Origin of the sequence: Jingyaoa shaoxingensis, from assembly GCF_014385005.1 — a bacterium.
In the GTDB taxonomy this organism is placed as follows: Bacteria; Bacillota; Clostridia; order Lachnospirales; family Lachnospiraceae; genus Marvinbryantia; species Marvinbryantia shaoxingensis.
In genome coordinates, this window is the sequence record NZ_JACRSZ010000008.1 from 1 (window position 1) to 115,343 (window position 115,343).

Consider the following 115,343-nt stretch of genomic DNA (forward strand, 5'->3'; position numbering starts at 1 on the left):
AATTGCTCGCCCCTCTTACCGAGGTTACTTTATCCACTCGCTTAGTACCCTGCATTACTGCAACGCACCGAGTTTAGCTACACGGCTCACTGGCGATTACCGTGACCGGACTTACACCGGCTAGTGTGGTTCAGCTTCGCTGGACACACTGCATATAAAAAAGGCAGTGATCACACACAATCACTGCCTTTTCTTTACATCAGCGGACTGAACATCCGCAGGATGCATTCCCATCCCCGCAGTGCCAGTGACCGTTTCTGGCAGTATTTCTCGGTTACTTCCCGGCAGACCGGAAAGAGTGTTTCAAAATCATGTCGGACTGCTAACACTGCTCTGCATTTTGCAAACCAGCATGCATTCTCAAAGTGCAGATACAGGCTGCGGAAGTCCATATTGATCGTACCCACAACCGCCACTTCGTCGTCACAGACCATCTGCTTGGAATGAATAAAACCAGGTGTATATTCGTAGATCCGTATCCCTTCGGCTGCCAGACCTGCATAATAGCTTCTGGTAACTTTATAGATCAGCGGCTTATCCGGAATACCCGGCGTAATAATCCGCACATCCACGCCGCTTTTCGCTGCCAGTATCAGCGTACGCTGCATCTCATCACTGATAATCAGATACGGGGTGGTGATATAGATATATTTCTTCGCACTCTTGATCATATTCAGATAGACATTTTCCCCGGTACGCTCGCCATCCAATGGACTGTCAGCATAAGGCTGTACATAACCGCCCTCTGCTGAGCGGTAAGCTGGCTTTAACAGATACGGTATCGGATCTTCCTGTTCCTTCTGCGTGGCATTCCACATCTCCATAAAGATCAGTGTCAGGCTGCGCACTGCATCTCCTGTCAGTTTCACACCGGAATCTTTCCACTGTCCGTAAGGATGTGTCAGGTTAAAATACTCATTTGCCAGATTATACCCTCCGGTAAATCCGACTTTTCCGTCAATCACTGTAATCTTCCTGTGATCCCGGTTATTCATAAATACATTCAGAATCGGCATTAATGGATTAAACACCCTGCATTGGATTCCTTTTCGTTTCATTTTTTCCATGAAATCTTTATTGATGAAACCAATACTGCCCATATCATCATAGAAAACACGTACATCCAGCCCTTCTGCCGCTTTTTCCACCAGAATCTCTTCGATTCCTCTCCACGCAACGGAATCCTCAATGGCATGATATTCCATGAAAATAAACTTCTGTGCACGGCGCATCTCTGCCTTCTGCGCCTCCAGTGCCTGCACCGTGTCTCCGTAAAACTCCACATCCGTATTCTGATAGACCGGATATCCGGCACCTTTACGGAGATACTCTGATTGTCTGGCAAGACCTGCGTCGACATTTTCCAACTTATCCACAGTTGTCTCATCCTGTGGTAACAAATGTGCATAAGCCTTATGTACCTTGTCAAACCACTTCCGCATTGGTCCCAGAGCTCCTGTTCGTCCAAACATCAGATACAGGCATACACCCAGGATCGGAAACAGTTCAATCAAAATAATCCAGGATATCTTGTAAGCAGAATTAATCCGCAGTCCATACACGCGGAATACCAGCAGCAATGCCAATACACTTGCCAGTGTGGAAATTGCCGCATAATACTTCGTCAGTCTCACTGCCAGCCCGATGATCCATGCTACCTGAAGCAATACAGCAATTGCCACCATCACCAGTCTCCTGACACTGTTTTTTGTACTTATCTTTGCTTCTTCTGTCTGTCCTTTCATGCTAATCCTCTTTTACCTTCTTTCACTCCTTCAATCGGAGATAATACAGAAAACATATTGTCCATCATATCATCATAAAATACATACCGTCCTCTGCCGCCGCGTTTGGCTGCATAAAGTGCCTTATCTGCCCGCTTAAACAGAATGTCATATTCCCTGATACTGTTTCCGGTTATACTGATTCCCATACTGATCGAGATCGGAAAATGTTCGTAATTTCCCTTCAGTATTTGAAAAATACGTTCTACCACAGGCTCTATATCCTCATGATATTCCAGTATAATCAGAAACTCATCCCCGCCAATCCGTACTGCCAGGTCCTCTTTGCGCAGCACACTGTGCAGAATCTTTGCTATGTAAATCAGCACGTCATCCCCGAACTTATGTCCATAAGTGTCATTGGCGAGTTTGAAATAATCCAGGTCAAAAATGATAAATGCAAACTCACTTTCTTCCTTATAGTGCAGCCGTTCTTCGATTCTCTTTCTTGCAGCTGCGTGGTTCAGGAGTCCTGTCAGTGGATCCAGTGATGCCTGCTTCTCCAGGCGCTTTAACTGTGCAGAATAAATGGCTGTCTGCCCGGTCAGTACCAGGTACCTGTCCGGCCGCATCACACACAGATCTACACCACTCTTCTTTAGTAATTCAGCTGCTTCTCTTTCGTCTTTCGCCTCCAGAATCTGAAAACCATTCCGAAGGATATTCTTTAGTGTCGTCCGTTTTTCATTGGACTTCTCTATAATCAATACCCTTGGTTTTCCACCTGTCATATTGGCAGCCTCCATCTCCAATCATTTCATTATCCGTTTACAATTTTTCTTGCCACATAAACTCCACTTGCGGAAGCATGTGACAGGGAATGAGTTACCCCGCTTCCATCACCGATGACATACAATCCCTTATGTTTGCTTTCCAGGTTCTCATCCAGTTCTACTTCCATATTGTAGAATTTTACTTCCACACCATACAGCAGTGTATCATCATTGGCTGTTCCCGGTGCGATCTTGTCCAGTGCGTAAATCATCTCAATAATACCATCCAGAATACGCTTCGGCAGTACCAGGCTCAGATCACCCGGTGTTGCTGACAGAGTCGGTGTTACCAGTCCTTCCTCAATTCTCTTGGCATTGCTTCGTCTTCCTCTTACCAGATCACCGAACCGCTGTACAATGACGCCTCCACCCAGCATATTGGACAGTCTGGCAATGCTTTCGCCATATCCGTTACTGTCCTTAAATGGCTCGGAAAAATGCTTTGCCACCAGAAGGGCAAAGTTGGTATTCTCTGTACGTTTTGCCGGATCCTCAAAGCTGTGTCCGTTTACCGTTACGATGCCGTTGGTATTTTCATTTACTACACTTCCGTAAGGGTTCATACAGAAGGTACGTACATTATCCTCGAACTTCTCTGTACGGTATACAATCTTACTTTCATAAAGTTCATCTGTCAGATCTGAGAAAATCACTGCCGGAAGTTCTACACGGACTCCGATATCTACACGGTTGGACTTGGTCGGAATATCCAGTTCCTTACAAACTGTCTCCATCCATTTGCTTCCGCTTCTTCCAACAGAAATGATACATTTCTCACATTCATAGCTTTCTTTCTCTGTCACCACACGATAGCCGCCGTCCATGACTTCCACACTGCTTACCGGTGTATGGAAATGAAAATCTACTTTGTCCTTTAACTCTGCATACAGGTTTTCCAGTACCACATAGTTGATGTCCGTTCCCAGATGACGTACAGACGCATCCAGAAGCTTTAACTTATTCTGCATACAGACTTTTTTCAGCCCGGTTCCGGCTGTCGAGTACATCTTCGTTCCCTCTCCACCATGTTTTACGTTGATCTCATCTACGTACTTCATCAGATCCATGGCTTCCTTTCTGCCGATATATTCGTACAGGGTTCCGCCAAAGTCATTGGTAATATTATATTTTCCATCTGAAAATGCGCCGGCACCACCGAAGCCGCTCATAATCGCACAAGTCTTACACTTGATACAGTTCTTTACCTTGTCGCCATCGATCGGGCAGTGACGCTTTTCCAGGGAATATCCGGATTCAAATACTGCAATTTTCAGATTTGGATTTAATTTTACCAGTTCATAAGAGGAAAAAATTCCTCCAGGGCCTGCGCCCACAATAATCACATCATATTTCATCATTGTTCTCCTTTAAAAAATCCGCCGAACGGATGTCTGTTCTGAGAGTTCGCTACTATTCACAGTAACAAGAGTTTCTCTTCTGTCATCACGCCGGCGGGCTGTTATTAGTTCATCTGTGTTATCTTTGTCCTTTATCGTACGGAATACCTTCGGCCTTTGGTGCCCTTGATTTCTGGGAGGTAAATGCCAGAACAATAAGGGAAATAATATATGGCAGCATATTGTATACCGTACTTGGAATGTGCAGGGCTGCCAGAGCTCCGAAACCATTATATACATTAGACAATGCCCGGAACATTCCGAAAAGAAGGGCTGCCAGACCGATATTGACTGGCTTCCACTGTCCAAAAATCATAACTGCCAGAGCCAGGAATCCAAATCCTGCCACACCATTTTCAAACTTCCATTCGCTTACACCGGCTGTAATATATACGATTCCGCCCAGTCCTCCCAGCACACCGGAGATCAGCACACCCGCATAACGCATCTTCTGTACGTTAATACCTACAGAATCCGCTGCCTGAGGATGTTCTCCACACGCCTGAAGACGAAGTCCGAACCGCATCTTATATAATACTACATAAGAGATTATTAATGCAAGCAGTGCTACCAGCATGAACCAGTTAAATTCAAAGCCTCCGATTCTGACCAGTAATGCCTTCTTGGTAGCAATATAGGATACAGTAGAAGATACATTATTCGGATCTGCTGCCATGTTGATAGCTCTTACCACAACAACTGCCGCTGCCGTTCCCAACAGGTTCAGGGCGGTACCGACCAGGGTCTGGTCTGCCTTGAAATTAATGGCTGCCACTGCAAGGAGCAGGGAATATACCATACCAACCGCAATACTTGCCAGCATAACCAGCAGAATAATTACCACTGCCGGCAGATCCGGTGAAAGGAAGCGCAGCATCAGTGCTCCTCCCAGAGCTCCCATAACCATGATACCTTCCAGTCCGATATTAATAACCCCACTGTGCTCGGAAAAGCATCCACCCAGTGCCACCAGAATTAAAACGGAAGCAAATATTAATGTATATTGAATCAGAAGTAACATTATGCTTCGCCTCCCTTCTCTTCTTTCATCGCACGTTTTTCGTCTCTCTTATCCAGCATGTGGTTCATCCACAGTTTGAAGAAGAATACGAAACCGCACAGGTAAATAATCAGTGCTGAGATAAAATCTGAAATCTGGGAACAGTACATAGACTTATCCACGTAAGCGCCCCCACTGGTAATGTGCTGAATAAAGTAGGAGGAGAAGATCGCTCCGATCGGATGCAGACCTCCCAGGAATGCTGCCGCGATTCCGTTAAATCCCATACCAGGGACACTGGTCTGGGTTACTGCCCACTGTTCCACACCTGTCAGGTAGTAGAAGGATGCACCCAGCCCTGCCAGAGCACCGGCGATCACCATGGTCAGGATGATATTGTATTTTTCCTTCATACCACAGTATTTTGCTGCCTGTTTATTCAGACCGGTGGCTTTCAGTTCATATCCAAGTTTTGTTTTTTCCAGAAGTATCCATACCAGAATCGCAACGATTACAGACAATGGAAGGGCAATGGATACGTATTTATTATTTGCAAATAATTTTTCCAGTCCCAGTGTAGGCAGAGCTGCTGCCGCATTGGTGGATCCCAGTGCCAGAGAATACGGGCTGGACGGATCTTTTACTGTGGATAGCAGCATGTTTACCACATACAGGGAGATCCAGTTCAGCATAATACAGGAAATAACTTCGTTTACATTGCAGTATGCCTTCAGAATACCGGAAACAGCTGCCAGAGCTGCTGCTACGACAATTGCTGCCAGCACACATACATACCACGGCATCTTGAATCCCAGTGCAAAATACAGGCATGCACCTGCACCTGCCACATACTGTCCTGCTGCTCCGATGTTAAACAGCCCCACCTTGTAGGCAAACAGCACGGACAGAGAGCACAACAGCAGCGGACACGCTTTCACCAGCGTACTTCCGAAATACTGTGTCGCCTTTACGACTGACGGGTAATACATAAAGTTCTTTAAAATCGCAACGATGGCTCCCGCTGCACCTGCCGGATTGATAATAAGTAATACAACATAACCAATCAGAAGACCTATGATAATACAGATCACGGACGCAATCAGAGACTGCACTGCCCCGTTTCTCAAAAGGCTTCCTTTGGATTTCTCATTGTTATTCATCCCTTAAGGCCTCCTTTCTCTTTGCGCCTGCCATGTACAGACCAAGTTCTTCTACTGTTACTTTTTTCGGATCGAATTCTCCTACAATCTCGCCTTCGTACATAACAAGAATACGGTCAGATACATTCATAACCTCATCCAGTTCCAGGCTGACCAGAAGCACGCCCTTGCCTGCGTCTCTCTGTGCCACAAGCTGGCTGTGGATATATTCAATCGCACCGACGTCCAGCCCACGGGTTGGCTGCACTGCTACCAGCAGTTCCGGATCCTTGTCAATCTCACGGGCAATGATGGCCTTCTGTTGGTTACCTCCGGACATAGATCTGGCAATCGTAATCGGTCCCTGACCGGAACGTACATCGTACTGATCAATCAGTTTCTTGGCGTAAGAACGGATAGCTCCTTTTTTCAGGAAACCACCTTTGCTGGTAAACTGTGGTTCAAAATATCTCTGCAGCACCATATTGTACTCCAGGCTGTAATCCAGCACCAGACCATGCTTGTGACGGTCTTCCGGAATATGGCTCATACCCTTTTTGGAACGTTCACGGATGGATGCGTGGGTGATGTCTTCCCCATTCAGGATGACTTTTCCTTCTTTTAACGGCTCTAGTCCGGTTAGTCCATAGACAAACTCTGTCTGTCCGTTTCCATCAATACCGGCAATACAGACAATCTCTCCACGGTGAACCTGAAGGGATACGTTATTCACCGCATTGTTCTTATGGCGTTTGGATGCTACGGTCATGTTCTGCACATCCAGTACCACATCTCCCGGTTCACATTCCTTCTTCTCTACTGCAAAATTCACATCTCGCCCAACCATCATGGCAGACAGTTTTTCCGGCGTGGTATCCTTAGTCTCAACGGTACCTACATATTTACCCTTACGCAATACAGTGCAGCGGTCGGATACCTGCATGATCTCTGACAGCTTGTGCGTAATAAACAAAATACTCTTGCCCTCTGCTGCCAGGTTTTTCATGATCTTCATCAGTTCCTGAATCTCCTGCGGAGTCAGAACAGCCGTCGGCTCATCAAAAATCAGGATCTCATTATCCCGGTACAGCATCTTAAGGATCTCGGTTCTCTGCTGCATACCTACGGTAATGTCTTCGATCAAAGCATCCGGTTCTACCTGCAGTCCATATTTTTCAGATAACGCCATAACCTTTTTCCGCGCTTCTTCCTTCTGCAGGAATCCATGCTTCGTAGTCTCTACACCAAGAATAATATTATCCAGGACACTGAAACATTCCACCAGCTTAAAGTGCTGATGCACCATTCCAATTCCCAGATCATTGGCATCATTCGGATCCTTGATCTCCACTTTCTTTCCGTCCTTGCGGATCTCTCCTTCTTCAGGCTGATACAGACCAAATAATACACTCATCAAAGTAGACTTACCAGCACCATTCTCTCCCAGCAGTGCGTGGATCTCACCCTTTTTTAACTGCAGTGTAATATTATCATTGGCAATAATGCCCGGAAAACACTTTGTAATATTCAGCATCTCAATGGCATAATTTTCCAATTCCCCCCTGCCTCCTTCCGTGTATGTTTTTACGCATAAATCTATAGCAAGTATAACATAAAACATACCTGTTGTCGAAGTCTTTTCCGGTAAATTTGCATAAGAACCGGATAGCATCGTTACTGTAAAAGCACCGAAGGCACCCGAATATCCCGGATGCCTTCTGGTTTTCTCATTTATTCTGTTATCTTCTAATGAATGTCATAGACACTTCTCAGACGGAGAACGGATGGATCCCCTGCTTCGATCTTCACTCTCTTCGTTCCTGCGTTCATGTCGAAATAGTTATCTGACAGAATCAGGTCTTCGTTTTCATTCAGGATCTCTACGCTCTTGGCATAAGCAGATGCAGTAATCTCAATCTCATCACCGATTACTTTTGCAGTAAGCTGTGGATCCTGATAACGGAAGTACTTCGGATAAGAGAAGTTCACGGTGCCTTCGGAGATGATCTCTCCGTCTTTTTCCATCTCATAGCTGATATATTCTTCGTAGATATTGGCTTCCGGGAATTCTTCTTTGTCCAGCCATACACTGGTCAGTGCCGGAACATGTACCTCCGTTTCGCCGCTCTTTATGATCTCCGCGGAGGCTTTTCTAAGTGCCCAGCGGACAGTCACATCCATATCTGTGCGGGTCTCGTTAGCCACATTCAGACGGATGGATTTTTCAAAATCAAAGTACTGACGGTTCAGGTCTTTGCCGGCTGTCATCAGTCCCTGTTCCTCGCAGGAGAGCATCAGCGGCGCAAAGAATCGTTTTGCATAGTAATGCAGTGCTTTCAGTCTGCCGCAGTAATCTACAGAAGACCAGGAAGCTACCGGCCAGCAGTCATTGAACTGCCAGTAAATGGCTCCCATACAGCGTCCGCGGTTCCGGCGGAAATGTTCTACGCCATATCGAATACCGTCTGCCTGCAGAAGCTGAGATGCATACAGCACCGTAGTAAATTCAGACGGATAGCGGTAGGTCTGCTGCATGTAGTTCATGATCTTGCCATTGGCACTGCCGTTTCTCTGATGCTTTTCCATTATATAAGAGAAAATATTATAATCTGCCGGATCATCACTGATCTTTTCAATGGTCTTCATGGTCGGGAAGGACTGGAAACCAAACTCTGACAGATAACGGAAATAATACTTACGGTATTCGGTAAATGGCTTATTACCATGCCATACCTGCCAGTAATGCACATCTCCTCTGTTCGGATCCTGCGGGTCATCGAAACTTCCGCCTGATGATGGGCTGGATGGCCAATAGAAGGTGTTCGGATCATATTCTTTCAGAATTTCCGGAATGATCCGTTCATACATCAGGATATAATCACGCACTTCTGTCTGCTTGGTAACCCACTCATTATGCTGAGCCACAAAGTCTTCCATCTCGTTATTGCCACACCACAGTCCCAGACTGGCATGATGGCGAATTCGTTTTACATTATCAATAAACTCTGCCCTGATATTTTCTTCGAATTCTGGTGTCAGATCATATACAGCACAGGCAAACATGAAGTCCTGCCATACCACCAGACCCAGTTCATCACACAGATCATAGAACCAGTCTTCCGGATAGTATCCGCCGCCCCATACACGAACAGAGTTATAATTTGCCCAGATACCCTTTTCCAGAAGTTTTCTGGTAGTCTCCGGTGTGACACGTCCGAGGAGATGGTCTTCCGGAATGTAGTCAGCACCCATGGCAAAGATGTCCACACCATTGACTCTACAGTTGAAGCTTTCGCCCCACTGATCTTTTTCTCTGTGCATGGTCATCGTGCGAAGACCAATTCGTCGGCTCCATACATCCAGCTCTTCTTCCCCGCGCAGGAGAGTTACTTCTACCTGATACAGATTCTGTTCACCGTAACCATTTGGCCACCAGAGCTGTGGATGCTCTATAGTCACAGTTCTTGGATCCCGGCTGTCTGCCACAACACTGCCATCCGGCGCAGTTACTTTTACATGATATTGCCAGTCCTGTCCGGTCTTTTCCAGTTCTTCGATCTCAACGTCCAGATGAAGCAGCACTTTATCAGTCAGATGCTCCTGTGTGATGTATACACTGTCAATTCTGGCTTCTTCCACACCCAGCAGGTTTACCGGGCGGAACAGTCCGGCATCCGGAAGATGTGCACCCCAGTCCCATCCAAACATGCAGTGTGCCTTACGAATGTTGACGAATCCGTCCATGGCATCTTCTGATCCGTGAGTCTGGCTGATCTGAAAAGCTTCTGCGATGTATTTAGTCGGAGAATGGAATACCACCCGAAGTTCGTTACCTGTCTCGTGGATCATTCCAGTCACATCATATTCCCAGATACGGTGCATATTGCATACTTCTCCCAGCTTTGTGCTGTTCAGATACAGGTCTGCAATCGTGTCAATTCCGTCAAAATGAAGAATCTGGTGTTTTGCCTTCATTACTTCCGGCTCACAGTCAAATACGGTATGGTATTCGTAATCTTCATCCATCAGTTTCAACGCTTTGTCTTCATTATCCTTGAAAAAAGGATCTTCCATCTGTTCATTGCGCAGCAAATCTGTGTAAACAGTTCCGGGAACCACTGCTTCCCAGAATTCTTCATCTCCCACACGGCGCATGCTCCAGTTCTTATTTAATTTCTGTGCAAACATGCTGTTCTCCTCTCTCAATGGTATATTCAGTTTTTTCTGTTCCCATATACAGTGTCAGCTTCATCAGCGGCATCGGCTTCTCAGAAGTCAGTTCAATCTTCTGACCTCTTCTCTTTGCACGGATCACATTTATAATGTTTCCATCCACATCCGGTACTTCACACACTGCTTCCGCACCATTCTGAAGCTGGTACAACATGAGATCCATCTGATTCTCGTAGTCATAATCTGGCTTATGATTTTCCCGTCCTACCGCCAGCAGTGTATTTTCTCTTACATACAACGGCAGTGAGAAGTAATCATAAGTATCTTCCTGCCAGCAGCCGCCTCTTCTGACTTCTCCGCTGAGCAAATGGGTCCATACTCCCTTCGGCAGATAATACTGGCATACGCTGTCTTCTCTTAAGATCGGTGCTGCCAACAGTGCATCTCCCAGCATGTACTGGCTGTCCAGATAAGCCACTGCAGGATCATTCATATATTCAAATACCATCGGACGCATCATCGGTGTGCCTTCTTTGTGAGCTTCAATGGCTTTTGCATACAGATAAGGCATCAGTCTGCATTTCAGCTTAGAGAAATGAGCCACTACATCGCAGGCTTCCTCATCAAACAGCCACGGTACACGATAGCTTCCTGATCCGTGGAGACGGCTGTGGCTGGATAACAGTCCGAACGCTGCCCATCTCTTATACAGATCCGGTGTCGCGGTACTCTCAAATCCGGAGATATCATGGCTCCAGAAAGAGAATCCACTCATGGCAAAGGACAGTCCGCCTCGCAGCGTTTCCGCCATAGATGGGTAGTTTGCAAAGCAGTCACCTCCCCAGTGTACCGGGAACTGCTGACTTCCTGCTGTCGCACTTCTGGCAAACAGTACTGCTTCCTGTTCTCCCTTTACTTCTTTTAACAGGTTAAATACCGCTTTATTATATAAGAAGGTATAGTAATTGTGCATTGCATGTGGATCACTGCCATCGTGATATACCACATCTACCGGAATACGCTCACCAAAGTCGGTCTTGAAGCAGTCAACTCCCACATCCAGAAGGGTGCGTAATTTGTCTGTATACCATTTCACTGCATCCGGATTGGTGAAGTCCACAAGTCCCATTCCTGCCTGCCAGTTATCTGTCTGCCATACGCCCTTTCCGTCTGCACGTTTCAGCAGATAACCTTTTTCTGCGCCCTCTTTAAAGAACGGTGTGCCCTGTGCAATATAGGAATTAATCCATACACAGATCTTCAGTCCCTTGTCATGATATCTCTGAATGGTTCCCTTAATATCCGGGAAGCAGTCCTTGTCCCATTCAAAGTCACACCAGTGGAATGCTCTCATCCAGAAACAGTCAAAATGGAATACTCTCATAGGGATATCTCGCTCAAACATACCGTTGATAAAAGAGCTGGTGGTTTCTTCATTATAATTGGTCGTAAAGGATGTGGACAGCCATAATCCGAAAGACCATGCAGGCGGAAGTGCCGGTCTGCCCAGCATTGCTGTATACAGATTCAGGATCTCTTTTGGTGACGGACCATAGAAAAATACGTAATTCAGCTTTTCGCCCGGTACAGAAAATCCCACATATTCTACTTTTTCGCTGGCTACTTCAAAGGATACCTGATCGGTGCTGTCTACAAATACACCATATCCCTTATTGGTCATATAAAAAGGAATGCTCTTGTATGCAATCTGAGATGCGGTTCCGCCATCTTCATTCCAGGTATCTACTGTCTGACCGTTTTTCACAAATGCGGTAAAACGCTCGCCCAGGCCATAGACACATTCTCCTACGGAAAGAGACAGTTCGTTCATCATATATGGATGATATTTTTCTGTCAGATAATTTTCTTCTCCAAACATCGTACTCGGCTGTCTATCCCAGCGGATCAGTCCTATGTTACGCAGATTACAGGAAGTCAATACCTTGCCGTCTGCTTCAAATGCATAGGAAAACTGCTTCCGGTTCACACGAACCTGCAACACACCCGTATCCATGAGAGCTTCATCCTCAGTGATAGTAACTGTTGCTTCTCCGATCTCTTCTGTCTTCTCAAACTGTGGCAGATGCGCATCGTATCCTTCATAATGCCATGCGCTGACTGCGATGGTGCGGTCATTGCGTGCCACAAATTCTATAGTAATCGTCGGCATATTCAGAGTGCCGCCTCTGTCATTCGTATGAGCTGCCGGTGCCACGATTCGCATACCGCCCGGAATCTCATCTACATAATAAGCTTCTGTTGCGAACAGACCATTACTTCTCTCACTTCTCAGCCAAAATCCTTCTGTAAATTTCACGCTTTTTACCCTCCTGAGTTTATGTCTCTCTTCATTATTACTATGAATTCAAGAATGCCTCGGCATTCTTGCTGCGAGATGCGCGTCATGCAAAGCATGACATATTTCTTTTGCGCATCTCTGCAATCCTGCCGGAGGCTATATCAGATGAGGGATTGACTCCCACCACTGATACTAATTTGCTCCTCGCCACCTAAAGGACGCCACTGAAAAAGTCCTTATTTTGCGCAAAGTAGCACAAGATAAAGTATATTTATATGTTTTGCGCTACTATATATTGTATGTAAAAACAGTTTTTCAGTGGCGTCCCTAAAGAGGTGGGAGTCATCTCACATCTGATATATCTGTTGACAAGTTACTTTTTCTTCTGAACGCGATAAGGCTGTCACAAGAATCTCTTGCGGCAGCCTTTGTCGTGTTAACCTTTTACAGCTCCTGATACCATGCCTTTGATGATCTGTTTGCTGAAAGCGAAATATAGCACAACGATCGGGGCCATCGTAATCAGCATGGCAGCCATCTGTTTTGGATAATCAGATGCGAACTGTCCCTTAAACTGTGTCAGTGCCAGAGGTACGGTCTGCAGACCTACACTCTTAATCAGTACCAATGCGAAAGAAAATTCATTCCAGCAGGAGAATACCTGAATAATTGCCACAGTAACCAGGATCGGTTTGCAGATCGGTAAAATTACCTGGAACAGAGTCTTGCTGAAGGTACTTCCGTCAATTGCCGCTGCTTCCTCCAAGGATACCGGTATACCCTTCACATAACCTTCCACCAGGAAGATACCCATTGGAAGTCCAAAGGATATATATGGTAAAAGCAGTGTAAACCAGCGGTTGGAAAGTCCGCAGTTACGGAATACTACATAGATTGGTACCAGCAGTGAGTGTACCGGAATCAGCATACCCATCAGGAACATGGCATACAGTACACGGTTCAGCTTGAAACGTACTCTTGCAAGAATGTAACCTACAACATAACTGAACAGTACAATCAGAACAATGGAAAGTACGGTAGTACGTACACTGTTCCACATGGACTCGCCCAGATGATAATCCTTATTGGTCAGAATTCGGATATAGTTGATCAGTGTCGGACTCTTTGGCAGTCCAATGATATCCGCATTAAATGCACGTTTTTCCTTAAAAGAAGAATACAACATCCATACCAGCGGGAAAATACAGCTCAGTGAGAAAATCCAGAGAACCAGATTCATGAAAAATCCGCCGATCAGTTTACCCGGTCTGTTTGTTTTTGCTTTTTTATCCATGTTCTATGCCTCCTTTTCTCTGGTCAGTCTCTTGATCAGTCCCTGAGATCCGCCGATTACCAGGAGTGATAATACGAAGATCGCTACAGAAATACAGCTACCATATCCCATGTTTGTCTGACTGAAGGATACCTGGTATCCATACATTGCCATAACCATAGAAGCTGTTCCAGGACCACCCTTGGTCATAACATAGATGTTATCAAATGCTTTCATGTTACCAGCTACACACAGGGTGATACAAACCAGCATAGTGTTCTTAATCAGTGGTAAAGTAATATATAATGCCTTCTGGAAACCATTGGCTCCATCGATCTCTGCACTTTCAAAGATCTCTGTATCAATAGAAGATACTGCTGAAAGAATGATAACCATGTAATAACCTATGTACTGCCAGATCAGTGGGATGGATACATACAGCATAACCCACTTGGAATTGTTCAGCCATACCTGACACAGATCCGGTCTGCCGATGGCTTTCAGGAACCAGTTAATGATACCGTACTGATTGTGGTAGATCATATTCCAGATCAAACCGATACAAACTGCTGCAATCGTACTTGGGAAGAAACCAAAGGTACGGTGAATCGTTTTGAATTTCACCAGCTTGGAATTTACCATCATAACCAGAACAAAAGCAATACCAACCTGACCGATGATACAGATGACTACCAGATAAATGTTATGTCCGAATGCAGTCCAGAACGTTCCGTCATGGAATAACTGTGCATAGTTGGAAATTCCGGAAAATGTCTTTACCGGACCTCCTTTCCAGTCAAAGAAGCTGTAAAACAGCGCTGTAATCAATGGCACAAATACGGTAAACACAAATAATGCCACCGGAACCAAAAGATAGAGAAATATGGTTTTTTTACTAGGTTTTATAGTACTTAGCATCGAATCCTCTCCTTCCTGATTTGTAGATTCATCATATAAGAAAAACCCCGCGAATTCTTATATGATAAATCTTTTCCCTCTTTTAAAAAGGAACCGCCCGGCCCACTCACGCCGCGGGCAGAGCGGTTCTCATTTTCTTATAATTACACGGATTGTTCAGTGCATAGCTTATTTATTTAAGTAGTTTTCTTCGTAAGCTGCCTGTGCGTTAGCTGCTACGTCTTCTGGGCTCATTTCACCATTCATCATAGTCTGAAGGTCTGTGTTCAGAACTGACCATACAGCACTGTCGATGTAGGAGTCATAGATTTCGCAAGGATCTGTATCAACATAAGACCAGTTGTAGAAATCCTGTGTAATCTGATCGAATCCGCTAAGGTCAACATCATCCACTTTGGTAAGTCCGCCAAGTGCATAGTTTTCAGCTACATAGCTTGCAAATGCAGGTCCTGTAAGTTCCTGAGCCAGATCGATTGCTGCTGCAAGTTTATCAGGATCTTCTGCAACCTTAGGATTGATTGCTATAGCATATCCAAGACCAATATTCTGTGAGTTAGGAGCTTCTGTTGCATCTGCCGGCTGTGGAAGTACTGCAAAACCGATCTGATCGAATTTATCTGTTTCCTGCAGAGATGCCCAGATGTAAGATTCATCCCAGTTACCACCGATAAATGCTGCTGCATCGCCGGAGATGTAGTATTCACGAGCATCTTCATTTGTTACTGCGTTGAAGTCTTCGTTGAAGATCTTGGTTTCGTTGAACAGATGCTGTGTTTCTTTCAGAGCCGCTACGAATGTATCATCTGTGAATGCAGCGCCGTCTTTTGCGATCAGGCTTGAGAACCATTCCGGACCTGTGTATCTGTTGCCCAGAGTTGACAGGAAGCATGAGTTAGCCTGCCACTGTCCGCCGTTACCAAATGCGATAGTTGTAATACCCTGTTCGTTAAAGTATTCGGAAGCTTTTTCTACATCTTCCCATGTGCTTGGGAATGTATCGAATCCAGCATCTTTCCACATCTGTTTGTCGTAAATTACTACTGTACAGGTACCACCTGTCAGTGCAGGGAATCCATAGATCTTGTCACCAACTGTGAATGGTGTGAAGTATGCCTGATTATACTGATCATAATATGGTGAAGCTTTGATGGTATCTGTCAGATCCATAACCAGACCCTGATCTGCCCATGCGATAGTGTTCATACCCTGAAGTAAGAATACATCCGGAAGGTCATCAGCTGCTGCCAGTGTAGCAATCTCTGTCTTGTACTCTGCGTTAGCGATAACGTTCTGATTCAGTGTGATGTCCGGATGAGCTGCTTCCCAGTTAGCGATTGTAGTACGGAATGCATCAGATCCACCATTTCCATCAGCCTCTTCTGATGTAGAGTAGTGCATCAGTTCCAGCTCTCCCTTGTAAGCCAGATCTGTTGCTGCTACATCTGTAGCTGCTGCAGCGGATAATCCCATAGATGCTGCCATTGCAGATGCTAATGCGATACTAACTACCTGTCTCTTTTTCATGATGTTACTTCCTCCTTTAATTTAAATATGATATTAAGTTCTTTCTATCTGTTGCGCAGATTCCACTCTGCGTTAACATTCTCTGTTACGTGCGACCGTTGCACCCTTGAAAAGTACCCCATCTATGGAAAACTTATCAATCAGTGTTGTCTTTGGATGCTCGATCAGATTGATCAACTTGTGAGCTGCGGTACTTCCGATCTTACCGGTATCCTGACAAAGCGTTGTCAGTTTCGGATCCATCATCCGTACCAGTTCAATTCCATCGTATCCGGTAACGGATATGTCCTCCGGTATCCGAAGTCCTCTTTCTTTGATCACATTCATGCCTCCGACGGCTGCATAGTCATCCGGGTACATGATACAGGTTGGTGGATTAGGAAGATCCAGAAGTTCTTCGGTTGCTTTCGCTGCCATCTCCAGATTACGGTAAGCTGCTTGTTTTACGTATTCATCTGGAATATCCAGCCCATATCTCTGGGTTGTCCGGTAGAACCCGCTGAGCCGGTTCCTGGTAACCGGGGTATCATCTCCGTGAATGTAAGCAATCTTCTTGTGTCCCATGCTGTAAATGTAATTCACCAGTTCTTCAACACCCTGCACATTATTGGAAACTACTGCGATCTTACCTTCAAAAGTATGATCAATGGTAACCACCGGTAAGTCTGAGCGGATCAGATCCTGAATATCTTCTTCGTAGTACTTGAAACAGGCTACCAGTACTCCATCTACTCCCCGGTATCTGCAGCGTTCATAAAAACTCATGTTCTGTCCGCCTGCATGTCCGGCAATAAATGTGATGTCATATCCCTTTTCTTCTGCTGTATATTTGAAACTTTCCAATACATGATTGAAATACTCATGTGTCAGTCCGTTCATGGCAGCATCTACAAAAAGGACTCCTAAATTGTAGCTTTTCTTTGTCTTCAGTGCCCTTGCAGAAGAATTCGGAAGGTATCCCATCTCGTGTGCAGTTCTGATAATCAGATTCCTGGTATCTTCTCCGATATCCGAATACCCGTTCAGTGCCTTGCTGACACTGGCAATGGATACATGGCACTGTTTAGCGATGTCTTTCATAGAAACCATTGCGTCGTGCCTCTCAATTCTTTCTAGTCAATTTCAAATCCCTTAATCGTTTTCGTAACTGTATTTTATATCCTTTTGCACAAAAGATCAATAGATTTTCCAATATTTTTGATCGTTTTGACATCTTCGTCCAGTTGCACAATTGTACCTCAGTGCGCATTGTATATTTACTAGTACAAAGTTCCAGAAAACGCATCAAATTAACGAAAGGTTTCGTTCCGGTTTTCCCACCATTCTGTTTCTTCTATAATTCATCATTTTTCGAAAACACATTGCACTGTAGATCCATGCGCCTACATAAACATAATGCAGGTTTCCCGTTCGTTTTTATATATCGAAAAAACAGTTGCTTTTCTCTCCATCATCCGCTATACTTAGGGAAAGTCAAATTCATATCTTTTCGTTATAAAATTTTATTCTTTTCGGTTTTCATTTTCCGTTTTCGTTTTTTCGTTTTATTTCTTAAATTGTTTCCACACATTTTTTCAGTTATTTGATGGAGGTTTATAATTATGAAATTCGGTCATTTTGATGATGAAGCCAGAGAATATGTCATTACTACCCCTGCCACACCACTCCCGTGGATCAACTATCTGGGCACAGAAGGTTTCTTCTCCCTGATTTCCAATACATGCGGTGGATACAGCTTCTATAAAGATGCAAAGCTGCTGCGGATCACCCGTTATCGTTATAATGCACTGCCGATTGATTCTAACGGAAAGTATTACTATATCAAAGATGGTGACACCATCTGGAATCCCGGCACCATGCCATCCAAAACACCGGTAGATTCCTATGAATGCCGTCATGGTATGGGATACAGCCGTTTTATTTCGTCCAAAAACGGACTGGAAGCAAATCTGCTTGCCTTTGTTCCGGTTGATGCTTCCTGTGAAATCAACCGTCTGGTACTGACCAACCATTCAGACCAGGAAAAACAGATTTCACTTTTCTCTTATGTAGAATTTTGTCTGTGGAATGCCATGGACGATATGACCAACTTCCAGAGAAACTTAAGTACCGGTGAAGTGGAGATTGAAGGAAGCACTGTTTATCACAAAACTGAATATCGTGAACGCCGTAACCACTACAGTTTCTTCACAGTAAATTCTGATATTGATGCTTATGACACCAGCCGTGATGAATTCCTTGGACTGGGTAATGGTAATGCATTCCCAGATGCAGTTACAGAAGGAAAATGCCGTAATTCTGTAGCCAGCGGATGGTATCCGATTGCCAGTCATCAGATCAATCTGACCTTACAGCCTGGCGAATCCAGAGAACTGATTTTCCTGCTGGGATACTGCGAGAATCCGCAGGATCAGAAATGGGAAGCTCCGAATATCATTAACAAGGCTCCGGCTCATGCCCTGATCGAACGTTTTTCTACCGAAGAACAGGTAGCAAAAGCCTTTGATAACCTGCATGCTTACTGGGATCAGCTTCTTTCCCGCTACACGGTAAAGAGCCATGATCCTCATGTAAACCGCATGGCAAATATCTGGAACCAGTATCAGTGTATGATTACCTTCAATATGTCCCGGTCTGCATCCTACTACGAATCCGGAACCGGACGTGGTATGGGATTCCGTGATTCCTGTCAGGATCTGCTTGGCTTCGTACATCTGATTCCGGAACGTGCGAGAGAACGTATTCTGGATATTGCTGCTACCCAGTTTGAAGATGGAAGTGCTTATCATCAGTACCAGCCTCTGACCAAAAAAGGGAATCTGGATATCGGCAGCGGATTTAACGATGACCCATTGTGGCTGATTGCCGCTGTTTCCGCTTATCTGAAAGAGACCGGAGACTTCAGTATTCTGGATGAAATGGTAAACTTTGATAATCAAAAGGAAAAAGCAGATACACTGTACGAACATCTGCACCGCTCCTTTACCTATACCTGCACACATCTCGGTCCGCACAAGCTGCCTCTGATCGGACGTGCTGACTGGAATGACTGTCTGAATCTGAACTGCTTCTCCAAAGAACCTGGGGAATCCTTCCAGACTACCGGTCCTTCCGAAGGCCCTGTTGCTGAATCTGTATTTATTGCAGGTATGTTTGTAAAATATGGAAAAGAATTTGCAGATATCAGCCGTCTCTCCGGTCACGAAGATCTGGCAGAACAGGCAGAATCTGCAGTTGCCGATATGTATCAGACCGTTCTGGATGCCGGATGGGACGGCGAATGGTTCCTGCGTGCATACGATGCAGAAGGTAAGAAAGTTGGTTCCGACGAATGTGAAGAAGGTAAGATTTTTATCGAACCACAGGGATTCTGTGTTCTGGCTGGCATCGGTGTAGAAGAAGGACTTGCAGAGAAAGCTCTGGATTCTGTAAAAGAACGTCTGGATACCAAATACGGTGTAATGATTCTCCAGCCGGCATATACACATTACTATCTGAATCTTGGTGAGATCTCTTCCTACCCACCAGGATATAAAGAAAATGCCGGTATTTTCTGCCACAACAATCCATGGGTATCTATGGCAGAAACTGTTATCGGACGCGGAAATCGTGCTTTTGAGATCTACAAAAAAACTTGCCCTTCTTATATTGAGGACATCAGCGAGATACATCGCACAGAACCTTATGTATATTCTCAGATGGTTGCCGGTGCCGATGCCAAATTCCACGGTGAAGCAAAGAACAGCTGGCTGACCGGAACTGCTGCATGGACATTCTGTAACTTATCTCAGGCAATCCTGGGTGTGCAGCCATCTTACAAGGGTCTGACCATCGATCCATGTATTCCGGAAGACTTCGGTGATTTTCAGCTTACACGTCGTTTCCGTGACGCCATGTATTACATTGATGTGGTAAATCCAGATCATGTTCAGAAAGGTGTTCAGAAAGTTACTGTAGATGGAAAAGATTACGACGGTTGTCTGATTCCTTTCGAAGCAGGTAAAAAAGAATATCACGTAACAATACATATGGGCGCTTAATATTATATAGATCCTCCATATTATAAAAGGAGCGGTGGATTCGAACTGATCGAATCTTCCGCTCCTGTATTTTTACGATTCTTCTTTTGCCCAGCCATAAGCATATTTTACTGCTTTGTTCCAGCCTTTTAACCGTCGCTGCCGTTCCTCTTCTGTGATCTCCGGATAAAACACCTGATCAACAGCCCAGTTCTTCTGAACTTCTTCTTTATTTTTCCAGTAACCGACTGCCAATCCCGCCAGATATGCAGCTCCCATTGCAGTCGTCTCCACGCAGCCCGGACGTTTCACCGGTGCATTCATAATATCTGCCTGTGTCTGCATCAGAAAATCATTGGCACTGGCACCTCCGTCTACCTTCAAAGCAGACAGATCAATACCCGAATCTGCTTTCATAGCTTCCAGTACATCATTGACCTGATAAGCAATTGACTCCAGCGTTGCACGGATAATATGATACTTATTTACTCCCCGTGTAATTCCTACGATAGTTCCCCTTGCATACTGATCCCAGTGGGGTGCACCCAGTCCCGTAAATGCGGGAACCACATAGCAGCCATTGGTATCTTTCACTTTCTTTGCCATGTACTCCGAATCCTGTGCGGAATCAATCATCCGCATCTCATCTCTCAGCCACTGAATAGATGCTCCTGCTACAAAAATAGAGCCTTCCAGCGCATAATTAACTTTTCCGTCCAGTCCCCAGGCAATGGTCGTTACCAGTCCATTTTGGGAGAAAACCGGTTTTTCCCCGGTATTCATCAGCATAAAGCAGCCTGTTCCGTAGGTATTTTTCGCCTCTCCTGCCGAAAAACAAGTCTGTCCAAATAATGCTGCCTGCTGATCACCTGCTGCCCCTGCAATCGGAATACTTCCGCCAAGATAAGACGGATCAGTTTTTCCATAGATACAGCTGGATGGCTTCACATCCGGAAGCATGCACTTCAGAATATTCAGTTCCTTCAGAATCTCATCATCCCACTGCAACGTATTGATATTAAAGAGCATGGTTCTGGATGCATTGCTGTAATCCGTCACATGTACTTCCCCTTTGGTCAGCTTCCAGATCAGCCAGGTCTCCACTGTTCCAAAAAGCAGTTCACCCTTTTCTGCCCGTTCCCGCGCTCCCGGCACATGCTTCAGAATCCACCGGATCTTTGTTGCAGAAAAATAGGCATCAATCACCAGTCCGGTCTTCTTCCGGAATACCTCCGTCAGCCCCTTTTCTTTCAGAGAATCGCAATACTCTGATGTCCGGCGGCACTGCCAAACAATGGCATGATAAATCGGTTCACCCGTATTCTTATCCCAGATAATCACTGTTTCACGCTGATTGGTAATGCCGATTGCCGCAATATCCTTTGCTGATGCACCAATCATGCTCATTGCTTCTACTGCGACTCCAAGCTGACTCGCCCAGATCTCATCTGCATCATGCTCCACCCATCCCGGCTGTGGGAAATACTGTTTGAATTCCCGCTGTGCCACACTGCACATCGTGCCTTTTTCATCAAATAGAATACAGCGGTTACTGGTCGTTCCCGCATCCAGCGCCATAATATATTTTGCCAAGCTTACGTCCTCCCTACTCGTGAATTATAGATTTTTCGAACTATGCATCCTGTACATCCGGTCATCGATTAAATGAAATCTACTTTGTCCCATCCGGCTTCGATCTTTTTCTTTAATTCCTCAAAAGACTTCAGACCACTTAATGCATCATACGCTGCTACGCAGGATGCCCCGGTTCCCGCAGCCAGATGCAGTGCATCTTCCGGTGTATAGCCATCTGCCATCGCTGTCAGGAATGCTGCAATCGATGTATCTCCCGCACCTGTTCCTGACAACACCTTTTCCGGTACATAACTCTTTTCAAAATACTCTTTTTCAGCCCATGCATCTGTGTCCAGGTCAAGTCTGTCACTGATCTGGGTCAATGCTTCTCTGGATGTACTGCAGAAATACATGCCTGGCACACCACACTTCAGAAGAAGAATCTTAGCTCCCATCTTCATACATTCCTGTGCCAGAGGCTTTACATCCTTCTCAATATCCAGTACCTCTGTCACATCTTTGCCTGCTGCGCGTTCCTGCCATTCCCGGAACCGTTCTTTGTCCAGCATATAACAGAGTTCTTCCACACTTGGGACAAAAATATCAATATACGGCATGACTCTCTCCAGCACATGATACCAGTCTACTTTTCCTGCCTCTGAAGCCTCATCCACAGCAGCCAGATCCATAGAAGTTGCTACGCCCGCTTCCTTTACTTTCTTCATCATCTTTACCAGTTCTTCGCCATCGTTCACATACATAGAACGCATGATTGGCGGATATCCAAAATGGAACAGTGCCGCATCCTTCAATTCTTCTTCCGAGATATCTTCTGTATAAAATGCATTATTGGCTCCCGGATTGTGCAGAAAAATCCGATCAATTCCCGGCACTGCCACAACTACCGTATAAGAAGTTGCCTCTGTGTCGGAAACCGACAGTTCCTCTTCCACGTCATATTTTTTCAGTACATTTTTTACAATTTCACCAAATGCATCATCGCCGATTTTTCCCATGAGAGAAACATTGGCTCCCAGAATCTTCATGGCAAGCCCTGTATTCGCCACCGCTCCGCCGGTGCTGACCGTTGCATTCCCCACTTCAATCAGCTTGCCCGGAATCAGCAATTCCTGAATCTTGCTCACATTTTTTCCCTGAATCGCCGGTGTAATATCCACACATATATGTCCTGCAACAATGATTTTCTTCTTCATAATATGTAAAAACCTCCTGTGTTTATAAACATAAAACAGACATGCAGGAACGCTTTTTTGTCCCTGCATGTCTATTTTACACAAGTATTTATTCTCATTCAAGTAAAACTTTGTCACATTTGTGTTGTATTCCGGTCTCTAATCTGTATCCGGCAACATCTCTTATACACTTAATTTCTTCTCCATAATCCATCCGCTGAACAGATATACCAGAATCGCTATAACCAGTGCCGCTGCAATATACAGTGCATACTGCAGATCCATATCAGACAGTTCCGGCAGATGATCCATTCCGGTTCCAAAGAGCCATGACAGAATCAGGAAAATCACAAATGCTGCCAGACCACTGGCCTTTTTTCCTGCCAGAACAGTTGCTGAAAGGATGACAGCCAGATCTGCATTCACGATATAAACGATCCAGCCTGCCAGCGCGGTAAAAAATACAAACATCATCTGCACAGGATCCACTGTAATTCTCATGCTGACATCCAGAAAGGACTTCAACATATCCATGACCTCTTTTACTCCTCCAATGTATGCTGTGGCAACCGTAAAGTCCAATGCTGCTACCAGTACAAAGAAAATACCTGTTACCAGAATCGAGATGCCATTCTCCAGTACTTTTGCCCCAAGAATCTCGTAGCTGCTGTGGGGTGTGAGAAATAACATATAACTCTGCTTCGTATTCAGATCTCTCTGCAGTACCATCACGCTCTCCAGGCCAATATAAGCGATACCGATCACTGCACATAAAAGCAAAAATATCTCTCCCATTGCCAGAAGATTATTCTTTTCCAGGAATATTCCCAGCAAAAATGCCACTTCTGATACTGCCGTAAGTGCCAGAAGAATAAGCTTGGAAAATGCTGTCTTGCGAAATTCGTATTTCATTAATTTTAACATTGTGCCTCTCCCCCATGTCCATAGATTTCACGATATAAGTCAACTACTGATTTATTGCGGTTCATGCGCAGATCTTCTACCATACACTGTTCCACCAGCTGTCCTTCCTTCATAAAAATGGCAGCATCCACTACCCGCTCCAGTTCATCCACCAAATGACTGGAAACCACCAGCGTCACATCTTTATCCACAGCTTCCAGTATACTGGTCATGATCTGGTCTCTCGCCAGAAGATCGATCCCGTTCAGCGGTTCATCCAGCAGATAAATTTTCGCACTTCTCGCCATAGTGACAGCAATCTTCAACTTCGCCATCATACCGGAAGACAGCTTCTTTGCCTTCATATCCTCTGTCAGCTCCATCCGATCCAGCATCTGCTGATAGCGCTCCATGGAAAAATCTTCAAAAAAGTCCTGATAATATTTTCCCACATCTGCCACTGACATCCAGTTGTAAAAATACGGCTCTGTAGACATATAGGCAATCTCCTTCTTACTCTCTTTTCCAACCGGAGTACCCTGATACAGCATCTCACCCATACTTGGTTTCACCAGCCCTGCTGCCATCTTCATCCATGTAGTCTTGCCACTGCCGTTCGGTCCCAGCATGGCATATACAAGTCCTGGTTCCAGCTTCAGTGATACGCCACTCACCGCCATCTTACTGCCATAGTTCTTCGTTACTTCTCTGCTCTCTAACATACTCTCACCGTCTCCTATCTGTCTTCCTTATATTCACTCTGCTCCAGAATGCGAATGGCTTCCTCCTGGGTATACCCAAGCTGCTTCATTCCTTCCAGGAATTCATAAATCAATGTTCCGGCCATCTCTCTTCTCATTGTCCTCACCTTCTCCGGATCCTGTGTCACAAAAGTTCCTGTGCCTCGTCTGGTAAAACAGACATTCTCCATCTCCAGTTCACGGTACACTCTGCTGACCGTGTTGGGGTTAATTGTATATTCCACTGCCAGATCTCTGACAGACGGCAACTTCGCCCCAGGCTCCAGCTTTCCTGTCACAATATCCCGCTTGATAGAATTTGCCACCTGCAGATAAATCGGCAGCGAAGGATTATATTCCATAGTTTCCTCCTCGTCCCAGGAATTGTATCCTGATATATCTGACCTAGTACATCATACTGCAAATAACTGTACCACATAACTTGCCTGAATTTCCCTCTGCGGCATCAGTCCAGTTAATTTTTGTATGCTGTACCAGTTCTCACACGTACGTTCTGTATTACTGTCATAGTTGCATAGTACACTAGTATTCTCGTTTTGTCAACCTGTATTTTATTCTTTTTTTATTTTATTTACCTTCTGCATGTAGTATAATTACAGGATGCTGGGATTGTTAACGTTTCATCGAAGCCATAACCATCCTATAACAGCTTTTGAGTTTATAATGATGCAAAGGAGACAGATATGTGGAAACGATCTGATTTAAAAAGAAATGCAAAGGCAGCATTAAAAGCCAATTATCTGAAATGCATGCTGGCAGGTATCATCCTCTTGTTTGCCGCCGGAAGCCAGACTATTGGCGGTTCTTCTACCTCCACCGTGCAGGATGCCAGTGATGCTTATTACCAGAGCCTGGCCTTTATGGACGGAACGCAGAGTTCTGAGAACCCTGTCCTGAATGACACCCTGTATCTGAATACCGACGGCGAACTGACTCCTGATGGTTATCAGGCCATCTATGCTCAGGCGGAGGGTCTGATACAGGATCCGTCACTACGCATGCTGCGACGGTTTGTGATGGGACCGATGCAAGTAATATGGGACAGTATTTCCGGTTTTCTCGGTGGAGCGGCATCCCTGCTTCTCATGCTTCTTGGCATTCTGGTACTGGATCCCATTGGTATCGGAGGCTGTAAGTTTTTTATCGAAAATGCACGACATAAGAATGAGCAGACTGGTCTGAATCACCTGACCATGGCATTTAAGGACCGCAACTATATGAATATTGTGCTTACCGTACTCTGCCGCGATATTTTTGTTTTACTCTGGTCCCTGCTTCTATTCATCCCAGGTATTATAAAGTCCTATGAATACCGCATGGTTCCGTATATTCTGGCTGAACATCCTGAGATGCCGCGCCGTGAAGTTTTCCTTAAGAGCAGGGAAATGATGTCCGGTGAGAAATGGAATGCTTTCAAACTGGACTGGTCTTTTTTCTTCTGGGATTATTTAAGCATTCTCACTTTCGGACTGGCAGGTATTTTTTTCGTATATCCTTACGAACACGCCACCAACGCGGAGTTGTACCTGCGTCTGAAGGGTGACCATACCTGGAATGCGGACGGATACCGCACCTGGGATAACTAAGAATAACACCGCAGGGAGCAGGAGCATATGAGATATTATATTGCCGACTGTCATTTTTTCCATGGGGAACTGAATGACCAAATGGACTGCCGGGGATTTGCCGACACAGAAGAAATGAATAACTATATGCTGAAAAAATGGAATGCAAAAGTCCGGTCAAATGATGAAGTGGTTATTCTGGGTGACCTGTCCTGGGGAAAACCTGACGAGACGAAGGAGCTGTTAAACCGCTTAAACGGCAAACTCTATCTGATCATCGGGAACCACGACCGCTTCCATCAGAACAATGCCTATAAAACTGACCGCTTCGTCTGGATGAAGCATTATGAGGAATTGAAGGATAATAAGCGTAAAGTAATACTCAGCCATTATCCGGTCATGTGCTATAACGGTCAGTACTATCGCAATGAAAAAGGCGAAAACAAGACTTACATGCTCTACGGGCATGTGCATGACACCATGGATCAGCGGCTGATAGAGCAGTTCAGTGATATTACCAGATCTACAGTCCGAACTGGACGGGATGGAAAAGAAATGCATATTCCATGTAACATGATCAACTGTTTCTGCATGTATTCGGACTATACACCGCTGACACTGGATGAGTGGATTATCTGTGACAAAGAGAGGAGAGAACAATATGGCAAAAGAAGTTAAAACGAATGCAATGCGCATTCTGGATAAGAACAAAATCCCATATGAACTGATATCATATGAATGTGATGAATTTATTGACGGGCTGCACACCGCAGAAAAAACCGGTGCACCTGTGGAGCAGTCTTTTAAAACACTGGTTGCCCAGGGGAAAAGCAAAGCTTACTATGTATTTGTAGTGCCAATTGCAGAAGAAGTGGATCTGAAACTTGCTGCAAAGACTGTTGGTGAAAAGTCCATCGAGATGATTCATGTAAAAGATATCAATGCTATCACAGGTTATGTACGGGGCGGCTGTACACCGATCGGTATGAAAAAGCTGTTTCCTACTTATATTCAGGAAAGCGCCAAAGACTATGATCAGATCTATGTCAGCGGCGGCCGTATCGGTTACACCTTAAAATTAAATCCGCAGGACCTGGCAAAACTGGTTCGTGGAAAATTTGCAGACTTTATCGTAAAATAGGAAACGCCTCTGCTATCATGCAGGGGCGTTATTTCTCTTGTATATTGCTTATCTGATCCATTGGTATCTCGCTCTGGTTATCCAGCAGAATCGTGCGCCGGAAGGTGTCCAGCTTCTGGATCCTTCCTGTTTCTGTTACATATCTTCCACCGGATTTTCTCGCATCGGGGCAAAAATAGGTAACCGAAATATCCGGATGACCCTGATATTTTTCCAGAAGTGTATACAGAATCTCATTCAGCCGTTCTTTTTCTCCTTCATCCAGTTCTGCTCTTTCTTCTGTCACTCTTGCCGCTTCCTGCACCGCTGCCTCATGTCCGGTCAGAGCCGCAAAAGGCGAGAACTGCGCAGCACGGTCATAGCGGGACATCTGTGGATGTTTTCCGGATACATGATGGGGCATATGAAGCATCTCTTCATAAGCAAAGGACACTTTTTTCTTTTCTTCGCTCATGCCTTATGTCCTCCAATCTGATCATTTCTTTGTCTTGCCATCGCGCCTTCTTCCAGATTCATTCCTTTCAATATGGCATTTTTCCCGAATTTCTTTTTAATGCTAAGCATAGCCTGCTGCATCTTCTTTTCTTTCTCCAGTTCCACATCTTCCTCTTTACGCTGCTTCTCCAGCACATCATAATCGGTAAAAAGGTCTAGCTGTTCAAATGATGTTGTCTGCTGAACTTCGCTTTCTCTCACCACATGATTCGCTGTGATGGTTATACGCCGTATCAAAAGCTCCGGATTGACAATTCGATCAAACAATTCTTCTGCTGCCTCCATAAGCAGCCTGGTGGACGCTGTAGCCTTCTTTAAATTTTGCGTCCCATGGCCGTGTTTTGGCACCTGGCGTCCATAATGATCTGTGGTAATCGGTCCATGATACTTCTTTCGAATCTCTGGTCTTGATAAATTTTCAATATCATAACCGATGGTCAGCACGATCTGATCTGTCACCATACCTTTTTCTACAAGATCCAAAGACATCAGATCTGTCATTTCTCTCACAACCAGTCTGGCATTCTCCACAGTGTAGGCACATTGAAGTACCATGCCGGAACAAATACTGTTATTTTCCGGCTTATAGCTTTTAATATCACTCATTTCTACCGGTTCCCAGCCCCAGGCATGGTCAATCAAAAGTTCTGCATTGATTCCAAAAAGCCGGTACAGCAGATCTTCGTTATAAAAATCTGTTTCTTTCCCAATGGAGCATCTGGCGATGTCTCCCATGGTGTGAATTCCATATTCTGCCAGCTTTCTGGCATAACCGCGACCCACTCGCCAGAAATCCGTAATTGGTCTGTGATTCCACAAAAGCTTTCGGTAACTGAATTCATCCAGCACTGCAATTCGTGCTCCATGCTCATCTGCCGGCATATGTTTGGCAACAATATCCATGGCAACCTTGCACAAATACAGATTGGTTCCGATTCCTGCTGTTGCTGTCATTCCTGTAACATCATAAATATCTTCCATAATTTTCGCTGCCAGCTCTTCTGCCGTCATCCCGTAGGTGCCAAGATAATGAGTCGCATCGATCATCACTTCATCAATGGAATACACATGTATATCCTCTGGGGCAATGTATTCCAGATAAATATGATAAATATCTGTACTGCGCTGCAGATAAAGCGACATACGAGGCTGCGACACAATATAGTCCAGTTTCCAGTCAGGATGTGCCGCCAGTTCCCCTGCATCTGCCGAAGATCCCGTAAACCGATGTCCCGGTGCCTTCTGCAGACGCTGGCAGTTGATCTCTTTTACCTTCTGCACCACTTCAAATAATCTGGCCCGCCCCGGTATTCCATATGCCTTCAGAGACGGAGACACCGCCAGACATATGGTTTTTTCCGTCCTCGAAATATCCGCTACTACCAAATTGGTGTCCATAGGATTTTTCTTCAACTCGCGACACTCTACGGAGGCATAAAAAGATTTCAGATCAATGGCAATATATGTATGCTTTTTTTCCGGCATCTTCCATCACCTCCGTCCCCAATGGCTCCCCAATGGCTCGCTCCTATGAACGATAATCTCCGTTGATCTTTACGTAATCATACGTCAGATCACATCCCCATGCTTTCGCCTGTGCTTTGCCCTGTTTTAATTCTACTAATATGTGAATTTCTTCTGCGGAAAGGATTTTTGCGGCAATTTCCTCTGAGAATTCTACTCCGGATCCGTCTCTGCAGACTGCAATTTTTCCGAATTCTGATTCAAAATCCACATCTACTTTATCAATGTCGAACTCTGCCTCTGCATAACCGATAGCACATAATACACGTCCCCAGTTCGCATCTTCTCCAAACATGGCACATTTCAGAAGTGGGGAACGAATCACACTTTTTGCAATGATAATTGCAGTCTCCTGATCCGGTGCACCGGTTACACTACATTCCAGGAGTTTGCTTGCCCCTTCTCCGTCTGCCGCCAGCATACGGGTCATGTTCATCATCACAATGTACAGAGCCTGACGGAAGATATCATAATCTTCCCCTTCTTTGTCAATCAGTTTGTTGCCTGCCAGACCATTTGCCATAACGGTTACGGTATCGTTAGTAGAAGTATCTCCATCTACACTGAGACAATTGTAGGTAACTTTTACCACGTCACTTAATGCTTTCTGAATGAGTTCCGGCGTGATCGCCACATCAGATGTAAGGAAGTTCAATGTAGTTGCCATATTCGGATGAATCATACCGCTTCCTTTTGCCATTCCACCCATACGGCAGATAGCATCACCAATTTTGAATTCCACTGCTACCTGTTTCATAACAGTATCTGTCGTCATGATGGCATAAGCAGCCCGGTCATTTCCGTCTGCCGTCATACCTTCTGCCAGTGGTTTCATATATTCTTCAAAAGGCTGAATAGACAGTCTCTGTCCAATAACGCCTGTTGATCCGATAATCACTTCTTCCGGTTTGATTCCAAGCTGATCTGCCGCCAGTTTGCATGCTTTTTCTGCAATCTCAATACCGTCAAAATTACAGGTATTGGCATTCTTGGAATTTGCCAGAATTGCATGCGCGATACCATGGCTCTTTTTCAGATTCTCACGTGTCACAATGACCGGCGCACCCTTTACTTTATTCAGTGTATACACACCAGCTGCACTGCAAGGTTCTTTGCTATATACCAGACACAGGTCATTTTTCTTCTTATCCGGATTAATTCCGGCATTTAAACCATTTGCCACAAAGCCCTGCGCTGCGCAGACACCGCCGTCTACATAAGTGTAACCTTCAAAATTTTCTAACTTCATTTCTTCATCCTCCTCACCATCAACTTAGTTCTATTATAAACACATTTCCTGATTTGCAAAGAAAAAAATATTCCATATGAGATAGTTTTGATCGGCAGAGCCAGAAAACTCCGTCACCACAGGAGACCATCATGACCATTCAAAATCTCAGATACATCATAGAAATTGCCCGCTGCCATTCTATTTCCAAAGCTGCAAAATCGCTTTTCATGACCCAGTCAGCGATTTCTAATGCGGTTAAAGAAACAGAAGCCGAACTGGGTATACAGATTTTTAACCGCACCAGCCATGGCGTTACCCTCACTTTTGATGGAGAAGATTTTTTGCCTTATTGCAAAGAAATTGTTGCAAAAATGGATTATATACAGAATCGGTATCAGAATCGAAGTTCTGCTCGGATGAATTTTTCTGTTTCCTGTCAGTATCTTCCTTTCGCTGTGCGGGCATACCGCATTTTTCTCTCTGCGTTGTTTTCCCTATTCCACCTTTTCCATAAAAAGCAAGTTTCATCATGTTTATTTTCCCTTCTGCATAGGTAAAAAGACTCTGATCCTAACGACCAGAGCCTTTCTTATCAATAAACCTTTTTATCTGTACCATATAATATCTGTAATATCATTCATTTTACACCATAACAGGTTCATATGAGCAGAAATCCCAATAGATCGTTGAGAATAAATGCTGACTTAGGATCTCCGCATTCTTTTTGCCTTCCCAGTGACATTTACAAGATGCTCCCCATTCACAGTGGCGGTACCGTATCAGATTCACACTGATTTCCATATCAATTGCTCATTTTTCATTTTCTGCTTACTATAACACATCTGTTTCCGAATGAAAATCGAATATATTCTATGACTGGCTATCGTTTTTTTCGATGGGCATTACAAATACTGCTTTATGCGACAGATATTATACAGCGGAATATTGGTCATCCATTCTTGTTCTCTATAATCAGACATGGATGTGCGAACCGCATATGCCGGATGATGTTTTTCACAAAATGATTTCAGGCTTTTAGCTCGCAAATTTTCTTCTGCCTTTACCTCTACTGGCAAAACAGAGTTTTTGCCCTGTAACAGGAAATCAATTTCCCCGCTTGACTTTTCTGTAGAATAATAGTATACCTCTACACCAAGATCAGCTATAAATTGCTGAAGCACATATTGTTCTGTTAAAGCTCCCTTAAATTCTGTAAATATCCGATTCCCGTCTATGATGACTCTGGCATCCAAATCCACCATCGCTATAAGCAGACCAATATCCAAAAGATATATTTTGAATGCATTCAAATCCACATAAGCTTTTAGCGGAAGATCTGGTTTTTTGATTCTCTGTACTTTATGAATCAATCCGCAATCCATCAGCCACTGAATCGCCAGTTCAAAGTCTTTAGCTCGCGCTCCTTCTCTGACCTGCCCATAAATGTACTTCTTATTTTCCTTTGCCAATTGCATCGGAATAGAATTCCACACCAGATTCAATCTTGGAACCAATGTAGCTTCTGCGTGTTTGGAAAAATCCTGCTGGTAATAATTCAACAGATTTTTCTGAATCTCACGCACTTCATTAAAATCTTTTGTGTCAACATAACACTGCACGACTTCCGGCATCCCACCAACATAATAGTATTCTCTGACACGATCCATATATTTTGATTTAAACATCGTAACCATATCTGTATCAGAGCTATCCAGTATCTCGACAAATCTCTCTTCTCCCAATGCACACAAGAACTCCCGAAAATTTAAAGGATACAGATCCATAAAATCCACTTTTCCCACAGGAAAAGAAGTTCCTTTATGCATAGCTACACCAAGCAGCGATCCTGCTGCCACAATTGCATATTGCGGTGCTTCTTCACAGAAATACTTTAAAGCTGTCAATGCTTTCGGTACTTCCTGCACCTCATCGAAAATCAATAGTGTATCCTGACTGTCTATGGATACACCAGTCTCAGCACTAATGGCAAGAATCATTCGTTCAATATTAATGTCTCCTTCAAATACCTGACGCATCCTGATATTACTGTCAAAATTCACATAAGCTGTTTTTTTGAAGCAAGTTCTTCCAAATTCTTTCATCAGCCATGTCTTTCCAACCTGTCTGGCTCCTCGTATAATCAGAGGTTTTCTGTTCTTTTTTTCTTTCCACTGTTTTAATTTTTCCAATGCAAATCTATCCATCCTCCACCTCCTGCTTATAAGTTACTTCATTTTCTTTATTTTATTCCCGGATTTTATCTTCGTCAACATTTTTTCGGTGGAAAAAACGTAGTATATACGCATTTTTTCGGTGGAATATTTGAAATTATACGTAAAAGAGACTGTCCGGAAATAACCAGACAGCCCATCACTCTTAGTCACTATTCTTTATTTTTTCCATTTAACAGAATTGCTCCGACAAATAACCACTGCGATAATCCCTATATAGATCGGAAACAGGCTCGTGACATGCTCCCACCACTTAAATCCCTAATTTTGAAGTGGGGGCTTCTTGCTCAATGGCTCTACTGAGCCAAGTATCTACAAGCTATCCTCGCGTGCCCCGCGATTCGTTTTTACCCAGTTATGGGATATTTTCATTGTCTGGATACAGACACTTCCCATTTATCCTGCTAACAACATGCGCCGTGCTTCTTCACGTATATTGATTGCTGCATTCAGATCCCGATCTATCCGATTTCCACATGTACAAAGATATACTCTGTCCGAAAGTTTCAGTTCTTTCTTTACACTGCCACATTTACAGCATTTTTTACTGGAAGGGAAAAAACGGTCTACACGTACCAATTTCTTTCCTCTCCATGTCAGCTTATATTCCAACAATTCCCGAAACTTTCCGTAACCGTTATCCATGACACTTTTTCCAAAATGCATACACTGGCTCATTGCTTTCATATCAATATCTTCTACTGCAACAACATCATATGCCTCTGCCATTTCATGACTCAGCTTATGTAAGAAATCTTTCCTCTGGTTTCGGATTTTTTCATGACATAATGCAACACGTTTTTTCTGTCGGTAATAATTATTACTTCCTTTCACGCAATGGGATAACTTTCTTTGTTCCCTTGCCAGCCGCTCCTCACTTTTTCTGAAGTATCCTTCATTTTCCTTCTGTATATCTTCAGAAAACACAGCCATTCCATGCATTGCATAATCAATTCCAAGTATCTTTGCGTCTTCATAATCAAATTCTTCTGCTTGGTTTTCACAGTCAGATTTTTCATATAATAGACTTGCATAATACTTTCCGGATGGTTCCATACTTATTGTTACAGATTTCAGGAAATATTTTTCTGGAATATCACGATGTTTTTTCATACGGATCCATTTCAACTTCGGTAGTTTTATCCGATGATCTTCTACCTGAATATTTCCATTGACCACATTTGTCGTATAGCTTTTTCGGCTCCTGTGTTTTGATTTGAATTTTGGAAAGCCAATCTTTGGATCCCTGAAAAAATTCTTATATGCCTTTTCCAGATGCATCTGCTCATTTGCAAGTGCCAGGGAATCCACTTCTTTCAAAAATGGATATGCTTTTTTATACATCGCCGGTGTATTTCGCAGCATTTTTTTCGTTGCTTCATATTCCCGTATCTTATCATTCAACATCTGATTATATAAAAAACGACAGCAGCCAAATGTTTTTGCAAGCAGAACTTCCTGTTCTCTGTTTGGATATATACGAAAACGGTAAGCTATATTCATCTTTTTTTCTCTCCCTGCGTCTCGATATAATTACGGATAATATCAATCGGTGCACCACCCGCTGTCAACAGGCAGAAACTTTGACTCCAGAATGCTTCCTTCCAAAGTCTTTCCCTGATCTGTGGATATTCCTTTTTTAACAAACGGCTGCTTGCACTTTTATACGCATTGATAAATTTACTGAGTTCTGATTTTGGCTGTGCCCGAAACATAACATGCACATGATCAACATCATGATTCCATTCTTCCAGTGTGATTCCATAATCAGGTGCAATACGTTCCAAGATCTCTTTTGCACGTTCTGAAATCGGATCATCTATTACTTTTCTTCGATATTTCACTACCATGATCAGATGGTAATACATCAAATATACTGAATGTGCATTATGATCCATTTTATCTATATAATCAGTCCTTTCTATCCTTTCGACTGATTATAGTATACCACACTTCGCATTGCAGAACAAGTGTTCTGTTTTCTTTTTCTGCAATTCATCTCCCACCTGTAGAGGAAGGAGAATTCTTGCTAACTTTTATTAAAACGCATTCTGCAAATATCAGGATTTAAGCTGGATGATCATAAAGTCCGCCTGGAACTTCTGATTGCTTTTGAAATCATGGATGAAATGCACATAAAATTGTGATATGATAAACAACATGAAAGACATTTGTCCGCATACAGGAGAATATTATTATGATTACATTAAATGATTATTTATATTCCGGCGATACCGTTCTGAAAATCCTGCAAAAATACATCTCTGACCTGCGCGGGGATGCCCGGCGCACGCACAATGAAATTGACCTGATCCACAGTAATTTTCTTCTGCAGATTAAGGAACTGCTGGAACACAACGATTTCCTGACCGCACAGTCCCAGCAGATCCGGGAATTTTATAAATATATGGCAAAAGAATACCCCTTTCTGGCTTTCACGTTCAAGGGGCGTATTAAATCACTGATCCGTGCTGAGGAAAAATTCAATGGTTACATTGTGGAGTATATTTCTGATTATTACAGTGAGCATGGTACTTATCCACCTGTGGCTGACTTAAAAAACAGGCTGAACTGTTTTCGGGATCTGATTGCCTACCGCATCGTAATCTCTATTCCCAAATGCCATCTGAAACCGGGACAGGACCGGGAAACGGAAGAATTGAAATATCTGTATCGGATTGCCAATGTCCTACCTGAATTTCTGGAAGAACGCGGATTTACCACCGAACCGGCAAATGGTGTAAAGTACAGCACTTCACCACTGATGAATGATGATGTGAAACCATATTACCGGGACTATATCTGCGATCAGAATATCTATGGCTACCGTTCCCTGCATATCACCTTTTACGATAACAGTTCAAGGTCTTATATGGAGATGCAGCTTCGTACCAAGACCATGGATGATATTGCCGAGATCGGTTCTGCCAATCATCTGAATTATGAAAAACATCAGGAAAATGAGCGCTCCAAGCGAGATCTGATCCCGCGGGGAGAAAACGTCTATTTTGACGAAGCCTACGCCAGAGGCATGCGTCTGCTTCAATTAGATCTGTCCGAACTGGATGTGAATATGTTCGCTGCCATCAACAACAGCCTGATCAACGATGGATGCGGACTGTTCCGTGGACGTCTGATTCTTCCTTATGAGCACCTGTCCAGGTTTCAGAATGATTTGATTGACTGATAAATGATTCTTTTCACAAAATCATACTCCATATCATCGTCGTTATAACGGAGCATAATGTTGAAAATATAATCATTTCCGTCGCAAATTTTTCATCAGAATCATATTTTGATGCCAGCATGCTGGTAGTTGCACCTGCCGGCATAGCTGCCAGTAATACCGATATTCCTGTTACAAGTGCATCAACGCAAAATAACAGACACGGAATCCACACCAGTGCCGGTATTATAAGCAGACGAATCACCGTGTAATATATTACCTCTTTATTCACTAATTCCTTCGGATTAATTTCCGCCAGGATCATTCCGATTACCATCATAGAAGCAGGTGTCAGGCATCCAGAAAAAGAAGACAGTGCTTTCATTATAAAATCTGGCAGAGTCACTTGGGTGAGCATGAAAAAAATTCCAACTATACAGGCAATAATGCACGGATGAGTTGCTACTTTCTTTATAACTTTTTTCTTATCTGTCTCTCCTGAAAAAATAGCAAGACCTGCGGACCACATCACAATTCTCTGCGGAATTAAATATACGGATGCAAGTGCCAGTCCCGCACTTCCATACACTCCCTCTGCAATCGCATTTCCCAGAAAGCCAGCGTTAGAACAAATAATACCATAACGAAGGCAGTTACCTTTAGGTGTCTCCTTTTTGCCATACAGCACCTTTCCCAATACTTCACATCCTGTCTGGATCAACAGCGATATCAATAAAATTTCACCAAACTGCATCAATGTTTTTATAGAGAACTCAATCATAAAAGACTTCACAATACTGCACGGCAATATGAAATCAATCACAAGATCCGTCATATTCTTCTGTCCCGTTTTTCCAAATATTCCTGTTTTTTTCAGTACAACACCTGCCAGAATCATCAGACACATGGCAAGCTGCAAACTAATCATTTCTCTCATGACATTCTCTCTCATCGTATCATGTTATTCAACTTCTATTATATTTCATCTGGTAACTGTTGAAAAATCGGAATAAGTGCTATGCTTTACACTTATCCCGATTCTTGAAAAGGAGATTGTTGAAAGATGTATTGTTTTTATACGATTTCACATCCGATTTCTTTTAACTTCTCATCTACCCATGGACGAATATAAGTTCCATCTTCCAGAATATGTTTCATGATATCCGCCTCTTTTTTCTCTACTGCCAGAGTCGCATCCGCAATTTCTTCTGCAATTGCCGGACTAATGATAATCACACCATCATCATCTCCCACAATAATGTCCCCAGGATTTACCACCTTTCCACCAATTACTACTGGAACATTTATTTCTCCAGGTCCATTCTTATATGGACCATTTGGCGTAGCAGAACGTGCATATACCGGGAAATCTTCCATTGCTGCAAGACCGCCTCTGTCACGAATAGCTCCGTCACACACAATTCCTTTGATTCCTCTTGTTTTACAATAAGTGGCCATTAGTTCACCAAAAATCGCACGATCATCAAATCCTCCGGCATCAATGACGATCACATCTCCCGGTTTTGCCAGATCCATTGCTGCATGGAACATCAGATTGTCTCCCTGTGGTACACGTACAGTAAATGCAGTTCCTAGGAGCTGACCTTTTCCGATCGGTTCAATTGCTTTGTCTACTGCCGCAATTCTTCCCATATTATCATCAATGTTTGCCACAGGCATATCTTTGAAACGTGCTACCAGCTCTTTTGCCGGACGTTCAAAATCTTTTCTTATTTTACATCCTACTGACATTTATTTTTCCTCCTAATTATACAAACTGGTATCCAGTTTCTTTTTCTATTACACTACGATCTGCTACATTTTTCCCAGGTATTACACCTTTTATTACTGCGTCTGGTACCAGGTTGCAAACCATACTAATCTGAGTCTTCTTCGCTCCGACACCGTAAGAGCCGCTGTGAGGGCCAAGAATAACGTTATCCATCAGTAATAATGGATCGTCTTTTTCAATCGGCTCTTTTTCTACGGTATCCAGTCCGGCATACAAAATTTCGCCGTTTTCAAGTGCCCATGCCAGATCTTTCTGATTGATCACCGGTCCACGGGAAGTGTTGATGATCATGGCAGTATTTTTCATCTTTCGGAACGTTTCTTTATTAAAAACATGTGTAGTCTCCGGAGTCAGATTAACATGAACGGAAATAATATCACTTTTTTCAACCATTTCTTCAAAAGTAACAAATTCAACATGTGGATACTGTGCTTTGACAACATCTGATACGTACGGATCACAGGAGATCACTTTTGTTCCAAATCCTCCATGGAAAATATCGTGCAGATATCTTCCGGCAGCCCCAAATCCATATAATCCAAGTGTCAGTTCCCGTACATCTGGCGGAAGCAGATACTGACATTTTGGCCAGTTGCCTTTTCGAATCTCTTTGTCATAATAATTGGTATTTCGGATCAGCCCCATAATCATGGCACATGCCAGATCTGCCAATTCCTTTGCACAGAATCCCGGAAGGTTCAATACAATTACTCCATGTTCTGCTGCTGCATCCAGATCAATAGAATTCACTCCTACACCAAAACGCTGCACAAATTTTAAATCAGGCAATGACTCAATCACTCTTCTAGTCACAGGCGGATTACCTGTTCCAAGAATTGCCATTGCATCCTGACAACCTGCAATAATTTCATCTTCGGTGGTAAAATGTTGAAGTTCTAAATCAATTCCCGCTTTCGCATAAGCTTTTTTTACGGTTTCCAGTTCTTCTGATGTTACGCTTCCGTAATCTTTATCTACTACTACTGCTTTCATTCTTTATATCCTCCAAATCAATCCTGTATCTTTACATTCCAAGCAATGCCGGTAATGTTAATGAAATCTGCGGTATAAATGCAATCATCAACACAAAAATCAACGATGCAATCAGATATGGTGCCACCCCTTTTACTACCTCTGCAAAACTCACTTCCGATGTAGCGGCAGACGTAAACAGATTTAATCCGAACGGTGGTGTAATAAATCCAACAATCAATGTTACGCTGAACAGGATTCCAAGATGCATACCATCCAGTCCCAGTTCAATTCCAATCGGAATCAGAATTGGAGCAAGAATAACAATAGATGATACTGTCTCCATAACGCATCCAACCAGTAATAACAGTACAACCAGAAGAAGCAGATATACGACTTTATTACTCAGATATGGCAGTAACGCATTTGCAATTGTTTTTGGAATATTGGCTGCTGCAAGAATCGTGCCAAATGCATTAGATGCTCCAACAATAAATACTACCATTGCAGATGTTGTCACTGTTTTCTTCATAGCATTTATAAGTTTCTCCACTGTAAGCTGTCGATAAGCCAGGCCAAGAATCAACGCATATACCGCTGCTACTGTAGCTGCCTCTGTAGGTGTAAAGATTCCCCCATAGATACCACCAAGTACAAGTACCGGAAGAAAAATAACTCCGAGTGCTCTCCAGACAGAATGAAGCAGTTCTTTTGCTGTATAATGTTTATGTTCTGGCTTTATGCCTTTTCTCACAAAAAGAATCGTATTCGTAATGATGAAAAGTAAGCCTAACACAATTCCAGGCACCATAGCTGCCATAAACATTGTCGGCACAGACAGTCCCATGGTAGTTGCATATACAATCATGGCTATACTTGGGGGAACGATTGGTCCCAGTGCCCCACCAGCAGCCAGAAGCCCTGCTGCCTCTGTCTTAGTATATCCGTTGCTGGTCATAGTCGGGATCATCAGTGCACCAATTGCGGCAACTGTAGCCGGTCCGGAACCTGTCAATGCTGCAAAAAACAGACAACAGATAATTGTGATGGTTCCCATACTTCCCGGAATCCATCCGAACAACTTTTCCACACAGTCTACCAGACGCTCTGACAGGCCGCCCTGTTCCATCAGATACCCGGCAAAAGTAAAAAGTGGAATTGCCAGATATACAAAAGTATCCATACCTATTTCCATTTTCTGTGGAATAATAATCATTGGCTTCAAACCGGTTATCAGCAAAAATCCCACTACAGAAAGTTCAATGCTATAAGCAATTGGTACTCCGAAAAAAATCAAAAAGAAAAGAAGGGCAAATATAATTATTGCGTAGGTCATACCGGTCATTTGTCTGTTCCTCCTTTGATCATTTTTATGTCATCCACAATGTTTGCTATTGCATTAATTACCATACCAAGAGCTCCAACAGGAATACAGGCATAAGTATAAGACATTGGAATGCCAAGCCCTGCACTTCGCTGTTTTGCGGTCATCTGTACCAGATTAAATCCGTATTTCAGAATCACGAATGCCCCGATAAAAATCAGTATCTGAATTATCAGATCATGGCTTTTTTGTAGTTTTATTTTAGATTTTAAAGAATCATTTAAAATAGATACCACTGCGTGTCCGTAAGTTCTGACGCAGATACTTGCTCCCAGCATACTCATCCATACAAATGCAAATCTTGCGACTTCATCTGTTCCTGATAAAGAAGCATTCATGATATAACGGGTAAATACCTGAATGGTTGTGGCAACAATTACTACAATCAGAAGAATTACAGAGACGCCCATATATGCTTTATTAAAAAAATCATCTACTTTTCTAAGCATTTTGCCTTCTCCTGTCAAATATTCTGTCCTTAATTTTATTTCCGACAGGTAACTTGTACCTGCCGGAAATAATCTGTTATTATACCCACGTCCTATCGACCAAGCTTTGCTTTTACAGTATCAAGAAGATCCTGCCCAATTTCACCTGCATAGTCATCATAAATGGTAGAAGCTGCCTCAGCCAAAGATTCTTTATCTTCTACTTCATTTACAGCCAGTCCATTTGCCGCCATCTCATCAATAAATTCTTGTTCCTTATCCTGTACAAATTCACGTTCCGCATCTGTTGCTGCTTTTGCTGCTTCCAGCATCCATCCCTGTTCTTCCTCACTCAGAGTATCCCATATGGACGCTGCTATCTGAATCTGGAACGGAGAATAAAAGTGTCCGGTCAGTGACATATATTCACAGATATCTGCATAACCCGTAGAATGAATAGAAGAAATCGGAAGTTCCAGTCCATCTACTGTTCCCTGCTGAACTGCTGTAAAGGTTTCACTGAATGCCAGTGTGGTTGGATTTGCACCCATTGCCTTAAATGCATCTACATAAATAGCCGTCTCTGGAAGACGAATCTTCATGCCAGACAGATCATCTGCACTGTTAATCGGTTTTCCATTGCAAATCACATGACGAAATCCTCCATCGCCAAAGCCCAGTGATTTTACACCCATATTATAAAGATTTTCCTGCATTGGTCCTGTGATCTCTTCATCATCTAAAATAGAATATGCTTCCTCACGATCCATGAACATATATGGAAGATCAAATACCTGCCATTCCGGATCAAAGGACCCAAGGCTGAAATTTGTAATGAGAGCCATATCTACAGTACCCATCTGCATGCCTTCAAACATGTCCCGTTCTCCCCCAAGAACAGAGTCTGTTACAATATCAATACCAATACTTCCACCTGACAGTTCTTCCAGTTTGTTTGCAAATGTTACTGCATAGTACTGATACTGATCATCATCTGAACTTGTATTCACATGTCCTAGCTGGAATGTTTTATCTGCTGCCATTGCAGACATAGATGCCATAGAAAGTACTGCTCCTGCAGTAAGCATAGTTGCGACGATTCTTTTTGTGTTTTTCATAGTAATCTCTCCTTTTAAATTTTTATAAAAAGTCATACGCCCTGTATAACTGAGCTCCTTCTTTTATTGTAGATTCTACCTTGATCAGATGTTTGCCTTCATACAAATTGTCATATCTGTCATGGTAATGAACCGGATGTTCCACAATACGTAAAATTGCAATATCAGCCAGTCTGCCTGCTTTCAGAAAACCATCATGATCAATCCCCATTAATCTGGCAGGAACATCTGTGCATCGCTTCAGAATATCTTCAAATGACATTCCCAGATTCAATAATTCGGAAAGTATGTATGTAAAAGAATAAGTTGGCGCCTTGAACGCTGACAGCATACTTAAATCAGAACTGATGATATCCGGCAAAAATCCCTGATCAATTGCTGCTTTTGCTATTTTACCGGAAAAATTAAATGCCCCATGCCCAAGTTCAAACAGTACGCCTTTTTTTCTTGCCTCCCATACCTCCGGAAGTACCCTGTCATTATCATCCAGAATGGTATTTCCCTTCTGATGATACATATGGCAGAAAATATCTCCCGGTCTCAGGCGATCTAATGTTTCACTTACCTCCCCCGGCGAATCTGTAATATGTACAGAAAGTCTCAAGCCCAGCCTTTCACCCAACGCCACAGATCCTTCCAATGGTTTCAGTCCAAGATCTCCTACAATATTTTTACTCTGCCTGAGCTTCAAACCAATAATTTGATTCTTATACTTCTCAACAAGCATTTCGATTCTTTCTGTATCAAACATTGCCGGATCCGGATTTTCATTTATCTGATGTGTAAGCTGACCTATTGTTGCAACATTAAGAAAACTCTTAATTGTCATAATACTATTTACCACATTATGGCGGTAAAATGCCTCAAAATCGGCAGCTCCTGTAGATCCTGCATCTACCATGGATGTTACCCCGTTCGGAATCTGGACCAAATCCGCCGGTAACGAAAAATCACTGATTCCATAAGCAGCATGTGCATGAAAATCAACCAGCCCCGGTGTAACATAACATCCTCTGGCATCTATTGATCTGACAGAATCCTGATCTGTGAGATCACCAACCGCCGCAATATGACGTCCATTGACCGCCAGATCACCTGTCTGTTTCAATCCACTTCTTGGATCCAGGAGAATCCCGCCCCGGATTATTAGGTCAAACATATATTTTTTCTCCTTTCTTCCTTTTCCTTTTTATTGTTTATTTTTATCATTATTTTTTGTATTGTTATATTTTTATCAACACTATATACAATTTTTATTAATTGTGCCTATATTATTTATGCATCTTTCTCATTTCCTGTCTTTATTTTATGCAATTTTATTGTGAAAGTCCAATTCCAATGTTATTATATATATTATAACTTTTATATTATACTGTAAGGGAGCTCAAGACTATGATACCTGGAAATTATGAGTATTTTATTAGCATTGTTCAATGTGGAAGTCTGACAAAGGCCGCTGAAAAACTGTATATTTCTCAACCATCTCTCAGCCAGTATCTGAAACGACTGGAAAACAATCTTGGTGTGGAACTGTTTGATCACGGCTCCTCACCTCTTCGTCTTACTTATACAGGAGAACGTTACTACCATCATGTATTACAGCTCCAGAAAATGGATAAAGAATTGCTAAAAGAATTTCAGGATATCAAAAATGACGTAAGCGGACGCCTTCGTCTGGGTATTGCCCTGTGGCGCGGTGCCTGCCTGCTTCCTGAAGTCTTTCCCTGCTTCCATAAAACTTATCCTGAAATAGAAGTAGAGTTATTTGAGGGTCGCTCTAATCAGCTGGAATCGGCTCTCCTTCACGATAACATTGACCTGGCAATTATGAATCTTCCTCACAACCTGAACTACGGAAAACTCACCTGTGAGCGAATTATTGAAGAACCCATCCTTCTTGCTGCTCCAACCACGCATCCTGTCATTCAGGAATTACTTCAAAATTGTCCATACCATGGTTCTTATCCTGTAGCACCATTAAACGTTCTGAATCAGCTTCCACTGATTATCACGAAACCAGGACAGAATCTGACTCATGAAATCAACTATTTTCTTGGAAGAAATCAACTGGAACCAGAAATATTAATGGATACCGGTAATCTGACTACTGCAATTAATCTTACAGCCCGGAACGTTTCCTGCACTTTTGTTCCGGCAGAAGGTGCAAAGGTATGCAGCCACCCAGGAAAAGTTACTTTTTTCATGATGGATGACCCGGATTTTCACTGGCCATTGGCTGCCGTTTATAAAAAAGATTCCTATCTTCCCAAAATTGCACAATTATTTATTTCTACTCTGCGTGAAACACTTGGTTCACTGCAAGACGAATTTATGTAATTAAAAACAGGATAGACGCTATTATTTGCGACTATCCTGTTCTAACATGTTCTTTTGATGGACGATTTTATCCTGCGAACAATGGACCTTATTATTCACTGTCTGTAAAGACTGGAACTGTCTTACATCAAATTATACTCTTTGCGAAGTTCTTCCTTCATTTTTTCGTATTCTTTTTCCCCCATCTGATATAGCCTCCAGCAGGATTGCATATTAAAATCCCCCGCTGATCTGATATTGCATCAGACCAGCGGAGGATTCTTCTTTATCTTTCCTGATCATATTTTACAAATGCATCTACCTTGGGCTGTGAACCGCAGCCTTTTACGAATTCATTTGTAAGGAATTCGGTTGTCAGAAATTCTCTTTCCTTGCATCCTGTTGTAAATGCACCCATGCAGATGATGTTAGCGTCATTACTCAGTCTTGCTCTCTGGGCAGAGTAATAATCTGTTACCAGTGCCGCATAGGCACCTTTCACTTTATTTGCCGCGATGGACATTCCGATTCCGGTTCCGCAGATCAGGATACCGCGGTCATATTCACCGGCTGCTACGGCTTCTCCGACTTTTATGGCAACATTGGCATATATCGGATCTTCACTTCCAAAGTCTGAAACTTCTCCGTATCCTTTTGCTTTTATGTAGTCCATCAATTCTTCTTTTTCTTTCTGTGCATTCGGGTCACAGCCTATTGCAATTTTCATTTTGACACCCCCGGATTCCTTATTCTAATACGGATTTCATACCATCTGCCATTGCCTTCAGCATGATACAGCAGGATGTTGCTCCGGCATCCAGAACACCTCTGGAACGTTCACCCAGTCTGCTGGAACGGCCATACTTTGCAACCATGTCTTTTGTAGACTCTTTTCCCGTCTCTGCGCAGTCCTTCATTTCATCCAGTGCCTGTGCAAAGTCTTTTCCTTCTGCTGCGGCTTTCTTCATGCACTCCACGCATGGATTTAAGGTATCTACCAGTGTCTTATCGCCAGGTCTTGCATCCACGATACCATACAGTCCTTCCAGTCCTGCTTCCAGCATTTTTGCAAATACTTCCAGGGTAATGTCTTCTTCCTCTTCAGCAGAATCTGCCATGTCCATGAAAATGGTTCCATAGATCGGTCCCATAGATCCGCCGATCTCATTCAGCAGAACCATTCCAAGGTCATTCAATCCGTCTGTAAATGTGGTTTCATCTTCTCCCAAACGTTCCCCATAGGTAACAAATCCTTTGTTCATATTCATTCCATGGTCTCCGTCACCGATCAGGCCATCGATATCACCCAGATACTGTTTATTTTCATGAATGGCCTGTACCATATTCAGCAAAATCGGACGGCCTTTTGCGTTCTTTACTACCATTTTTCTGCGCTCCTTTTATCTCTCATGAAATCCCATCGTATACGCTGGCATATCCAGCATTTTCTTTAATTCGTCGTCCAATTTTGTTATGGTAAGGGATGCTCCCATCATATCCATCGAGGTAAGGTAATTTCCTACATATGATTTATAAATATGTATTTTTTTTGCATCAAGTATCTTTGCCACCTCATTATATAATACATACTGCTCATTCAACGGTGTTGCTCCCATACCATTAATCAGTACACTTACCTCATCACCTTCTTCAAAAGGATAATCCGGAAGAATAATATCCGTAAGCCGCTTCGCAATTCCGGCTGCACTTTCCAGTTTGCATACTTCCATTCCTGGTTCGCCGTGAGGACCAACCCCCACTTCCATAGTTCCTTCTTTAATTTCAAAATTCGGATGCCCAACTGCCGGCAGTGTACAAGGTGTCAACCCAACCCCTGCACTTCTGGAATGATCTACTGCTTTTTGTGCCACACGAATCACTTCATCCAAATCTGCGCCTGTAGACGCCATAGCTCCACCACATTTATACATAATGATTTCACCTGCAATTCCACGTCTCTTTTCACGCTCTGCAAGTGGTGCGCTTGCTACATCATCATTACAGCATACTGTTTTTACCGTCAGACCCATTTTTTTTGCCATCTTGACAGCCATTTTTACATTCATGTTATCACCGGAATAATTACCATACAGACACGCAACACCTTTTCCGCCATCTGCGGCTGTGAATGCATCAAGAAAAGCTTTTGCTGTAGGTGATGAGCAGATCTCTCCGACTGCCACTGCATCACACATTCCTTCTCCACAGAAACCGATAAATGCAGGTTTATGTCCGGAACCGCCTCCCGTCACCACTCCAACTCGTCCTTTTGTGGACGTTTTTGCCCGAATTGCTCTTGGATTATCCGTCGGCTCCACAATATCTGCATGCACTCGCATAAAACCTTCCAGCATTTCATCTGTAATATTATCAGGATTATTCAATATTCTCTGCATCGCTTTTTCCTCTTTTCTGTTCAAATATCACTTTGCGAATGATTCTGTTGAATCCTTCTGCATCCCACGCATTTCTTCCGATTCCAAGTCCATCTATCTGCTGCTGCTCTATGAGTGGCAGAGCATTTTCTTTATCCACACTTCCACCATAAATAATCGGTATGCTGTCCGCCCTGTCCTGGCCATATAATTCTGCCAGGCAGTTCCGTATGATCTCATGACTTTTTTCTGCATACTGAGGTGAAACTACGGCTCCCGATACCCCAATTGCCCATACCGGTTCATATAAAATCCGGAGCAGATGTAATTTCTCTGTTGATACCCCCTGGAGACATTTCTTTAACTGAATTTTTAATACTTCTTCTGTAATCCCCTGCTGCTTTTGCTGCTCTGTTTCCCCTATACACAGATAGACACAAATATCCTGTTCTGTTGCCAGCAACACCTTCTTTCTGATTTCTTCATTACTCTCATTCATCTTGCAGCGCCGGTCCGAATGTCCTGCCATCACACAGTCGACTTCCAGTTCTTTTAACATTTCTATTGAGATTTCCCCGGTATAACCGATTTCACGTCCCCCACATACATTTTGGGCTCCCAAAAGAATGCCTCTTTTTTTCTCACTGCTTTTTACAGCATACAACGCTGCATATGGAAGCATAACTGCAATCTCCACCTGCATACCGCCAAGATCTGCGACTTTCTGATTCAATTCTTCAAAATACTGAATACTTTCTTTTATTCCTTTTGACATTTTTGTATTTGTCACAAAAAACAAACGCTTATTATTTTGCATTTTCCAGCCTCTTTGCATTCATTTCTCGAATCTTTGCATTTCTGCTGATCTTTGCCTGCATCATATTGATCAACATAATAACCAGAAGCATCATTCCCCAGATCAGTTTCTTCGAATACGGTGAAAACTGCCATAATGTAAATGCCGTCTGCATTAACTGCATACAGAATGTTGCAATAAAGACACCGTACAGTCTTCCTTTTCCACCTGAAGGACTGATTCCGCCGAGAACCGATATCATAATAACCTGCAGCTGATAACTGTCACCGTATCCGCATCTGGCAGAGTTCGCCCTTGCCATGATCATTAAAGATGCAATACCCGCCATCAGACCGGATATGGTATATATTCTCATAATTACTCTTTCATTATCAATGCCGGCGAATCTGGATGCTGTATGATTTTCTCCGATATAGTGAATCTCATGACCTAATTTTGTTCGATCCAGTGCCAGAATCAGAACAATAAATACGACGACAGCTGTGATAAATACGATTGGGATACCGGCAACAGAACCAGATCCGAATTTCAAAAACGATTCCGGATAACCTCCAATACTGTTGCCACCTGTGATTCCCATTGCAAGTCCGGAAAACAGTGTCATTGTAGACAACGTGGCCACAATTGGGGATACCGAAAACTTAGATATGATAAGTCCATTCATCAGACCACACAAACTGCTGACGATCACCGTCACAATTATTGCAACCAGAATCGTTACCACATTTCCCGCCTTCTGAATGTCGAAAAATTTTCCTGTCAGAACCATTGCCGCCAGAAGACTGGATAAATTGGCATTTGCCACGATGGACAGGTCAATACCTCCCTGAAGCATACACAGCGCCATTCCAAAAGCAAGTACCGCTACTTCTGAAAGCTGAAACGCCATGCTGGAAAGAGTCTGTCCGTTAAACATACTGGTTCCAAAACTGGCAAGCATGATTACGCAGATTCCCAGGAAAAAGATAAACAAAATGGCCATTGATATATCCCTGTTGAGATACTCCTTTAACTTCTTCATATTTTCTTCCTCCTGTGCTATTCTGTGTAAATAAAGTTCTTTCGATTCTGTACTCTGTTCTGATAAGATGTGGACATAATACTGATCAGCAAGACAATTCCCATGAAAAAGTCCTGCCATGCAGCAGACAGTCCCAGATAAACCAGGGTCTGATTAAACAGAAAATACAGGATCACTCCCAACAATGTTCCAAATATTTTTCCGTAACCTCCACTCGGCTTCGCACCGCCAATTACCACGCAGGCAATCACGGACATTTCCGTTCCGACCAGAGATACCGGATTGACAGAATTCGTACCGGCAATATAGATGATTCCCATGATTCCTCCCAGGAATCCCGCATAACCGTAAATAAACAGTCTCAGTAAAGTTACATTAAAACCAGCTCTTCTTGCCGCTTCATTATTACATCCCAGAGCGAAAATACCTTTTCCGATCAATGTTTTATGTAAAATAATGTAGGTAAGCAGTACACATAATACTACCGGTATAATAAATACCGATAATCCGATTTTGCCGCCATACTGGTTTACTGTGGTAAATATCTTGGCTGAACTCAATGCACGGAATTGTTCCGGAAGATCACTGGCTCCGACATTCTTGGTTCCGATCAGAATCGTCATAACTCCAAAGAATACACTTGCAGTTGCCAGAGTGATAATAAACGGTTCCAGTTTCAGAATATTAATTAATACTGCGTTGATCAGTCCCAGAAGAATACCGATTGCAATTGAAATCAAAAATGCCAGAAACAGACTTTTTATATTACACCACATGCAAATTCTTAAGGATGCATATCCCCCGAATATTGCAACTGCCGGAAAGGATACATCAATTCCGCCTGAAATCATAACCACCAGAACTCCCATTGCAAGTATGGTCGTTCCTGCAGCAGATCTGACCATATTAAATAATGTAGTCAGACTTAAAAATGCCGGATTTCTCATTGCAACAATGATGCAGTACACAACAATAATTGCAATCAGAAAGCGCTGTGTTTTGTCAATTTTTTTTAATCCTTTCATGATTGCGCCTCCTTACCTGCTTTTTTTCCGGATTCTACCAGCGCATTAATCTGCTCTCTGATATCCGGAGCCTGCATTTCTTCTTCAGAATATTCTTTCACTACTTCACCGTCAAACATAACCACCACTCTGTTACAGTTGCTGACGATTTCTTCCACTTCATCCGAAATAATAATGACACCAATTCCGGCCTCGGCAAATTTCTGAATATATTCATAAATTTCTGATTTGGATCCAATATCAATACCAACAGTCGGTGTATCCAGAATAAATAATTTCGGATGAGAAGCTGCCCATCTGGCAATCAGTGCTTTTTGCTGATTTCCACCGGATAATGTATTGATCAGTGTTTCTTCGTTATATACCTTTATACGAAACTGCTCTATCGCATCTTTCGCTAATTTGCGTGATTTATTTTGATCTATATTTCCTAAGAATCCTGTTAATCTTTTCAGAATTGCTGCTGCTACATTTTCATTGATACTCTTCTGCAGAAACAGTCCCTGTATTGCACGTTCTTCCGGAACCAGTCCGATTCCAAGATCAATTGCATCCTGCGGACAGGAAATCTTCACCGGTTTTCCTTCCATACAAATCTCTCCGCTGTCCGGTTTATTTAAGCCAAAGATTGAAAGTGCCAATTCTGTACGTCCTGCTCCAAGAAGACCTGTCAGCCCTAAAATATCTCCCTTTCTCACATCCAGACTTACATTCTTATAATTTCCTGCCTTACTGAGATTTTTTACTTCCAGCAATTTAGTATGATCTTCCTGTTTTCTCTCATATTGCTGATATGCTACTTCTCTTCCCGTCATATAAAATGCAAGTTTTTGTGCATCCATATCCGCTGCCGCGAAATCACCTATTTTTTGTCCGTCTCGGATTACTGTAATACTGTCTGCAATTCTCATAACTTCATCCAGTTTGTGACTGATAAATACTACCGCTATATTTCTCTTCTTTAATCCCATGACAATATCAAGCAGACTGTCTACTTCATTTTTCGTTAATGCCGTCGTAGGTTCGTCCATAAACAGAAGCTTTGCATCCAGTGCCAGTGCTCTGCAGATTGCAATCAACTGACGGTTTGCAATCGATAATTCCTGAATACTTGCGTCCAGCGGGATATCTACTCCAATCAGTTTCAATGCATCTTCTGCGATTTTACGGATCTCTTTTTTATTTGTCAGCGGTTTTCCTTCCTTGATGAGTTTGTTTATTGCGATATTATCTGCAACAGACATTTCCTGAAACAGGGACAAGTCCTGGAAAATAACCTGAATTCCTTCATCAATGGCCTGTTTTGCAGAATGTTTCGTACAATCTTTCCCATTTATCCGGATGGTTCCTGATGTACACTCTTCTACCCCTGCAATAATTTTTACAAATGTGGATTTTCCACATCCGTTTTCCCCTGCGAGACATTTAATCTCTCCCTCTTTAATGGTAATGCTCACATCATTCAGTGCCTGTACGCCTACATAACTTTTACAGATATGCTCTGCCTCTACTATATTCTTTGCATTTATCATCGAACATTGCCTCCATTTATTTTTAAAAGAAGTGCGGGCCTGTTACCCGCCCGCACACCTTATTCATCGAAATACGATTTAGAATGGATAGTCATCTACATTATCAGCATCGAATACTAATGGTGCATTTCCGATTACCAGATTTCCATCGACTGTAACTGTTTCATATCCTTCTTTTGTGAATGAAGATTCACTTGTAATTTCTTCACCTTTTAAGATATTATAAGCAATCTCACATGCTGTATAACCTGCGTCTGCCGGTCTCCAGCAAAGACCTCTGTACTGTGTTCCGTCTTTGATATAAGCTCCGCCCTGTGATGGTGTAGCAAGACCAACCAGTTTAATATCTGTACGTCCCTGTTCTTCCAGTGCAAGTGCCATACCATTGGAAGATGCCGCACAGTCTACCAGACCTTTCAGATCCGGATATGCTGCGATTGCCTGAACTGCCAGATCATAAGCTGTCTGTTCGTTATTGTCATCTTCTCCAGGAATTCCGTCCGGGTTAACCAGTTCCATATCCGGATAGTTTTCTTTCAGGTAATCAACCATAGAATTGAACCACTGCATATGAGTTGTCATTCCAAGTCCGCCAACCGCTGCATAATACTGACCTTCTCCACCCATTGCTTCTGCCAGATACTGACCGTATAATGTTCCGAAATAATCGTTATCGAATGCTTCCAGGTCATAATCTACATAATCCAGTATATCGGACGCTTCATGTGTAACAACAACAATGCCCTTATCTCTTGCTTTCTGAAGTGTCTCAGCTACTGCCTGCGCATCTACAGGTACACAGCAAATTGCATCTACACCCTGGGCAATCAGGTCTTCCAGCATAGCATTCTGTTTTGCTGCGTCAGAACCTTCCGGGTTAATTTCGTATGAATATACATCCTCGTGATCAGCATTGAATTCATCTACACCGGTACGCATATCATCAAACCATGCAATACCTTCTGTCTTTGCGCAAAGTGCAATTGTGTATTCTGCATCTTTGTCTGCTGCCACCGCCGGAACTGCCATAGACACTGCCATCGCTGCTGCAAGTATTAACGCCATTCTCTTTTTCATTTTTGTAATCCTCCCAAGATTATATATTTATATAAACACCCCCACGTGCCTATATCGTTACTCTACATTCCGGTGACGCATGGACATTTTTTCAAATGTCAGATCCGGAATTTCATCTACGAGTGTCATAACAATCACATCAAATACCATTAACAGACACTGTTCAAACAGATTTCCCATTGGCTGAAAGGAAGGTACCACAGGATCTGTCCCTCTGTACACACAGGCCGGGATAAAGAATACCTGATCTGCTACTTCTTTCGCTGTTTTTCCACTTGGAGAACCGGTTACCACACAAATGTATGCTCCTGCTTCTTTTGCTCTTCTGCAGACATAATCAATATGTCCTATGCTTCCATCCCCCAGCGTTGCAATCAGAAGATCACCTTTACCGATATGCGGTGTTGTATCATCCCAGATCCAGTGCACTTCTTTTCCCATATGCATCAGTCTCATTGCAAAGGCTCTGGTCATCATTCCTTCACGTCCGACTCCAATGCAGAAAATTCTGTCATGTTTCTTTATGAGCTCTATAAACTCTCTCATGCTATTCTGATCCAGTGTTTCAAAAACCTGCCGGTATTCTTTCAGCATGGTTTCGTATTTTTCTTTATAATCCATTGTGTTTACCCCCTTTATCAGAACATATAATCCTCTATATTCTCCGCAGTATATTCCAGCGGCGCACTTCCATAAGCAATTCCATCTTTGACTCGAACAGATTCATATCCTGTGGCCTTCAGATCAGTTCCATTTTCCACTGTCTGTCCCGATGCCAGCAAATAAGCCGCATAACACACTGCATATCCCGCATCTGCCGGTCTCCATGCAAGAATACTGATCAGTGAACCGTTTCCCAGAAAATCTGTTACCTGGGACGGTACTGCCAGAGAAACAACTTTCACTTTATCTGACAGTTTTTTCTCTGAAAGCGCATTGCACACGCCGGCGCCATATGCGGAACATTCGATGATTCCCCCCAACTGCGGATAATTGTCTACCAGATATTTCGTGGCTTCATAGGCACCTGCCAGAGAATTCCCATCCTCCTGAGGTTCCTGTGTCAGGCACATCATATCCGGATAATTGTCTTCAATATAACTGACTGCTGCCTGATACCATTCCATATGAGTGTCCATATTTCTGCTTCCCACTATCCCGGCATAGTATCCTTTACCATCCATGGCCTCTGCAATATTTTTTCCAAATAATTCTCCGAATGTCTTATTCACAAATGCTTCCACATCCAGATCCACCTTATCTGCAATACTCGGTGCTTCATGTGTCACTACCACAATCCCCATATCCCGGGCTTCCTGTATCACGTCCACCAGTTCCTCCGGATCATTTGGTACAATACAGATGGCATTCACACCCTGTTCCATCAGACTTTCCACGATCCTGACCTGTCCTTTTGCATCATTCGTCTCAGGATACTGCATGGAAACATTCAATCCGATATCTTTTTTCAATTGCTCCACACCGGTTTCCATATCTTCAAACCATGGATCACTCTGTTTTGCAATCATTACAATCTGATAACCTGCAGGATCTGCCGTTGCCAGAACGCTGCTTTCCTGCATGATCATACAGGCACCGCATATCAACCCCGCTGCTGCAAGCTTTTTCCATAATGGTTTCTGTCTTTTTTTCATTTTGACCTCTTCTCCATCTGTAGTCTGACCTGCGATTTTCCTGCTTTCATTAATTTATCTGACACAATTTATTATAGTTCCGGGCACTTTGATTGAACATAAAAAAAACCGACCTCTGATTTTAAAAAACCGATTTCTTCTATTTATCTTTCATTTTTTGCCTGTTTTCGTGTTACACTGAGAAAAAGCCCAGGCAAAAGGAACTACTGACATGAAAGAAAAAATGTTATCGCACATCAGAAATTTTTCGTTGCATTCTAAAATTACTCTGATTGTATCTCTGGCCGTGATACTGCTCACAACCATGTCCATCGGCGGCATTACCATGACCATTAATTCCGGAAATGCCCTGATTTACAAGGCGCTTGCCGGTTCACTGAATTATACTTCTTCTGATATTTCTTCAAAACTGTCTAATATTGAATCTATGACAAATATGATTGTAACCAATAGTAACATCCGGCAGAATCTGATTATTCTGAAGGATGAAGATTACGAAATTAAAAAGAAAAATGCCAGGAGTAATCTGGAGCGTCTCCTGACCGATTATCAGCAGACTTATAAAAATAACAGTATTGGTTATATCAGCATTTATTCTAATGATATGCATGTTACCAGCTATGAACCGGGATGTTCTTCCACTCCTGCTCATGTGCATACCAGCATCATTGCTGAAACAAAGTCCAACTCCGGTTATCCTGTATGGGATACCTCTTACTGCGGGACACATGGATTGTTCCTCGGCCGGGAATCCAGACAGGTGAAGCATCTTTCTTTTCGGACACTTGGAACCGTCATCGTCAATGTGGACCTGAAAAACCTGATTGCCTCCAGCACACAGTCTATTATTCTGCCCGATAATATTCAGTACATTCTGATGGACGAAAACGATAAAGTTTTTTATTATCCGGATAACTTTACCTTAAAACAGGCTACTGAATTATCCAGAAAACTGGCATCCGACTATCAGGTAATTAACCTTGATCGTACCTCTTATTTTTCAGTACAGGGGGATCTGGGTGCCAATTCCTGGCGTTACATCTGTCTGTTTCCATATAGTACGATGGCCCAAACGATCCACAGAACCGAATTTGCTGTTTTTGTCCTGATTCTTCTTACGCTTGCTCTGATTCTGTTTCTGACCAGAAAACTGGTTGCTCTGACTCTGTCAGATGTCTCCGTGCTTGTGGAAAAGATGAATACCTTTTCTAACAGTGATACGCTTGCCTTTGAAGTCGATCATTCCTATCAGAACCGGACAGACGAAATCGGTATCCTGCATAACCATTTTGATGATATGGTGCGTCAGACTCAGGATCTGATCCGTCAGAATTATGTCAGTGAAATTCTGACAAAAGAGGCTCAGCTCAAAGCACTGGAGAATCAGATCAACCCGCACTTTCTTTACAACACACTTGAATCTGTTAACTGGCGCGCAAAAGCAATCGGGGAATCCGATATTTCAGCTATGGTAGAAGCGCTTGGCGGTCTTCTGCGTGAAACAATCAGTGTCAAAGATAAAGTTAACTCTCTGAAACACGAACTGCAGACTGTATCTCATTACATGACCATTCAGAAAATCCGTTACGGAGACCGGCTGCAATATTGCGAACATGTTCCGGAGACTCTGTTGGATATTGAACTTCCGCATCTGACGATCCAGCCCCTTGTGGAAAATGCTATCTACTATGCGCTGGAAGAAATCATTGAACCATGCCTTATAGAAGTATCCGCACGTCAGGAAAATGATTTTTATATAGTGTCCGTAAAGAACAACGGCTCTCAATTCGAAAACCATGCCCTGGAAAATATGATCAACGGAACTTCTTCCGGTCATGGCTTCGGAGTAGGCATTCTGAACATCCAGAAACGCATTCAAATCATCTACGGTCCCCAGTATGGTCTGGAACTCTGCAATGAAAATGATGACATTGCACTTGTAAATATTTATCTTCCGGGAGGGCATCATGATAAAATTACTCATTGTTGACGACGAAAGAATTATACGCGAAACCATCGCCTCACTGATTGACTGGGATTCTCTCGGCATTTTCCTTATCGGAACTGCGGAAAACGGAATCGAAGCCTATAACAGGATTCTGGATGACTATCCGGATATCGTTCTGACAGATATCAAAATGCCCGGTCTGAGTGGACTGGATCTTATCCAACGCATAAAAGAAATTAACCCTGATACCCAGTTTGTGATTCTTTCCGGGTATGGAGAATTTAAATTCGCACAGCGTGCCATGCAGTACGGTGTGAAACATTACCTGCTGAAACCATGTAACGAAGAACAGATCATTGCCTGCTTAAATTCAGCCAAACAGGACTATCTGAATGCTCTGGCTTCTAAAAATGAACCCGCTCCATCATCTCAGATCATCCAGCCGGTTATTATGAAAAACATTCTGACCTATTATCTTCAGACCCCAACAGAATGGATGCAGGAAAATCCGTCTCCCTATTATCAGTACACCAGTGTAACACAGGAGCCGTATACCCTTTTTTATATCTATTTCATTACACAGGAAACCTTTCTTTCTATCTGTAATGATCTGTATGAAAATATAACTGCACGTTATCCGGATATTCCTTTCCACCTGTTTTATGTGAAGGGAACTATTATCTGTTTTTACCAATCCAATCCTGACATAGCCGCAAGCGTCCTTTTATTTCTGGCAGATTTGAAAACACAGGCCTGCGGTCTGCTCTCTGAATACAAAAAATCAGAATACGATTCTGTCCATTTATTAATGACGGATTTTGTAAAACATATTAAAAATTATGAAGTTATCTATCAGGTAATCGATGATTCCGCTTTACCGATTTATAACTATCATGCTGTGGTAAAAGAACTGTATCGTCTGACTGATCTTGCGTTTTCACTGGATCTGGATACAGCTTTAACAGCTCTGGATGAACTGCTTGCGCTTCTGAACGATATATCTGATCCGGAACTGTTACGCCAGCAGGCTTCTTCTATCATCATTTATGCCATATCCAAACAGACGGAACCGGACATGACAGACGCAATGAAGTATCTGGTTGCTATCAATCAGACGGAACCAAATGATTCTGTCCTCCTGTCTGTCCGCGGGAAACTGACGGAACTGTTTGAGAATTACCATAACTGCAGTTCCTGCGTAAGCCTCAGCCAGAAAATCATCACCTATACGGAACAGAACCTGGAAAAATCCGGTTTATCACTGAAATGGCTTGCGGAAAATTATCTGTTTATGAACGTCGATTACCTGAGTAAACGATTTGCCAAAGAAACAGGAATGAAATTTTCCAAATACCTGACTGATCTGCGTATCCAAAAGGCAAAATATTATATGGAGCAGAGCACCTATAATGTACAGGAAATCGCTGAACTGGTAGGCTGTGGTCAGAATCCACAATATTTCAGCCAGATATTTAAGAAAAATACCGGGCTGTCTCCAAGCCAGTATCTTGCCAGTCTGTTCCATTAAGCACATTCAGAAATATAAAAGCCCCATTCCATCTGGATCATTACTCATACCAGAAAAATGGGGCTTTTTTGTTTTTAATTATCTTTCCTGATCATATTTTACAAATGCATCTACCTTGGGCTGTGAACCGCAGCCTTTTACGAATTCATTTGTAAGGAATTCGGTTGTCAGAAATTCTCTTTCCTTGCATCCTGTTGTAAATGCACCCATGCAGATGATGTTAGCATCATTACTCAGTCTTGCTCTCTGGGCAGAGTAGTAATCTGTTACCAGTGCCGCATAGGCACCTTTCACTTTATTTGCTGCGATGGACATTCCGATTCCGGTTCCGCAGATCAGGATACCACGGTCATATTCACCGGCTGCTACGGCTTCTCCGACTTTTATGGCTACATTTGCATATATCGGATCTTCACTTCCAAAGTCTGAGACTTCTCCGTATCCTTTTGCTTTTATGTAGTCCATCAATTCTTCTTTTTCTTTCTGTGCATTCGGGTCACAGCCTATTGCAATTTTCATTTTGACACCCCCCGGATCCCTTATTCTAATACGGATTTCATACCATCTGCCATTGCCTTCAGCATGATACAGCAGGATGTTGCTCCGGCATCCAGAACACCTCTGGAACGTTCACCCAGTCTGCTGGAACGGCCATACTTTGCAACCATGTCTTTTGTAGACTCTTTTCCTGTCTCTGCGCAGTCCTTCATTTCATCCAGTGCCTGTGCAAAGTCTTTTCCTTCTGCTGCGGCTTTCTTCATGCACTCCACGCATGGATTTAAGGTATCTACCAGTGTCTTGTCGCCAGGTCTTGCATCCACGATACCATACAGTCCTTCCAGTCCTGCTTCCAGCATTTTTGCAAATACTTCCAGGGTAATGTCCTCTTCCTCTTCAGCAGAATCTGCCATGTCCATGAAAATGGTTCCATAGATCGGTCCCATAGATCCTCCGATCTCATTCAGCAGAACCATTCCAAGGTCATTCAATCCGTCTGTAAATGTAGTTTCATCTTCTCCCAGACGTTCCCCATAGGTAACAAATCCTTTGTTCATATTCATTCCATGGTCTCCGTCACCGATCAGGCCATCGATATCACCCAGATACTGTTTATTTTCATGAATAGCCTGTACCATATTCAGCAGAATCGGACGGCCTTTTGCATTCTTTACTACCATTTTTCCGTGCTCCTTTTAAACCTGTGTCAGACCCATTGTATTGCAGTCCAGATCAATCAGTTCTTTTAATTCATCATCCAGTTTCATAACGGTTAAAGTTGCTCCCATCATGTCCAGGGAAGTAAAATAGTTACCTACATATGCTTTATGAATGCGAATGCCTTTTTCCACAATCAGTTTTTCGATTTCATTATACAGTACATATAATTCCATAACCGGTGTAGCACCTAGGCCGGATACCAGAACAACTACTTCATCGCCGGATTCAAACGGATAATCAGGTAATACGATATCTGTCATCCGTTTTGCCATCTTATCAGCGGTTTCCAGTTCACATACTTCGATTCCAGGCTCTCCATGATGTCCGATGCCCACTTCCATGGTTCCATCTTTGATCTCAAAATTTGGATGTCCAACTGCTGGCAGGGTACAAGGGGTCAGACCGATTCCCACACTTCTGGTGCTGTCGATTGCTTTCTGTGCAGCTGCAATGACTTCATCCAGATCTCCGCCAAGAGATGCCTTTGCCCCGCCACATTTCCACATCAGAATTTCTCCGGCCACTCCGCGGCGTTTTTCTCTCTGATCCTTTGGTGCAGAAGCCACATCATCATTGGCAACTACTGTTTTGACTGTCAGGCCTTCTTTTTTCGCCATTTTAACAGCCATTTTTACATTCATGTTATCACCGGAATAATTTCCGTAGAGGCACGCTACACCTTTTCCGCCATCTGCTGCTTTGAATGCATCCAGGAAAGCTGCTGCTGTAGGAGAAGAACAAATCTCACCAACTGCTGCGGAATCACACATATTCTTTCCAACATATCCGATAAATGCCGGTTTATGTCCTGATCCGCCACCGGTTACCACGCCAACTTTTCCTTCTACAGGTGCATTGACTGCTGCCAGTACTCTCGGATGGCTGGTTTTCTTTACGATATCACCATGGGTTTTTACAAACCCTTCCAGCATTTCATCTACAATATTATCCGGATTATTTAAAATTCTCTGCATAATTTATTTTTCCTCTCGCTTATTTAATTGTATATCCGCCATCAATCAGTAAGTTGTGACCGGTGATCATTGCTGCGCCTTTACTGCAAAGGAATGCGATCACTGCTGCGATCTCTTCCGGTTCTGCAAATCTCTCTGCCGGAATCTCTTTCTTGAATGCATCTCCTACCGGGCCATCCCATGCCTTATGTCCGAGTGCTGTTAATACTACGGTTGGTGCTACGGCATTGACACGAATACCGTATTTGCCCCATTCCATTGCCATCACTTTTGTCATGGCAATAATACCGCCCTTAGCTGCACAATAAGCCACATGTTTATCCAGTGCAATAACACCTGCCTGAGAAGCAATATTTACAATACTTCCCTTCACTCCGTTATCAATCATATATTTTCCAACAGCCTGTGCCATAAAGAAGCTTGCTGAAAGATTGATATTAATGGTTCTGTTCCAGAAATCTTCGCTGATAATTTCTGCACTTTCCAGTGCTACGATTCCTGCACAGTTTACCAGTACATCAATCTGTCCGAATGCTTTTACGCCTTCTTCGATAACATGCTGTCTGTATTCTGCATCACATACGTTTCCGGCAACTCCGATTGCCTTATCGCCGCCCATTTCTTTTGCAATATTATTTACTTCAGGATTTAAATCTGCCAGAACTACATTTGCTCCCTGCTTTAAGAAAAATTCTGCTGTTTCATTTCCGATTCCGGCAGCACCACCTGTAATGACTGCTGTTTTTCCTTTCAGTCCAAGATCCAGTGACATAATTTCTTCTTTTGAAAAATTTGGTAACATAATTGTACTCCTCCGATTCTGTTCTGTTTTTATATCAGTTATTTTTGTTTAAGAAAGGCGGGGGCTTCACGCCACCCGCCCCATTTGATTTATCTTAGTATCTGTCAACGTATTCGTCAGCGTTGTCCGGTGTAATCATCTGGAAAGGAATCCAGATTTCTTTTTCCACTTCTTCTCCATTTAAGTATGCAACTGCTGCATCAATTGCACCTGAGATCTGGCCTTCTGCATCCTGGAAGTCAGAAGCAATCATTCTGCCTTCTTTTACAGCTGCAACTGCATCTGTGATACCATCAATACCGATACATGGGATATCATATCCTTCTGCTTCAATGGCCTGACGTGCGCCAAGTGCCATTTCATCATTTTCAGCAACAACGGCATTGATTTCATCGCCATATGTGGTCAGCCATGTCTCCATAAGTGTCATAGCTTCAGAACGTGACCAGTTTGCTGTATTGTATTCCAGAACTTTGATGTTTTCATGATCTGCCAGTACATTGTTGATACCTTCCCATCTCTGAAGCTGTGCTGACTGTCCCATAGGTCCTTCAATAATTACGATATTAAAATCATCAGACTTCATATAATCGATCATGTACTGCATAATTTCTTCACCGGCGCCAACGTCCTGTGAGCCAACATATGCGGTAAGAAGATCTGTATTAACCATTGTATTTACACCGAAAACAGGGATTCCGGCTTTGTCTGCTGCTTCTACGCAAGCTACACATGCATCTGCATCCTGAGGATTCAGAATAATGGCATCTACACCATTGGCGATCATGGTTTCAACCTGGTCAAGCTGTGTAGCAGCATCATTATTTCCATCGTAAGATACATATTCAATACCGTTTTCTTCACAGTACTTGGTAGCATAATTATCCATTCTCATACAGAACTCGGTCTGCAGTGTATAATAGGTTGCACCAATTGATACGGTATCTTCTGCCATTGCTGCCGTTCCTGCTCCCAGTGCCATTACCATTGTTCCTGCCAGTGCCATTGCGATTTTCTTGTTCATTTCCTTTTCCTCCTTTTTAACCCTTATATAGTTTTTGTAACCGGATTACTCGATTTCCGATCACCCTTTTAACAGATCTTCTGCGATCTGCCAAATACATAATTCAAGACTGCCCCATCAATCTGAACTTAATCCATCCATCATAACTGCTGCGATTACTACGAAACCTTTTACAATCATCTGATAGTAAGCAGATACACCCAGCATATCCAGACCGTTTGACAAGCAGACCATCAGGAGAATACCTACGATAGTTCCCCAGAGTCTTCCTTTTCCACCTGCAAGAGAGGTACCACCGATTACAACCATTGCGATCGCATCTGTTTCATAACCGTCACCGGTATTCGTTACACCGGATGTTACACGGGCTGTTGTAATAATTCCTGCCAGTGCTGCCAGTATTCCGGATAAAATATATACAGAAGCTGTAATTTTCTTTACATCAATACCGGAAACTCGTGCTGCTTTTGCATTACCGCCGACTGCAATGACATATCTTCCATATCTGGTTTTGTACATCAACAGGAAACAGCCGATCAGAATGATGGTAAATACGATAATTGGAATAGGAATTACATTAAATATCATTCCACCACCGATTGCCTTAAAAGATTCACTTAAGTTTGGAATCGGCTTTGCATTTGTTAATATGTAGGTAAGACCTTTGGCTACACTCATGGAACCAAGTGTTCCAACGAATGCCGGCACCTTCAGGTATGCTATACAGATACCGTTGAATAATCCGACTGCAAATCCCATCAGCAGACCTACCAGAACCGCTACGATCCACGGCATATTCATGGATGCCTGTGCGAAGTATGCAGAATACATACCGGCGCATCCCATTACCGCTCCTACAGAAAGGTCAATGCCTCCTGTCAGACAGACAAATGTCATACCTATGGCAAGAAGTCCGTTGATCGATGCCAGTCTCAGTACATTTCGTATATTTAATGGACTGATAAATCTTGGTTTAATAATTGTAATGATGATACAGAGCACAACCAGTGCAACTAATGATCCATATTTGGAGATAAAATTTTTCCGCGCCTGTGCCTTCATGGACGCGCTCATTTCTCCTGTATTTTTCATCTTCCCTTACCTCCTCCTTAGGTTACATATGCTGCATAGCTAATTTCATCAGAGACTTCTGATTAAATTCATTTTTGGATAATTCCCCGCTCATTTTGTGGTTACTCAATACCAGGATTCTGTCTGACATACCCATGGCTTCCGGCAGTTCCGATGAAATCATAATAATTGCTTTGCCTTCTGCAACAAATTCATTCATCAGTTTATAGATCTCTGCCTTGGCACCGACGTCAATACCTCTGGTCGGTTCATCAAAAATAATCACATCCGGATTTTTCAGCATCCATTTGGCAAGGACTACTTTCTGCTGGTTTCCGCCGGAAAGATTCTTTACTGCCAGATTCGGACTGGTTGTTTTTACTTTCAGATCTGTAATCTCTTTTCCAACTCTATCCTTTTCTTCTTTCTGTTTTATAAAAATCTTTCGGCTCAGCTCTTTCATCGAAGGTAATGTAATATTATGAGCAATGCTCATAGGAAGTACTAATCCCTCACCCTTCCGGTCTTCTGTCACATAGGCAAGTCCGTTTTTAATTGCATCAACCGGTTTTTTGAATTCTACTTTCTGACCTTTCAGATAAACTTCCCCACTGTCCGGCTTTGTGATTCCAAACAATGCCTGCATCGTTTCCGTTCTTCCTGCTCCTACCAGACCCACCAGGCCGAGAATTTCGCCTCTGCGAAGTTTGAAACTGATATTTTCAAATACACCTTCCTGTGTAAAATTTTTTAATTCCAGAATGGTATCTCCGATTTCTACCTTTCTTTTTGGATACTGTTCTGTCAGTTCACGACCAACCATTGCCTTTACTACCATGTCATTGGTTGCTTCTTTTGTGTTCCAGGTTGCAATGCTTGCTCCGTCACGCAGAACCGTAATCTGATCGGTAATGGTATAGACTTCTTCCATTTTATGGGAAATATAAATGATACCTGTTTTTCTCATTTTCAGATCCCGGATAATGCCATACAGGTTTTCTACCTCTCTGTCAGTAATGGAGGATGTTGGTTCATCCATTATCAGGATTCGTGCATTTTGTGATACTGCTTTCGCAATTTCCACAAGCTGCTGATCTGCCACTCTTAATTTTCCCATCTTGGTTTTCGGATTCAGGTTAATGTTCAGATTCTTAAGAAGCTCTTCTGTGTCTTTATACATTTTCCTGTAATCAATAAATCCGTTTTTTACAGGCTCTCTTCCAAGATATATATTTTCTGCCACTGACATTTCTACAACGGAAGACAATTCCTGATGGATCATGGCAATTCCCAGTTTCTGGGCATCATGTGGAGATTCTATATTGACCTCCTGGCCATCAATCCTGATTGTTCCGCCATCACGTTTGTGGATTCCAACGAGTATGTTCATCATTGTCGATTTTCCTGCACCATTTTCTCCCATCAGTGCAAGAACGGTTCCGGCTTCCAGCGTCAGATCAACGGAATGAAGCACTTCATTTCCGTAGAAACTTTTGCGGATCCCGCGCATTTCCAGTAACACACTCATATGTTCACCTCCTGTCTGATTTATGGTTCTGAATAGTTATGGTTCTTTTTCATTTCGTTTCTGTTCTTTTGATGATTGCATTCTATCATGCGCCTGTTTTTTTCAAAAGGGGATTCCTTTTGGACAGAGAGGGGGTATTTTTGGATTTTGTATAGTTATTATCTGTTTCGCCAATGTTTTTTGTCTATTTTTTCGTTCTTCCCGTATTGTATATGGAATTATTGTTATATTTTTATCATTTTTATATGCTTATTTGTGCATTTTTGCTTCTGTAACTCAAAAAATGAACGGATGCATATCTCAACTTCAGATCATACATCCGTTCTCTCTTATTCCATCTCAAGTCTCACTAAGCAAGTATTCAAATTCTTTTCTGTTTAAAATTCCGATATTTTTTCCATCTTTTACAAAAACAAGCCGGTCTGCCAGAAGAAGTACATTCTGATAATTCACTGTCACAATCACTACTGCAATTCCATGATCCAGCAATTCTTTCATCAATTGATAAATCAGTGTCCGCAATTTCAGATCTGTATTTAAAAACGGATGAATGCAGACGACGATATCAGGGTGTTGCAATAAAATACGTCCATATATCAATCGGTACTTCTGATAAATGGTCATGTTTTTCACTTCCGTGCCATTTTGAGGCATTTTTTCTCCCATTCGTTCTCTTGCAATTGCTTTTCTCGTCTCCTTACGATGCCACAGACCTTTGAGCAGATGATCCGATGTAAGACACAGATTATCCTCATAACTCATATTTTTAAACAGCATATTCTCTGCCGGATTATCCAGAACCACAGCTATTTTTCTGGTATCTTTCTTTCTATACGGCTTTCCCCTGTATAAAAGCTGACCGGAATCTCCCCGTCCTTCAGTAAAAGCATATTCCAGATCATCATAGATCTGTTCCCCTCCATCATGGATGACCAGACATTCTCCCCTGCGAATGCTGAAAGATAACTCTTTTATTTTATTGTAGGAATAATCTTTGAATCGAAAGATCCTTTCCACATCAGGCGAATCTTCTACCTGCGCACTTCTTTTTATCATTCCCTGGTAAGACAGCATATAATTTCGCAATACCCGCTCTGTCAGGTTTCTTTTCTCCAGTATTTTCACAATCCTTCCGGTTTCCATAATGGCTGTTCTATCACACATTGCACATAATTCGTCCTGACGTGTACTTACATACAAAAATGTATTACCTTTTCCTGCATAATACCGGACCACCTGATATAATCTGTCCATCTGATCCGGTGTGATTACAGAACTGGGATCTCTCAGAATAATCACATCTGCTCTGCTTACCACAGCTTTCAGTATTTCCAGTATATACCGTTCAAATACGGACATTTCTTCCAGTGATTTGTTGAACTGCACTCCTATTTTCAGTTCATCTGTCAGCATCTGCATCTGACTTTTTATAATCCTGTTATTAATCCAGATCCCTTTATATCCTTTTCTCAAAATAAAAATATTTTCTTCCGGCGACAGATACTTTACCAGTATATTCTCATAAGATATCATCAGGACATTGTTCTCTGTTTCTGTTCCAATAGAAAAGGAATTTACCAGCTTCTCACGGATATAGATTTGACCATATAATATAGGCAGATTCTTCTGCATCAGTTCCAGCATTTTATTCAGCCCAAAAGAATCCAGTGGCAAAAGCCCCATCACTTCACCCGCATAGATCTGCAGATTCAGATTATCCAATATGGTAATATCATTTTCTACATAAGTAACCCTCTGCATACGCAGCACTTCTTTTTTCATGTACCATACCCTGTTTTTCAAGCGGAGTGCTGTCACGCCTCACACTTTATTAAAATCGACCTTTTTCAGTTCTCTCCGACTGGTTACAAGCGGCAGTTCAATCATTACATCGGTGCCCACTCCCGGTGTACTGTATACTGTCATGCCATATTCTTCTCCAAAAATCAGATGAATACGGTTATTCACATTCACCAGCGCAATTCCACCTTTTTTCTTTTTGTTATGCAGGCTTTCAAACAGGGACTGATTCAGCTTGCGGTTCAGATCATCCAGTGCCTCTGGCTGCATTCCAATTCCGTCATCACTGACTTGAATAATCAGCCTCTTCTCTGTACATCTGAGAACAATCCGGACTGTACTAAAGCCCATTTTTCTTTCAATCCCATGAATAATACTGTTTTCCACCACCGGCTGAAGAGTCAGTTTTGGAAGCAGACAATGATTTAACAGATCATGCTCTTCTTCATCATATTCTATAGTGAGACCGATTCTTTCTTCAAACCGGTATTTCTGTATGAGGAAATAAGTATTGATATTATCCAGTTCTTCCTCCAGTGTCACCATATTTTCCATGTTGCTGATGGTATACCGGAAAAAATGTGCCAGTGCCTCTGTCATGCAGACTACACTTTCCATGCCCGCTTCCATTGCTTCACTTCGAATGCTCTCCAACGTATTATACAAAAAATGTGGATTAATCTGATTTTGAAGTGCCAGATACTGTGCCTGTCTTTTATTTTCATTCAGCATCTGTTCCGACTTCAGCAGCTGTATCAACTCTGAAAATATCCTGTCCACTTCTTTTGTCAATGCTATTTCACTGTCCTGAAGCCCATCTATGGTATATCCCTTCAGAAAAAGGGTCATATTATTCTCTATCTTCTTATATGGCAGTATCACCTGTCTGATAATCATCAGGCAGAGTATCACCAGAAAGATTCCTATCACCAGAACCAATATCAGATCCATTCTGTTTCTGCGTTTGTCATACAGCAGCTTCAGCCAGAACATTCCACACAGAATCATTAAAAGTGATCCAAAAAATTTTACTCTGCTTATCAGATATTTCCAGTCTTCTCCCATGCTGTACCCCTAACCGTATAATTTTCTGTATTCTCCCGGCTTTAACCCGGTATACTTGCGAAACATAGACGTAAAATGCTTTACATCACTGTAACCTACTTTTTCGCATACCTCTTTTACGGTGTCTTTCGTATCCTTCAACAGTTCCTTGGCTTTTTCCATCCTCAACTGTATCAGATAGTCTGCAAACCCTGCGCCTGTCTCTTTTTTAAAGAAACTGCTGAAATAACTGCTATTGAATCCCACTTTATCTGCCACCAGTTCCAGTGTGATTGGCTCCATATAATGATTCTGCATATACTGTTTTGCGATACGAATTGGTTTGCGCTCTTCCTCCTCAAACTGCTGTTTCTTTTTCTGCAGAATCTGAACCAGTGTATTCTCCAGCACTCCAAATAACTGATCTGCCGAGCTGCAGTGCCCGCATTTTTTCCGGAACAGAATCAGCTGATCATGTGCCTCTTCGCTTTGCAGTGTATTCACTGCATGTGTACCGATCATCATAACTGCTTTTAACAGATCTTCACCTGTAATATTCTTTACTTTGAGAATGTCTGTTCCAAACTTTTCCACGCCTTCTGCAATAATCTTTTCATCACACAGATCGGAGGCCTTATCAAATATTCTGCAATATGGTTCCGTCAGTTCTCTGCAGTCAAACTGATTATTTACCGCCGGTGGATCCAGAAGCCGCTCACCGCCTTCCAGTAGTCTGTTATCCATGGCTCTCCTGCAGGAATCCAGACTGTCATACAGTTTTTCCGTATTGTCTACATCAATTCCCATTGCCACTGAATATCTGGCATCCCACAGCCTGAACCTTTTTGCATTAATCTGATCTATAGCGTATCTTACCGACTTCCTGAAAATATGACTGTTTTCCTTTTCATAATTGCAGAGAATATAGCAATAACACTCTTCCTTATAGATCTCCATATCATTGCAGGTACTTTTCAGCTCTGCCTTTAGAATTTCTTCCAGTTCCAGCATAATAGAGCGTACTGACTGAATATCATGTTTCTCCGTATCATAATCCAGTTTTAGTAATAATACCCGGAAGATTCCGTCTGAAAAATGATACAGATACTGTCTGTTCACTTCATCTCTGTCCGGTATTGGTCTGCGTGGCGATGCCAGAAGCAGATCATAAAAAACGGCACATCTTTTTCGAATATTATCATCTTCCATATACTGCAAAAGCCTGTTGCTGGTATCAATCCGTTTCTTCTCCTGAATACATCTTGCTCCCAGTTTCTTTAAGGAAGCAGTCAGTTCATCCTGTTTAATAGGTTTCAGAAGATATTCACTTACGCCGTAATGAATGGCAGACTGTGCATATGCAAAATCTGCATACCCGCTGATAATCAGAACCTCCATAGAAATTTTCTGTTCCCTTGCCTGCCGTATAATCTCTATTCCATCACATCCCGGCATGCAAATATCTGTGATCAATATATCCGGTTTTTCTTCATTCACCATCTTCAGTGCATCTATGCCATTATTTGCCACCCCCACAAGCTGCATATCCAGCTCATCCCAATTCACCAGCATTTGTATAAGACGGCATATCTTTTTCTCATCATCCGCAATCAGTACCTTCAGCATGATATTTCCCCCTCCCAAAACCAGTTTTTGTATAATTTGTTTTTTATAGTCCTTTCCCATTATATATGATTTATATAACTTTCACAAGACATCAGCATGGCAAGAACATTTTCTTTCTATCTTATCTGACCTGTCTCTCAAAAGAAAGAATCCATTTTTTTCCGATAAGACAAACCGGGACAGCTGCCATTTTGTCAACTGTCCCGGTTTTAAAAATAATATAATATTTCATATATGCCAAAACGCTATTCCCGCAAGGTGAGAACCACGTCTGTATAACGCAAAAACACCGCCCCCGTAGCTCCTAAGTCTACAAAAGCAGTGCCTTCAGTGCGCGATCAGGGGTGCGGTCGTCCAGTGGACGACTCTGCCGCAGGTAAAAGCACCGATCAGTTCACAAGATCCTGGGGATCTTGGTTTGAACCGGCCGAAGCGTAGCGTAGAACGACAGGCAAAATCGATCCCGCAAGGTGAGAACCCCGTCCATATAACGCAAAAAACACCGCCCCCGTAGCTCCTAAGTCTACAAAAGCAGTGCCTTCAGTGCGCGATCAGGGGTTCGAACCCTGGACACCCTGATTAAGAGTCAGGTGCTCTGCCAGCTGAGCTAATCGCGCTTATTTAATTGCTGTTCGCTTCGAACAAATGATATTATATGCTATGTCTTTCTATTTTGCAAGTGTTTTTTTCAATTTTTTCAAAAAAAATTTATATTTCTTTTAGAAGTCCTTTAAAATCCCCGCTTGTATGTATTTCGAAAAGCGGTTATACTCAGATATAAGGTAGTCTCTGGCCGAACTGCCAGAATATTCTGCCCTCACAATAAGCGTTTGAGAGGTATAAAAATGAGTTTGCATAGGAACACAATACCCGAAGACCCATCCAGACCGGATAAGCGTCAGAAGTTCCTGCCGAATAACCGTTATTTTACTATCTGTATCTATGCGGTAACGGTGATTTTGCTGGGTTCCCTGATTGTCAGAGTTGTTATGACTCCGTTTGCTGTTACAAATGGAATCCGACGTGTGCTGAATGTGCTTATGCCATTCCTGATGGGTATCCTGATTGCCATGATTATGAACCCGATTATCAATCGATTGTGTCAGCTCATGGAAAAGTATTTGAAAATTAAGAAGAAAAAGGTCTGCCGGATACTGGCTTCCATTCTTGCCTATATGCTGGTGCTGGGATTGATCCTGATCTGTATCATCTTTATCGTACCACAGGTATTTACCAGTATTACAGAGCTGGTGAATTCCCTGCCGAAAATGTACCGCCTGACCACAAACTTTTTCAATAATCTTCAGCAGCATTTTCCAAATACGGATATGTCTGAGATTCAGAAGGCTGTGAATGACATGCTGCCGAATCTGATCTCTACAATCCGTAAATTTGCCAGCGATATTGTTCCGGCTATTTACAGTGCATCTGTATCGATTGTGCAATGGATACTGAATGCCATTGTTGCATTGATTGTATCCATTTACATTCTGGGGGACAAGAAGAGTCTGAAAAAGCTGATCAAGATTATCTTATACAGTTTCGTCCCAGAGGACTATATCTCCGGTTCCATCGAGATCTTAAGAGAGTGTAATAACATATTCACCAATTTTATGGTCAGCAAAGCGCTGGATTCTCTGATTATCGGATGTCTGTGTTTCATATTTATGACTATCTTTAATCTGGATTATGCCGTGTTGATCAGTATGGTGGTAGGTATTACCAATATGATTCCTTACTTCGGTCCGTTCATCGGTGCCATTCCAGGGTTCCTGATTCTGCTCATTGTGAATCCCTGGAAGTCTCTTGGATTTCTGGTTATGATTCTCATTCTTCAGCAGTTTGACGGTCTCTACCTTGGTCCGAAGCTGATGGGAAGTTCCGTAGGCATGAAGCCATTGTGGATCATCGTATCCATTACTTTAGGCGGGAAGATTGCCGGTGTCCTTGGCATGTTTCTCAGTGTCCCGATTGGTGCCATTCTGGTCTATCTGTTTAATCTGCTGATTGACCGTGTTTTAAGCCGGAAGAATATTGACCGTGATCAAATCTGATATTTTTCATGACAAAATGCAGCTAACCATTTTCGGTCGGCTGCATTTTCATTTTAGTTTTTCTTCTTCTTTTTCTGTTCACCCTGTAAGATACCGGACACTTCCTGAAAAGACTTTTTCATCTGCCCCAGTTTCTTACCTCCAAGCTGACGGTCATACAGAAAAAAGGCAATCTGGTTTTTCCATCCACGATTTCTCATAGCCACTCCCGATTGTCTTCTTTCTGTTATACTATGTTATGCTTTTCAAGACGTCTCTCACAGACATCTTTTTACCATTCCCAGATCTGTCCTCATCTGCGCTCTCTGTCTATGATCAGCTTACAGATGGGATTACCCCTGGATGCAAACTTTTCTTCATATTCTGTCATAATATTATCTTTCATCAGCTCCGTGTCTGCATGAAGATCAAAGGTATGCATCAACAGTCTCCATCCTGCAGGTTCAATCTCCTCCAGCGCAAAGTCAAATAATCCCCGGTTATCCGTCTTAAACTCTATGGTTCCATTTTTATCCAGAATCTGATCATAACGTGCCAGAAACTGTCTGGACGGCAGGCGTCGCTTTGCATGACGGTCTTTCGGCCATGGATCTGAAAAATTCAGATAGATCCGGTCTACTTCTTCCGGTGCAAACACTTCCGGAAGTTCTGTGGCGTCCATACAGATAAAATACAGGTTTTCCGGAATATCCTGTCTGGTGTTTTCCTGCTGCTCTGCACCATCCTCTGGCTGTTCTTTTCCCTGCAGCTTCTCCACTGCACGAAGTAATACACTGGTGTAACGCTCAATTCCGATATAATTGATCTCCGGATGTTTCTTTGCCAGATCTGTAATGAATCTTCCCTTTCCCATTCCTACCTCAATATGGATTGGATGGTCATTTCCAAATACATTCTGCCACAGCCCACGCTGAGTCTTCGGATCCTGAATTACCAGGGGACTGGCTGCTATCACATCATTTGCTCTTGGTATATTTCTCAGTCTCATTTCTGTTCTCCATAATCACAGCAGATCCGGCTTATCTATACTGCCCGATCCGCCATATTCCTTACTTTCCAGGGTTCATGGTATCTGAGAATATGCAAAAAGTCAAGCAGTTTTGCCCTTGCAGTTTTACTGAAATAAATATCCTGCAATTTTCAAGAATGCCTCGGCCTTTTTTCTGTCGAAAAAAGGCTGTTTTTGTGAAACACATCCAAAACAGGCGTTCTGAAAAATACCTATGTAAACCACTTTTGTTGTTCACAAAAATGTGGATAATGTGGATAACTTGGTGTATAACTGCACATTTAGTGGGTTTGTGGTTAATTTTTGTGTGGATATCAAAGTTTATAATAGAATGTGTATAAGTCGTAATTTTGTTAATTGTGTCATTTTTTTGTACAATTTGTCGAGTGACATAATTCCAGTTATGACAACTGTTATTTTTTTCCAAAAAAGATCACAGCTACCAGGCCAGGACCCGTATGGGATCCGATGATCGGGCACAGCATCATTTTAGTGATCTCCGCATTCGGATTTTCTTTTTTTATCATTTTTTCCATTTCATTTGCGTATTCTTCACAATCTCCGTGGACAATGTACACACGGTTGCCATAGGCATCATTTCTCTGTGTTTTATACTTATTCTCCAACGCTTTCAGTCCCATTTTCGGACCACGTTTTTTCTCAATGGTAATCAGCTTGCCTTCTGCGTCCACTTCCAGTATTGGCTTAATATTCAGCGCAGAGCCAATAATCGCTGTGGTTGCCGGGATTCTTCCGCCACGCTTCAGATACATCAGGTCATCTACCATGAACCACAGTGTCATATTCCCCTTATTGTCATTTAGCCATTTCGCATTTTCCTCAAGACTCATTCCATTTTTCTGATTCTGAACAGCACATTCTATCAGAAGGCCCATTCCACCGGTTGCGCATAAGGAATCCACCGGAAGTACTTTTGCCTCTCTATAAGTCTCTGCCAGTTCCTTTGCTGCCATGCAGACAGAATCAAAGGTCTTGGTCAGTCCGCTGGATAAAGACAGGTACAGAATCGATTTTCCTTCTTTTAAGACTGGTTCAAAGGTTTCCACATAAGTGTGTGGGGTAATCTGGCTGGTCTGCGTCACTTTACCCGCTCTCTGAGCATCGTAAAATTTTTTCAAAAATACTTCTTCTTCCAGATTTTCACAGAGACGTTCCTCGTCACCTACCATATACCGCATCGGCACAAAACGAATGTTTTCATTTTTCATAAACTCCGGATCAATATCCGCAGATGCATCTGTATAGATCAAATATTCTGTTGTCATAGGTTCCTCCCGAATTTGAGAACCAACGATTATGCTTTGTAAATTGCAACATTGCATTTCCATCGTCAGCTCTTAATTTTGTAACATGTGTTGCTTTTGTAATATATGTGGATTATAATAGGCGCATACTACAGATACAATGGTCAATGTACCCGCATCTGTTACTTTTGAAACATATTGCACAGTACTGTTACCCAAATTGGGAGTTGTTTACAAATATCGACACCGAATGCAGACCTGTTGTTACGGATTTACTCTGTGATTTGCAGCATGCTTTTCCATACATAGAAAGGAATTTTCCATGACATCTCAGCCAAAAGCAACCGACCGTCGTGTCTTAAGAACCAAAAAAAATATCCGTCAGACTTTTCTTCAGCTATTATCTGAAAAATCCCTGACACAGCTTACAGTAAAAGAACTGTCTGAACAGGCGGATATCAACCGCAAAACTTTTTATATGTATTATTCTAATATAGAAGAGATTCTGTCCGAACTGGAAGATGAACTGGTTCAAAAGTTAGTTCTGGTCTTTGAAAAAGAACTGTTTGACCGTGAGGTTTTTGATTCCTATTCTTTTTTCGAGAATCTAAATCTTGCCATTCATGGAGATATCGAACTGTATCGAACACTGAACCACGCAGACCTCCTGCCCCATCTGATCCTCCGGGCAAAAAATGCATTGATCGATGTCTTTTTCCGTAAATACAATATCCCGGCTGACTCAGACAGCGAACGCTACATTCTTTATGCAGAGTACGCAGCCTCCGGCATCCTGTCCATGTATACCAAATGGTTCAGCAATGATTTCCATATGTCTCTGGAAGAACTGACAAAGACTGCTGCTGAAATCACACTGTACGGATTCCAGCATCTGATTCCAGAAAATTAAAAATTCGGAGAAGCCATGTTTTTCCGACAGACTTCTCCACGTTTTATTACTTTCTGGTATTTTTTCTATCATATAGCTGTTTGACTCTTTCTATAGATGTAAGTTCCCCTCATCAAACCGTGCGTGAGTTTTTTTATCAGGGTTACTTTATCCACTCGCTTAGCCCCCTGTATTACTACAGCGCACCAAGTTTAACTACACGGCTCACTGGTGATTACCGTGACCGGACTTGCACCGTCAAGTGTGATCCAGCTTGCCGGACACACCACAGCGAAAAAGCACCTTGGACGAGGTGCTTTTCCTGATTTAAGGATATATGAACATTGTGTTACAATGAAGTAACCTTATCATTAGACCTCAAAAAGAAGGTCTCCATAAGATGGCATTGGCCATGCTTCTTTATCTACGATCATTTCCAGTTTATCTACAGGAGCACGAAGTGCTGCCATTGCCGGAACAATGCTGTCATGGAAGAATCTTGCCTGTTTTTCAATATCTTCGATGGTAGCAGCTTCTGCTGTCAGTTCTGTCAGTTTGCCAAGTGCTGCCTCGGTTTTTTCCAGAAGATCAGATGTCTGATTTAACAGTCCCACCTGTACGGTTGCTTTTGCACCGGCCGCTGTTACGGCATTGATTGTATCTGCCAGGTTCTTGGTATAGCCAATCACTGCAGGAATAATCTGCTTGCTGGCCACATCAATCATGGTCTTTGCTTCAATATTAATTGCTTTTGCATATGCTTCATACTGAATCTCTACGCGTGCTTCCAGTTCTACCTTGCTGTATACATGGAATTTCTCGAACATGGAAACTGTTTTTTCTGTAACCAGAGCAGGAATGGCATCTACCATAGATTTCAGGTTCGGCAGACCTCTTCTTTCTGCTTCTGCCACCCATTCATCAGAATAACCATTGCCGTTGAAGACAATTCTCTGATGTTCGGTTGCGTATTTCTTAATCAGATCATGTGCACACTGTTCAAAGTCTTCTGCTTTTTCCAGTTCATCGCAGGCTTCGCAGAACGCCTCTGCTACAATGGTGTTCAGCACGATATTCGGTGATGCAATAGAATCCTTGGAACCAACCATACGGAACTCGAATTTGTTTCCGGTAAATGCAAACGGTGAGGTTCTGTTACGGTCTGTAGCATCTTTGGAAAATACCGGAAGGGTCTTAACACCCGTATCCAGCTTATCACCTGTGATACTGTGTGTAGCGCTTCCTGTACTGATTAACTGTGCAACTACATCATCCAGCTGGTCTCCAAGGAAGATGGAAATAATTGCCGGAGGTGCCTCGTTAGCGCCCAGTCTGTGGTCATTTCCTACGTCTGCAGCCGCTTCACGGAGCAGATCTGCATGTTCATCCACTGCCTTTAAGATACAGGTCAGTACCAGCAGGAACTGAATGTTCTCATGTGGTGTTTTGCCCGGATCCAGAAGATTGATACCATCATCTGTAGTGATGGACCAGTTGTTATGTTTACCGGAACCATTGACACCATCGAATGGTTTTTCATGAAGCAGGCAGTGCAGACCATGTTCGCATGCTGTCTTTTTCAGAATCTTCATAACCAGCTGGTTCTGGTCTACTGCTACGTTGGCTTCCGAATAAATCGGAGCCAGTTCATGCTGTGCAGGAGCTACTTCGTTGTGCTGTGTCTTGGCGGTTACACCCAGCTTCCACAACTGCTCGTTTACATCTTTCATATAAGCAGCAATTCTCTGACGGATGGTACCGAAGTAATGGTCATCCATTTCCTGTCCTTTTGGAGGCATCGCACCAAATAAAGTACGTCCTGTAAAGATCAGGTCTTTTCTCTGTAAATATTTCTTCTTGTCAACCAGGAAGTATTCCTGTTCCGGTCCTACAGAAGGAGTTACTTTCTTGGATGTGGTATTTCCAAATAAACGAAGGAGTCTTAAGGACTGTTCGTTGATTGCCTGCATGGAGCGAAGCAGCGGAGTCTTCTTATCCAGTGCCTCTCCTGTGTAGGAGCAGAATGCTGTCGGGATACAGAGAATAGCTCCTGCGGCATCTTTTCTCACATAAGCCGGTGAAGTACAATCCCATGCTGTATAACCTCTTGCCATGAATGTGGCACGCAGACCACCTGATGGGAAGGATGATGCATCCGGTTCGCCCTGAATCAGTTCCTTGCCTGACAGCTCCATGAGAATGCTTCCGTCCTCTTTCGGAGCAGTAATGAAAGAATCGTGTTTTTCAGCAGTTACACCAGTCAGTGGCTGGAAAATATGAGTATAATGAGTTGCGCCTTTTTCCACTGCCCAGTTCTTCATAGCTTCTGCAACTACATCTGCTACAGAAAGATCCAGTGGTGTGCCCTCATCAATTGTCTTTTTTAATTCTTTGTACACCTTCTTCGGAAGACGTTCACGCATTACCTTGTCATTAAAGACGTCTTCTCCGAAGATCTTTGCTACGTTAAATGCCTCGCTCATAATTATCCTCCTCATCAATTGTTGAAAAAAAGGCGCTCCGCATATTTGCGGAACGCCTTCGTTCTCTAAAAATCTCATCTCTGTTTTTCAAGATACCCATACATTACTACGGTTGTTTTGAAAATGCAAGAGCTTTTTTGTGATTTGTTTATCAGAATATTTGTTGTTTTTAATTTATTTTTTGAATCATAGTATCTGTAATGCAATTCATGCTTCCGGTTTTTATTTGGCTGTTGCCGCCTGTTTCATCTCGGTAATCACAATTTTTGAACCATTCTTCCATCGTGTCTTGCTGTACGGTCTTACCCAGATCTGGATCTTATTCACAGATCCACGATAAGCCCATTTGGACAGATTCACGCTCACAGCTCTGGTTCCTCCTCCTTTTACCTTCGCTGAACTTTCGTACACACTGTTCCCATGGAAAAAGCGTATGCGCACATGGGCATATTTTTCCTTCATACCAGTGATGTTCAACTTACAGGTAAAATACTTTCTGGATGTAAAATTCAGTTTTGAAGAAAATCTCCAGTCCGCACCTACATACAGATTCGGATTAATAGAAGTATGCACCTTTACGGTCGTTTTTCTTCCGCTCTTCTTTACCGTTGCATTATAACCATTCTTCACCGAGTTTGTAATATTCTTTGGCTTGGTAACTGTCTTAAAGACTGTACCCTTTCCAGAGGTATAGCTTCCCATGGAAGAGAACTTCTTCCAGTTGAATCCCGGAATCACAGAACTCCAACTCTTGATGCCAATACTCTTTAGTGCAAACTGGGATACTTTCTGGGAGCCTGCAGAATCAATATATTTGAATACATTCCAGATCTGCTTCTTCTTATCTGCATACTCCAGATTGCCTTTTTTGTTGGTCCATACACCCAGGTACAATCCCTGAGATGTTTCCTGCTTGTGATCCACATGCCGGTTCATAATAAAAGCATCTACTTTGTCATTAAACTCTGTAATATAATAAGCATACGCCCATGCAGCCGCCTGAAGCGTCTCATTGGTCGTTCCGTAAGAGACGGATGTGAATCCCTGCTCAGACAATAGTATGCGCACATCTCTCCTGAAATGTGTGGACACATAATTCGTCAGGTAGCTCAGATTCTTCATCGTTACCTGTTTGGTACTGTCAGAATTCGTCACATTATCATTCCAGAAGTTCGGATCTGTCAATGGAGACGGATATGGATGGAATGCAAGATTCCAGTTAATGTCTCCCTCCTGCTTCAGACGTTTTGCAAATGCATCCAGTGTAGACTTGGATGTATAGCATTTTCCATGAGGCTGCAGGATATTCCACAAATGATCCAGAGAAATATAAACTCTTGCCTTGCTGTAAACACTGCGCAGTGCCATAGATACTACACGGAAGCTTCTGGTATAAGCATCAATATACTCATTAAATGATAGCTTACCAAGATAATTGTAATCATTATAATTATTGACCTCGTTACCAACAATCCAGTTCACAATCGTTCCATACTTGCCGTTACTATTCATGTAACGGTCTCCCAGAAAATGCATCAGTGCTTCCAGTGTCTCCAGACCTTCCTGATCCATGGTATTAATTCCATAGTAATTCTTGCCCGTATTACGTGCATTTGGCGGTACCAGAACTTTACCGCCCCCATACTGCCGAAGCAGAAGTATGCCAGATACAATCACATTGCTGCGTGCCAGTTCCCTGGTCTGCCGGTCTACCTCATTGCAGCCGGACTTCAGGAACCAGTACTGCCTGCCCTGATATGTATATGGATATGCAGAAGAAGAATTCTTCTGTCCACTGGTTGCAATAAAAGTGTCCAGACAAATGTTGACCGCCGCATGCTTGATCCCCAGATCTTCTGCATCCGAGATCATAGTAGGCTTAATATGCAGTCCCTTTTTGGACGCTGCTTTTGGGAAAGCCTTCCGCACAGACGCCAGACATTCCGGATTGGTAATGTACTGGAAATTGCTTACAATCTGATATTTATTGTTCTTCTTTACTGCAATGGCAAACTTCCGGTATAGAATACTGGATCTGCTTTTCAGATTCAAATTCACGCTGTAAGTTACCAGACTTTTCTGTGCTTTTGATCCTGCTACAATAGACTTCTTGCTCATCTGTTTTTCGTATGGAAACAAAGCCACCAGATAATATTTTCTGTCTGTTCCTGCAATCATAGCCGGTCCGGATGCTTTGACTTCTACTTTACCATGATTCGATGAACTGATCTTACAACTCTCTATTCTAACATTTCCTGCTGCCTGTGACTGTATTCTCATTCCCAGAATCAGACACAGGAATATTCCTGCTACTGCCAGGCATCTCCATACACTGACTCTCTTTTCCTCATAACTCACGTTCTCTTCCTCTCCTTATACCAGCAGTCTCAGCGCCTGTCTGTCATTCTTCACATCTACCACTTCATGATAACCGCCAAATTCTCCATCCTGAGTCCATGCAACCGGTACCTCTGAAATAAACTTCACAGCCCTGCTGCGGAACTGGTAAAAGTACTTGTTATTATCAGATTTTCCGGCAAGTACCGCCTGAATAATCTCATTCAGTTCCAGAATATTCTGTGGTGTCTTAATCAGCGTCACTTCAAATACCCCATCGTCCAGATGAACATGTTTGCCTGTGATGTTGCGGAATCCCCCAACAGAAGTAGAATTTGTCACCATACCGAAGATAAAATCTCCCTCTACCGTCATCTCTTCAGACTCCACCCTCATCGGATAAGTCTTAATATCTGTCAGCTTCTTGATGCCTTCCAGAATGTATGCCAGATGCCCAAGAACATTTTTCACATCCTGGCTGGTCTCATAGGATACATCGGTAAAGAGTCCGAATGCTGCAATATACACAAAATAATCGTCATTAAATCTTCCAATATCGCACGGGAATTCATTCCACGCTGCAATATGCTCTGCAGCCTTCGTCATGCTGGTAGGTATCTTCAGGCTGTGGGCAAAATCATTGGTGCTTCCACATGGAATATAGCCGATGGCACTGCGGTGCTCACACTCCATCACTCCACTGATGACTTCGTCCAGTGTCCCGTCTCCTCCGCTGCAGATAATCAGCTCATATTTTCCTTCCACCTCTTTTGCCTTGACTCTGGCATCCCCGGCAGACTGGGAAATATAAAGTGTCAGGTCAAAATCCGCTTTGATAAAAATATCTACAATATCCAGCAGTTTATTGCGGATTGATCCTTTTCCTGACTTCGGATTCACTATAAATAATACTTTTTTCTTCATGTTACTTATCGCTCCCATTTATCACATAATGCATCTATCTGATCAGCAAATTTTGCCAGATCTTTATTGGCTCCACCCTCATTGCGGTGGATCACTGCAAGCAGTCTCTGTCCTGCTGCCAACAGTCTGTCAAATACCGTATTCCTGCGGCTTCCTGCTGTGTATTCCTTCTTCGGTACCGGAATACCTGTGGTAGCCTTAATATACCGGTTCTCTGCCAGATCATAAATGGTTCCGCTGTACGGTGCCTCTGCATCCAGCCCAAGCTCTGCCCGGATCCGGCTTGCAAAAGCCACACAGGCATCATCATCTCCATGATTGACAAATACCTTCTCCGGCTTCTTCTGGAAAGATGCGATCCAGCGATACAGACCATCCTTATCTGCATGACCGCTGATACCGGTCAGTACACGGATCTCTGCCTTTACTTCAATATCTTCACCGAACAGTTTCACATGCTTCGCACCTTCTACAATGGCGCGGCCCAGTGTTCCGTTAGACTGGTATCCAACAAACAGAATGGTAGATTCCTTTCTCCACAGATTATGCTTCAGATGATGCTTGATACGTCCGGCATCACACATACCACTGGCAGAAATGATAACCTTCGGTTTCTCGTTAAAGTTGATCATCTTGGATTCATCTCCGGTAACTGCTGTCTTCAGTCCCGGGAAACCGATTGGATTGATACCTCGATTCACCAGATCAAGCGCATCTTCGTCAAAGTCTTCCATCTGCTCCATAAAAATACGGGTAGCCTCAATTGCCAACGGACTGTCCACGTATACCTCAAAATTATCGTGTCCGTGGATCAGCTTATCTTCCTTGATCTTACGGATAAAATACAGCATCTCCTGCGTTCTGCCCACTGCAAATGCCGGAATAACCACGTTACCGCCCCGGTCAAAGGTCTTCTGGATCACATCCGTCAGATCCTTAATATAGTCCGGTCTCGGTCCATGGCTGCGATTACCATAGGTCGACTCCATCACCACATAATCTGCATCCTGAATATACTGCGGATCCCGGATCAGTGGCTGATGTTCATTACCGATGTCACCGGAAAATACGATCTTTTTCTTCACGCCGTCTTCTTCTATCCAGACTTCAATAGAAGAGGATCCCAGGAGATGTCCCGCATCTACAAACCGAATCGTAATCCCTTCTGCAATCCGCTGTTCTTCCATGTAACGGCATCCTATAAAGCACTTCATGACTCCCTGTGCATCCTCTACGGTGTACATCGGTACATATTCTTCCCTGCCTGCACGTCTTCCCTTACGATTACGCCATTCTGCCTCGAACATCTGAATGTGTGCACTGTCTCGAAGCATGATATCACACAGCTTCTCCGTCGCTTCCGTGGCAAAAATCTGTCCACGAAAACCGTTCTTGTATAACAGAGGCAGCTTACCGGAATGGTCAATATGTGCATGTGTCAGTAATACCATATCCACTTCACCCGGTGCAATCGGCAGTTCTTCATTCACAAACGTATCAACACCCTGCTCCATACCACAGTCAATCAGAATCTTCTGTCCACACGCCTCCAGATACGTACAGCTTCCGGTTACTTCATGAGTGGCACCTAAAAATGTAAGCTTCATATGACTCCCTCCTTGCTCGTTCTGCGTCTCCTGCCGGGAAGAAAACCTCTGTTTTCGTTCCTGTTTTCCACCCTGCTGCTTTCTTTTCCAATAACGCAAAACGGGATATACTTTACATAAAGTATACCCCATTCTCTTTCAATTCGGTAGCCATTTTTGGGTATTTATAAACTTTTAATGATTACATTTTTTCTCCTCTCACTCAGAATCTTCTCCAACATATCGGGCGAAGGCTCCGCGCCTTCCAGTTCGGGATGTTCCTTCAACATAGCTTCTTCTTTATCGGCACTGTCCATGATCTCCTGGCGGATGTGCTCCGTCAGGCGCCGATCCTCTTCTGATTCCGGCGGCCAGTCTTTTCCCGAGAGAAACTTTTCGAAGAATTCCTCGTCCGACAGAATCTCTTCTCTTGTCATGCTCATAATCCTCATAATCTAAGTCCCTTCTTGACTTTTCCCCCATATAGTATATAAGATAAATATGCAGCAGATGGAACGATACCGTCTGCAAATAACTTCTCTATATGGAGGTTCGTCATGAAACGAATTATCTTAACCGGCGGTGGAACAGCCGGTCATGTTACACCTAATATTGCCCTGCTTCCCCGACTGAAGGAGCTGGGGTATGACATCCATTACATAGGATCTTACGAGGGGATTGAGAAAAAATTAATTGAAGAAATGCAGATCCCCTACTATGGCATTTCTTCCGGTAAGCTCAGACGCTACTTTGATTTAAAGAACTTCAGTGATCCGTTCAAAGTACTCAAGGGCTATGCCGAAGCTCGCAGATTAATGAAAAAGTTAAAACCGGATATTGTTTTTTCCAAGGGTGGTTTTGTCGCTGTTCCTGTCGTCATGGCAGCCAACCGTGCACACATCCCGGTCATCTGTCATGAATCTGACATGACGCCTGGACTTGCCAACAAGCTGACCGCTCCTTTTGCTACCAGAATCTGCTGCAATTTTCCGGAGACTGTCAAGTATCTTCCGGCAGAAAAAGCAGTGCTTACCGGGTCTCCAATCCGGCAGGAACTGAAAAGTGGCAATAAGGACGTAGCCCGTGTATTCTGTGGATTCACCTCTGATAAACCGGTACTTCTGATCATCGGTGGAAGTCTCGGTTCAGCTAATGTGAACGCTGCCATCCGTGGTATCCTTCCTCAGTTACTTCCTGATTTTCAGGTCATCCACCTGTGTGGAAAGGGAAAGCTGGATCCATCCTTAAATGGCACAGAAGGCTATGTACAGTTTGAATATATCAAAAAGGAGCTGGCAGATCTGTTTGCGCTCTCGGATATCGTAGTCTCCAGAGCCGGTGCAAATGCCATCTGCGAACTTCTGGAGCTGCGTAAGCCGGCACTGCTGATTCCGCTTGGATCCAATGCCAGCCGTGGTGACCAGATCCTGAATGCAGAATCTTTCCGCAGCCAGGGCTTCTGTGAAGTTCTGACGGAAGATGATCTCACACCGGACCGTCTTCTTTCCACGATCCACAGTCTCTACGACAACCGTGATACCTATATTCAGTCTATGGAAAAGAGTCAGCTCAGCAATGCGATCTCTTCCATCACAGATCTGATTGAATCCTGCGTAAACAAGTCACCAAAATAATATTTCTTGTTTACAGAACCTTATTTTTGTGTCGGTCATTGCGACCGACACTTTTTGTAACAGGCTCTGCCGGCTATATCTGGTATTATCTCTGTTTGTTACAGATCCCTATATTCTTCACCAAACAGCTTCTTCAGGTACTGTCTGCCACGATAGATCCGCGTACGCAGCAGATCTATGGAAATATTCAATTTTTCTGCCACGTCCTTTTCTGGCAGATTCAAGATACAGACCTGATACAGTGCCTCGTACCAGTCCTTGTTTTTCTGTTCCAGTTCATACAATATCTGACTCAGGAAATACTTTGCAGCAAATTCCTTTGCCGGATCTGCTTTATAACATTTTTCTTGACATGCCTCACTAATCTGCGCTTCATCCACGGAAAGCCTTTTCTTTCTTCTGTAATAATCAGTCAGCAGATTTTTAGATACAGATAACAGCCAGCCTTTCTCAAATCCCGGCTCTACTGTATGTAAATATTCAAAATACCTTAAAAAGGTCTGCTGACAGATATCATTTGCAAGCTCTTCATTCTGCGTCCGAACCAACACCGACCAGTATATCAGTCGCTGATACGCATGATATACCGTAAGGAAGGTATTGTCATTCATAAAAATGTTCCTCTTTCGTTTTATCTGCTGAATTTCTCTAACAGGTCCTTTCTGTCTGCATCTGACAGTGTGCCTGGTTTCCAAGTCACACCGATCTTATCGTGCTTCATTCGCGGAATCAGGTGGATATGGAAATGAAATACCGTCTGACCGGCTGCCTCATGATTATTCTGTACTACATTGATACCATCGCAGCCCAGAACAGATTCCATCTTAGCTGCCATCTTCTTTGCCAGAATAAATGCTTTGGCAACCAGTTCTTCCGGCATTGTGAGTATATCACTGTAATGTTCCTTTGGAAGAATCAGCATGTGTCCTTTTGCCGCAGGTCCCACATCCAGGATAATTTTAAATTCCTCGTCTTCATATACAACTGCGGATGGAATATCCCCAGCTAAAATTTTGCAAAAAATACAGTTCTTATCTGTCATTTTTCTCTTCCTCCTGCGTATATATTTATATAGTTATCTTTCTTTGATAACATATTACGGCGTAAAGTTCGGAAATGTCAACAGTAATATGTGTCTAAAACGTTGATTTTACAAGGTTTTTTTGGCGGCAGAATGAGATTTGAAGCCGTCTGTTTTCCATGCTTTTGAAGGAGGATCTGTTATGAATACAGCCGAAAAATATGAAGTTCTTTTATCTACGATTTCACATGAAATCCGTAACCCTGTCACATTGATCAACAGCTATCTACAGCTCATCTCTGCCGCACACCCGGAAGTAGGAAAGTTCGAATACTGGGACACTGTCGGAGAAGAGATGCAGCATCTGAAAGTTCTGCTGACAGAACTTTCCCACTTTAACAACAGCATGCGTATCCATCCTATATCTCTGGATATGAACACATGGCTCCCAGCCTATACCCTGCACGCCAGAGCATTACTGCATACTCTCTTCCATACTGGCGATGCATCGGTTCCTTTTTATGTAACTCTGGCACCTGACCTACCCGTTATCCCTGCAGATCCGGACAAGCTTCAGCAGGTACTGGATAATCTGATCCGCAATGCAGCAGAAGCCATTGCAGAAGGCTCCATCACTTCCAATACACCATTGGTGTCTGGTCAGATTACGCTCTCTGCAAAAGCGGATGAATCTGTTTTACTTCTCTCTGTGGCAGACAATGGCTGTGGTATAACTCCAGAACAGCTTCCTCATCTGTTTGAGCCATTTATCTCCTACAAAAGAACCGGATCCGGACTGGGACTTTCCATTGCAGAGCGTATTCTGCGCGCCCATCACGGAACTATTTCCGTACAAAGCGATGATTCCGGAACCAGATTTCTCATCTGCCTGCCGGTTCTGTAAAGACAGTATATAAAGGAACCGTAACATGGCTGTGACTTTAAAAAAGTCCGGCCCGTTACGGTTTCTTTGCTATCTCTTATATGTTATTTTTTTATTCTTTCTGTGACAGACGACAATGCAGATCAGAATTCCGCCTAAGAATCCTCCCAGATGCGCCATGTTATCTGTCCCTGTCTGTGTAAATCCCTGTATCAGTGAAAGCAGTGCCATAACAATCATTCTCCGCCTCAGTTCTTCCGGAACCCGGTCACGGTTACGCACGACCAGATAAAGCAATGCTCCTACTACTGCAAAAATAGCTCCGGATGCTCCCGCAGAAACTGCAAAATTCCCGGTCCTTTCTGCCACAACCATGGACAGTACATTTCCCATCAGTCCTCCTCCCAGATAAATGAGCAGGTATCGTACCTTTCCTGCCACTTTTTCCAGCATATCCCCCACAAAAATCAACAGCAGCATATTATAAAACAGGTGCTGTACTCCAAAATGAAGAAACATACAGGTGAACAGCCGATAATACTCTCCCTGCTGTGTTACCAGTGGTTCATACATGGCACCATGGCGTACCATGAACAGCGTGTCTGTGGTACTTCCCATAATCTCCAGCACGATAAATACCACAATATTTATCACTACCATCAGCAGGTTGCATTTTTCCCTGCTCCGTAAGAATTCCTGTATTTCCTGTAATGTGCCCTTGTTATTTTCCAAAGTCTGTCCTCCTCCTGTTTTGGATGAAATAATAAATAAAACTTTTCCGGTATTACCAAAAACAGTAGTTTGTTGCAACCTTTATTAGTCCTACCGATCTTACCGTTTCAAATAAAGTACAATCAAAACTCTTGTATTAATACTCTTTCTGTATTAGAATTAAAGCAGAAAAAAGCAGGAATGTCCAGTTCCTGTGAAAATTTAATCAAAATGTACAAGGAGGATTTTTATTATGGCATACGTAATTTCTGACGAATGTGTAAGCTGCGGAACATGTGCAGAAGCATGTCCTGCTGAAGCTATCAGCGAAGGTGATGGAAAATATGTAATCGACGCAGATGCATGTCTGGAATGTGGAACATGTGAAGCAGAATGCCCAACAGGTGCTATCTCTGCTGAATAATCTGACTGTTTACAGATCCATATAAGAATGTAAAAGAGTTCCGAATTTTCGGAACTCTTTTTTATTACTTTCTACTTCTGCTTTCCGTATTTTCGCAGCCGTCCTAGCCAGCCGCTCTCTTTTGCAGCCGCGACCATCTGTCGGTTCTGATGCTGTCTTATGGACTCGTCCAGTTTGCGGTAACGCTCTTCTTCACGCTGTTCCTGCATATGCACCAGATAATCCATCTCCCTGGAAAATGTCACCTCAATATGCTTCTCCAGCGTCTCATTATTCTCCTTCACTACGCGTTCCACAATGCCTTCCACCAGGTTCTCAAAATGTTTTAATTTCTCTGTGTTCTCCTGCAAAACCTGTAATTCCTGCGTGTTCTCCTGCCCTGATGCAGTGTCTTTTCCTGTATCTTTTACCGATTCTGTATCCGGGTTTTCTTCCTGTACCGAATCCGGCCGGGCATCTCCTGCCTGATGCAGTGTCTCATACTTTTCCAGTCCCTTTAGAATTGTCTTGATTGCTTTTAACTGAAGTCCTTTTTCCTTGAGATCTTTCACCTTCTGAAATGTCTCAATATTTTCCCGGGTGTAGTATCGGTGTCCCAGCTCAGTTCTGCCAATAGGAAGTTCCAGTTCCTCTTCCCAATAACGAAGAACATGCGCCTCCACTTTTACGATTCTGGCTGCATCTGAGATCAGATATTTCTGTTCCTCCACCCTGCTTCCCTCCATATTCTGCTTTTGCGCCGCTTACGCATAATTACCGTTTTCCTCCGGTTCCCTTAAATTATAACATAACCGACCTTTTATCTGGTAAAAAACTCATCGCAAAATTTGGCAGGAATATATATAATCTGTGTTTGTATCAACATTTTCCGCTATAATATCACGGTCTCCGAGATCGCCAGTCTTGTCATATCTACTCTTGACCTGCTCACGCTGACAATCCGCAGTCCATTTCGTATCAGATGCTTCAAATATTCCGGTTCACCGCCTGCTTCTCCACAGACACTGACCTCTACGCCATATTCATTACAAACCTGTATCACATGTTGTATTACACGCATGACTGCAGGCTGCCACGGGCTGAGCAGATGGTCCAGTTCCACATTTTCCCGGTCTGCCGCCATCAGATACTGTGCCAGATCATTGGAACCGATGCTGACAAAATCTATTTCTTTTACAAACTGGTCTACACAAATAGCTGCTGCCGGTGTCTCGATTGTGATTCCAAGCCGGATATCCGGATGCACTTCACAACCATCCGCTTTCACACGGCTACATACTCGCTTCCAGATTTCTCTGGCCTGCTGCACCTCTTCCACTGTATCCACCATAGGAAACATCATGGAAAATGCCCGCCCCCTGGCCGACCTCAGAAGTGCTTCCATCTGAGTCTCCAGCACCTCTGGCTTCTTCAGAGTAAGTCTGATACCACGTACCCCAAGAAATGGATTTTCCTCTTTATTCGCAGCCAGATAAGGTACACGTTTGTCGCCTCCCACATCCAGGGTACGTACGATCAGCGTTTTCCCATCCAGAAGATCAAATACTTTCTCATATTCTTCCTGTTGTTCCCGGATATCCGGCATTTCTTTGCGCTCAAAGAACAGGTATTCCGTGCGGTACAGTCCCACCCCCTGCAAAGCAGAAAGATCCAGATTCTTCAAATCTGACGGACCGCTGATGTTCACTCTCAGTTGAATCTCCGTACCGTCTGCCGTTACATTTTTACCGGTCGGCAGATTTTTCAGTACCTCTTCCCGTTCCACTTTCTTCCGGAATTTCTTTTTCCATATAGCCAGAATATGCTGATCCTTCGGTGCGATACGTCCCCGCTCCCGCAGTTCGATCATCGCTATTTCTCCTGTATTTCCATCCACAAACAGTTCATCCCCGTCATGAATCTCTTCGATCTCTTTTAATCCTGTCACGGCCGGAATATTCAAGGATCTTGCCATAATCATAGCATGGGAAAAACGACCTCCCTGCCTGACTACCAGACCGCCCAGATGCTCTACATCAATCATGGCAAAATCAATGGCCGTCACTTCCTCTGCCACCAGAATATAATTCCGTTCTCCTACATCCTGAAAAGTCGTTTTTTTACCATTCAACATATCCAGATGCATCTTCTTTAGTCCCCGGATATCTTCTGCTCTCTGACGCATATATTCATTCGTCATTCCGTCAAATACCTGTGCCAGATCTTCAAATCCTTCCTCAATGGCCTGTTCCAGCTCCCTGCCCTGTTCCAGACGCTGATTTACGCCTTTATACAGCTTGGGATCCAGCAGTAGCATCTGATATGCCGTAAACACCTCTGCCTGAGCCTCTCCCATTTTTTCTTTTGTACTTTCGTATAGTTCCGCAGTTCTTTTGATACAGGACTCCTTCACCTGCTCCAACGATGTCAGTCTCTTAGTCTGAACTTTCTGCATCCTGACTGCCCGGCCGACGATCAGTCCATCTGACACTCCAATACCATTCCAGTTTTTCATTTTATACACTCTCCGCAAATCGGCCTGACTGGTCAGACCGTTTCATGTGTTTATCATACTACAAAACTGTTTCGTAAACAAGAATCATTCCCGGGAATTATTTCGACAAAAAACTGCCCGGCCTTTTTCAAGGCCGAACAGTTTTTCAGGAATATTTTTGTATTTAGAACTTATTATTCACTTCTCTTCTTAGATACTACGTCGAAGATAACGGCTGCCAGAAGTACCAGACCTTTTACTACTTTCTGCATATTCTGGTCAGTTCCCATGATAGACATACCCTGGTTGATGATACCCATCAGTGTTGCACCGATGATAACTCCAGGTACTGTACCGGTTCCACCGTAAGCAGATGCACCACCGATGAAGCAGGATCCGATGGCATCCATTTCGTAGTTCTGACCATATGTAGGCTGCGCACTGGTCAGACGTGCGATGGTCAGCATACCTGCCAGAGCAGACAGAAGACCCATGTTAGTGTAAGCCAGGAAGTAAACTCTTTCGGTATTGATACCGGAAAGTTTCGTTGCTTTTTCGTTACCACCTACTGCGTAGAAGTAACGTCCAATCGTTGTCTTACTTGTGATGTAGCCGTAGATCAATACTACGATCAGCACCCATACCAATGAAGTCGGGATACCTTTGTATTTTGCCAGCTTATAAGTAATAAACAGGATGACTGCACATATCAGGATCATTTTAATATACATTGCAGCAACATTACCCGTTTCATAACCTTTTTTCTTACGGTTCAGATAACCTTTCATTGTTACCACTACGAAGATTACACATGCAACAACACCAACTACCAGAGCAAGACGGTTCATTCCTTCTCCTCCGCCCAGAATATCCGGCACGTAACAGTTTGCGCCACCACCGAACAGAACAACGAATGCCTGATTCTTAATTGGAAGTGTCTGACCGCCAAGAACTACGTTTGATAAACCACGGAATACAAACATACCGGACAGTGTGGTAATGAATGGAGGTACATGTACGTATGCGATCCATACAGCCTGCCATGCACCGATGACTGCACCAAGTAATAACATCAAAATCACTGCAATCGGCATTGGCATACCCATTTTTTCCATGAAGACGCCGCCTACAGCACCCACAAAACATACAACGGATCCAACAGAAAGATCGATGTTACCTCCTGTTAAGATACAGAGCAGCATACCGGTTGCCAGTACGTATACATATGCGTTCTGTGAAATCAGGTTTGTGATGTTCTGAGGAAACAGGATCTTACCCTGTGTACCCCAGGTAAAAAACAGTGTTACCAAAACTAACACGATGATCATTGAATATTTTTGTATTCCTTCTCTTAACTTTGCCTTATCCATCGTTTACTCTCCTTTACTAGAACTCAGTATACAGGACATGATCTTCTCCTGAGAAGCTTCTTCCTGTGACAGCTCCCCAACGATTCGTCCTTCATTCATGACATAAATTCTGTCTGACATACCAAGGACTTCCGGAAGTTCTGAGGAAATCATGATAACAGATTTTCCTGCCGCAACCAGATCGTTGATGATGCAGTAAATTTCATATTTTGCACCTACGTCAATACCACGGGTAGGTTCATCCAGAATCAGTACATCCGGATCTGCAAACATCCATTTTGCCAGAAGCACCTTCTGCTGATTACCACCACTTAAGTTACCAACATTCTGCTCTACGGTAGGACATTTTGTTTTCAGCTTTTCTTTGTACTCTACTGCAACTGCATATTCTTTGTCTTTATCAATGACAATACCATTGCTTACGCCTGCCATATTGGCAAGTGTGGTATTGGTTTTGATCGGATTGCTGAGGATCAGGCCATCACCTTTACGGTCCTCGGTAACGTATGCCAGTTTATGTGCAATGGCATCTCTGGAAGACTTCAGATGTACTTCTTTTCCATTCAGGAGAAGCGTTCCGCTGATATTGCTTCCGTAGCTGCGTCCGAATACACTCTTGGCCAGCTCAGTACGACCGGCACCCATCAGTCCGGAGATACCAACTACTTCGCCTTTATGCACCTTGATGGATACGTTATCTACTACTTTTCGTTCTGTATAGATTGGATGGTATACGGTCCAGTTCTTAACTTCCATGCTGACATCACTGATCTGCACTCCGTGACGCTTCGGGAAACGGTCTGCGATTTCACGACCAACCATACCTTTAATAATACGGTCTTCTGAAAAATCATCCACGCCCTTTGTCAGAGTCTCGATAGTAGAACCATCTCGAATAACTGTAATCTTGTCTGCTACATAAGATACTTCATTCAGCTTATGTGAGATAATAATACAGGTCATTCCGTCTTTTTTAAATTTCAGAAGCAGATCCAGAAGTGCCTTGGAATCTGATTCGTTCAATGAAGATGTCGGCTCATCCAGAATCAGCAGTTTTGCATTTTTAGCCAATGCTTTTGCGATCTCAACCAGCTGCTGTTTACCGGTACCGATATCTTTAATTAATGTTCTGGAAGACTCGGATAATCCGACTTCCTTCATATATTTTTCTGCCTGACCATATGTCTCATCCCAGTCAATGGCAGCTTTCTTTCCACGTTCATTTCCGAGGAACATGTTTTCACCAATGGACATATATGGCACAAGTGCCAGTTCCTGATGAATAATTACAATTCCCTTTTCTTCACTCTGTTTAATATCATGGAATTTACATACTTCCCCGTTATAGATAATATCTCCCTCGTAGGATCCATATGGATACACACCGGAGAGTACATTCATCAATGTAGATTTACCAGCTCCATTTTCACCAACCAGAGCATGGATTTCCCCCTCTTCTACCTGAAGATTTACGTTATCGAGGGCCTTTACACCGGGGAAAGTTTTGGTGATATTTTTCATTTCCAACAGTATCTTAGCCAAAATTTGTTCCCTCCTAAAAATATAATTCTGTCTGTAAAACCAGAAGCTCCTCTTTCAGAATAAACAGGCGGGCTGTTTACCCGCCTGTATGAAAATCATTCCGTCATTTACTGACTCTTCTTACTGGATCTGATCCTCTGTGTAGTATCCGGAATCGATCAGCATTTCTTTGTAGTTATCAATTGTTACAGCAACTGGCTCGCAAAGGTAAGATGGGATGATACCTGTTCCGTTGTCGTATGTTTCTGTATCGTTTACAGGAACTTCTTCGCCGGAGATGATTGCATCTACCATTTCAACTACCTGAGAAGCAAGTGCACGTGTATCTTTGAATACGGACATAGCCTGTTTGCCAGCTACGATGTTAGCTACGTTAGCGATATCGCAGTCCTGACCGGTGATGATTGGATATTCACCTGTGTAGTTAGCTGCCAGAGCGTTTTCTACACCAAGTGCTGTAGAGTCATTAGAAGCAAGTACTGCATCCAGGTTTGTTCCATCTGCATAGTTGGAAGACAGAATGTTTTCGAATCTGGACTGTGCAGCGTCTGTTGCCCAGTTTGCTGTAGCAACTTCTTCTTTTGCAATCTGTCCGGAAGGAACTACCAGTTTACCCGCATCAATGTATGGCTGAAGAACATCCATAGCACCGCCATAGAAGAAGTTTACGTTGTTGTCACCTGGGTCACCAGTGATGATTTCCAGATTGAATGGTCCATCAGCGTTTTCCAGATCCAGAGCATCTACCAGGTATTCACCCTGTGTCTTACCTACTAAGTAGTTATCGAATGTTGCATAGTAGGAAATAGCATCTGTATTCATGATCAGACGGTCATATGCGATTACAGGAATGTTAGCTTCTTTTGCCTGTGCAAGTACTGTTCCAAGGGAATCACCATCGATAGAAGCAACTACAAGGAGCTGGTCTCCGTTAGCGATCATATTTTCAATCTGAGAAGCCTGTGTAGCGGAATCATTTCCAGCGTACTGAAGGTCTACTTCGTAGCCTTTTGCTTCCAGTTCTGCTTTCATGTTAGAACCATCCTGATTCCATCTCTGAAGATCCTGTGTAGGCATTGCAACACCGATCTTTTCGCCTTCTGCATTTGCCATTGTTCCCATAGCAGCTACAGCAAGCATAGCAGTTAAAACAACTAATCTCTTTTTCATTTTTCCAATCCTCCCGATTTAGGAATTCGGTAACTGCTCTTCACAGTTGCCATCCGTTTTTTGATGATCTAAATATATCACAGATACTTCTGGACTAACTTGTCAGTTTCTTTAAATTCTTGACAATTCTTTTTTCCGACAAAAAAGGCTAGCACAATATTGTCACTAAAATTGTGCTAGTCCAGACAGGTACTGCTATATATTCAAGAATGCCTCGGCATTCTTGCTACGAGATGCGCGTCATGCAATGCATGACATACTTCTTCTGCGCATCTCTGCAATCCTGCCGAAGGCTATATCAGATGGGAGATTGACTCCCACCACTGATACGGATTTGTTGCTCACCACCTACAGAGGTGGGAGTCATTTCACATCTGATATATACAAAAACACACTTTCATCCTGTTATAGCAAATTTTGACATATCTGCTATGACAATATTAGGATTTTCTTATTTTTTTGAAAAAACATTGCCAGTACGGATTGTTTTGTAGTAATCTTTATCCGTTCAGAATTATCAGAAACCTGCAGATCGGCGCTCTGCAGCATCACTGATTCTTGAATTCTATTTAAACTCGAGGTGATTTATATGTATCTTACGGATTATATTCGACATTATCTTTCTTTTCCGGGACTTCTGTTCTTTTTACTGGTGTCTCTGGCTGTTGTGATTCTGATTCACGTTATACTGCTGATCGCAGCCAAAAACAAAGCGATGCACTATCGTCAGTCCGACCGTGTCTTTGCCATGACTGACCTGTTTAACCGTTATACTGAACGTTATTATGAACTGATGCTTTCCGCCAGCTCTACCCTGTTCTTCACCGGGATCTTCTTCCTGATTGACTTTGATTACTTCAGTGCCTCTGCAAGAACCTGGGCTTTCTGGGAGAATTACCGTGATTTTATCCTGCTGTCTTTTATTATTGTCAGCATTATCCTGATCAGCATCGTGGATCACTTTTTTATTCCGCTTCGTATTATCGAAAAAGAGGAAAAAAGCACCCTGCGTATGGCCGGCATGCTGTATATGCTGATCATTTTCGCTTATATTAAATTCATCTATCTGGATGATAATTATGATGCAATCCTGTTTTATTTTATTACCATGATCATTGGAAGATTTGTCTACTTTGATGCATCCTTTAAAGATTTTTGTATCTCCATGAAAGAACTGGTCAGTCAGTTTCCAATCCTGCTTCTGGTGCTGCTGTCCACAGCACTTCTGGCACTGTATGGATTCAAAAGTGGCTATCTGCTGACATCCAACGGCGTGGTAGTCAGCATGTTCCTGGCACACTTCTTTGTAATCTTTGAAATCTTTCTGATCACAAGAGTGCAGCTGCCGCAGAAAATTGCAGAACGAATCGCAGGGAAATTATAGGCTCATGCCGTTGACAGAAACAGTAAAGGACAGTAAAATATAGTTATAACAGTAAAGAACAGTAAAAGAGGTGTGAACTATGCAAAATCCATTTACGCTCACTTTTGGCAAAAGTCCTTTAGAATCTATCGAACGTCCTTTACAAATAAATGAAATTATAAATGCCTTTACTGCCGAACCAGTGAATCAGCAAATCTTTCTTCTTACAGGTATCAGAGGCTCTGGAAAAACAGTTATGATGACTGATATTTCCCACAAATTAAATGAACGGAATGATTGGATTGTAATTGAACTGAATCCTTCTACCGATTTATTGAATGGAATGCTATCCAAATTATATAGTAACCAATTCTGTTCCGGTTTGATAGAATCTGCCAGAATAAATTTATCCTTTTTTGGATTTGGCATAGAAGTAGAAGGCACTCATCAGATAACAGACACAGAGACCGCAATTATTGCGATATTAGAACGAGTGAAAAAAGCAGGAAAACGCGTTTTAATCACTATTGATGAAGTAACTAATAATGAATACATGCAGATCTTTGCTGCATCATTTCAGATTTTTGTCCGCCAGGATTTACCAGTTTTTTTTCTGGGAACCGGATTATATGAAAATGTTGAAGAATTGCAGAATGAGAAAAACCTTACTTTTTTATACCGGGCACCAAAAGTATCATTAAAACCTCTGAATAATCGTGCTATCATTTATAAGTATCAGACTATTTTTCATATAAACGAAAATCAAGCATCTGAAATGGCCCGTCTTACAATGGGGTATCCATTCGCATTTCAGGTACTTGGTTATCTGACCTGGAATCAAAATGGTGATTACAAATCAATCATTCCACAGTATGAACAATATTTAAGTGAATTTGTATATGATAAGCTCTGGTCTGAATTATCTGCAAAAGATAAAATCGTTGCCAGAGGAATTGCTCAGATAAAAAGTGGAAAAATCAGCGAGATTCGTGAATTCCTGCACATGGAAACAAATGAATTTAATCCTTATCGAAAGCGTCTGATCCGAAAAGGTCTGATCGATGGCGAAACACGAGGATATGTTAAATTTACACTGCCATTTTTTGAAGAGTATGTTCTAGAAAATTGACTTGCTTTTTGAATGAAAAATCACATGTGAATTATATTACTGATAATACTTGAATTAACTTGTTTCATAAACATTTATATTCATACATTAAAAAACTTCTTTTAAATTAGATATCAAAAATCTCTCATAGAAGCCAGATTTTTCAACTTCTATAAGAGATTCTTTTCTTACTACATTTTAAGCCACAAAATCATATTTTATCTACCCACCAAGCAAGAATGTTTGTTTTATTATCTGCATATGCATGCGAACTGTGTATATATACTCTTTCTCGATTCGGTTCATCAATAATGATGCTATTTGAATAAGCCCCATATCCAGCTTCGCATTTTGCCAATATCCGTCCATCATCCCACTCTATACCGTTTTCCGAATAGTACAAGACAAAATTCCCAGCATCTGGCTCTGTATTTCCGCTTCTTCCATGCATCAAGTAACCATCCCCAAAAGCTATCATCTGTGGATTTCGCAGTTTCTTAGCAAAATAAGCTTTTTCAGGTTTTTCCCAGGTTCTTCCAGAGTCATGGCTAATTACATAATCAGCGTGATATTCATCTGCACTGTTGTAACAGTATGCAATGAGATCTCCATTTTTCAGAAAGCAAAGCGTTCCATAGCCACGTCCATAAGTTGAAAAAGGAATTACACTTCTTTTATGGAAAGATGCTCCACTATCATTACTTACATATATTTTATACTGATGTTCCGGCAAACATCCCGTCCAGTTTATTCGTGCGTCATTACAAAATTTCAAAACAAAAATTTCTTTTTCATAATATACTGCATCATATATGCGCCCGCAATCCTTATCAATTTCTTCAGCTTTCGACCATGTAAGACCCTGATCAAAACTCCGACTATAAGTGGGTACTCTATAAGGTTCCCACAATGGATTTTCTGAAATATCACACAACAAATGAAATATCACAATCGTTCCATCATTTGTAACAACTGCTTTTTCTGCCATTACAGATGTATTGATGCCCAACTGAAAATATTGTTTTGAATAAGTATATATCATAGATGGCTCCCAGGTTTTTCCAAAATCTCTGGAACGTTTATATTCCATCCATCCCACTGCCGAATGACCTCCACCATCATCAGAACAATTAGGATAAAAAGCAAGAATATCTCCATTCTCGCATTGCACAAGCGCATGTCCCAAATGCCCACTACGATTATTGGCTGTATGATCCATAAAAAGAATTCCTTTATTTGGTAAATTGGACGGTGTAATATAGTAGCCTTCCTCAAATTTCATAACAACATTTCATCCTTTCTTATTTCAACACATCTCTATTTTCCATGTTTTTATCCTTTAATTCCGCTTGTTACAACTCCTTCAATAAAATATTTCTGACAGGAAATATACAAAATCAAGATAGGAACGATAGCCAACATTGCCACTGCCATCATCGGTCCTACATCAATCATACTTCCATACATGCTCTTGAAAAAACTGATTCCAAGAGATACCGTATATTTCTCTGGTTGCTGCAAATAGATCATCGGTGCAAAATAATCATTCCAGGAATATACAAATTGATTAATCACCACAACAATTAATGCCGGTTTTGCATTTGGAAATACTACTTTCCAAAATACTCCAAACCAAGAACAACCATCTACAATTGCAGCCTCTGACAGCTCATTCGGAATTGCCGCAAAAAACTGGCGGAGTAAAAAAATATAAAACGCACCCCCACCAAAAAGGCTAGGAATAATTAACGGCCAATAAGTATTTACCAAACCAAACTTACTGAAAATCGTGTAAGTTGGAAGTAACGTTACTGATGATGGTATCATCATTGTACTAAGCAATATAAAAAATAAAATATTCTTAAATCTTGATTTCAGCTTTGCAAATCCAAAAGCTGTCAATGATGCTGTTATCAGCGTTCCCACTACACAAATAACAGTAAGTAAAAATGTATTTAAAAAATATCTTGGAATGCGTTTATCACTAAATACATATAGATAGCTTCGAAGACTTATCGGATCTGGAAACAACCTCGGTGGATACTGTGAAGCCTGTGTTGTATCATAAAACGAAGCACAAAACATCCACAACAGCGGAAATAGAAACATAATTGCCACAATAATCAAAATTATTTCAACCAATATTTTGCTGGTTTTATATTTAAAAAAAGCTTTCTGTTTCATCAATCCACATCCTCTCTGTAAAATACCCAAAGTTTGGAAGACTTAAAAATCACAATACTAATCGACATAATTACTGCAAATAGTACCCAAGCCAAAGCACAGGAATATCCAAAGTCATAGTAACGAAATGCTTGATTGTATAAATGCAACCCGAATGTATACGTAGAGAACATTGGTCCACCCTGGGTCATAATATACGGCTGAGTAAAAATTTGGAGTGCGCCAATCACCTGCATAATTAATACATAAAACAAGACCGGTGACAACATAGGCATCGTTATCTTTATAAACATTTTGAATGGTGATGCACCATCCAACTTCGCAGCTTCATAATATATAGCAGGTACATCTTGTAAGCCTGCCAGAATAATCAACATAACACTTCCACAGGTAAAAACATTCATGATAATCAGTGCTGTCATAGCCCAATTCGCATCCTGGAGCCAGTTAGGTCCAATGATATGAAAGATCTTATATAACAAATGATTTATCATTCCTGTATCATTTCCATAAAGATAAGTCCACCCCATGTAAACCGCTACACCTGCTAAAACCGACGGTGCATAAATAATTCCTCTGAAAATATTGGTTCCTGGTAATCTTTTGTTAAGTAAAATAGCAAGAAGTAGTGCAATCCCAATATTCAATGGAACAGAAACTACCGTATAGTACAATGTATTTTTCAAACTTCCCCAGAATCGTTCATCTTGCACAAACATTCTTATATAGTTCTGCACCCCATTAAACTGAGGTGCAGAAACGCCATCCCACTTAGTAAAAGATGCATATAATGAATACCCCATCGGAATCAATGTAAATGCAATGAATCCGATAATCCAGAGTCCTACAAATATATAAAAATCTTTCTCTCTGTAAATGCCATTTCTCTTTCTATTTTTCTTCATCATTTCTCTCTTTCATAATCTGGGATGTGTTTTTGTCAGGATTTAGCCGCTTCAATAACAGCCTCACCTTTTTTCTGCAAGTTATCAAGTGCTGTATCAATATCGGTTGCACCTGTAATGTAAGCATTGAACTCACTGGTCAAAGTATCATTAATATCTGCCCAAATTCCTGCATACTCCCATGAAGTGCCTACTTTTGCCATGTTTACAAAGGCTTCTTTATTGTAAGCTACACCGCCTCCATAGTTGGTCTTAAACTCCTCACTTTCCAGATACTCGGTAAGTGCCGGAATGCCTACGCCATCCTCATCCACTGCTTTCTGAACTTCATAATTGGTTGTCATATATTCTATAAGATCATATGCCAATTCCGGATGCTCTGTTGTTTTAGACATACCAAAACCCTGAAGCCGCATATTCGTATTCCAACGCGTGTCATACGTTTCACTAATTGGAAGTTCCACAATATCCCATTTAAAATTGTCACCAATCTGTTTCTGATAACTTGCAATATCACCCGTCATTGCTATAGCCATGGCATATTTTCCAGTAACAAATCCACCTGTTGTCGTTGTTTTTGTTACTTCATTAGAACAATATCCATCTTTATGAAGATCCCCAAGAAGCTGGAATGCTGCTTTGAACTTTTCATTATTTGTTGCCTGCATAACCATATTTTCTGTATCATACATTTTCGGTTCTCCATAGAGTGCTCGTACAAGTTCACACACCCAACCGCCAAACCACATACCATATGTTTTCTCAGGTCCCTCACCAGAAGTTAGTGTTTTGGCAAGTTCTACAAATTCTGTTTCTGTCCAATCCGCAGTAGGATATTCCAGATTTGCTTCATCAAAAATGTCTTTATTGTATGCAATTACATAATTAGAATACATATAAGGAAGAGAAAGCAGTTCTCCATCAAAATCAAAAATATCCAACAAACTTTCGTCCCAGCAACCTGCTGATCCACTTGCCTCCAAATACGGTGTCAAATCAGCAAATAAATCCTCAGATGCAAATGGGGAAAAAATATCACGCGACATACGGATAACATCCGGTGCCTTCCCAGAGGAAAACCACACTTGTAACTTGGTAGGATAATCTGGACCTGCACAATATGTATAATCCAATGTTACATTAGGATGATCTGCTTTCCAAATTTCCAGGAGCTGATCCAATCGATCAATCTCCGACTGTTCTGCCCAGAATGCCATTGATAAATGTACATTTTCTTCCGTATCCGCTGCCCAGACGTTTGCTGTCCCAGACATTGCCATAAGCGAAGCCAATACTCCTGCAACCATTCTTTTTAATTTCTTTGTTGTTTTCATAAGCGCCCTCCATATCATTTATCTTATTTTTTACACTCATTTTTATATATAAGTATCTCGTTACATTGCACAAAATGAATATGCAAAAATACATCGTCTGTTTGAGACTGCCTGTTCTGGCATACCACCGTTCATAGAAAATGCCTCCAGCTCTCCAATTGAATCTGCATATTCTTCATTTAGAGCAAAAAATATTTCCTCTTTTTCCGAAAGTTCAATTGCTCTGGTCCAACCCTTAGTCGAAACACTTTTGCAAAAATGCAACAGACCTGTATCCTGCTCAATCTTAAAAACAGACACATTGTTACATCCCCTGTTACTTGCATATAAATATTTTCCGTCTTTAGAAACCAATATATCTGCCGCCAGATTTTCTCCAACAAAACTCTCTGGAAGAGCTGAAATCTTCTGTATGTTTTTCCAAGATTCTTCATACGTAAAAACATAGATTTCCGATGATAATTCTGTCAACAGATAACACCATTTCCCATCAGGGTGAAAAGCTATATGCCGCGGTCCGCAACCAGGAGTTGCTTTCCATTCAAATTCAAATTTTACAGTTTTGCTTTTTTGCTCTATTGAAAGCATGTATAGTCTATCTGCTCCAAGATCTGACACAATTGCCAGTCGTTCCTCTGGAGACAGATACACAGAATGTGGATGTGAACTTTCTTGTCTTTTTACATTTGGTCCACTACCTTCAAACATAAAGGACTTAACCATTTCTAATTTGGGCAATTCTGCTACAACAGAAAATATCAATACTTCTCCCGTTCCATAACAACTTGCAAATAAAAGCCTTCCATCTTTACTGCTCTGTAAATGACTGAATGTTCCTTTTTTATAAATATAAGAAGTCAAAAGCTGTAGCTCGCCTTCCGAGATTATTCTGTACACAGCAATCATCCCCTGTCCATCATATTCACCTGCTGCAAACAGATAAGGAGCATCAGTACTTTTACAGAGATAAGTAATATTCTGTACCTCACTTTTCTCAAACAGGATGGAAAATAATTTATTTTCCCAATTATATTCCCATGCAATAATTCCATTATTCTTCTGATGAATTCCTGTATACAGAATCGTTCTCATCCCAATCTCCTACTTTACAATATAAGTTCCTCTTCCATGAATACCGTCGTAATCTTCCGTCTCATCCATAGAATTTACCCCGCATGCCTGTCCACCATCAACTAAGAAATCCGCACCGGTGATAAATCCTGCCTCTTCAGAACAAAGGAACGCCGCCATGTATCCTATATCTTCTCCTGTTCCTGTTCTTCCAATCGGAATACGATCTGCATCCCCTTCATAAGTCTTATCTTCGTATCCCTTTGGATTAATAGCAATACAACCTGGTGATACAGTATTTGCTCTGATTCCAAATGGACCAAACTCTCTGGCAATAGATTGTACAGAACGTTTCAAGCCTGCTTTCATACCACCATAAATACAATCAATAGGGGTCGGCTGTATAGATTTTATAGATGCAGTAAAAACCATACTGCCTTTGATTTTATTATCAATCATATGCTGCCCAACCAAAGTTGCCAAAAGAATGCCAGCTCTGTAATTCACCATATACACATGATCAATTTCCTCTACTTTTGCATAACGCAGATATTTTTCGTATCCTACCCCTGCATTGCTCATAAGTACGTCAATTTTTCCATAAATGCCAACTGCTGTATCAACCAGCTTATAAATATCCTCCACTTTACTTAAATCGCAATCAAATAATTCACATCGAACACCATATTTTTCGGTTACATGTTGCTGCACTTCTTTTGCCTTTTCTGTCTCACCATTGTATGCAAGAAAAAGATCATATCCTTTTTCTGCAAATACATTAGCAACTCCTCTGCCAACCCCTCTGTTGGCACCTGTAATAATTGCTGTTTTTCTACCCATTTTTCGACCTCCCTATTATTTTTTATTTATGGTACATATATATATGTCGGTATCGTTAGACTCTCAAACAGTTCTTCTGTGCTCGCAATTACATCCTCAATTTTCTGATCTGAGAGCAGTCTGGCTGTCATATCCTTGAAAGGTTCTTTGATCCACCAGGCACATTTATCCATATATACTTCATAATCATACTCTTTTTTATATGATGAATTTTCATCTGCTTCCGTATTGAGTAAATGCATCCCTTCTGGCATTTCTATATCATTTTCGTCCACATCTGTTGATAAAAATTCTATAAGAAGATTTGCATTTTCTTTTGCATCAGATTTTGAATCGATTCCAAGAATAAAGCTCAGAGAATTGATTTCATTTACCTCACCTTCCTCGACAATCAAAGAACCCGGCATATAATTTTTTTCGAAATCATTTCCCAACTGCTGATATAATGACCATATATCACTCATTATCACAACTGCTTTATCTGACTCAAACGCATCCATAGCCTCTGCTATATTAAGCAGCAAATTTTTATTCGTAAAATAACCTTTTTGGCTCAAATTATAAATTAATTCCATGTATTCCAACAAAACCGGATCATCTGCCCTGACTTTTCCATTCTGAAGATCATTTGCAAAAGAGCTTGTCTGATTAAAATTCCTCAGTACCAACATCAACCATTGTATGTACATTTCATAAAAGCCTTTTTCATCTTCACCTCCAAAAATAATTGGCGTGATTCCTCTTCTTAATGCCTCTCGGAAAATCTTTTCCAAGTCTTGCGCATTTTTCGGAATTTCGTAATTCAGTTTTTCCAAAACTGAAAGATTATAGCAGGCAACCAGTTTATTTGATATAAAGGGAATTGCATACTGACATTTATTCACTTCATAAATTTTTAGGTTTTCTGACTGATAATTATCAAGATATGTTTCTCCTGTCAAATCAGTCAGACGTCCTCTGGTTTCCAGTGATAAAAACGTGTCATACTTCGGTTTCATAAATATTACATCTGCTATTTTTTTCTCACTGCTGATCTGCTCCCGCATAAAATCTTCATAATAGCTTTCTGAAACAAAAGACACTTGCATCTTTATAGACGGATATTTTGCCTCAAACTTCTGAAATATATGGTCAAACAGATCTGTTTTTTCTCCCCAGATTAGCACATCCAGAAGTTCTTTTTCTTTTGCAGATGTTTTATTTTTCCCCAACAGTGAAAAAACAAATGCGCTTCCTAAAACTATCGTCAAAAGAACGGTTATTACAATTTTTTTATTTTTCTTGTTTGTAATCATATTCTATCACCCTGTTTATTTTGGTTATATATCGCAGATTTCAGATTTTGTTTTCTTTATTCGTATTTATCGCATCTTTTTTGGAACTCTTTTGGCGTCATACCTGTACATCGTTTAAATAACTGACTGAAATAACGTCCATCATGATACCCTAACTTCACTGCTACTTCGTATACACGTGCATCTGGTTCATTCAACATATTCTTTGCTTTATCCATCTTAATATCCGTGACTATATCTGAAAAAGTTTTCCCACATTCTTTCACGAATAATTCACTCAAATATGTAGCATTAATATTATATTTCTTTGCATAATCTTTCAAAAGTTTTACTTCTGAATAATTATCACGAATATCTTTTTGGATATTGTAAATAACAGGATGTAGTATTTTCTTCTCCATTTTTTCCATTTTTTCTGTAAGCTTTTTTAATGTTTCGGTTGTTCTTACAGCAATTTCCATTTCAGAAAATTCCCGTTTTATTTTTGGAAATGAATCATAAAATTCTTTAAAGAGCAGTTGTTTCTCGCCTTTTTCTTCATTCATGGCTATATAAAGATAATACGAAAGTCGAATCATAAGATTTTGTCTTTCCTGAATGCTGTTTGTTTTATTGAAATATAACACCAGTTTTTCAGCAACTTGATCAAATTTTTTGTCTTTCCATAATGCATAAATTATTCTTTCCTCTTCAAGTTTTGCATCTTTCATCTGTATGATCATATGTTGATTTGTTCTGTCATTTTCCATGCACTGTTCCACTTCCAGATATTTGGAATATAAATCTCTTCCATCGAAAAATCCTGTCTCAATATGAGCAATAGGAAGGAATAAATTATTTTCCAGCACATCCACCATTTCTTCACATAATTTTTTTATCTGATATTCTATTTGTTGTGTCTGCATTGTAGAATGAAAATATTCTGTATAAAAAATCAGATAGAACATGTTATATGATTCACTGATCAGGCAATACTGAATTTTCTGCTGCTTCACTTCCAACAATTCTTCTATGATATTTTTTACTGCGTACAAAATAAGACCTGAATCAGATGGCGTAAACCCTCCTATTTTCTGATATTCCTGGATCCTACATCCAGATAAAATGACCTGTTTTTTCCAAAATAAAGATTCTGACGAAATCAACCCATGAAGCATATCGGAAATTTGTATCTGTAATTTATTATCACGATCCATATTTTTGACTTTAACCATTTCTATCAATTCACAAACCGTTTCCTGTACTGATTTTATTGTAATGGGTTTAATTAAAAAATCATGTACCTGATACTGAAGTGCAGTTCTGGCATATTCAAAATCTGCATAAGCGGTAACTATGACAATTATCGTATCCTGAGACAATTCCCGTATCTGGCGAGTCATTTCTAATCCATCGCATACAGGCATTCGAATATCTGTTAAAACAATTTCTGGTTTATATTTTTTAAAAAGTTCTAACCCCTCTTCTCCATGACAAGCTGTAAATACTTCCAGTGGAAACATTTTCTGTATCTGTTTGGCCACACTTTCTCGGATTAGTCGTTCATCTTCTACATATAATAATCTCATGTCTCTTTCCTGCCTTTCGCCTCTGTTTTTATATTAATTACCAACATAAACATATGATTTTCATAATGTACCTGTAGCTCCGCATTACTGCCATACATTAATTTTAATCTTCGGTAAACATTATATAGTCCTATTCCTAATGATTTCACTTCGGTTTCATTCGGTCGATAATCTTCTGTAAATTTTCTTTTCAAATTTTCCAATTCTATTGGTTTTAATTCTGCATAATTATTACTAAAACAAAAGGATATGATTCCATTTTCTTTTTTAGCTGTAAGTTTAATTTCTACTGTTTCCATATGAAATTCCACACTATGCTTAATCGCATTTTCAACAATGGGTTGAAATGTTAGTTTGGGAATTTCCAGAGACTGTAATTCCTTTGGAACATCTGCGAAATAGCAAAATCGATCTTCATATCTCTTGGACTGTAATAACAAATATTGCTCTACATGCTCTAATTCCTGTCCTACTGTAGATGGTGCATCAATTTCATATAAGCCATACCGCAAAAGATTTGACAGTGCATCCACCATTTCACATGCCTCTATAGCTCTTTCTTCATCTAAAATCATCCAATAGATAGAATTTAGTGTATTATATAAAAAATGGGGATTTAACTGTGATAGAAGAAAACGCATTTCCAATTTTCGATTCTGTTCTTTTTCAATAGAAAGCTCTGTTAACATCCTAGAAAACTGTACACTCAAAGCATTGATTTCTTCCACCTGACTGTGTGGAAGCTGAATGCAAAAATCTCCCTGCTCAATTTGTTTCATAACTCCAGTTAATTCTAACGTTGGACGCTTGATCCACTTTATCCATATACTGCTGCAAAACAAACTGAGCAGCATGACAGGACTCATACAAATCAATACAATAATGATACTCTTACAGGATTCCTCAAGCAAATAGGAACGCGCATAATGCCCCACGACTTTCAGATTATTGTTAATTAATGATTCTTCTGTAAAATATCCTTCTCTTTCTGATAACTGAAACTTCTTTTTTTCCTGTTCTCTTAACAAAAGAGGAATATTTTTATTATCACAAACATAATACTGCATAACCGCTTTTTCATTTTGACTTATCGTTTCAATCCATTTAGTGTTAACAACCAGAAATTGATAACCTATAATTTTTCGACTACTTGACGCATATATTGTTCTACCAAATACACTATACGGTTTTTCAATTCCTTTTATAATCAGTCCATTTTCTTCTGGCAAAAGTGTAAACCCACTTTCAAGTTTGGAAATTTGCTTAAACCACTTCTTCTCCCTGAGTTCATAGCAGTTCTGAATTCCAACAATATCATTTTGAATATGATATGGTTCTCCAATTAAAGGATAAATAATCATATCGCTAATGGCTGGATGACTTGTGCTCAAAGATTCCAACAGCTGATGCGTACAATATTTTTCATAAACTGAAGATTCCTGAGCATTATCTCTTTGTAATGCCTGTTGTACTGAAATATTCAAATAAGAATTATCCGCAATGGTATATATACTATTTAAATCCTTTCCGAGTAATTCAGCCACTTGGTTAGTGTTTGCTTTTAGCATTTCTGAAATACTGTCTCTTTTTGAATAAAAACTGGTAATTCCTATAATACAAGATGAAATCAACAATATTACGCATTGTGCAATAACAATAAAAGTGATCCATGATAAATTCACTTTTGCTTTCATAAAACACATCCTTCCTATAAACCATTTTCACTCTATTTAATATATACCATATCAAGAGCTAGCACAAAATATAATGCATTTCATATTTTGTTTGCTATTCTAATATTTTGTTTGTTAATGTTAGTAAAGCAATTTATTTTACGCTTATCGTTATTATAAATCCCAAACACCCTTACGCATAAAAAAGCTCATGGTATTTCTCCATGAGCTTTTTCAACAGTCTTATAATATCTATCATTATATGCTATAAATTTTAATCCTGTGGATATTTTAATCCCCACTGTTTTCTTAACATATCACACTGTTTTAATATTGATGCAGTCTCTTCCCAGGTCATGACCGGTGATTCTTTGATTCCATTTCGGATACACTGATTCACATGTGCGATCTCGAATTGATATCCTTCATCTTCAATTCCTGCAATCTTCTGTGGTGCCGGACATTCAATAGTTTCTGTTTTGTCTCCCACTGTCAGTTGTAGCTGCCATGGTTTCCAGAACTGCGGGATCACCATATGTCCTTTTGTACCATAGATATAAGCCGTATCAATCATATCAGTACGTATGGCACTGCACATCAGACCCAATTCACCTTTATCATACTGGGCAATCCATGCTGCCTGTTCATCCACCTGCAGATGATGTTCATCTGTATCCATAGATGCCACACCGCTGATGGATATCGGTTCTTTTTTCAGTATCATCTTGGTAAAATGCAGATCGTATACTCCTACGTCCAGAAGACTTCCTCCTGCACGGTTCGGATCCATTAATCTGGATGTCATATCTTCATTGCGGAAAGAAAAATTGGTGCTTACTACACGCACATCTCCGATGTCCTTTAAATGTGCCTCGATCTCTTTGATCAATGGGAAGAATCTGGTCCATACTGCTTCCATCAGGAATACCTGATTCTTCTTCGCACACTCTGTCATTTTCTCCCACTGATGCACATTGATACCTGCTGGTTTTTCCACCAGTACAGACTTTCCAGCTTCCATAGCTTTGATTGCCAGCTCCATATGTGCGGTATGCGGTACCGGGATATAGACAATGTCAATATCTTCTCTTGCCAGCATCTCTTCATATGTCATCACTTCCGGTATCTGAAACTTTTCCGCGGTCTTTGCAGCACTTTCTCTGGTTCTGGATGCTACTGCCACGATCTCCATATCATCAATCTGACGTGCCCCTTTCATCCAACGGTCCAAAATCTTTCCGGCTCCAAGAAGTCCCCAGCGTATTTTCTTGCTCATGATTTTCGCCCCCATTTTAAACAGAAAGGGACCAACAGCGTGGTCCCCTTATCTCTTTTTTAGATTGTCACCTCATCAAACAGTCCTTTTACTGTCGGATAGATCTTTGCAAATTTTGCATATCTGTCATTGTATTTTTCTACCAGTTCCGGATCTGGTTCGATGGTATCGATTACTTTGACCAGCTTTTCTGCTGCTTCTTCTACGGATGCAAATTCTCCGCATGCTACTGCAGCCAGCATAGCTCCGCCATATCCAGGGCCTTCTTCGCTTTCGATTACATCAACTTTAATTCCCAGTACATTGGCAATGATCTTTTTCCACAGTGGACTCTTTGCTCCACCTCCACAGATCTTGGTTCTCTCGATCTTAATACCAAGTGACTTGGCTACTTCAAAGGAATCACGGATAGCAAATGCTACACCTTCCAGAACAGCCTGTGTCATATCGGCTCTTGTGGTATCCATGGTCATACCGATGAAAGTTCCTCTTGCATTCGGATTGTTGTGAGGAGAACGTTCTCCCATCAGGTATGGCAGGAAGAATACATGGTTTTCTCCAAGTTTTTTGATCTTTTCCTGCTCTGCTGCGTAATCTTTGGTTCCGATGATCTCATCCATCCACCACTTGTTGCAGGAAGCTGCGGAAAGCATGCAGCCCATCAGATGATAATATCCGTCTGCATGAGCAAAGGAATGTAATGCATTGTGCTCGTCTACGCCAAATGTCTTACTGGAAATAAAGATGGTTCCGCTGGTTCCAAGGGAGATGTTACATCTTCCATCACCTACGGTTCCGGTTCCTACTGCTGCCGCTGCGTTATCACCGGCACCTGCTACAATCTTTACAGTCTCTGGAAATCCCAGTTCTTTTGCTACTTCCGGTAAAATGGTTCCTACCGTCTCATAGCTTTCAAAGATCTTTGGTACCTGTTCTTCTGTGATACCGCAGATATCCAGCATTTCTTTTGACCAGCATTTATTCTTTACATCAAAAATCAGCATACCGGATGCATCTGATACATCTGTGCTGTATACGCCAGACAATTTAAATGCAATATAATCCTTTGGCAGCATGATCATTTTGGTTCTTGCAAAATTCTCCGGTTCTTCTTCCTTCATCCAGAGGATCTTCGGAGCGGTAAATCCTGCAAATGCAATATTTGCAGTATACTTGGACAGTGTTTCTTTTCCGATCACGTTGTTCAGATAATCTGTCTGCTTCTGGGTACGTCCATCATTCCACAAAATTGCCGGACGGATAACGTCATCATTTTCATCCAACGCAACCATTCCATGCATCTGTCCACCAAAACTGATACCTGCAATCTGGCTCTTATCACAATTTTCAGTCAGTTCCTTTAATCCTTCTAACACTGCACTCCACCAGTCTTCCGGATTCTGTTCAGACCAACCCGGATGTGGAAAATACAATGGATATTCCTTAGATACTACACTTTCGATTTTACCTTCTGCATTCATCAGTAATAATTTCACTGCAGAAGTACCTAAATCTACGCCAATATAAAGCATGTTACCCTCCTTTTCCCACATATTCCAGTAAAAGCATTCACCGAAGGCATGCTCAAACACCTTCTTATGAATTGTTTTTGTTGTCATATGCTGATAAAACTACTAAAATTTTAATATAGCCGCCTGCAGTTACACGCCGCAGGCGGCTTTTCTTTTTGTTACAATCTTATTGGATTAATTCTAGCCCCATGGATTCTCTGTTGGGTAAAGTACACCTGCCGGCTGGTTGTATCCGATTTCGTCTACATCCAGACCAAGGATCTTGAATACTTCAAACAGAGCTTTTCCGTGATGTCCGAATGCTACTGCTCCGTGATGTGGGAATCCTTTTTCGATCAGTACGTGACGATAGAATCTTCCCATTTCTGGAATAGCGAATACACCGATACCACCGAAGGATCTGGTTGCTACCGGAAGAATTTCCCCCTCTGCAATGTAAGCACGAAGCTTGTTATCTGCTGTACTCTGGATACGGTAGAATGTGATTTCTCCAGGTACGATATCGCCTTCCAGGGTTCCCTGTGTAACTTCCTCCGGCAGATTTCTTGCCATGATCATCTGATACTTCATAGTACCCTTTGTCAGCTTCTGTGAGCAGGTATTTCCACAGTGGAATCCCATGAATGTATCTTTGTGTGTATAGTTGTATTTACCTTCGATAGACTCTTTGTACATATCCTTTGGTACAGAGTTGTTGATATCCAGCAGAGTTACGATATCATCACTGACTGCCTGTCCGATGAATTCAGAAAGTGTTCCGTAGATATCTACTTCACAGGATACAGGGATTCCGCGTCCTGTCAGACGGCTGTTTACATAGCAAGGAACGAATCCGAACTGTGTCTGGAATGCAGGCCAGCATTTTGTGGTAAGTGTAACGTATTTTTTGTATCCTCTGTGAGCTTCGATCCAGTCAAGAAGAGTAATCTCGTACTGAGCCAGCTTAGGAAGTACTTCTGGTTTGCAGTTGCCATCACCAAGTTCTTTTGCCATATCTGCTGCAACTTCTGCGATACGTGGATCACCTTCATGTTTCTTGAAAGATTCAAACAGATCCAGTTCGGAGTTCTCTTCGATCTCGATACCCAGGTTGTAAAGCTGTTTAATTGGTGCATTACATGCCAGGAAGTTATTTGGACGAGGACCAAAGCTGATGATCTTCAGGTCTTTTACTGCCACATATGCACGTGCGATTGGCAGGAAGTCATGAATCATATCTGCACAGTCATCTGCATCTCCTACAGGATATTCTGGAATATAGTATCCGCCAACATTTCTCAGCTGCAGGTTATAGCTTGCATTCAGCATACCACAGTAAGCATCACCACGTCCCTGAACCAGGTCATTCTGTGATTCTTCTTCTGCTGCGATGATCATCTTAGGACCTTCGAAATGTTTCGCAAGGAGAGATTCGGAGATCTCCGGTCCGAAGTTTCCAAGGTAAACAACCAGTGCGTTACATCCTGCTGCTTTGATATCTTCCAGAGCCTGAACCATGTGGATCTCGCTCTCTACGATACAGACCGGACATTCGTAGATGTTCTTTGCATCATATTTTTTTGTGTAAGCTTCTACAAGTGCTTTTCTTCTGTTAACGGACAGAGATTCCGGGAAACAGTCACGGCTGACTGCTACGATTCCAATTTTTACTTCTGGTAAATTGTTCATGATATTGCTCCTCCTGTTTTTTATTATATGGTAAGGTTTTCTCCTTTTAATCCCACAAATGCTCCACCTTTGCCCTCATTAGACTCTGCATGGGCGATGAGCCATTTATTCTTTGCGGTCATCAGCTTGTCTTCCGGGAATACTCCTGAAAGTACAGGTGGTTCTGTGTTAGTTCCTTCCGGAAGAATAATAACTACGCGGAAGTTCTCTTTGCCTTCTGCGTTGATCGGTGCATAGTGAAGTGTGGTAGCGTAAAGCTCTACCACTGCACCGGCCGGTGCTGCAAAGGCTTCCATCTTTGCTGTATCATATGTAAAATCATCTTCTACATCCTGTTCTGAGCCAATCAGTAAAATGGCTCCGTCAAGGGCAATATCAATCTCAGAGTCGCGATGGTATTCCACTGCATTCAGAGTATGATTGGTTCCGTTGCAATATCCAATCTGGATCGGCATACCACCGTAAACACTGTTCTGAATGGCTTCGCGCTCTGAACAGGCTTCCAGCTCCGGTGCGGATGCTACATACTCTACGCCATCTGTCACAGGTGTCTTAGCCAGACGGTCTAACAGATCCGGTACTTCTATCTTGAGTACTCTGCCGTACTTTTTAAATGCCTCATCGGTAATGCTTTTGATCTGCATGGTTCTGTCCCCTTTCTGTGTTTCGGTAATTTTCTCAATTAGTTTACTTTCTGAACTAATTGTGTTATAGTAATAATAACTCTAATCACTCAATTTTGCAAGAGGATTTTGATAATTATGGCGAAAACAATTTTAACCGGTAATCCGGAACTTATTCGAGATATTAATACCCAGTCTGTTATCCGTACCATCCTGGAGCATGGATCCATATCCAGAGCCGCCATCGCAGGGCATCTGGGACTGACAAAAGCCACCGTCTCTGCCATTGTACAGGTATTGCTGGACCGTGGACTGATTGAAGAAATCGGCAGTGATGACACAAAAAAGGGAAGAAAACCGATTCTCCTGAGGCTGGATCCCACCTGCGGATATATCATTTCTCTGGATCTGGCGTCTGAGACCATCACACTGATGACAGCCAATCTGTTGGGTGGAAACTGTCACATTTACCAGTATTCCGCTCCGGAAAACTCTGCGAATCTCATACCAACACTGGTCACTGCAATACAGGCTGCCATTGACACGCTTCCTGAAAGCCGTTACGGTCTTCTGGGAATTGCTCTTGGCATTCACGGCGTAGTACATCATAACCAGATCATTTTCCTTCCATATTCTTCTTATGCAGATCTGGATCTGGTTACACCGCTGTCAGAAGCCTTTCACGTTCCCGTTTTGATGGAAAACGAAGCGAACCTTTCTGTTCTTGGAGAATGGTCCTTCTGTCATCAGACTAATGAGATGCTGTACATCAGCGTCCATTCCGGTATCGGTGTGGGTATTATTATGAAAAATCAGCTGGTCAAAGGAAAAAACGGCTATGCCGGAGAATTTGGCCATTCTATTATTCAGATTGGGGGACGTCCCTGTCCCTGCGGCAATCAAGGCTGTCTGGAACAGTACGCTTCTGAACGTGCTCTGTTTGCGGAACTGTCTGAATTAAAGCATATGCCGATTCATGCAGATATTTTTGAAGATCTTTACCGCCGGGGCGATCCGGACGCCCGACGTCTGGTGAAGAACTTTATTACTTATATGTCCATCGGCATTAACAATTTGCTGAATACTTTTAATCCTGATATTATTATTCTGAACAGTGTTCTGCACCGATGCCGCCCCACCATTTGTGAAGATATCACCAATTCTCTTCACAATACCATGAAACAATACTGTCATCTGATTCCATCCACGCTACAGGATTCCGCTACACTTCTGGGCGGTGTGTATCTGATCCAGCATCAGTTTCTTTACCCGAATCAGATCTGACCAGAAGGACTTTATCTATGGAAAAGAAGAAAAAAACAAATTATCTCACGGTTATTGCCGGACTGGTTCTGATCTCACTGGTCTGTCTGGTTCTGTATATTGTAAGAGAATACTATGCCATCTCTTCTCTTCAGAAGCAGTATACACAGACTACAGAAGCCTCCGGATACAAGTATCACTGCGCCTTTATCACCAACTCCGTGACTGCTTTCTGGGACTCAACTTTTGAAGCTGCCAGAGAAGAGGGCATTCCGGAAAATATTTACGTGGAGGATTTTGGAAAAAACCTGGATCTCTCCTATACAACCAATGAACTGTTGAAGATGGCCACTGCTGCCAGAGTTGATGCCATTATTATGGAAGCAAACGATGACTATTCCACCACCCAGCTTATGAACAAAGCAGTGGATGCCGGAATTGCCGTCAGTACCATTTACCGGGATAACATGAACAGTGAACGTTACAGCTACACCGGCGTCAATAACGTCACCATTGGTTACGATTATGGATCACTTGCCCTGAAGTATGCCGATGCCAGTGACTCCAATGTCATGGTCATTCTGGATTCCCAGGAACAAGACACGGAAAGTCGTCTTCTGGTCTCCGGTATCGGCAAAGCACTGGAGGAACAGCGCAGTGATATGAAACTGGATACTATGAAGCTGAATAACTCCAATACTTTTGAAGTAGAAGAATCTATCCGTAAATATTTGAAAAATCATCTCAACGAGACTGATATCGTAATCTGCACCACGCTGCAGCAAACTCAGTCCATCAGCCAGATTGCGGTAGATATGAACTATGTGGGAGATTTTAAGATCATTGGTTCCTACCAAAATGACTCTGTACTGGAATACCTCTCCAGCGGTGTTATCAGTGCCAATATCGTCATTGATGCGGCACAGATGGGAAAACGTGCTGTTGATAACCTTGCCGAATACTTGGAATATGGTTACACCAGCGACTATTCCCAGGTGGATGTGCACACTCTGGAGAAGGAAGATGCCATTCGTCTGTTAAATGCCAGACAGGCAGAAGCTGAATCAGAAACAGGAAAGGAGGCTGAATAATGTCAAAAAAACAGGTAAGTTCCTTTTCCCATGTACCGTTTCCATTACGACTGATTTTCATTTTTCTGCTGACTTCCCTGTTATCTCTGGCGATGTCTCTGTATCTGAATACCAATATTAACCGTTCCCTGGAGCAGATCAATACGATCTACACCAGCAACAATAACTTAAATACCATGACAAAGACTCTAAACAGCCTTCATGATAATATTCTGGAATATCTGGAGATTAAGAGCACAGATTCTTTAAATAACTACTATTATTATGAACAGCAGTACCGCAATCTCCTGTCTGATCTGAACAATCAGACCACTGACTCCACTGCAGGTTCCATGGAAAAAAATATCTACAATATTTCCCAGAGCTATCTGGATATTGCCGATGTGGCCATTGAAGCCAAACGTGCCCGCAACACTGGTAAATACCGTACAGCCTACAACGAAGCCACCGAATATTTCAACTTTCTGACTTCGTATATATATAGTCTGAATAACCAGCAGTTTCTGACCAACTCCATCAACTATCAGTCTCTGGAAGTATCCCTGCGGCTGATTGAGCGGATGAACACCCTGGTCACCATTGCTATGGCATTGTTCAATATCTTTCTGGTCATTGTTATGGTCAACCAGATTACAAGACCTCTTCTGGTTCTGGCCTCTGCTTCCAATCAGGTGGCTGCCGGTAACTTTGATGTGGAATTGCCGCCGGTTGTCTCAGATGATGAACTGGGCGTGGTAACCCGCGCTTTCAGCAAAATGGTTGTCAGCATTCAGGAATACATTGAAAAAGTCAGAAGCAGCATGAAAGCAGAAAAAGAGGCTCAAGAAAGAGAGCTTCTGATGGAAACCCATTTAAAAGAAGCCCAGCTTCGCTATTATCAGGCACAGATTAACCCACATTTTCTGTTTAATTCTCTGAATGCCGGTGCGCAGATGGCTATGATGGAGGATGCCGAAAAGACCTATTCCTTTATTCAGAATATGGCAGACTTTTTCCGTTACAGTATGAAGTCCCTGAACACAGATGTGGATCTGAAAGAAGAGATTGAACTGGTGGATAATTATGTTTCTATTATGAATGTCCGTTTTTCCGGTGACATTCACTACGAAAAATCTATTAACTGTGACATCACCGGCGTCCGGGTTCCCTGCATGATTATCCAGCCTGTCGTGGAAAATGCTATCAGTTATGGTATCCGTAATATTTCCTGGGAAGGAAAAATCTTTCTGGAAGTCCTGAGGGAAGACAATGAATTTCTGATCCATGTCCGTGACAACGGCATTGGCATTTCTCCTGAGCGCCTGTCTGATATTCGAAATGGAAAAGCATCCCATGCACCTTCCGATAAGAATTCTAATGGTGTAGGTCTGGGAAATGTACAGAAACGACTGAATCTGTATTATAATAAAGAAAATCTCTTCTCCATAGACAGTGAAGGAGAAAATAAGGGTACGCTTGTCACTATCCGTATCCCCGCTGAGGAGGAACTCTATGTATAAAGTTTTACTGGTAGACGATGAGGGAATTGTTCTCGACTCCCTGAAATTTATTATCAACAAGAACTTTGGCGAATCCTGTGATATTCGTACTGCCAAGACCGGCAGGCAGGCCATCGAGATTGCCCAGGAATTCGTACCGGATATCGCATTCATGGATATTCAGATGCCGGGGATTAAGGGTATTGATGCCATTCGGGAAATTCGAACATTTAACAAAAAATGTCAATTTATCATTATGTCAGCTTACGACAAATTCACCTTTGCCCAGGAAGCGATCAATCTTGGTGTTATTGAATACCTGACTAAGCCAGCCAACCGGGATAAGATCGTAGCTGCTCTTGAAAAAGCTATGGCGGTCATTGACCAGGAACGCTCCAGCCGCAGTCAGAATCTGCTGATCCGTGAAAAACTGGAAGCTGTCGTTCCGATTATCGAGAATGGATTCATTAACCTGATTCTGTTTCAGGATGACCCGACGCCTTCTTTGAGCCGATACCGTGATCTGTTAAATATCCATACGAATTATGGCTGGATCATGGTTCTGGAATTTGGAGAAGACGGTGATAACGGTGATCTGGCAAACCCGGTAGGAACCACTGTGAAACTCCAGAATCACCAGCTTGCTTTCCGGGAAATCATCAAAGAATTTTTACCAGCCTGTATCATTGGTCCGATTATGGCAGGAACTGTGGCAATCTTCATTCCTCACGAATCTCAGGAACTTCCTTATGAGGAACGTATTGCCATTATTGAAAATACCCGTAATATGATCCGTAAGCTGCGCAGACAGATTGATATGCATTTTCGTGCCGGTATCGGCAATATCTGGAGCATTACAGAGCAGAGCAAGTCCTATGAAGAATCCAAGAAATCTCTTCGCATAGACAAAAGCAGTGTTGTACATCTTCGTGATATTAAGATGGAACTGGAATATGAGCGGGACTATCCGGATGATTTGGAACGTTATCTGTTCTCCTGCCTGATTCGTGGTGAGACAGAAAATGTCATCCGTGCCTCCAACCAGTTTTTCGACTGGATGATCGAGAATTACCCGGACTACGTACAGTGTATCCGTATTAAGATCCTGGAATTTGTGATGACTGCAGAAAAAGAAGT

The 115,343-nt window shown here is 42.2% G+C and carries 99 protein-coding genes, 1 tRNA gene and 1 riboswitch (1 of these 101 running past the window's edge); of the genes, 20 read left to right on the forward strand and 80 right to left on the reverse strand.

Going from position 1 to position 115,343, the window contains the following annotated elements; translation table 11 throughout:
* Positions 1-194: 194 nt before the first annotated feature.
* From cls to H8716_RS08810, 12 genes are all read right to left on the reverse strand, one after another.
* Positions 195-1,745, reverse strand: a complete 1,551-nt coding sequence (gene cls, locus H8716_RS08755; RefSeq protein WP_249308201.1) for a cardiolipin synthase — start codon at positions 1,743-1,745, stop codon at positions 195-197.
* Positions 1,742-2,515: a diguanylate cyclase domain-containing protein gene (locus H8716_RS08760; protein ID WP_249308203.1), complete on the reverse strand. Its 774-nt coding sequence runs from the start codon at positions 2,513-2,515 to the stop codon at positions 1,742-1,744. Before H8716_RS08760 ends, cls begins: the two co-directional genes overlap by 4 nt.
* A 29-nt stretch (positions 2,516-2,544) precedes the next feature.
* Positions 2,545-3,912 carry an NAD(P)/FAD-dependent oxidoreductase gene (locus tag H8716_RS08765; protein WP_249308459.1) on the reverse strand — a complete coding sequence of 456 codons (1,368 nt, stop codon included), beginning with the start codon at positions 3,910-3,912 and terminating at the stop codon, positions 2,545-2,547.
* Between the two features lie 121 nt (positions 3,913-4,033).
* A complete protein-coding gene (locus H8716_RS08770) occupies positions 4,034-4,975 on the reverse strand; it encodes an ABC transporter permease (protein ID WP_249308204.1) in 942 nt (313 codons plus the stop codon).
* Complete coding sequence (locus H8716_RS08775) at positions 4,975-6,114, reverse strand: ABC transporter permease (protein WP_249308205.1); 1,140 nt, start codon at positions 6,112-6,114, stop codon at positions 4,975-4,977. The genes H8716_RS08770 and H8716_RS08775 overlap by 1 nt, the downstream gene beginning before the upstream one ends.
* Positions 6,107-7,648 (reverse strand): ABC transporter ATP-binding protein, encoded by a 1,542-nt coding sequence (locus H8716_RS08780; protein WP_330606536.1) that lies wholly within the window; start codon positions 7,646-7,648, stop codon positions 6,107-6,109. The genes H8716_RS08775 and H8716_RS08780 overlap by 8 nt, the downstream gene beginning before the upstream one ends.
* 191 nt (positions 7,649-7,839) lie before the next feature.
* A complete protein-coding gene (locus tag H8716_RS08785) occupies positions 7,840-10,281 on the reverse strand; it encodes a beta-mannosidase (protein ID WP_249308206.1) in 2,442 nt (813 codons plus the stop codon).
* Positions 10,259-12,583, reverse strand: coding sequence for an alpha-xylosidase (gene yicI / locus H8716_RS08790; RefSeq protein WP_249308208.1), 2,325 nt, complete (start codon positions 12,581-12,583; stop codon positions 10,259-10,261). The genes H8716_RS08785 and yicI overlap by 23 nt, the downstream gene beginning before the upstream one ends.
* A gap of 418 nt (positions 12,584-13,001) precedes the next feature.
* Complete coding sequence (locus H8716_RS08795) at positions 13,002-13,859, reverse strand: carbohydrate ABC transporter permease (RefSeq protein WP_249308210.1); 858 nt, start codon at positions 13,857-13,859, stop codon at positions 13,002-13,004.
* 3 nt (positions 13,860-13,862) lie between these two features.
* Positions 13,863-14,756: a carbohydrate ABC transporter permease gene (locus H8716_RS08800; RefSeq protein ID WP_249308212.1), complete on the reverse strand. Its 894-nt coding sequence runs from the start codon at positions 14,754-14,756 to the stop codon at positions 13,863-13,865.
* A 168-nt stretch (positions 14,757-14,924) separates the two neighbouring features.
* A complete protein-coding gene (locus tag H8716_RS08805; RefSeq protein WP_249308213.1) occupies positions 14,925-16,280 on the reverse strand; it encodes a type 2 periplasmic-binding domain-containing protein in 1,356 nt (451 codons plus the stop codon).
* A gap of 72 nt (positions 16,281-16,352) precedes the next feature.
* Positions 16,353-17,369, reverse strand: a complete 1,017-nt coding sequence (locus H8716_RS08810) for a LacI family DNA-binding transcriptional regulator (protein WP_249308215.1) — start codon at positions 17,367-17,369, stop codon at positions 16,353-16,355.
* 512 nt (positions 17,370-17,881) lie between these two features.
* On the opposite strand from H8716_RS08810, the gene H8716_RS08815 reads away from it, so the two are divergent.
* Positions 17,882-20,320, forward strand: coding sequence for a GH36-type glycosyl hydrolase domain-containing protein (locus H8716_RS08815; protein WP_249308217.1), 2,439 nt, complete (start codon positions 17,882-17,884; stop codon positions 20,318-20,320).
* A 72-nt stretch (positions 20,321-20,392) separates the two neighbouring features.
* Here the strand turns inward: H8716_RS08815 and glpK are convergent, their stop codons facing one another.
* The 5 genes from glpK to H8716_RS08840 form a co-directional block, all read right to left on the reverse strand.
* The gene (glpK, locus tag H8716_RS08820) at positions 20,393-21,892 is read right to left on the reverse strand and encodes a glycerol kinase GlpK (protein ID WP_249308219.1); all 1,500 of its coding nucleotides are present in this window, start codon (positions 21,890-21,892) and stop codon (positions 20,393-20,395) included.
* 68 nt (positions 21,893-21,960) lie between these two features.
* Positions 21,961-23,088 (reverse strand): carbohydrate kinase family protein, encoded by a 1,128-nt coding sequence (locus H8716_RS08825; RefSeq protein ID WP_249308221.1) that lies wholly within the window; start codon positions 23,086-23,088, stop codon positions 21,961-21,963.
* Between the two features lie 162 nt (positions 23,089-23,250).
* Positions 23,251-23,991, reverse strand: a complete 741-nt coding sequence (locus tag H8716_RS08830; RefSeq protein ID WP_249308223.1) for a hypothetical protein — start codon at positions 23,989-23,991, stop codon at positions 23,251-23,253.
* Positions 23,985-24,692, reverse strand: a complete 708-nt coding sequence (locus H8716_RS08835; protein ID WP_249308224.1) for an ABC transporter ATP-binding protein — start codon at positions 24,690-24,692, stop codon at positions 23,985-23,987. The genes H8716_RS08830 and H8716_RS08835 overlap by 7 nt, the downstream gene beginning before the upstream one ends.
* 14 nt (positions 24,693-24,706) lie before the next feature.
* Positions 24,707-25,072 carry a GntR family transcriptional regulator gene (locus tag H8716_RS08840; RefSeq protein ID WP_249308226.1) on the reverse strand — a complete coding sequence of 122 codons (366 nt, stop codon included), beginning with the start codon at positions 25,070-25,072 and terminating at the stop codon, positions 24,707-24,709.
* Between the two features lie 342 nt (positions 25,073-25,414).
* Here H8716_RS08840 and H8716_RS08845 point away from each other — a divergent pair, with 342 nt between their 5' ends.
* Genes H8716_RS08845 through ybaK form a run of 3 tightly spaced genes read left to right on the forward strand, consistent with a single transcriptional unit; the run spans position 25,415 to position 27,437 of the window.
* Positions 25,415-26,317 (forward strand): DUF975 family protein, encoded by a 903-nt coding sequence (locus H8716_RS08845; protein ID WP_249308227.1) that lies wholly within the window; start codon positions 25,415-25,417, stop codon positions 26,315-26,317.
* Positions 26,318-26,344: 27 nt separating this feature from the next.
* Entirely contained in the window at positions 26,345-26,974 is a 630-nt protein-coding gene (locus tag H8716_RS08850) for a metallophosphoesterase (protein ID WP_249308228.1), read from the forward strand.
* Entirely contained in the window at positions 26,958-27,437 is a 480-nt protein-coding gene (ybaK, locus tag H8716_RS08855; RefSeq protein WP_249308230.1) for a Cys-tRNA(Pro) deacylase, read from the forward strand. Before H8716_RS08850 ends, ybaK begins: the two co-directional genes overlap by 17 nt.
* Before the next feature lie 28 nt (positions 27,438-27,465).
* Here the strand turns inward: ybaK and H8716_RS08860 are convergent, their stop codons facing one another.
* Genes H8716_RS08860 through argJ form a run of 3 tightly spaced genes read right to left on the reverse strand, consistent with a single transcriptional unit; the run spans position 27,466 to position 30,705 of the window.
* Positions 27,466-27,891 carry a hypothetical protein gene (locus H8716_RS08860; protein WP_249308232.1) on the reverse strand — a complete coding sequence of 142 codons (426 nt, stop codon included), beginning with the start codon at positions 27,889-27,891 and terminating at the stop codon, positions 27,466-27,468.
* Complete coding sequence (locus tag H8716_RS08865; RefSeq protein ID WP_249308235.1) at positions 27,888-29,417, reverse strand: Y-family DNA polymerase; 1,530 nt, start codon at positions 29,415-29,417, stop codon at positions 27,888-27,890. The genes H8716_RS08860 and H8716_RS08865 overlap by 4 nt, the downstream gene beginning before the upstream one ends.
* Positions 29,418-29,460: 43 nt before the next feature.
* On the reverse strand, positions 29,461-30,705 hold the full coding sequence (gene argJ, locus H8716_RS08870) for a bifunctional glutamate N-acetyltransferase/amino-acid acetyltransferase ArgJ (protein WP_249308236.1): 1,245 nt from the start codon (positions 30,703-30,705) through the stop codon (positions 29,461-29,463).
* Positions 30,706-30,836: 131 nt separating this feature from the next.
* Here argJ and H8716_RS08875 point away from each other — a divergent pair, with 131 nt between their 5' ends.
* Positions 30,837-31,244 (forward strand): LysR family transcriptional regulator, encoded by a 408-nt coding sequence (locus H8716_RS08875; RefSeq protein WP_249308237.1) that lies wholly within the window; start codon positions 30,837-30,839, stop codon positions 31,242-31,244.
* Positions 31,245-31,382: 138 nt separating this feature from the next.
* Positions 31,383-31,485, reverse strand: a riboswitch (cobalamin riboswitch).
* Positions 31,486-31,589: 104 nt separating this feature from the next.
* On the opposite strand, the gene H8716_RS08880 is transcribed toward H8716_RS08875, so the two are convergent.
* From H8716_RS08880 to tnpA, 3 genes are all read right to left on the reverse strand, one after another.
* A complete protein-coding gene (locus H8716_RS08880; protein ID WP_249308239.1) occupies positions 31,590-32,891 on the reverse strand; it encodes an ATP-binding protein in 1,302 nt (433 codons plus the stop codon).
* Positions 32,892-33,314: 423 nt separating this feature from the next.
* Positions 33,315-34,421 carry an RNA-guided endonuclease TnpB family protein gene (locus H8716_RS08885; protein ID WP_249308241.1) on the reverse strand — a complete coding sequence of 369 codons (1,107 nt, stop codon included), beginning with the start codon at positions 34,419-34,421 and terminating at the stop codon, positions 33,315-33,317.
* Entirely contained in the window at positions 34,418-34,816 is a 399-nt protein-coding gene (tnpA, locus tag H8716_RS08890) for an IS200/IS605 family transposase (RefSeq protein WP_249308243.1), read from the reverse strand. The genes H8716_RS08885 and tnpA overlap by 4 nt, the downstream gene beginning before the upstream one ends.
* A 299-nt stretch (positions 34,817-35,115) precedes the next feature.
* Here tnpA and H8716_RS08895 point away from each other — a divergent pair, with 299 nt between their 5' ends.
* Complete coding sequence (locus H8716_RS08895; protein ID WP_249308245.1) at positions 35,116-36,105, forward strand: nucleotidyltransferase family protein; 990 nt, start codon at positions 35,116-35,118, stop codon at positions 36,103-36,105.
* A 13-nt stretch (positions 36,106-36,118) separates the two neighbouring features.
* Here H8716_RS08895 and H8716_RS08900 read toward each other — a convergent pair whose 3' ends face one another.
* From H8716_RS08900 to H8716_RS08930, 7 genes are all read right to left on the reverse strand, one after another.
* Entirely contained in the window at positions 36,119-37,021 is a 903-nt protein-coding gene (locus H8716_RS08900) for an AEC family transporter (protein ID WP_249308248.1), read from the reverse strand.
* 137 nt (positions 37,022-37,158) lie between these two features.
* On the reverse strand, positions 37,159-37,836 hold the full coding sequence (locus H8716_RS08905) for an RraA family protein (RefSeq protein WP_249308249.1): 678 nt from the start codon (positions 37,834-37,836) through the stop codon (positions 37,159-37,161).
* A gap of 16 nt (positions 37,837-37,852) precedes the next feature.
* Positions 37,853-38,869 (reverse strand): C-terminal binding protein, encoded by a 1,017-nt coding sequence (locus H8716_RS08910; protein ID WP_249308251.1) that lies wholly within the window; start codon positions 38,867-38,869, stop codon positions 37,853-37,855.
* Between the two features lie 31 nt (positions 38,870-38,900).
* A complete protein-coding gene (locus tag H8716_RS08915) occupies positions 38,901-40,193 on the reverse strand; it encodes a TRAP transporter large permease (RefSeq protein WP_249308253.1) in 1,293 nt (430 codons plus the stop codon).
* Positions 40,190-40,681: a TRAP transporter small permease gene (locus H8716_RS08920; protein WP_249308255.1), complete on the reverse strand. Its 492-nt coding sequence runs from the start codon at positions 40,679-40,681 to the stop codon at positions 40,190-40,192. The genes H8716_RS08915 and H8716_RS08920 overlap by 4 nt, the downstream gene beginning before the upstream one ends.
* A gap of 92 nt (positions 40,682-40,773) precedes the next feature.
* Positions 40,774-41,778, reverse strand: coding sequence for a TRAP transporter substrate-binding protein DctP (dctP, locus tag H8716_RS08925; protein WP_249308256.1), 1,005 nt, complete (start codon positions 41,776-41,778; stop codon positions 40,774-40,776).
* A gap of 22 nt (positions 41,779-41,800) precedes the next feature.
* A complete protein-coding gene (locus H8716_RS08930; protein WP_249308258.1) occupies positions 41,801-42,937 on the reverse strand; it encodes an amidohydrolase family protein in 1,137 nt (378 codons plus the stop codon).
* Positions 42,938-43,170: 233 nt separating this feature from the next.
* Here H8716_RS08930 and H8716_RS08935 point away from each other — a divergent pair, with 233 nt between their 5' ends.
* Complete coding sequence (locus H8716_RS08935; protein WP_249308260.1) at positions 43,171-44,115, forward strand: LysR family transcriptional regulator; 945 nt, start codon at positions 43,171-43,173, stop codon at positions 44,113-44,115.
* 265 nt (positions 44,116-44,380) lie between these two features.
* Here H8716_RS08935 and H8716_RS08940 read toward each other — a convergent pair whose 3' ends face one another.
* The 10 genes from H8716_RS08940 to H8716_RS08985 form a co-directional block, all read right to left on the reverse strand.
* Positions 44,381-44,821, reverse strand: a complete 441-nt coding sequence (locus tag H8716_RS08940) for an RpiB/LacA/LacB family sugar-phosphate isomerase (RefSeq protein ID WP_249308262.1) — start codon at positions 44,819-44,821, stop codon at positions 44,381-44,383.
* A 19-nt stretch (positions 44,822-44,840) separates the two neighbouring features.
* On the reverse strand, positions 44,841-45,479 hold the full coding sequence (gene dhaL / locus H8716_RS08945) for a dihydroxyacetone kinase subunit DhaL (RefSeq protein ID WP_117448253.1): 639 nt from the start codon (positions 45,477-45,479) through the stop codon (positions 44,841-44,843).
* 15 nt (positions 45,480-45,494) lie between these two features.
* Complete coding sequence (locus tag H8716_RS08950) at positions 45,495-46,490, reverse strand: dihydroxyacetone kinase subunit DhaK (protein WP_249308264.1); 996 nt, start codon at positions 46,488-46,490, stop codon at positions 45,495-45,497.
* Positions 46,471-47,286 carry a triose-phosphate isomerase family protein gene (locus H8716_RS08955; protein WP_249308266.1) on the reverse strand — a complete coding sequence of 272 codons (816 nt, stop codon included), beginning with the start codon at positions 47,284-47,286 and terminating at the stop codon, positions 46,471-46,473. The genes H8716_RS08950 and H8716_RS08955 overlap by 20 nt, the downstream gene beginning before the upstream one ends.
* Positions 47,276-48,307 (reverse strand): ABC transporter permease, encoded by a 1,032-nt coding sequence (locus H8716_RS08960; protein ID WP_249308268.1) that lies wholly within the window; start codon positions 48,305-48,307, stop codon positions 47,276-47,278. Before H8716_RS08960 ends, H8716_RS08955 begins: the two co-directional genes overlap by 11 nt.
* 17 nt (positions 48,308-48,324) lie before the next feature.
* Complete coding sequence (locus H8716_RS08965) at positions 48,325-49,332, reverse strand: ABC transporter permease (protein ID WP_249308270.1); 1,008 nt, start codon at positions 49,330-49,332, stop codon at positions 48,325-48,327.
* Positions 49,329-50,864 carry a sugar ABC transporter ATP-binding protein gene (locus H8716_RS08970; RefSeq protein WP_117449975.1) on the reverse strand — a complete coding sequence of 512 codons (1,536 nt, stop codon included), beginning with the start codon at positions 50,862-50,864 and terminating at the stop codon, positions 49,329-49,331. The genes H8716_RS08965 and H8716_RS08970 overlap by 4 nt, the downstream gene beginning before the upstream one ends.
* 78 nt (positions 50,865-50,942) lie before the next feature.
* Complete coding sequence (locus tag H8716_RS08975; RefSeq protein ID WP_249308272.1) at positions 50,943-51,941, reverse strand: autoinducer 2 ABC transporter substrate-binding protein; 999 nt, start codon at positions 51,939-51,941, stop codon at positions 50,943-50,945.
* A gap of 57 nt (positions 51,942-51,998) precedes the next feature.
* Entirely contained in the window at positions 51,999-52,562 is a 564-nt protein-coding gene (locus H8716_RS08980; RefSeq protein WP_117449977.1) for an SIS domain-containing protein, read from the reverse strand.
* A 17-nt stretch (positions 52,563-52,579) separates the two neighbouring features.
* Positions 52,580-53,596 (reverse strand): substrate-binding domain-containing protein, encoded by a 1,017-nt coding sequence (locus H8716_RS08985; protein WP_249308274.1) that lies wholly within the window; start codon positions 53,594-53,596, stop codon positions 52,580-52,582.
* Between the two features lie 211 nt (positions 53,597-53,807).
* Here H8716_RS08985 and H8716_RS08990 point away from each other — a divergent pair, with 211 nt between their 5' ends.
* Together H8716_RS08990 and H8716_RS08995 are read left to right on the forward strand one after the other, a co-directional pair.
* Positions 53,808-55,586: a sensor histidine kinase gene (locus H8716_RS08990; protein WP_249308276.1), complete on the forward strand. Its 1,779-nt coding sequence runs from the start codon at positions 53,808-53,810 to the stop codon at positions 55,584-55,586.
* Positions 55,564-57,072 (forward strand): response regulator transcription factor, encoded by a 1,509-nt coding sequence (locus tag H8716_RS08995; protein WP_249308278.1) that lies wholly within the window; start codon positions 55,564-55,566, stop codon positions 57,070-57,072. The genes H8716_RS08990 and H8716_RS08995 overlap by 23 nt, the downstream gene beginning before the upstream one ends.
* Positions 57,073-57,150: 78 nt before the next feature.
* On the opposite strand, the gene H8716_RS09000 is transcribed toward H8716_RS08995, so the two are convergent.
* The 11 genes from H8716_RS09000 to H8716_RS09050 all read right to left on the reverse strand — a co-directional run bounded on the left by H8716_RS09000 (position 57,151) and on the right by H8716_RS09050 (position 68,776).
* The gene (locus H8716_RS09000) at positions 57,151-57,591 is read right to left on the reverse strand and encodes an RpiB/LacA/LacB family sugar-phosphate isomerase (protein ID WP_249308262.1); all 441 of its coding nucleotides are present in this window, start codon (positions 57,589-57,591) and stop codon (positions 57,151-57,153) included.
* A 20-nt stretch (positions 57,592-57,611) separates the two neighbouring features.
* Entirely contained in the window at positions 57,612-58,250 is a 639-nt protein-coding gene (dhaL, locus tag H8716_RS09005; protein WP_117448253.1) for a dihydroxyacetone kinase subunit DhaL, read from the reverse strand.
* A gap of 15 nt (positions 58,251-58,265) precedes the next feature.
* Entirely contained in the window at positions 58,266-59,264 is a 999-nt protein-coding gene (locus H8716_RS09010; RefSeq protein WP_249308280.1) for a dihydroxyacetone kinase subunit DhaK, read from the reverse strand.
* A gap of 19 nt (positions 59,265-59,283) precedes the next feature.
* The gene (locus H8716_RS09015) at positions 59,284-60,066 is read right to left on the reverse strand and encodes a GolD/DthD family dehydrogenase (protein WP_249308281.1); all 783 of its coding nucleotides are present in this window, start codon (positions 60,064-60,066) and stop codon (positions 59,284-59,286) included.
* A gap of 94 nt (positions 60,067-60,160) precedes the next feature.
* Entirely contained in the window at positions 60,161-61,090 is a 930-nt protein-coding gene (locus H8716_RS09020; protein ID WP_249308283.1) for a substrate-binding domain-containing protein, read from the reverse strand.
* A 117-nt stretch (positions 61,091-61,207) separates the two neighbouring features.
* The gene (locus H8716_RS09025; protein WP_249308285.1) at positions 61,208-62,182 is read right to left on the reverse strand and encodes an ABC transporter permease; all 975 of its coding nucleotides are present in this window, start codon (positions 62,180-62,182) and stop codon (positions 61,208-61,210) included.
* Between the two features lie 22 nt (positions 62,183-62,204).
* Positions 62,205-63,689 carry a sugar ABC transporter ATP-binding protein gene (locus H8716_RS09030; protein ID WP_283243058.1) on the reverse strand — a complete coding sequence of 495 codons (1,485 nt, stop codon included), beginning with the start codon at positions 63,687-63,689 and terminating at the stop codon, positions 62,205-62,207.
* A 339-nt stretch (positions 63,690-64,028) separates the two neighbouring features.
* Complete coding sequence (locus H8716_RS09035; protein WP_249308287.1) at positions 64,029-65,471, reverse strand: sugar ABC transporter ATP-binding protein; 1,443 nt, start codon at positions 65,469-65,471, stop codon at positions 64,029-64,031.
* A gap of 39 nt (positions 65,472-65,510) precedes the next feature.
* Positions 65,511-66,554 carry a sensor histidine kinase gene (locus H8716_RS09040; protein ID WP_249308289.1) on the reverse strand — a complete coding sequence of 348 codons (1,044 nt, stop codon included), beginning with the start codon at positions 66,552-66,554 and terminating at the stop codon, positions 65,511-65,513.
* A 9-nt stretch (positions 66,555-66,563) separates the two neighbouring features.
* Positions 66,564-68,159, reverse strand: coding sequence for a response regulator transcription factor (locus H8716_RS09045; RefSeq protein WP_249308291.1), 1,596 nt, complete (start codon positions 68,157-68,159; stop codon positions 66,564-66,566).
* A gap of 544 nt (positions 68,160-68,703) precedes the next feature.
* Positions 68,704-68,776 (reverse strand) — tRNA-Lys (locus tag H8716_RS09050).
* A 228-nt stretch (positions 68,777-69,004) separates the two neighbouring features.
* On the opposite strand from H8716_RS09050, the gene H8716_RS09055 reads away from it, so the two are divergent.
* Complete coding sequence (locus H8716_RS09055) at positions 69,005-70,213, forward strand: AI-2E family transporter (RefSeq protein WP_249308293.1); 1,209 nt, start codon at positions 69,005-69,007, stop codon at positions 70,211-70,213.
* Positions 70,214-70,266: 53 nt separating this feature from the next.
* Here the strand turns inward: H8716_RS09055 and H8716_RS09060 are convergent, their stop codons facing one another.
* The 3 genes from H8716_RS09060 to H8716_RS09070 all read right to left on the reverse strand — a co-directional run bounded on the left by H8716_RS09060 (position 70,267) and on the right by H8716_RS09070 (position 72,508).
* Positions 70,267-70,413 carry a hypothetical protein gene (locus H8716_RS09060; RefSeq protein ID WP_249308295.1) on the reverse strand — a complete coding sequence of 49 codons (147 nt, stop codon included), beginning with the start codon at positions 70,411-70,413 and terminating at the stop codon, positions 70,267-70,269.
* Positions 70,414-70,505: 92 nt separating this feature from the next.
* Complete coding sequence (gene trmB / locus H8716_RS09065) at positions 70,506-71,201, reverse strand: tRNA (guanosine(46)-N7)-methyltransferase TrmB (RefSeq protein ID WP_249308297.1); 696 nt, start codon at positions 71,199-71,201, stop codon at positions 70,506-70,508.
* Positions 71,202-71,635: 434 nt separating this feature from the next.
* Complete coding sequence (locus H8716_RS09070; protein WP_249308299.1) at positions 71,636-72,508, reverse strand: DegV family protein; 873 nt, start codon at positions 72,506-72,508, stop codon at positions 71,636-71,638.
* 301 nt (positions 72,509-72,809) lie between these two features.
* Here H8716_RS09070 and H8716_RS09075 point away from each other — a divergent pair, with 301 nt between their 5' ends.
* Positions 72,810-73,397, forward strand: a complete 588-nt coding sequence (locus H8716_RS09075; protein WP_249308301.1) for a TetR family transcriptional regulator — start codon at positions 72,810-72,812, stop codon at positions 73,395-73,397.
* Between the two features lie 350 nt (positions 73,398-73,747).
* Here H8716_RS09075 and H8716_RS09080 read toward each other — a convergent pair whose 3' ends face one another.
* The 5 genes from H8716_RS09080 to H8716_RS09100 form a co-directional block, all read right to left on the reverse strand.
* Positions 73,748-75,859 (reverse strand): glutamine synthetase III family protein, encoded by a 2,112-nt coding sequence (locus tag H8716_RS09080; RefSeq protein WP_249308302.1) that lies wholly within the window; start codon positions 75,857-75,859, stop codon positions 73,748-73,750.
* Between the two features lie 222 nt (positions 75,860-76,081).
* Positions 76,082-78,217, reverse strand: a complete 2,136-nt coding sequence (locus H8716_RS09085; RefSeq protein WP_249308303.1) for a DUF5722 domain-containing protein — start codon at positions 78,215-78,217, stop codon at positions 76,082-76,084.
* Positions 78,218-78,232: 15 nt separating this feature from the next.
* Entirely contained in the window at positions 78,233-79,120 is an 888-nt protein-coding gene (locus H8716_RS09090; RefSeq protein ID WP_249308306.1) for a diacylglycerol/lipid kinase family protein, read from the reverse strand.
* 5 nt (positions 79,121-79,125) lie between these two features.
* Positions 79,126-80,727 (reverse strand): MBL fold metallo-hydrolase RNA specificity domain-containing protein, encoded by a 1,602-nt coding sequence (locus H8716_RS09095; RefSeq protein ID WP_249308308.1) that lies wholly within the window; start codon positions 80,725-80,727, stop codon positions 79,126-79,128.
* A gap of 164 nt (positions 80,728-80,891) precedes the next feature.
* The gene (locus H8716_RS09100; RefSeq protein WP_249308310.1) at positions 80,892-81,143 is read right to left on the reverse strand and encodes a hypothetical protein; all 252 of its coding nucleotides are present in this window, start codon (positions 81,141-81,143) and stop codon (positions 80,892-80,894) included.
* Positions 81,144-81,263: 120 nt separating this feature from the next.
* Between H8716_RS09100 and H8716_RS09105 the strand changes: the two genes are divergently transcribed.
* Complete coding sequence (locus H8716_RS09105) at positions 81,264-82,340, forward strand: undecaprenyldiphospho-muramoylpentapeptide beta-N-acetylglucosaminyltransferase (RefSeq protein WP_249308312.1); 1,077 nt, start codon at positions 81,264-81,266, stop codon at positions 82,338-82,340.
* 98 nt (positions 82,341-82,438) lie between these two features.
* Here the strand turns inward: H8716_RS09105 and H8716_RS09110 are convergent, their stop codons facing one another.
* Positions 82,439-82,951 (reverse strand): RNA polymerase sigma factor, encoded by a 513-nt coding sequence (locus tag H8716_RS09110; protein WP_249308314.1) that lies wholly within the window; start codon positions 82,949-82,951, stop codon positions 82,439-82,441.
* A 20-nt stretch (positions 82,952-82,971) separates the two neighbouring features.
* Positions 82,972-83,382 (reverse strand): HIT family protein, encoded by a 411-nt coding sequence (locus tag H8716_RS09115; protein ID WP_249308316.1) that lies wholly within the window; start codon positions 83,380-83,382, stop codon positions 82,972-82,974.
* Positions 83,383-83,563: 181 nt separating this feature from the next.
* Here H8716_RS09115 and H8716_RS09120 point away from each other — a divergent pair, with 181 nt between their 5' ends.
* Positions 83,564-84,265 carry a two-component system sensor histidine kinase NtrB gene (locus H8716_RS09120; RefSeq protein WP_249308318.1) on the forward strand — a complete coding sequence of 234 codons (702 nt, stop codon included), beginning with the start codon at positions 83,564-83,566 and terminating at the stop codon, positions 84,263-84,265.
* Between the two features lie 69 nt (positions 84,266-84,334).
* Here the strand turns inward: H8716_RS09120 and H8716_RS09125 are convergent, their stop codons facing one another.
* Positions 84,335-84,976, reverse strand: coding sequence for a rhomboid family intramembrane serine protease (locus H8716_RS09125; RefSeq protein WP_249308320.1), 642 nt, complete (start codon positions 84,974-84,976; stop codon positions 84,335-84,337).
* Positions 84,977-85,208: 232 nt separating this feature from the next.
* Here H8716_RS09125 and H8716_RS09130 point away from each other — a divergent pair, with 232 nt between their 5' ends.
* Entirely contained in the window at positions 85,209-85,379 is a 171-nt protein-coding gene (locus H8716_RS09130) for a DUF362 domain-containing protein (protein WP_249308322.1), read from the forward strand.
* 71 nt (positions 85,380-85,450) lie between these two features.
* Here the strand turns inward: H8716_RS09130 and H8716_RS09135 are convergent, their stop codons facing one another.
* The 5 genes from H8716_RS09135 to chvE form a co-directional block, all read right to left on the reverse strand.
* Positions 85,451-86,089, reverse strand: coding sequence for a helix-turn-helix domain-containing protein (locus H8716_RS09135; RefSeq protein ID WP_249308324.1), 639 nt, complete (start codon positions 86,087-86,089; stop codon positions 85,451-85,453).
* A gap of 161 nt (positions 86,090-86,250) precedes the next feature.
* Positions 86,251-87,873, reverse strand: coding sequence for a phosphoenolpyruvate--protein phosphotransferase (ptsP, locus tag H8716_RS09140; RefSeq protein WP_249308326.1), 1,623 nt, complete (start codon positions 87,871-87,873; stop codon positions 86,251-86,253).
* Positions 87,874-88,046: 173 nt separating this feature from the next.
* Positions 88,047-89,222 (reverse strand): multiple monosaccharide ABC transporter permease, encoded by a 1,176-nt coding sequence (gene mmsB / locus H8716_RS09145; protein ID WP_249308328.1) that lies wholly within the window; start codon positions 89,220-89,222, stop codon positions 88,047-88,049.
* Positions 89,223-89,225: 3 nt separating this feature from the next.
* Positions 89,226-90,764 (reverse strand): multiple monosaccharide ABC transporter ATP-binding protein, encoded by a 1,539-nt coding sequence (mmsA, locus tag H8716_RS09150; RefSeq protein ID WP_249308329.1) that lies wholly within the window; start codon positions 90,762-90,764, stop codon positions 89,226-89,228.
* Between the two features lie 120 nt (positions 90,765-90,884).
* Entirely contained in the window at positions 90,885-91,904 is a 1,020-nt protein-coding gene (gene chvE / locus H8716_RS09155; RefSeq protein ID WP_249308464.1) for a multiple monosaccharide ABC transporter substrate-binding protein, read from the reverse strand.
* Positions 91,905-92,523: 619 nt separating this feature from the next.
* Between chvE and H8716_RS09160 the strand changes: the two genes are divergently transcribed.
* Positions 92,524-93,318 carry a hypothetical protein gene (locus H8716_RS09160; protein WP_249308331.1) on the forward strand — a complete coding sequence of 265 codons (795 nt, stop codon included), beginning with the start codon at positions 92,524-92,526 and terminating at the stop codon, positions 93,316-93,318.
* 79 nt (positions 93,319-93,397) lie between these two features.
* Complete coding sequence (locus H8716_RS09165; protein WP_249308333.1) at positions 93,398-94,426, forward strand: ATP-binding protein; 1,029 nt, start codon at positions 93,398-93,400, stop codon at positions 94,424-94,426.
* Positions 94,427-94,616: 190 nt separating this feature from the next.
* Here the strand turns inward: H8716_RS09165 and H8716_RS09170 are convergent, their stop codons facing one another.
* The 13 genes from H8716_RS09170 to H8716_RS09230 all read right to left on the reverse strand — a co-directional run bounded on the left by H8716_RS09170 (position 94,617) and on the right by H8716_RS09230 (position 110,395).
* On the reverse strand, positions 94,617-95,687 hold the full coding sequence (locus H8716_RS09170) for a sialidase family protein (protein ID WP_249308334.1): 1,071 nt from the start codon (positions 95,685-95,687) through the stop codon (positions 94,617-94,619).
* 50 nt (positions 95,688-95,737) lie between these two features.
* Entirely contained in the window at positions 95,738-96,589 is an 852-nt protein-coding gene (locus H8716_RS09175) for a carbohydrate ABC transporter permease (protein WP_249308336.1), read from the reverse strand.
* On the reverse strand, positions 96,589-97,497 hold the full coding sequence (locus tag H8716_RS09180) for a carbohydrate ABC transporter permease (protein ID WP_249308338.1): 909 nt from the start codon (positions 97,495-97,497) through the stop codon (positions 96,589-96,591). Before H8716_RS09180 ends, H8716_RS09175 begins: the two co-directional genes overlap by 1 nt.
* A 32-nt stretch (positions 97,498-97,529) precedes the next feature.
* Entirely contained in the window at positions 97,530-98,828 is a 1,299-nt protein-coding gene (locus H8716_RS09185) for an extracellular solute-binding protein (RefSeq protein WP_249308340.1), read from the reverse strand.
* Between the two features lie 60 nt (positions 98,829-98,888).
* Entirely contained in the window at positions 98,889-99,920 is a 1,032-nt protein-coding gene (locus tag H8716_RS09190) for a lactonase family protein (RefSeq protein WP_249308342.1), read from the reverse strand.
* Positions 99,921-99,929: 9 nt separating this feature from the next.
* On the reverse strand, positions 99,930-100,739 hold the full coding sequence (locus H8716_RS09195) for an SDR family NAD(P)-dependent oxidoreductase (RefSeq protein ID WP_249308344.1): 810 nt from the start codon (positions 100,737-100,739) through the stop codon (positions 99,930-99,932).
* 26 nt (positions 100,740-100,765) lie between these two features.
* A complete protein-coding gene (locus H8716_RS09200) occupies positions 100,766-102,034 on the reverse strand; it encodes an ABC transporter substrate-binding protein (protein WP_283243064.1) in 1,269 nt (422 codons plus the stop codon).
* Between the two features lie 56 nt (positions 102,035-102,090).
* Positions 102,091-103,602 carry a response regulator transcription factor gene (locus tag H8716_RS09205; protein ID WP_249308347.1) on the reverse strand — a complete coding sequence of 504 codons (1,512 nt, stop codon included), beginning with the start codon at positions 103,600-103,602 and terminating at the stop codon, positions 102,091-102,093.
* Complete coding sequence (locus tag H8716_RS09210) at positions 103,599-105,296, reverse strand: sensor histidine kinase (RefSeq protein ID WP_249308349.1); 1,698 nt, start codon at positions 105,294-105,296, stop codon at positions 103,599-103,601. The genes H8716_RS09205 and H8716_RS09210 overlap by 4 nt, the downstream gene beginning before the upstream one ends.
* Before the next feature lie 253 nt (positions 105,297-105,549).
* Positions 105,550-106,551, reverse strand: coding sequence for a Gfo/Idh/MocA family protein (locus H8716_RS09215; RefSeq protein ID WP_249308350.1), 1,002 nt, complete (start codon positions 106,549-106,551; stop codon positions 105,550-105,552).
* Positions 106,552-106,610: 59 nt separating this feature from the next.
* Positions 106,611-108,083 carry a xylulokinase gene (gene xylB / locus H8716_RS09220; protein ID WP_249308352.1) on the reverse strand — a complete coding sequence of 491 codons (1,473 nt, stop codon included), beginning with the start codon at positions 108,081-108,083 and terminating at the stop codon, positions 106,611-106,613.
* A 180-nt stretch (positions 108,084-108,263) separates the two neighbouring features.
* Positions 108,264-109,751, reverse strand: coding sequence for an L-fucose/L-arabinose isomerase family protein (locus tag H8716_RS09225; RefSeq protein WP_249308354.1), 1,488 nt, complete (start codon positions 109,749-109,751; stop codon positions 108,264-108,266).
* A 23-nt stretch (positions 109,752-109,774) separates the two neighbouring features.
* Entirely contained in the window at positions 109,775-110,395 is a 621-nt protein-coding gene (locus H8716_RS09230; protein WP_249308356.1) for a DUF4867 family protein, read from the reverse strand.
* Between the two features lie 117 nt (positions 110,396-110,512).
* Here H8716_RS09230 and H8716_RS09235 point away from each other — a divergent pair, with 117 nt between their 5' ends.
* The 4 genes in view from H8716_RS09235 to H8716_RS09250 are tightly spaced (at most 17 nt apart) and all read left to right on the forward strand, a layout consistent with a single transcriptional unit that may run on beyond the window.
* Positions 110,513-111,658 (forward strand): ROK family transcriptional regulator, encoded by a 1,146-nt coding sequence (locus H8716_RS09235; protein WP_249308358.1) that lies wholly within the window; start codon positions 110,513-110,515, stop codon positions 111,656-111,658.
* Positions 111,659-111,675: 17 nt separating this feature from the next.
* Positions 111,676-112,728, forward strand: a complete 1,053-nt coding sequence (locus tag H8716_RS09240) for a substrate-binding domain-containing protein (protein WP_249308360.1) — start codon at positions 111,676-111,678, stop codon at positions 112,726-112,728.
* Positions 112,728-114,227: a sensor histidine kinase gene (locus H8716_RS09245; protein WP_249308361.1), complete on the forward strand. Its 1,500-nt coding sequence runs from the start codon at positions 112,728-112,730 to the stop codon at positions 114,225-114,227. The genes H8716_RS09240 and H8716_RS09245 overlap by 1 nt, the downstream gene beginning before the upstream one ends.
* Positions 114,220-115,343, forward strand: partial view of a response regulator gene (locus tag H8716_RS09250; protein WP_249308362.1) — the 5' portion only. 472 nt of this gene lie beyond the right edge of the window; only the first 1,124 of its 1,596 coding nucleotides appear in the window; its start codon is at positions 114,220-114,222; its stop codon lies off the right edge, out of view. The genes H8716_RS09245 and H8716_RS09250 overlap by 8 nt, the downstream gene beginning before the upstream one ends.

Coding starts and splice junctions, on each gene's coding strand:
- H8716_RS09090 (WP_249308306.1), bottom strand. CDS start 79,120: ATGAAGAAAAAAGTATTATTTATAGTGAATCCGAAGTCAGGAAAAGGA.
- H8716_RS08805 (WP_249308213.1), bottom strand. CDS start 16,280: ATGAAAAAGAGACAGGTAGTTAGTATCGCATTAGCATCTGCAATGGCA.
- H8716_RS09045 (WP_249308291.1), bottom strand. CDS start 68,159: ATGCTGAAGGTACTGATTGCGGATGATGAGAAAAAGATATGCCGTCTT.
- H8716_RS09195 (WP_249308344.1), bottom strand. CDS start 100,739: ATGGGTAGAAAAACAGCAATTATTACAGGTGCCAACAGAGGGGTTGGC.
- H8716_RS08910 (WP_249308251.1), bottom strand. CDS start 38,869: ATGAAAGCAGTAGTAGTAGATAAAGATTACGGAAGCGTAACATCAGAA.
- H8716_RS08900 (WP_249308248.1), bottom strand. CDS start 37,021: ATGAGAGAAATGATTAGTTTGCAGCTTGCCATGTGTCTGATGATTCTG.
- H8716_RS09200 (WP_283243064.1), bottom strand. CDS start 102,034: ATGATTACAAACAAGAAAAATAAAAAAATTGTAATAACCGTTCTTTTG.
- H8716_RS09100 (WP_249308310.1), bottom strand. CDS start 81,143: ATGACAAGAGAAGAGATTCTGTCGGACGAGGAATTCTTCGAAAAGTTT.
- H8716_RS08770 (WP_249308204.1), bottom strand. CDS start 4,975: ATGTTACTTCTGATTCAATATACATTAATATTTGCTTCCGTTTTAATT.
- H8716_RS09060 (WP_249308295.1), bottom strand. CDS start 70,413: ATGAGAAATCGTGGATGGAAAAACCAGATTGCCTTTTTTCTGTATGAC.
- H8716_RS09040 (WP_249308289.1), bottom strand. CDS start 66,554: ATGGGAGAAGACTGGAAATATCTGATAAGCAGAGTAAAATTTTTTGGA.
- H8716_RS09185 (WP_249308340.1), bottom strand. CDS start 98,828: ATGAAAACAACAAAGAAATTAAAAAGAATGGTTGCAGGAGTATTGGCT.
- H8716_RS09070 (WP_249308299.1), bottom strand. CDS start 72,508: ATGACAACAGAATATTTGATCTATACAGATGCATCTGCGGATATTGAT.
- H8716_RS08960 (WP_249308268.1), bottom strand. CDS start 48,307: ATGAAGAAGTTAAAGGAGTATCTCAACAGGGATATATCAATGGCCATT.
- mmsB (WP_249308328.1), bottom strand. CDS start 89,222: ATGGATAAGGCAAAGTTAAGAGAAGGAATACAAAAATATTCAATGATC.
- H8716_RS09165 (WP_249308333.1), top strand. CDS start 93,398: ATGCAAAATCCATTTACGCTCACTTTTGGCAAAAGTCCTTTAGAATCT.
- H8716_RS08815 (WP_249308217.1), top strand. CDS start 17,882: ATGAAATTCGGTCATTTTGATGATGAAGCCAGAGAATATGTCATTACT.
- H8716_RS09080 (WP_249308302.1), bottom strand. CDS start 75,859: ATGAGCGAGGCATTTAACGTAGCAAAGATCTTCGGAGAAGACGTCTTT.
- H8716_RS09175 (WP_249308336.1), bottom strand. CDS start 96,589: ATGAAACAGAAAGCTTTTTTTAAATATAAAACCAGCAAAATATTGGTT.
- tnpA (WP_249308243.1), bottom strand. CDS start 34,816: ATGGATCATAATGCACATTCAGTATATTTGATGTATTACCATCTGATC.
- H8716_RS08940 (WP_249308262.1), bottom strand. CDS start 44,821: ATGAAAATTGCAATAGGCTGTGACCCGAATGCACAGAAAGAAAAAGAA.
- H8716_RS08835 (WP_249308224.1), bottom strand. CDS start 24,692: ATGTTAGAGAGCAGAGAAGTAACGAAGAACTATGGCAGTAAGATGGCG.
- H8716_RS08895 (WP_249308245.1), top strand. CDS start 35,116: ATGATTACATTAAATGATTATTTATATTCCGGCGATACCGTTCTGAAA.
- H8716_RS09245 (WP_249308361.1), top strand. CDS start 112,728: ATGTCAAAAAAACAGGTAAGTTCCTTTTCCCATGTACCGTTTCCATTA.
- H8716_RS08765 (WP_249308459.1), bottom strand. CDS start 3,912: ATGAAATATGATGTGATTATTGTGGGCGCAGGCCCTGGAGGAATTTTT.
- H8716_RS08785 (WP_249308206.1), bottom strand. CDS start 10,281: ATGTTTGCACAGAAATTAAATAAGAACTGGAGCATGCGCCGTGTGGGA.
- H8716_RS08860 (WP_249308232.1), bottom strand. CDS start 27,891: ATGAGCGAAGAAAAGAAAAAAGTGTCCTTTGCTTATGAAGAGATGCTT.
- H8716_RS09205 (WP_249308347.1), bottom strand. CDS start 103,602: ATGAGATTATTATATGTAGAAGATGAACGACTAATCCGAGAAAGTGTG.
- H8716_RS08885 (WP_249308241.1), bottom strand. CDS start 34,421: ATGAATATAGCTTACCGTTTTCGTATATATCCAAACAGAGAACAGGAA.
- H8716_RS09105 (WP_249308312.1), top strand. CDS start 81,264: ATGAAACGAATTATCTTAACCGGCGGTGGAACAGCCGGTCATGTTACA.
- H8716_RS08840 (WP_249308226.1), bottom strand. CDS start 25,072: ATGGAATATAATCCTTCGCTGCCGATTTATCTGCAGGTGGCAAATTCT.
- H8716_RS08955 (WP_249308266.1), bottom strand. CDS start 47,286: ATGCAAAATAATAAGCGTTTGTTTTTTGTGACAAATACAAAAATGTCA.
- H8716_RS09030 (WP_283243058.1), bottom strand. CDS start 63,689: ATGAGTGTGTTACTGGAAATGCGCGGGATCCGCAAAAGTTTCTACGGA.
- H8716_RS08950 (WP_249308264.1), bottom strand. CDS start 46,490: ATGCAGAGAATATTGAATAATCCTGATAATATTACAGATGAAATGCTG.
- argJ (WP_249308236.1), bottom strand. CDS start 30,705: ATGAAGTTAGAAAATTTTGAAGGTTACACTTATGTAGACGGCGGTGTC.
- H8716_RS09225 (WP_249308354.1), bottom strand. CDS start 109,751: ATGAACAATTTACCAGAAGTAAAAATTGGAATCGTAGCAGTCAGCCGT.
- dhaL (WP_117448253.1), bottom strand. CDS start 45,479: ATGGTAGTAAAGAACGCAAAAGGCCGTCCGATTTTGCTGAATATGGTA.
- H8716_RS08865 (WP_249308235.1), bottom strand. CDS start 29,417: ATGCCGGAAAAAAAGCATACATATATTGCCATTGATCTGAAATCTTTT.
- H8716_RS08810 (WP_249308215.1), bottom strand. CDS start 17,369: ATGGTTTCTATGAAAGACATCGCTAAACAGTGCCATGTATCCATTGCC.
- H8716_RS08970 (WP_117449975.1), bottom strand. CDS start 50,864: ATGATAAATGCAAAGAATATAGTAGAGGCAGAGCATATCTGTAAAAGT.
- H8716_RS08905 (WP_249308249.1), bottom strand. CDS start 37,836: ATGTCAGTAGGATGTAAAATAAGAAAAGATTTTGAACGTCCGGCAAAA.
- H8716_RS09240 (WP_249308360.1), top strand. CDS start 111,676: ATGGAAAAGAAGAAAAAAACAAATTATCTCACGGTTATTGCCGGACTG.
- H8716_RS09160 (WP_249308331.1), top strand. CDS start 92,524: ATGTATCTTACGGATTATATTCGACATTATCTTTCTTTTCCGGGACTT.
- H8716_RS09035 (WP_249308287.1), bottom strand. CDS start 65,471: ATGAAAAAAGAAGTGCTGCGTATGCAGAGGGTTACTTATGTAGAAAAT.
- ybaK (WP_249308230.1), top strand. CDS start 26,958: ATGGCAAAAGAAGTTAAAACGAATGCAATGCGCATTCTGGATAAGAAC.
- H8716_RS08880 (WP_249308239.1), bottom strand. CDS start 32,891: ATGGATAGATTTGCATTGGAAAAATTAAAACAGTGGAAAGAAAAAAAG.
- H8716_RS08915 (WP_249308253.1), bottom strand. CDS start 40,193: ATGACCGGTATGACCTACGCAATAATTATATTTGCCCTTCTTTTCTTT.
- dctP (WP_249308256.1), bottom strand. CDS start 41,778: ATGAAAAACACAAAAAGAATCGTCGCAACTATGCTTACTGCAGGAGCA.
- H8716_RS08965 (WP_249308270.1), bottom strand. CDS start 49,332: ATGAAAGGATTAAAAAAAATTGACAAAACACAGCGCTTTCTGATTGCA.
- H8716_RS09170 (WP_249308334.1), bottom strand. CDS start 95,687: ATGAAATTTGAGGAAGGCTACTATATTACACCGTCCAATTTACCAAAT.
- H8716_RS08980 (WP_117449977.1), bottom strand. CDS start 52,562: ATGGATTATAAAGAAAAATACGAAACCATGCTGAAAGAATACCGGCAG.
- H8716_RS08845 (WP_249308227.1), top strand. CDS start 25,415: ATGTGGAAACGATCTGATTTAAAAAGAAATGCAAAGGCAGCATTAAAA.
- H8716_RS09010 (WP_249308280.1), bottom strand. CDS start 59,264: ATGCAGAGAATTTTAAATAATCCGGATAATATTGTAGATGAAATGCTG.
- H8716_RS09230 (WP_249308356.1), bottom strand. CDS start 110,395: ATGCAGATCAAAAGCATTACCGATGAGGCATTTAAAAAGTACGGCAGA.
- H8716_RS08990 (WP_249308276.1), top strand. CDS start 53,808: ATGAAAGAAAAAATGTTATCGCACATCAGAAATTTTTCGTTGCATTCT.
- H8716_RS09110 (WP_249308314.1), bottom strand. CDS start 82,951: ATGAATGACAATACCTTCCTTACGGTATATCATGCGTATCAGCGACTG.
- H8716_RS09215 (WP_249308350.1), bottom strand. CDS start 106,551: ATGAGCAAGAAAATACGCTGGGGACTTCTTGGAGCCGGAAAGATTTTG.
- H8716_RS08995 (WP_249308278.1), top strand. CDS start 55,564: ATGATAAAATTACTCATTGTTGACGACGAAAGAATTATACGCGAAACC.
- H8716_RS09235 (WP_249308358.1), top strand. CDS start 110,513: ATGGCGAAAACAATTTTAACCGGTAATCCGGAACTTATTCGAGATATT.
- H8716_RS09025 (WP_249308285.1), bottom strand. CDS start 62,182: ATGAAAAATACAGGAGAAATGAGCGCGTCCATGAAGGCACAGGCGCGG.
- H8716_RS09095 (WP_249308308.1), bottom strand. CDS start 80,727: ATGAAGCTTACATTTTTAGGTGCCACTCATGAAGTAACCGGAAGCTGT.
- cls (WP_249308201.1), bottom strand. CDS start 1,745: ATGAAAGGACAGACAGAAGAAGCAAAGATAAGTACAAAAAACAGTGTC.
- H8716_RS08830 (WP_249308223.1), bottom strand. CDS start 23,991: ATGTTAAAATTAATGAAATACGAATTTCGCAAGACAGCATTTTCCAAG.
- H8716_RS09190 (WP_249308342.1), bottom strand. CDS start 99,920: ATGAGAACGATTCTGTATACAGGAATTCATCAGAAGAATAATGGAATT.
- H8716_RS08760 (WP_249308203.1), bottom strand. CDS start 2,515: ATGACAGGTGGAAAACCAAGGGTATTGATTATAGAGAAGTCCAATGAA.
- H8716_RS09015 (WP_249308281.1), bottom strand. CDS start 60,066: ATGTTACCAAATTTTTCAAAAGAAGAAATTATGTCACTGGATCTTGGA.
- H8716_RS08800 (WP_249308212.1), bottom strand. CDS start 14,756: ATGCTAAGTACTATAAAACCTAGTAAAAAAACCATATTTCTCTATCTT.
- ptsP (WP_249308326.1), bottom strand. CDS start 87,873: ATGAAAAACTGGAATGGTATTGGAGTGTCAGATGGACTGATCGTCGGC.
- xylB (WP_249308352.1), bottom strand. CDS start 108,083: ATGCTTTATATTGGCGTAGATTTAGGTACTTCTGCAGTGAAATTATTA.
- H8716_RS09130 (WP_249308322.1), top strand. CDS start 85,209: ATGGCATACGTAATTTCTGACGAATGTGTAAGCTGCGGAACATGTGCA.
- H8716_RS08850 (WP_249308228.1), top strand. CDS start 26,345: ATGAGATATTATATTGCCGACTGTCATTTTTTCCATGGGGAACTGAAT.
- H8716_RS09115 (WP_249308316.1), bottom strand. CDS start 83,382: ATGACAGATAAGAACTGTATTTTTTGCAAAATTTTAGCTGGGGATATT.
- H8716_RS08795 (WP_249308210.1), bottom strand. CDS start 13,859: ATGGATAAAAAAGCAAAAACAAACAGACCGGGTAAACTGATCGGCGGA.
- trmB (WP_249308297.1), bottom strand. CDS start 71,201: ATGAGACTGAGAAATATACCAAGAGCAAATGATGTGATAGCAGCCAGT.
- H8716_RS09075 (WP_249308301.1), top strand. CDS start 72,810: ATGACATCTCAGCCAAAAGCAACCGACCGTCGTGTCTTAAGAACCAAA.
- dhaL (WP_117448253.1), bottom strand. CDS start 58,250: ATGGTAGTAAAGAATGCAAAAGGCCGTCCGATTCTGCTGAATATGGTA.
- H8716_RS08920 (WP_249308255.1), bottom strand. CDS start 40,681: ATGCTTAGAAAAGTAGATGATTTTTTTAATAAAGCATATATGGGCGTC.
- H8716_RS09000 (WP_249308262.1), bottom strand. CDS start 57,591: ATGAAAATTGCAATAGGCTGTGACCCGAATGCACAGAAAGAAAAAGAA.
- H8716_RS08930 (WP_249308258.1), bottom strand. CDS start 42,937: ATGTTTGACCTAATAATCCGGGGCGGGATTCTCCTGGATCCAAGAAGT.
- H8716_RS08935 (WP_249308260.1), top strand. CDS start 43,171: ATGATACCTGGAAATTATGAGTATTTTATTAGCATTGTTCAATGTGGA.
- H8716_RS08985 (WP_249308274.1), bottom strand. CDS start 53,596: ATGAAAAAAAGACAGAAACCATTATGGAAAAAGCTTGCAGCAGCGGGG.
- H8716_RS08875 (WP_249308237.1), top strand. CDS start 30,837: ATGACCATTCAAAATCTCAGATACATCATAGAAATTGCCCGCTGCCAT.
- H8716_RS08825 (WP_249308221.1), bottom strand. CDS start 23,088: ATGAAGAAGAAAATCATTGTTGCAGGACATATATGTGTGGATATTACA.
- chvE (WP_249308464.1), bottom strand. CDS start 91,904: ATGCTTGCTGTAGCTGCTATGGGAACAATGGCAAATGCAGAAGGCGAA.
- H8716_RS09055 (WP_249308293.1), top strand. CDS start 69,005: ATGAGTTTGCATAGGAACACAATACCCGAAGACCCATCCAGACCGGAT.
- H8716_RS09180 (WP_249308338.1), bottom strand. CDS start 97,497: ATGATGAAGAAAAATAGAAAGAGAAATGGCATTTACAGAGAGAAAGAT.
- H8716_RS08975 (WP_249308272.1), bottom strand. CDS start 51,941: ATGAAAAAGAGAATGGCGTTAATACTTGCAGCAGCGATGGCAGTGTCT.
- H8716_RS08775 (WP_249308205.1), bottom strand. CDS start 6,114: ATGAATAACAATGAGAAATCCAAAGGAAGCCTTTTGAGAAACGGGGCA.
- H8716_RS09210 (WP_249308349.1), bottom strand. CDS start 105,296: ATGAAAGCAAAAGTGAATTTATCATGGATCACTTTTATTGTTATTGCA.
- H8716_RS09120 (WP_249308318.1), top strand. CDS start 83,564: ATGAATACAGCCGAAAAATATGAAGTTCTTTTATCTACGATTTCACAT.
- H8716_RS09020 (WP_249308283.1), bottom strand. CDS start 61,090: ATGAACAAGAAAATCGCAATGGCACTGGCAGGAACAATGGTAATGGCA.